General features: G+C 60.5%; 88 protein-coding genes, 1 tRNA gene and 1 pseudogene (1 of these 90 running past the window's edge). 38 read left to right on the top strand and 52 right to left on the bottom strand.

The genetic code is table 11. The features are described 5' to 3' along the window. A protein-coding gene (locus IPM54_24750) for a TonB-dependent receptor (GenBank protein MBK9263000.1) crosses the window boundary here: on the bottom strand, window positions 1-43 show its beginning. The gene continues 2,192 nt to the left of window position 1, outside the view; the window shows 43 of its 2,235 coding nt (coding positions 1-43); its start codon is at window positions 41-43; its stop codon lies beyond the left edge, outside the window. Window positions 44-116: 73 nt separating this feature from the next. On the opposite strand from IPM54_24750, the gene IPM54_24745 reads away from it, so the two are divergent. From IPM54_24745 to IPM54_24730, 4 genes are all read left to right on the top strand, one after another. Continuing rightward, window positions 117-1,484 (top strand): hypothetical protein, encoded by a 1,368-nt coding sequence (locus IPM54_24745; GenBank protein MBK9262999.1) that lies wholly within the window; start codon window positions 117-119, stop codon window positions 1,482-1,484. 92 nt (window positions 1,485-1,576) lie between these two features. Then, a complete protein-coding gene (locus IPM54_24740; GenBank protein ID MBK9262998.1) occupies window positions 1,577-2,953 on the top strand; it encodes a cystathionine beta-synthase in 1,377 nt (458 codons plus the stop codon). Between the two features lie 7 nt (window positions 2,954-2,960). Continuing rightward, entirely contained in the window at window positions 2,961-3,224 is a 264-nt protein-coding gene (locus tag IPM54_24735) for an acyl carrier protein (GenBank protein ID MBK9262997.1), read from the top strand. After that, a complete protein-coding gene (locus tag IPM54_24730; protein ID MBK9262996.1) occupies window positions 3,221-4,705 on the top strand; it encodes an AMP-binding protein in 1,485 nt (494 codons plus the stop codon). Before IPM54_24735 ends, IPM54_24730 begins: the two co-directional genes overlap by 4 nt. A gap of 27 nt (window positions 4,706-4,732) precedes the next feature. Here IPM54_24730 and IPM54_24725 read toward each other — a convergent pair whose 3' ends face one another. Next, window positions 4,733-5,866: a hypothetical protein gene (locus tag IPM54_24725; GenBank protein MBK9262995.1), complete on the bottom strand. Its 1,134-nt coding sequence runs from the start codon at window positions 5,864-5,866 to the stop codon at window positions 4,733-4,735. A 158-nt stretch (window positions 5,867-6,024) separates the two neighbouring features. Here IPM54_24725 and IPM54_24720 point away from each other — a divergent pair, with 158 nt between their 5' ends. Both IPM54_24720 and IPM54_24715 read left to right on the top strand, forming a co-directional pair. After that, window positions 6,025-6,870 carry a hypothetical protein gene (locus IPM54_24720; GenBank protein MBK9262994.1) on the top strand — a complete coding sequence of 282 codons (846 nt, stop codon included), beginning with the start codon at window positions 6,025-6,027 and terminating at the stop codon, window positions 6,868-6,870. 568 nt (window positions 6,871-7,438) lie between these two features. Then, window positions 7,439-8,698, top strand: coding sequence for a matrixin family metalloprotease (locus tag IPM54_24715; GenBank protein ID MBK9262993.1), 1,260 nt, complete (start codon window positions 7,439-7,441; stop codon window positions 8,696-8,698). Between the two features lie 183 nt (window positions 8,699-8,881). Here IPM54_24715 and IPM54_24710 read toward each other — a convergent pair whose 3' ends face one another. The 3 genes from IPM54_24710 to IPM54_24700 are packed head-to-tail and all read right to left on the bottom strand — an operon-like array spanning window position 8,882 to window position 10,910. Then, a complete protein-coding gene (locus IPM54_24710) occupies window positions 8,882-9,583 on the bottom strand; it encodes a glutathione S-transferase N-terminal domain-containing protein (protein MBK9262992.1) in 702 nt (233 codons plus the stop codon). Window positions 9,584-9,602: 19 nt separating this feature from the next. After that, window positions 9,603-10,463: a hypothetical protein gene (locus tag IPM54_24705; GenBank protein MBK9262991.1), complete on the bottom strand. Its 861-nt coding sequence runs from the start codon at window positions 10,461-10,463 to the stop codon at window positions 9,603-9,605. A gap of 57 nt (window positions 10,464-10,520) precedes the next feature. Then, window positions 10,521-10,910 carry a hypothetical protein gene (locus IPM54_24700; protein ID MBK9262990.1) on the bottom strand — a complete coding sequence of 130 codons (390 nt, stop codon included), beginning with the start codon at window positions 10,908-10,910 and terminating at the stop codon, window positions 10,521-10,523. A 225-nt stretch (window positions 10,911-11,135) separates the two neighbouring features. Here IPM54_24700 and IPM54_24695 point away from each other — a divergent pair, with 225 nt between their 5' ends. After that, entirely contained in the window at window positions 11,136-14,336 is a 3,201-nt protein-coding gene (locus IPM54_24695) for a protein kinase (GenBank protein MBK9262989.1), read from the top strand. 8 nt (window positions 14,337-14,344) lie between these two features. Beyond that, window positions 14,345-15,328 carry a zinc-dependent alcohol dehydrogenase family protein gene (locus tag IPM54_24690; GenBank protein ID MBK9262988.1) on the top strand — a complete coding sequence of 328 codons (984 nt, stop codon included), beginning with the start codon at window positions 14,345-14,347 and terminating at the stop codon, window positions 15,326-15,328. Here IPM54_24690 and pgeF read toward each other — a convergent pair. After that, window positions 15,318-16,166 (bottom strand): peptidoglycan editing factor PgeF, encoded by an 849-nt coding sequence (gene pgeF, locus IPM54_24685; GenBank protein ID MBK9262987.1) that lies wholly within the window; start codon window positions 16,164-16,166, stop codon window positions 15,318-15,320. The two genes, IPM54_24690 and pgeF, sit on opposite strands and share 11 nt — an antisense overlap. A 67-nt stretch (window positions 16,167-16,233) precedes the next feature. Here pgeF and IPM54_24680 point away from each other — a divergent pair. After that, a pseudogene (locus IPM54_24680) lies at window positions 16,234-17,187 on the top strand (serine/threonine protein kinase). Between the two features lie 417 nt (window positions 17,188-17,604). Beyond that, window positions 17,605-20,121, top strand: a complete 2,517-nt coding sequence (locus IPM54_24675) for a PBP1A family penicillin-binding protein (GenBank protein MBK9262986.1) — start codon at window positions 17,605-17,607, stop codon at window positions 20,119-20,121. A 115-nt stretch (window positions 20,122-20,236) separates the two neighbouring features. Here the strand turns inward: IPM54_24675 and IPM54_24670 are convergent, their stop codons facing one another. The 11 genes from IPM54_24670 to IPM54_24620 form a co-directional block, all read right to left on the bottom strand. Continuing rightward, complete coding sequence (locus tag IPM54_24670) at window positions 20,237-20,848, bottom strand: threonylcarbamoyl-AMP synthase (GenBank protein MBK9262985.1); 612 nt, start codon at window positions 20,846-20,848, stop codon at window positions 20,237-20,239. 76 nt (window positions 20,849-20,924) lie between these two features. Continuing rightward, a complete protein-coding gene (atpG, locus tag IPM54_24665) occupies window positions 20,925-21,851 on the bottom strand; it encodes an ATP synthase F1 subunit gamma (GenBank protein MBK9262984.1) in 927 nt (308 codons plus the stop codon). 3 nt (window positions 21,852-21,854) lie between these two features. After that, window positions 21,855-23,630 carry a F0F1 ATP synthase subunit alpha gene (locus IPM54_24660; protein MBK9262983.1) on the bottom strand — a complete coding sequence of 592 codons (1,776 nt, stop codon included), beginning with the start codon at window positions 23,628-23,630 and terminating at the stop codon, window positions 21,855-21,857. 45 nt (window positions 23,631-23,675) lie between these two features. After that, on the bottom strand, window positions 23,676-24,218 hold the full coding sequence (gene atpH, locus IPM54_24655) for an ATP synthase F1 subunit delta (protein ID MBK9262982.1): 543 nt from the start codon (window positions 24,216-24,218) through the stop codon (window positions 23,676-23,678). After that, window positions 24,215-25,243, bottom strand: a complete 1,029-nt coding sequence (locus tag IPM54_24650) for a F0F1 ATP synthase subunit B (GenBank protein ID MBK9262981.1) — start codon at window positions 25,241-25,243, stop codon at window positions 24,215-24,217. Before IPM54_24650 ends, atpH begins: the two co-directional genes overlap by 4 nt. Then, the gene (locus IPM54_24645) at window positions 25,240-25,713 is read right to left on the bottom strand and encodes a H(+)-transporting ATPase (GenBank protein MBK9262980.1); all 474 of its coding nucleotides are present in this window, start codon (window positions 25,711-25,713) and stop codon (window positions 25,240-25,242) included. The genes IPM54_24650 and IPM54_24645 overlap by 4 nt, the downstream gene beginning before the upstream one ends. Before the next feature lie 248 nt (window positions 25,714-25,961). Then, window positions 25,962-26,354: a hypothetical protein gene (locus tag IPM54_24640; GenBank protein ID MBK9262979.1), complete on the bottom strand. Its 393-nt coding sequence runs from the start codon at window positions 26,352-26,354 to the stop codon at window positions 25,962-25,964. Window positions 26,355-26,356: 2 nt separating this feature from the next. After that, window positions 26,357-26,638 (bottom strand): hypothetical protein, encoded by a 282-nt coding sequence (locus IPM54_24635; GenBank protein MBK9262978.1) that lies wholly within the window; start codon window positions 26,636-26,638, stop codon window positions 26,357-26,359. A gap of 46 nt (window positions 26,639-26,684) precedes the next feature. Then, complete coding sequence (locus IPM54_24630) at window positions 26,685-28,067, bottom strand: hypothetical protein (GenBank protein ID MBK9262977.1); 1,383 nt, start codon at window positions 28,065-28,067, stop codon at window positions 26,685-26,687. A 6-nt stretch (window positions 28,068-28,073) separates the two neighbouring features. After that, window positions 28,074-28,676 carry a tRNA-(ms[2]io[6]A)-hydroxylase gene (locus IPM54_24625; protein ID MBK9262976.1) on the bottom strand — a complete coding sequence of 201 codons (603 nt, stop codon included), beginning with the start codon at window positions 28,674-28,676 and terminating at the stop codon, window positions 28,074-28,076. 57 nt (window positions 28,677-28,733) lie between these two features. Then, window positions 28,734-29,537, bottom strand: a complete 804-nt coding sequence (locus IPM54_24620; protein ID MBK9262975.1) for a hypothetical protein — start codon at window positions 29,535-29,537, stop codon at window positions 28,734-28,736. A 992-nt stretch (window positions 29,538-30,529) separates the two neighbouring features. Between IPM54_24620 and dnaA the strand changes: the two genes are divergently transcribed. Next, window positions 30,530-31,966: a chromosomal replication initiator protein DnaA gene (gene dnaA, locus IPM54_24615; protein ID MBK9262974.1), complete on the top strand. Its 1,437-nt coding sequence runs from the start codon at window positions 30,530-30,532 to the stop codon at window positions 31,964-31,966. Window positions 31,967-32,193: 227 nt separating this feature from the next. Here dnaA and dnaK read toward each other — a convergent pair whose 3' ends face one another. Both dnaK and IPM54_24605 read right to left on the bottom strand, forming a co-directional pair. Further along, window positions 32,194-34,029, bottom strand: a complete 1,836-nt coding sequence (gene dnaK / locus IPM54_24610) for a molecular chaperone DnaK (protein MBK9262973.1) — start codon at window positions 34,027-34,029, stop codon at window positions 32,194-32,196. A gap of 89 nt (window positions 34,030-34,118) precedes the next feature. After that, a complete protein-coding gene (locus IPM54_24605) occupies window positions 34,119-34,697 on the bottom strand; it encodes a nucleotide exchange factor GrpE (protein ID MBK9262972.1) in 579 nt (192 codons plus the stop codon). A 130-nt stretch (window positions 34,698-34,827) separates the two neighbouring features. Here IPM54_24605 and IPM54_24600 point away from each other — a divergent pair, with 130 nt between their 5' ends. The 4 genes from IPM54_24600 to IPM54_24585 are packed head-to-tail and all read left to right on the top strand — an operon-like array spanning window position 34,828 to window position 39,946. Further along, window positions 34,828-36,081, top strand: a complete 1,254-nt coding sequence (locus IPM54_24600) for an aspartate aminotransferase family protein (protein MBK9262971.1) — start codon at window positions 34,828-34,830, stop codon at window positions 36,079-36,081. Beyond that, window positions 36,081-37,046 (top strand): ornithine carbamoyltransferase, encoded by a 966-nt coding sequence (gene argF / locus IPM54_24595; GenBank protein MBK9262970.1) that lies wholly within the window; start codon window positions 36,081-36,083, stop codon window positions 37,044-37,046. The genes IPM54_24600 and argF overlap by 1 nt, the downstream gene beginning before the upstream one ends. Window positions 37,047-37,056: 10 nt before the next feature. Continuing rightward, window positions 37,057-39,402 (top strand): cation-translocating P-type ATPase, encoded by a 2,346-nt coding sequence (locus IPM54_24590; protein ID MBK9262969.1) that lies wholly within the window; start codon window positions 37,057-37,059, stop codon window positions 39,400-39,402. A gap of 52 nt (window positions 39,403-39,454) precedes the next feature. Next, window positions 39,455-39,946, top strand: coding sequence for a transcriptional repressor (locus tag IPM54_24585; protein ID MBK9262968.1), 492 nt, complete (start codon window positions 39,455-39,457; stop codon window positions 39,944-39,946). A gap of 10 nt (window positions 39,947-39,956) precedes the next feature. Here the strand turns inward: IPM54_24585 and IPM54_24580 are convergent, their stop codons facing one another. Continuing rightward, the gene (locus tag IPM54_24580; protein ID MBK9262967.1) at window positions 39,957-40,970 is read right to left on the bottom strand and encodes a hypothetical protein; all 1,014 of its coding nucleotides are present in this window, start codon (window positions 40,968-40,970) and stop codon (window positions 39,957-39,959) included. A gap of 268 nt (window positions 40,971-41,238) precedes the next feature. Here IPM54_24580 and hrcA point away from each other — a divergent pair, with 268 nt between their 5' ends. Further along, on the top strand, window positions 41,239-42,285 hold the full coding sequence (hrcA, locus tag IPM54_24575) for a heat-inducible transcription repressor HrcA (protein ID MBK9262966.1): 1,047 nt from the start codon (window positions 41,239-41,241) through the stop codon (window positions 42,283-42,285). Here hrcA and IPM54_24570 read toward each other — a convergent pair. After that, on the bottom strand, window positions 42,280-43,305 hold the full coding sequence (locus IPM54_24570) for an RluA family pseudouridine synthase (protein MBK9262965.1): 1,026 nt from the start codon (window positions 43,303-43,305) through the stop codon (window positions 42,280-42,282). The two genes, hrcA and IPM54_24570, sit on opposite strands and share 6 nt — an antisense overlap. Before the next feature lie 271 nt (window positions 43,306-43,576). On the opposite strand from IPM54_24570, the gene IPM54_24565 reads away from it, so the two are divergent. Continuing rightward, window positions 43,577-44,353 (top strand): response regulator, encoded by a 777-nt coding sequence (locus tag IPM54_24565; GenBank protein ID MBK9262964.1) that lies wholly within the window; start codon window positions 43,577-43,579, stop codon window positions 44,351-44,353. Here IPM54_24565 and IPM54_24560 read toward each other — a convergent pair. Then, a complete protein-coding gene (locus IPM54_24560) occupies window positions 44,343-45,779 on the bottom strand; it encodes a rhomboid family intramembrane serine protease (GenBank protein MBK9262963.1) in 1,437 nt (478 codons plus the stop codon). The two genes, IPM54_24565 and IPM54_24560, sit on opposite strands and share 11 nt — an antisense overlap. Before the next feature lie 173 nt (window positions 45,780-45,952). Here IPM54_24560 and IPM54_24555 point away from each other — a divergent pair, with 173 nt between their 5' ends. From IPM54_24555 to IPM54_24535, 5 genes are all read left to right on the top strand, one after another. Next, window positions 45,953-47,356 carry a selenium-binding family protein gene (locus IPM54_24555; protein ID MBK9262962.1) on the top strand — a complete coding sequence of 468 codons (1,404 nt, stop codon included), beginning with the start codon at window positions 45,953-45,955 and terminating at the stop codon, window positions 47,354-47,356. Further along, window positions 47,353-48,003 carry a hypothetical protein gene (locus tag IPM54_24550; protein ID MBK9262961.1) on the top strand — a complete coding sequence of 217 codons (651 nt, stop codon included), beginning with the start codon at window positions 47,353-47,355 and terminating at the stop codon, window positions 48,001-48,003. Before IPM54_24555 ends, IPM54_24550 begins: the two co-directional genes overlap by 4 nt. A gap of 223 nt (window positions 48,004-48,226) precedes the next feature. Continuing rightward, complete coding sequence (locus IPM54_24545) at window positions 48,227-51,028, top strand: valine--tRNA ligase (GenBank protein MBK9262960.1); 2,802 nt, start codon at window positions 48,227-48,229, stop codon at window positions 51,026-51,028. A gap of 216 nt (window positions 51,029-51,244) precedes the next feature. Next, window positions 51,245-52,279, top strand: coding sequence for a hypothetical protein (locus tag IPM54_24540; GenBank protein ID MBK9262959.1), 1,035 nt, complete (start codon window positions 51,245-51,247; stop codon window positions 52,277-52,279). 136 nt (window positions 52,280-52,415) lie between these two features. Then, complete coding sequence (locus tag IPM54_24535; protein MBK9262958.1) at window positions 52,416-53,108, top strand: SDR family oxidoreductase; 693 nt, start codon at window positions 52,416-52,418, stop codon at window positions 53,106-53,108. Between the two features lie 101 nt (window positions 53,109-53,209). On the opposite strand, the gene IPM54_24530 is transcribed toward IPM54_24535, so the two are convergent. The 4 genes from IPM54_24530 to IPM54_24515 all read right to left on the bottom strand — a co-directional run bounded on the left by IPM54_24530 (window position 53,210) and on the right by IPM54_24515 (window position 57,313). Continuing rightward, window positions 53,210-54,151 (bottom strand): hypothetical protein, encoded by a 942-nt coding sequence (locus IPM54_24530; GenBank protein MBK9262957.1) that lies wholly within the window; start codon window positions 54,149-54,151, stop codon window positions 53,210-53,212. Window positions 54,152-54,179: 28 nt separating this feature from the next. Next, entirely contained in the window at window positions 54,180-55,694 is a 1,515-nt protein-coding gene (gene rpoN / locus IPM54_24525; protein MBK9262956.1) for an RNA polymerase factor sigma-54, read from the bottom strand. 447 nt (window positions 55,695-56,141) lie between these two features. After that, window positions 56,142-56,846, bottom strand: coding sequence for a response regulator (locus tag IPM54_24520; GenBank protein ID MBK9262955.1), 705 nt, complete (start codon window positions 56,844-56,846; stop codon window positions 56,142-56,144). Window positions 56,847-57,231: 385 nt separating this feature from the next. Continuing rightward, window positions 57,232-57,313: transfer RNA gene (locus tag IPM54_24515), tRNA-Leu, on the bottom strand. 219 nt (window positions 57,314-57,532) lie between these two features. Between IPM54_24515 and secA the strand changes: the two genes are divergently transcribed. Both secA and IPM54_24505 read left to right on the top strand, forming a co-directional pair. Next, window positions 57,533-60,571, top strand: a complete 3,039-nt coding sequence (secA, locus tag IPM54_24510) for a preprotein translocase subunit SecA (GenBank protein ID MBK9262954.1) — start codon at window positions 57,533-57,535, stop codon at window positions 60,569-60,571. After that, the gene (locus IPM54_24505) at window positions 60,568-62,583 is read left to right on the top strand and encodes a hypothetical protein (protein MBK9262953.1); all 2,016 of its coding nucleotides are present in this window, start codon (window positions 60,568-60,570) and stop codon (window positions 62,581-62,583) included. Before secA ends, IPM54_24505 begins: the two co-directional genes overlap by 4 nt. A gap of 44 nt (window positions 62,584-62,627) precedes the next feature. On the opposite strand, the gene IPM54_24500 is transcribed toward IPM54_24505, so the two are convergent. Then, complete coding sequence (locus IPM54_24500; GenBank protein ID MBK9262952.1) at window positions 62,628-64,745, bottom strand: hypothetical protein; 2,118 nt, start codon at window positions 64,743-64,745, stop codon at window positions 62,628-62,630. Between the two features lie 216 nt (window positions 64,746-64,961). Continuing rightward, window positions 64,962-65,537 (bottom strand): sigma-70 family RNA polymerase sigma factor, encoded by a 576-nt coding sequence (locus IPM54_24495; protein ID MBK9262951.1) that lies wholly within the window; start codon window positions 65,535-65,537, stop codon window positions 64,962-64,964. A gap of 301 nt (window positions 65,538-65,838) precedes the next feature. Here IPM54_24495 and IPM54_24490 point away from each other — a divergent pair, with 301 nt between their 5' ends. Next, window positions 65,839-66,276: an STAS/SEC14 domain-containing protein gene (locus IPM54_24490; GenBank protein MBK9262950.1), complete on the top strand. Its 438-nt coding sequence runs from the start codon at window positions 65,839-65,841 to the stop codon at window positions 66,274-66,276. Between the two features lie 31 nt (window positions 66,277-66,307). Here the strand turns inward: IPM54_24490 and IPM54_24485 are convergent, their stop codons facing one another. Then, window positions 66,308-66,844, bottom strand: coding sequence for a hypothetical protein (locus tag IPM54_24485; protein ID MBK9262949.1), 537 nt, complete (start codon window positions 66,842-66,844; stop codon window positions 66,308-66,310). A gap of 88 nt (window positions 66,845-66,932) precedes the next feature. Between IPM54_24485 and IPM54_24480 the strand changes: the two genes are divergently transcribed. Further along, on the top strand, window positions 66,933-67,808 hold the full coding sequence (locus tag IPM54_24480; protein MBK9262948.1) for an aldo/keto reductase: 876 nt from the start codon (window positions 66,933-66,935) through the stop codon (window positions 67,806-67,808). A 9-nt stretch (window positions 67,809-67,817) separates the two neighbouring features. Here the strand turns inward: IPM54_24480 and IPM54_24475 are convergent, their stop codons facing one another. Next, on the bottom strand, window positions 67,818-69,182 hold the full coding sequence (locus IPM54_24475; GenBank protein MBK9262947.1) for a cytochrome P450: 1,365 nt from the start codon (window positions 69,180-69,182) through the stop codon (window positions 67,818-67,820). 26 nt (window positions 69,183-69,208) lie between these two features. Beyond that, entirely contained in the window at window positions 69,209-69,640 is a 432-nt protein-coding gene (locus tag IPM54_24470; GenBank protein MBK9262946.1) for a hypothetical protein, read from the bottom strand. 132 nt (window positions 69,641-69,772) lie between these two features. Here IPM54_24470 and IPM54_24465 point away from each other — a divergent pair, with 132 nt between their 5' ends. After that, the gene (locus IPM54_24465) at window positions 69,773-70,567 is read left to right on the top strand and encodes a PhzF family phenazine biosynthesis protein (protein MBK9262945.1); all 795 of its coding nucleotides are present in this window, start codon (window positions 69,773-69,775) and stop codon (window positions 70,565-70,567) included. A gap of 1 nt (window position 70,568) precedes the next feature. Here the strand turns inward: IPM54_24465 and IPM54_24460 are convergent, their stop codons facing one another. Then, window positions 70,569-72,488: a TrkH family potassium uptake protein gene (locus IPM54_24460; GenBank protein ID MBK9262944.1), complete on the bottom strand. Its 1,920-nt coding sequence runs from the start codon at window positions 72,486-72,488 to the stop codon at window positions 70,569-70,571. A gap of 110 nt (window positions 72,489-72,598) precedes the next feature. Between IPM54_24460 and IPM54_24455 the strand changes: the two genes are divergently transcribed. Beyond that, window positions 72,599-73,282, top strand: coding sequence for a TrkA family potassium uptake protein (locus IPM54_24455; protein MBK9262943.1), 684 nt, complete (start codon window positions 72,599-72,601; stop codon window positions 73,280-73,282). Here IPM54_24455 and IPM54_24450 read toward each other — a convergent pair. From IPM54_24450 to IPM54_24430, 5 genes are all read right to left on the bottom strand, one after another. Next, complete coding sequence (locus IPM54_24450) at window positions 73,198-74,178, bottom strand: hypothetical protein (GenBank protein MBK9262942.1); 981 nt, start codon at window positions 74,176-74,178, stop codon at window positions 73,198-73,200. The two genes, IPM54_24455 and IPM54_24450, sit on opposite strands and share 85 nt — an antisense overlap. A gap of 46 nt (window positions 74,179-74,224) precedes the next feature. Then, on the bottom strand, window positions 74,225-76,039 hold the full coding sequence (locus IPM54_24445) for a thrombospondin type 3 repeat-containing protein (protein MBK9262941.1): 1,815 nt from the start codon (window positions 76,037-76,039) through the stop codon (window positions 74,225-74,227). Window positions 76,040-76,073: 34 nt separating this feature from the next. Continuing rightward, window positions 76,074-76,658, bottom strand: a complete 585-nt coding sequence (locus tag IPM54_24440; protein ID MBK9262940.1) for a nitroreductase family protein — start codon at window positions 76,656-76,658, stop codon at window positions 76,074-76,076. 72 nt (window positions 76,659-76,730) lie between these two features. Beyond that, entirely contained in the window at window positions 76,731-77,642 is a 912-nt protein-coding gene (locus tag IPM54_24435; protein ID MBK9262939.1) for a hypothetical protein, read from the bottom strand. 2 nt (window positions 77,643-77,644) lie between these two features. Continuing rightward, complete coding sequence (locus IPM54_24430; protein MBK9262938.1) at window positions 77,645-78,775, bottom strand: AAA family ATPase; 1,131 nt, start codon at window positions 78,773-78,775, stop codon at window positions 77,645-77,647. A gap of 306 nt (window positions 78,776-79,081) precedes the next feature. Here IPM54_24430 and IPM54_24425 point away from each other — a divergent pair, with 306 nt between their 5' ends. The 3 genes from IPM54_24425 to IPM54_24415 all read left to right on the top strand — a co-directional run bounded on the left by IPM54_24425 (window position 79,082) and on the right by IPM54_24415 (window position 85,166). Next, window positions 79,082-82,945 (top strand): hypothetical protein, encoded by a 3,864-nt coding sequence (locus IPM54_24425; GenBank protein ID MBK9262937.1) that lies wholly within the window; start codon window positions 79,082-79,084, stop codon window positions 82,943-82,945. Between the two features lie 215 nt (window positions 82,946-83,160). Then, window positions 83,161-83,721 carry a Crp/Fnr family transcriptional regulator gene (locus IPM54_24420; GenBank protein MBK9262936.1) on the top strand — a complete coding sequence of 187 codons (561 nt, stop codon included), beginning with the start codon at window positions 83,161-83,163 and terminating at the stop codon, window positions 83,719-83,721. A gap of 47 nt (window positions 83,722-83,768) precedes the next feature. Then, the gene (locus IPM54_24415; protein ID MBK9262935.1) at window positions 83,769-85,166 is read left to right on the top strand and encodes a hypothetical protein; all 1,398 of its coding nucleotides are present in this window, start codon (window positions 83,769-83,771) and stop codon (window positions 85,164-85,166) included. Here IPM54_24415 and cobA read toward each other — a convergent pair. Together cobA and IPM54_24405 are read right to left on the bottom strand one after the other, a co-directional pair. Then, window positions 85,153-86,727: a uroporphyrinogen-III C-methyltransferase gene (gene cobA, locus IPM54_24410; protein MBK9262934.1), complete on the bottom strand. Its 1,575-nt coding sequence runs from the start codon at window positions 86,725-86,727 to the stop codon at window positions 85,153-85,155. The genes IPM54_24415 and cobA overlap by 14 nt on opposite strands. A 37-nt stretch (window positions 86,728-86,764) precedes the next feature. Then, window positions 86,765-87,709: a hypothetical protein gene (locus IPM54_24405; GenBank protein ID MBK9262933.1), complete on the bottom strand. Its 945-nt coding sequence runs from the start codon at window positions 87,707-87,709 to the stop codon at window positions 86,765-86,767. Window positions 87,710-88,010: 301 nt separating this feature from the next. On the opposite strand from IPM54_24405, the gene IPM54_24400 reads away from it, so the two are divergent. From IPM54_24400 to IPM54_24385, 4 genes are all read left to right on the top strand, one after another. Next, a complete protein-coding gene (locus IPM54_24400) occupies window positions 88,011-88,802 on the top strand; it encodes a DUF4339 domain-containing protein (protein MBK9262932.1) in 792 nt (263 codons plus the stop codon). A 129-nt stretch (window positions 88,803-88,931) separates the two neighbouring features. Next, complete coding sequence (locus IPM54_24395; GenBank protein ID MBK9262931.1) at window positions 88,932-89,378, top strand: hypothetical protein; 447 nt, start codon at window positions 88,932-88,934, stop codon at window positions 89,376-89,378. 257 nt (window positions 89,379-89,635) lie between these two features. Continuing rightward, window positions 89,636-92,806, top strand: coding sequence for an efflux RND transporter permease subunit (locus IPM54_24390; protein ID MBK9262930.1), 3,171 nt, complete (start codon window positions 89,636-89,638; stop codon window positions 92,804-92,806). Further along, window positions 92,803-94,059 carry an efflux RND transporter periplasmic adaptor subunit gene (locus IPM54_24385; protein MBK9262929.1) on the top strand — a complete coding sequence of 419 codons (1,257 nt, stop codon included), beginning with the start codon at window positions 92,803-92,805 and terminating at the stop codon, window positions 94,057-94,059. The genes IPM54_24390 and IPM54_24385 overlap by 4 nt, the downstream gene beginning before the upstream one ends. Window positions 94,060-94,125: 66 nt before the next feature. Here IPM54_24385 and IPM54_24380 read toward each other — a convergent pair whose 3' ends face one another. The 3 genes from IPM54_24380 to IPM54_24370 form a co-directional block, all read right to left on the bottom strand. Then, entirely contained in the window at window positions 94,126-95,529 is a 1,404-nt protein-coding gene (locus tag IPM54_24380; protein MBK9262928.1) for a hypothetical protein, read from the bottom strand. A 163-nt stretch (window positions 95,530-95,692) separates the two neighbouring features. After that, window positions 95,693-96,457, bottom strand: coding sequence for a hypothetical protein (locus tag IPM54_24375; protein ID MBK9262927.1), 765 nt, complete (start codon window positions 96,455-96,457; stop codon window positions 95,693-95,695). Between the two features lie 2,709 nt (window positions 96,458-99,166). Then, the gene (locus IPM54_24370) at window positions 99,167-99,745 is read right to left on the bottom strand and encodes a hypothetical protein (protein ID MBK9262926.1); all 579 of its coding nucleotides are present in this window, start codon (window positions 99,743-99,745) and stop codon (window positions 99,167-99,169) included. A gap of 974 nt (window positions 99,746-100,719) precedes the next feature. On the opposite strand from IPM54_24370, the gene IPM54_24365 reads away from it, so the two are divergent. Continuing rightward, window positions 100,720-101,694 (top strand): hypothetical protein, encoded by a 975-nt coding sequence (locus IPM54_24365; GenBank protein MBK9262925.1) that lies wholly within the window; start codon window positions 100,720-100,722, stop codon window positions 101,692-101,694. Between the two features lie 222 nt (window positions 101,695-101,916). Then, window positions 101,917-103,704, top strand: a complete 1,788-nt coding sequence (locus tag IPM54_24360; protein MBK9262924.1) for a DUF2326 domain-containing protein — start codon at window positions 101,917-101,919, stop codon at window positions 103,702-103,704. A gap of 205 nt (window positions 103,705-103,909) precedes the next feature. Here IPM54_24360 and IPM54_24355 read toward each other — a convergent pair whose 3' ends face one another. The 6 genes from IPM54_24355 to IPM54_24330 all read right to left on the bottom strand — a co-directional run bounded on the left by IPM54_24355 (window position 103,910) and on the right by IPM54_24330 (window position 108,355). Further along, window positions 103,910-104,659 carry a hypothetical protein gene (locus IPM54_24355; GenBank protein ID MBK9262923.1) on the bottom strand — a complete coding sequence of 250 codons (750 nt, stop codon included), beginning with the start codon at window positions 104,657-104,659 and terminating at the stop codon, window positions 103,910-103,912. Window positions 104,660-104,671: 12 nt separating this feature from the next. Beyond that, window positions 104,672-105,715, bottom strand: a complete 1,044-nt coding sequence (locus tag IPM54_24350; protein MBK9262922.1) for a hypothetical protein — start codon at window positions 105,713-105,715, stop codon at window positions 104,672-104,674. Between the two features lie 190 nt (window positions 105,716-105,905). Next, window positions 105,906-107,330 carry a protein kinase gene (locus IPM54_24345; GenBank protein ID MBK9262921.1) on the bottom strand — a complete coding sequence of 475 codons (1,425 nt, stop codon included), beginning with the start codon at window positions 107,328-107,330 and terminating at the stop codon, window positions 105,906-105,908. A 21-nt stretch (window positions 107,331-107,351) separates the two neighbouring features. Beyond that, window positions 107,352-107,555, bottom strand: coding sequence for a hypothetical protein (locus IPM54_24340; GenBank protein ID MBK9262920.1), 204 nt, complete (start codon window positions 107,553-107,555; stop codon window positions 107,352-107,354). Next, window positions 107,552-108,124, bottom strand: a complete 573-nt coding sequence (locus tag IPM54_24335; GenBank protein MBK9262919.1) for a hypothetical protein — start codon at window positions 108,122-108,124, stop codon at window positions 107,552-107,554. Before IPM54_24335 ends, IPM54_24340 begins: the two co-directional genes overlap by 4 nt. Window positions 108,125-108,184: 60 nt before the next feature. Continuing rightward, window positions 108,185-108,355: a hypothetical protein gene (locus IPM54_24330; protein ID MBK9262918.1), complete on the bottom strand. Its 171-nt coding sequence runs from the start codon at window positions 108,353-108,355 to the stop codon at window positions 108,185-108,187. 77 nt (window positions 108,356-108,432) lie between these two features. Here IPM54_24330 and IPM54_24325 point away from each other — a divergent pair, with 77 nt between their 5' ends. Continuing rightward, complete coding sequence (locus tag IPM54_24325) at window positions 108,433-108,951, top strand: DUF2169 domain-containing protein (protein ID MBK9262917.1); 519 nt, start codon at window positions 108,433-108,435, stop codon at window positions 108,949-108,951. Between the two features lie 1,847 nt (window positions 108,952-110,798). Here the strand turns inward: IPM54_24325 and IPM54_24320 are convergent. From IPM54_24320 to IPM54_24305, 4 genes are all read right to left on the bottom strand, one after another. Beyond that, window positions 110,799-111,155 carry a hypothetical protein gene (locus IPM54_24320; GenBank protein MBK9262916.1) on the bottom strand — a complete coding sequence of 119 codons (357 nt, stop codon included), beginning with the start codon at window positions 111,153-111,155 and terminating at the stop codon, window positions 110,799-110,801. A gap of 1,261 nt (window positions 111,156-112,416) precedes the next feature. Next, complete coding sequence (locus tag IPM54_24315; protein ID MBK9262915.1) at window positions 112,417-112,722, bottom strand: hypothetical protein; 306 nt, start codon at window positions 112,720-112,722, stop codon at window positions 112,417-112,419. Window positions 112,723-113,011: 289 nt separating this feature from the next. Next, entirely contained in the window at window positions 113,012-113,305 is a 294-nt protein-coding gene (locus IPM54_24310; protein MBK9262914.1) for a hypothetical protein, read from the bottom strand. A 9-nt stretch (window positions 113,306-113,314) separates the two neighbouring features. Further along, window positions 113,315-113,593 (bottom strand): hypothetical protein, encoded by a 279-nt coding sequence (locus IPM54_24305; GenBank protein ID MBK9262913.1) that lies wholly within the window; start codon window positions 113,591-113,593, stop codon window positions 113,315-113,317. Window positions 113,594-115,343: the final 1,750 nt, after the last annotated feature.

Below are 115,343 nucleotides of genomic sequence, written 5' to 3'. Positions count from 1 at the left end.
TCCCGGGGATGACCCTACGCACGGCCACAAGATGCAATGGCATGGCTCCAAGGGCAAGCAACAACTGACCCAAAGAATCGTATGTACAGCCGCATGAACTTGTGAAAGGATGCGCCATGCTGCCTCTTCCCGCAGACGACGCGGTTCTTCCAACTGTTCAGCAATTTCTCGTTCTTTTTTCGAACGCTCTGACGGCGCTCGGAGCGTCCCCCAAGCCGCACGAATTGGAACGTCCGGTGTTCGTGGTGCACGAAGCGCTCGCTGGACAAGCGCGCGAATTTCATAGCCACGAACACGTGCTTACGGTGACCCACGGTGCAAGTCCCATCGAGACGCTCGCGGGGATTTTTCATGACGTGGTGTATGTGCAGGTGGATCGCGGGTTTCCCGGTGCCATCGGCGAGCTCCTGCGGCCATTTCTCACGCCGGTCGACGGAGCGGGTTACCGCGTGTCGCTGGCGATCCTCGAAGACCCCGTGACCGCGATGGTGGCGCGCATCTTCGACCGCGCGCCGGGCGATGAATTGTCACCTTTTGCGGGATTGAACGAGCTTGCAAGTGCGCTCGTCGCGACGAAATGCTTGGCACCCCTTTTATCGAAATCGCAACTGGCACGCATTGCAGCAGGTATCGAAGCGACGATACCTTTTCGCGACAACAATACCTTGGAAGCCCTCGCGGCGCGGCTGCGCGATCTAAGCCTGCCCGACCTCGACGCCGCTGCCTGCGAAGATGCGGTACGCGTAGCGACGCGTCTTGGCAATCGCGACGTGGAAAACTTTGCCGAAGAGGACCCAGCGCGTTTTCTCGACAATACCTGGCGCCTCTTGCCCGAAACGAATCCGGCATTGGCAGCGCCGGGCGTGTATCGCACGGGTGAATATCGCATGGCCATCCAAAAAATGGAGGCCTTTTTATCGAAGCTCGATGCGGAACGCGTTTTTCACGTGTACCGAGGCGAACCTTCCCCGGAAGAACATGCACGTCGCATATCGCAAGCAAAACGCAACATCGACTTGGCCGTGCGCTATTTGCGCGCCAAGCTTTATACCATTGCGCTCGTGGAGGCGATTGCTCACGTCTCCGGAGGCGATGCGCCCATTGAATTTTTCTTGGGCGCCATTCCCGTGCCAGGCAGTCCGGTCAGGTCCGTGAATGCAGAATTGTATCTACCAAAAGTCGCGAAAAGCTCGGACGACATGGATCCCGTCATGCTGAGGCTGCTCGAAGAAGGACGACCCACGCCGCCCGAATTCGATTTGCCTGCGTCGCCTTACACGGCGTATCTTTATCGAGTTTTGGGGGAAAAAGCATTGATGGAGCGGATGGAGGCGTCACGTCCCTGGATGCGCGGCAGAATCACGGCGCAGGAATACCTTGCGTCGCAAGCCAGCCCGCCCGTGGCAGCTCTTGCACGAGCCATTGCGCCAGTGGCGATCACGCGGCGCGAAGTATTGGAAAAGCTGGCCGGTGAGCTTGCGTAGGGTGGCAACCGGCGAGAGCTCGGCGCGCTGATCGATCCGCTTGTGGGCAATGCCCCTTGTGCCCATTGCGACTCGCGTCTAAAAACGCAGCCATGATGCGAGGCGCTCTCAGCGATATCACCAAGGCCGTTGGCCACACTCCGATCGTCAAGTTGAACAAAGTCACCGAAGGGCTCGAGAGCGAGATCTACGTCAAGTGCGAGTACCTGAATCCGGGCGGTAGCCACAAAGATCGCGTCGCCATCAACATGCTGCGCGATGCCGAAGCCGCAGGCCTCAAGCCCGGCGGCACGATCGTGGAAGCAACGAGCGGCAACACGGGCGCAGCACTCGCGATGAACGCGGCCGTCCGCGGCTACAAGTGCGTGTTCGTCATGCCCGACAAGATGTCGCAGGAAAAAATCGACACGCTGCGCGCCTTCGGAGCCAAAGTCGTCGTTTGTCCAACCGCGGTCGAACCCGACGATCCTCGCAGCTACTACCAAGTCGCAAAACGTATCGCGGAAGAAACCCCAAACACGTTTTACGCCAACCAGTACCACAATCCTTCCAACCCGAACGCTCACTACCTTTCGACCGGCCCCGAGATTTGGGAGCAGTGCGGCGATGAAGTCGATGTGTTCGTCGCAGGCATGGGCACGGGCGGAACCATCAGCGGCACGGGAAGATACCTGCGCGAGAAAAAGCCTTCGATCAGGCTCGTGGGTGTCGATCCCGTCGGCTCACTTTATTACGACTTCGTAAAAACCGGGCGCATCACAAAACCCTTCAGCTACAAGGTCGAAGGCATCGGCGAAGACTTCTTCCCGAGCACGATGGACCTAAAGATCATCGACGAAGTCGTGCGCGTCGACGACAAGGAGTGCTTCCTCATGACGCGCGATCTCGTGCGTCTCGAAGGGCTTTTCGTCGGTGGATCGGGCGGCGCCGCAGTGTCCGGAGCGATCAAGTACGCGAGACACAGCGGACGCAAGGAGCGGATCTTGGTGCTCTTGCCCGATGCCGCGTCGAAGTATCTCGGCAAGATCTTCAACGACAACTGGATGCGCGAAAACGGCTTCCTCGAAGACGAGCATTCGCTTGGAACCGTGCGCGATCTGCTGAGCGGAAAGGCGCTCGGCGAGGTCGTTTCGGCGAGCCCGAAGGATTCCGTGGGCACGCTCATCAGCAAGCTGAAGACGTTCGGCATCAGTCAGATCCCCGTGGTCGATAGCGGGCAACTCTGCGGACTCGTTCACGAAGTCGACCTGCTCAGGTTCCTCGTCGAAGGCAAAGGCAACCTCGATTCGAGCATCCAGGGGCTCATCGAGAGCGAGTACGCGACGGTGACGGTCGACACGAAGGTGGAGCTTTTGAAGGGCGTTTTGAACGATGCGCGTGTGGCGATCGTGACAGACGGAACGCGTGTCGTCGGGATCATCTCGAAGATCGATCTCATCGACTTTTTGGCCAAGCGCGTGACGACCTGAGGCGACGATGATCCCGAGCATCGAAGCGGTGGAGGCGGCTCTTTCGGAGTTTGTCACGAAAGACGTACTGCTACGCAAAGAGCCCCTCGGTCGAGACGTGGATCTGTTCGATGCAGGCTTCGACTCGCTGTCCTTGTCGCGTGTCTTGGTGTTCGTCGAACAGCGGTTTGGAGCGGCGATCCCGGATCAGGACGTGGTGATCGACGAGATCGCGACGATCGCATCGATGGCTCGGTTCGTCCACGGCTACGTCGGCAAGACGCAGCGATGAGCGGACGGGACAAACCGTTTCGCCTCGAAGCGGGCTTGTTCGCAGGACATGGGGATCGGGTCGCGCTGTTTGGCAAGACAGACTCGATGACGTACCGCAAACTCGGCGAGCGTGCTCGATGTGTCGCGGACGCGCTGGAAACGCTGCGGATCGCGGCGGGTGAGCCTGTGGGGCTGGTGTCGGCGGGGCGGGCGCTGGACGAAGCCGTGGGGCTCGTGGGCATTGCGCTGCATGGAGCTGTCGTGGTGCCGCTCGATGCATCGGCGCCGGCGGCTCGATGGGGCGCGATCATGCGGGCAGGCGGCGTGCGTGTGGTTGTTCATGACGAACCTGCGCGAGCGCTCGTGGAGGCCGCGAGTGCACATGCGGGGCGGACGATCGCGCGCGTGTGTGTCGATGCGTCGGGGCGGATCGTGGACACGGCTCGAGGCGAAACGACTTCGACGAATGCTGCGATCGATCCGATGCTTGCTTGCATTTTGCACACGTCGGGCACGACGGGAGGACCGAAGCCGGTGCCGATCACGTGGGACGGCCTCGATGCGTTCACCGGATTCATGAACGATCTCGTTGGTTTGTCCGAGGGTGATCGGGTGCTGCGGGTGGCCGAGCTGGTGTTCGACTTGGCGTGGTTCGATCACGTTGCGACGTTCCGCGCAGGGGCGACGTTGTGCGTGATGTCGCGACGAGACTTGGCGACTGGGCGGTCGTTACGGGCCGCCATGACGACGCTCGAACCGACGGTGGTGTATGGCGTGCCGAGCATGTTCATGAAGCTTTCGGCGGCGTGTGGAGCGGGCGAACATCTGTATCCTGCGCCACGAGCGATTTTGTTTGCGGGTGAAGTATTTCCGCCGCGGGAGCTGGCGACGTTTGCGGCCAAGGTGCCGTCGAGTCGATTGTGGAATTTGTACGGGCCGACCGAGACGAACGTGTGCACGTATTACGAGGTCAACCGCGACAAACTCGACGGGGAGCAAGAGACGCCGATTGGAGTGGCTTGCCCGTATGCGCGATGCAAGCTGGTGGTGGAGGGGGATAGGACGCGCGATGTCGAGGGTGCGGGGATTGGCGAATTGGTTGTGGAGGGACGAACCACGGTGGGTGGTGGGCCGTACGCGACGGGGGATCGGGTCGAGCTCGAGGCGGACGGTTATTATTATTTTCGCGGTCGCATTGACCGGATGGTGAAGATTCGCGGGTATCGCGTGGAGCCTGGGGAAGTGGAAGCGGCGCTGGAAAGGCATTCTGCGGTGCGACAGGCGGCGGTCTTGGCGGTGGACGATCCGCGCATGGGAAAAACGTTGCGAGCGTTCGTCGCGGTACGTGAAGACGTGGACGAACGGGCATTGCGTGGTTTTTTGGCGGAGCTGTTGCCAGCGTACATGGTTCCGGAGCGAGTGGTCTGTCTGGACGAACTACCGCGCACGGTGACGGGCAAAACGGATTATGGGGCGCTGAGGAGCGTGGGGGCGAGGTAGAAGAACGCGACCGGCTCCGGATGTCCGTTATAGCAAGTTTGCCGCCGCGAGCGAATACGTTGGACCATCGGCGCCGATGGCTCCGCTCTTGCTGAGGAGACCCTTGACGAACAACGTGCCGGTATCGACGGCAGCGCAATCACGATACACGACGCTGTTGTCACGCGCATCGAGCAAGAGAGGCGTGACTTTTTCCGTGGCCATGTCGTACGCGAAGATGCCGTAGCTGCCATGGTAGACGACTTTGTTCTTGAATTTGCACCAGCCTCCATTGCCGTCCGGGTGATGAATTTGGGCAAACGTCTTGTTCATCGAGTAACCCGCTTTGATCTTGTCCGTGATGTCCTCGCGCGAGTCCGACGCCATATCGTACCGGAAAAACGTTTTTCCTTGTGAATAGACGGCGCCCCCTGCATAGAAGTTTGCACTCCCAACCTGCTGATCGTTCTTCACCCATTTCGCTTTGGCGTCTCCGAGGTCGGCCATCCAAATGCGAAACCCCTCGTCGAAGATGAGCGTCGTGCCGTCGACCGCAAAATCGTGGAATTCTCCCATCACATTGGGCGCGATGAGATCGTCGAGCGCCAAGATGGTCGTGGGGGTTCCTTGGCCCGGCGTCCATTTTTGCAGGACGTGTTTATTCGAATTGCCGTCGATCACCACCACGAAAAGCTCATTTCCCGTCACCGAATACGCCCACCACCGTTGGCCGAAGGGCGGCGCGGGGAGCGGCAATGTGCCGAGCAGTTTTTCAGGCGATCCTGCTTCATACACATTTGCCCCGTCGAGCTCGTTCATGGACGCGACCACGGCGGCCGACGCTTCATAATTGATCGTGTCGACCGGATTCGGCGTTCCGGGCCCCGTGAGATACACTTTGAACGTGTAATCGGTGCGAATTTTTTTGGAATCGTCGAAGCCGCGCAGAAGTGGATTGCCACCGCCGACTTCGACCCAATAAAGGGTATTTCCAGCCGCAAAAAAATCTTGCGCTGGCGTATCGACGAACACAGCGCGTTTGTCTTCGAGGCTCTTTTGGAGGTTGTCGTATTCGGCGATGTCTTCCTCTTGGGTTTGCTCGTCAGGGGCGCCTCCCGCACCACACGCGAAGAGCGTGCATGCAAACCCCAAAACCACGCCATGACGGACCATGTTCAACATCGGTGGGCTCCTTTCGAATATCATTCGAAGTAGCACGTCTCCCGCGAGACGGATGAACTTCTTCCAAGCCATGGTCATAGAATGTCCGAACGCCCTGCGCGTGCTTTTTTCTTTGCCAGAAGCTGCATTCTCAAACACCATACCGCTCCGCTTCCGCGATGTCACGCAAAGGTCCCGCTGTTCTGCTTGCATTCGTGCTGCTCGCTCTCGCGGCCGCTGGCATCGTGCTGGCTCGGCGATCGCCAGCGCCCATGCAAACGCCTCGAGCGCCGACCGCTGCGCCACCCTCCGAACCAGATGCACCTCGGCGCGCGTGGCCCACGCCGTTTTCCGTCAAAGTAAAAGATTTGCCTCCGCGCGAAGAACTACCTCCAGGTACGATACGAATTCTCGTCGTGGGTGATTCGGTCGCCAAGTTTTTGGGGCTGGCGATGCGCTACAGACAAGACGAAGCCCAAGCGTTCGTCGCGGAACGAGGTGTTGGGAATTGTTCCATGTTCGCGCCTGCGCCATACATCGAGAACGGCAAACGATTGATGAGCTCGAGTTGTTCCGAGGATTGGGCGAGCGACGTTGCCGAGCTTCGGCCGGACGTGACGTTGATCGTGATGGGCGGCGGATTTTTCAGCAAAGAAGCGTGCAGCGTTTCATTTCGCAATGCCTACGAAAAACGGCTTTTCGAGTTGACGCGGGCCATGGGCGCCCACGCGGGGCACATCGTAATCACGCGCGTCCCCTACCCCGTCAAACATTGGCGTCACAGCAACGTGCTCGCTCGGGTCGACTGTTTTAATGAAGTGCTCGTTGATAGCGCGCAAGAAGGCAAATACGACGTCTTGGATTTGATGAATCACGTGTGCCCGACTGTGGCGTGCAACCTAGAGAGCGAAGGAAAACCCATCAGGCCCGATGGTCTTCATTTCGATGGCGGGGGCGCGGAGGAGACGGCCAGGTGGGTGCTCGCCGAGCTGCGCAGAATGAATCAGCAAGCTCCTCGTCATTGACGCTCGCAAGGTTTCCGCCCCGCGCTCGGAGCCCGCGCTCTTGCGATCATCTATTTGGCGGATGAGTGTACGATACGTATCGTTACGTTCTAGTGGGGTTGAACGATAGATACAGGGAACACTTGGAGCGCGGTGTGTTCTGCGGCAAACGCGTGCCGTTTGTCACTCGTTCGACGAAATCGAAGAATGCGACACACCTGGTTATTGACTGTCGATGGTGCCAAACCATGCTGCCGATGAAGGGTTTTAGCGCCCCATCGACATCCACCACACACGTTTTGGTTACGACACGACAATCCATTCTTGTCTTTTCGCGATTCAATCAAAAGTTCGTCCGGGTAAAACATTCCGATGCGCAACAAATTCGTGCTGGAGATCGCCCGCGCGCTTGACACGCGAAATTCGTGCGCAGGGGATTGACGGAACGAAAATGGTTTGTCTTCATGAGGCGGCACGATTCGAGGTGCCCGGCCGGCAGCATGTAGCATCGTTTGGACGCGCCAAACCGGTGCTCGAAACGGGCCCCCTCGAACTTCTCGCTGGGCCAATGCGCCTGGGAGGTAGAAGGATGAGCGCTATTTCCTCGAAGACGAACGGATTCGTAAGCCAACTCGGTAAAACGGTTCCCTTCTTGCTCGTTGCGGTTCTTTCGGGATGCGTAGATTCGGGCAATTGGAGTGAAAACGTTGGCGAGACGGCAATGAGCTTCGAAGAGTTCGAGGCGCGGACATTCCGCGAGCCGGATACGGGAATCTATATTGTCGACGGGGATACCCCCATCGACGACATCAAGAAGCTCGAAGAGTTTTACGAACAGCACGTACGTCAGGGGGCGCTCATCGTGCATCGACCCGGAGGCCAAGATGCGAAATGGAACGACACGCAAAAGATGCAACTCACGTATTGCGTGAGTAATACGTTTGGCACGCGATACCAGGCCGCGGTCACGGCCATGGAACAAGCGACGGCGGCGTGGGAACAGGTGACGAACGTCAATTTCACGCACGTGACTGCGCAAGACTCGAATTGCACCGCGAGCAACCAGAACGTGCTCTTCGACGTGCGACCGACGAGCAGCGGCGGGTATCTCGCGCGGGCGTTCTTCCCCGGCGATTCGCGTTCCTCGCGAAACATCCTCATCAGTACGAGTGCGTTTCAATCGAATGGCAACCCGACGGTGACCGGCGTTTTGCGTCACGAGCTAGGCCATGTGCTCGGTTTCCGGCACGAGCACACGAGGCCTGAAGCTGGCACGTGCTTCGAGGACAACCAGTGGCGAGCGCTCACGCCTTACGATTCAAAATCCGTAATGCATTACCCTCAATGCAATGGCACGGGAGACAAGACGCTGAGCCTTACCCAAAAAGACATCGACGGCGCCGTGCTGTTGTACGGTGAGCCCGGAGGAGGTGGTGGTGGCGGCGGTGCTGGCGGTGCCGGTGGCGGTGGTGCTGGCGGTGCTGGCGGTGCCGGTGGCGGTGGTGCTGGCGGTGCCGGCGGTGGCCCGGGAGAGCCGGTCGAGGGTACGCCGATGACGGCCACGTGGAATGGAACCGTCCTGAAATACGAAATGGTGCAGCTCGAGCCAGTCGACGTGGTGGAAGGAACATCGTTCGAAGCCACGATGACGGGCAGCGGAGATCCCGACCTTTACGTGCGATTTGGCACGCAGCCGACGAAGTATGCGTGGCATTGCCGCCCGTACAAGACGGGGCCGAACGAGAAGTGCACATTGACGGTACCCACCGGCGTAAAGCAAGCGTTCATGATGGTTCGCGGGTACAAGTACGGTCAGTTCAACGTCACGGCGAACTACACGACTCCTTGAAAGCTCTCGGTCGAAGCCCGTTTTTCCGGCACTCGCGTTCCCCGAACTCGCCCGCTTCGCGGGCTCAAACAGCGGGGCCCCTCGCGAGCGCCGAAAAATTCGGGCTTCGACCTCGATACCAGTTCATCGCTTGCCCCATACCCCCCGAGAACAGACTGGAGCCAAGGGGTTAGAATCGTAGGGTCAACGGCCGCGAAGTACCGCGGCCGTTTGGCCGAATAGAACTTTGCGGGCCTCGTCGTCCATGGCGGTTTTGCGCGGTAATTCGCGCCCCACCGCTCGACCTCGCTCGACGGCTGGCCGAGCTGCAATGGCATCGAACCACCGTTTCAAATGCGGAAAATCGTCCATGTTCTGCCCTTGGGTTTTCCACGGTACGACCCACGGCCACGCAGCCATGTCCGCAATCGAATAATCACCTGCGAGGTATTCGCGATCGGTCAAACGTCGATCCATGACGCCGTAGAGACGATTCACTTCGTTCGTGTACCGGTCGATTCCATAAGGAATTTTTTCCGGTGCATACTCGCGAAAATGGTGGGCTTGTCCGGCCATGGGCCCAAGGCCCCCCATTTGCCACATGAGCCATTGGGTGACTTCGTACTTCCCGCGGGTATCCCGAGGCATGAATTGGCCGGTTTTTTCGGCGAGATAGAGGAGGATCGCGCCAGACTCGAATACGCTGATGGGCGCGCCCCCGCCGAGCGGTTCGTGGTCGACGATGGCCGGCATGCGGTTGTTCGGACTGATGGCGAGAAATTCAGGCTTGAACTGGTCACCTCGCCCGATGTCGACAGCAACCACCCGATAAGGCAGCGCCACTTCCTCGAGCATGATGGAAACTTTGCGCCCATTGGGTGTGGGCCAGTAGTAGAGATCGATCATCGTTGTGGTCCCTCGTCCGTTAGAATTCGCCCATGAGGCCAATGGCCGGATAGACGATGTTGCTGCCCAAATCGAAATTGGCAATGTTTTTCCCGAGCACAACGAGGTCGCCGTTCATGATGAGGCGCACGACCGTGAGCTCGAACGCGAGAAATACGTACTTGTACCCCACGGCGACGCCACCCTGCGCTCCCACGTAAAACCCATTGCCCCCAAACGACGCAAGCTCGGCCCGGCCCGCCGAAACGCCGGGAATGGGAAGAATGTCGAGCGTCAGCTCCGTACTGAACCGCGTGTACATGAACCGTGGTCCACCCCAAACGCGATACCAGTTGCCTCGCGTACCGAAGACGAGCGGCACGTCAATCTGAAAACGCGAGAAATCGTCGAGCTTCAGAATTGGATCGAACAGATCTCCAAGCGGTATCGGAAGCGCATAATAACCTAAGCCCAATCCCACCGTGGCGTCGATGTTGTGCTTGTCTTTCTGTAGAAATTGATAGCGTCCGCCAAGACGCAACTGATTCGTCGCGTACCGCAGCGACACCTCGAGGTTGTCGATGACCGTGAAACCAATGCCTACGTGAGGCGTCGCCGAGGGGGGATTGAGCACGGTTGCCGAGGCCGCTCGATAAAGCTGATTGACCTCGTCGTCCGTAAGCTCACGTTCACCGGCAGCATCAATGAGCGTGTCGGCAGCATCGATGGCGTCCGTGATGATGCCTGTGGGAATGGATACATCCATCCCGAATTCGGCTTGTGCGTGATGTTTGGGAGCCACGTGGGCCGGCTGCATGCTCGACAAGGCAGGAGCACAACCCGTTGCATGAAGTGCAAATAAAGTAAGGGGAATGGTAACGCTTCGAGCTTTCACGCTCATGACGCTACCACGGAAGCCAAGCCGGCTCCGAGGATCGATTTGGCTCCCTACGTCGGCTCAGCTCTTGACGACGACCGGCTCACGTTCGGCAAACATGGGGGCGAAAATACGCGACAGCGCGACGCCCGCAGCTTCGACCGGGGGCGGTTCATCACCCACCGCAGCAAGACGCAACGTGCGGCCATGAATGGGCACGTCGAATGCCATCAGCCCCTGGCCCTGCGTAAACTCGTCAATCATCGGCGCGATGCGCTCTTCGTTCTCGAACGCGCCAAGCGCCGCCAACCACTCGTGATCGTACCCCTTGCCAGCCCCCGAAACGAGCAGGCCCTCCTCCGTTGCAAGCGCCATGGCCTTCACCCGGCCTCGCTCGATTACCGCCTCGAGATACAAACTCGCGGCTTCCGAAACCATCTCACTGCGCCTTTTGCGTCGGTCGTTCGTCATGTAGGTGATCCTCCGCTCCCGTACGACACTAGGCTACCTGTGCGATGATGAAGGGCCAACAAATTTGTTCGAGATGGGATTACTGGCACAAGGAAGGCAGGCAACCTACGATGGTTTTTGCGTTTGCTCTCGATTGCCCGCCTCGAAACCCGAGTTCGGGGTTGGTCTTGGATGGGGCACGCGTGATGCGCCAATTCTCTGCGTCGGGACGCCGAGTCACGGAAGATGCTGCCTGAGAAGATCCCTGCGCTCATTGCTTCGCGCTATCGCGTGATCCAGCCGATTGGCGAGGGGAACATGGGCACCGTGTACCTGGTCGAACACGTGTACACGGGCGAAGAATTGGCGATGAAGGTGCTTCAGGCGCACGCGGGTGCGAATCCGAAGCTTGTCAAACGGTTCAAGCGCGAGGCGTGGTTACCCGCGCGAATTCGCAGCGACCACGTCGTTCGAGTGATCGACGCCGACGTATCCGCAGAGCTCGGAAATGCGCCGTTTTTGGTGATGGAGCTGCTGCGCGGTTCGGACCTCGAAGCGTACGTGCAGAGGCAAGGAGCGCTTCCGCCGAGTGAGGTGGTGGGCATTTACTGGCAGATCGCCGATGCATTGAGCAAGGCGCACGCTCTGGGCATCACGCATCGAGATCTGAAGCCCGAGAACATTTTTTTGCACGAGCATTTCGACGGGCGAGTCATCGTCAAACTGCTCGATTTCGGCATCTCCAAGATGGCCGGCGAAGGGCTTGGAAACATCGCCGACGCGGGGCTCACGCGCACGGGCGCAGTGCTCGGGACGCCGCTCTACATGCCGCCCGAACAAGCCACGGGAGACACGCCACGAATTGGTCCGAGCTCGGATCTTTGGGCGCTCGGCCTCATCGCGTACCGACTGCTGACAGGAGCGATTTATTGGAAATCGCTCACGATGGCCGAGCTGCTCGTCGAGATTTTATCGAAGCCGATGCCTCCGCCGTCGGAGCGCAATTCGCTGATCACGCCGGCGTTCGATGCATGGTTTTTCCAGGCGTGCGACCGGGATCCGACGAAGCGATTCGCGTCGGTGTGGGACTTGGTCAAGGCCCTTGCGCGGACGCTCGGAATTGGACCGCCCGTCGACGAAGCCACAGTCCCGCGGATGGTTTTCCCTACGGAACCGGCCCTGCAAATCGAAGAGGTGCCTCCTACGGAAAACGCGAATGCCGCGCCGATGCAGGTGCCGGCCGCGCCCGACAGTGCGCCTCCCGCAACGATGCCCTCGCATGCGGTGCCGCGCTCGGAACGAGAACGCACGCACACGCGCCCGTCGTCTCGGCAACGGCACAACGTCCAGTTGCAGGATCGAGAGTCGAAGGTGCCCTCGGCTGTGCCCCTGCCCCCTCCGCGTTCGTCGGAGCCATCGGAGGCAGCGGGCGCAACGCTTTTGCGCGCGGGCAACGAGACGCTCTTGCCGGAAGCCGAAAGGCGTCAGCTCACGATCGTCGCATGGGATGTGCTCGCAGCGTACGAGCCCTCGACGAACATCGACCGCGACAAACTCGAGCGTTTGACGAGCGAGTACAAGGACATGTTCGTCCAGGTCATCGCGCGGCATCGTGGGCAAACGGCGGCACCGCTAGGCGAAGGACAACTGGCCTACTTTGGTTATCCGATCGCGCGCGAGGACGACGCGAGACGAGCGGTAGCGGCTGCCCTCGAGCTCATCGAGACGGCAGAAAAGCTCAACACGCGGCAAACCAGCCTACGTCTGGATGTGCGCGTTGGAGTGCATACGGGGCTCGTGCTGACGTGGGAGATTTCGGAAGACACGACTGCGCAACCAGCAGCGATCGCTGGAGCAACGCCGACGGTTGCATGGCGGCTATCGAGCTTGGCGCGGCGCAACGGAGTGCTCATCAGCGGCACGACCCAACGTCTCGTGCGGCATTTTTACCAATGTCAGAGTCACGGTTTGCGCACGCTGAAGGGGTATCCGCAGTCGATCGAGACGTTTCAGGTGAGCGACGAAAACGGCGCGCAAAGTCGCTTGCAAGGAATGCCCACGGGGCGTCTCACGCCGATGGTGGGGCGCGATTTGGAGCTCGGCCTGCTCCTCGATCGATGGGCTCGCGTCGAAGAGGGATTGGGGCAGGTCGTCATCATCGTGGGCGAGGCAGGCATGGGCAAGTCGCGCTTGACGCGGGTTTTTCATGACAGACTCGACTCCATGGCGCACAAGTGGATCGAGACGCGATGTTTGCACGACCATCGCGACCGACCGATGCGTCCGATCGCGACGCTGTTCAGCCAGCTTTTCGTGCTCACCGACAAAGACACGCCGCTCGAAAAGATCAGCAAGCTCGAACGCGCGATGACGCACTTTGGCCATTCGCTGGACGAAGTGATGCCGCTCTTCGGTGAGCTCATGGGTTTGCCCGTGTGGGATCGGTATCCGCCGATCGAGCTGACGGCCGAAGAACAGCGCGGGAAGCTTTCGGAAATGTTGGTGTCGGCGATCGACGCACTGGGGCAACGGCAGCCCGTGGTGTTGCTCATGGCCGACCTGCACTGCGCCGATCAAGCGACGCTCGAATTCATTGGCGAGTTTTCCCAAGAGATCGCAACGCTGAACGCGCTCTTGCTCGGCACGGCGCGGCCGTCGTTCACGGCACCATGGACCCCACGCGCGCACATCAGCACGGTGACTCTCGGACGGCTCACGGCCAAACGCGTGAAGATGATGGTCGACGAGCTGACGAAAGGTATCGAGCTTCCGAAGGAAGTTTTCGATCAGCTCATCGACAAGACCGACGGGGTTCCGCTGTTCATCGAAGAGATGACGAAGACGCTGCTCGAGTCGAAGACGCTCGTCGAACGAGGTGGCCGGTATGTACCAAAGGCCGCGATGCCCGAGCTCACTGTGCCTTCGACGCTACGTGACTCGCTCATGGCGCGAATCGATCGCCTCGGTTCGGCCAAACGCGTCGCGCAACTGGCCGCGATTCTCGGACGCGAGTTTGCGTATGACCTGATCGAGGCGGTTGCGCCGATGGATGCAGCTTCGCTGCAGCGTGGCCTGGAGAAACTGGTCGAAGCCGAGATTCTGCATCAGCGTGGCCGCATTCCACGGGCGACATTTTCGTTCAAGTACGTGCTGATGCATGCGACGGCGTACGAATCGATGCTGCACAGCACGCGGCAGGTGTATCACCGCAAAGTCGCGCAAGTGATGCTCGAGAGATCCATCTCTTCGTCACAGGATGCGAACAAGAGTGCGGCAGCGGACGTGGACAAAGGCACTGGGTCGGACAAAGAGGAACGCAACGAGACGGGCCAAAACGAGCCGCTTGTGCCGGAGCAAAACATTCGTGACGTGCTTCGGTCGATGGCCCAAGAAAAACCCGCCAAACAGGATCTTCCTCGCAAGGATTGGAAGAAACGTCCTTCCTGAGACGAACGATGAAAGCGATTCGAGTCGATGGGTTCGGTCCACCGTCCGAGGTGGTCCGGTACCTCGATGTGCCAGAGCCGGAACCACCGCACGCGGGCGAGGTTCTGGTGGAGATGATTGCAGCTCCAATCAATCCGTCCGATCTGTTGATTCTCCACGGCGTTTACGGTGCGCTGCCCAAGCTGCCGACGATTCCGGGCAAAGAAGGTGTCGGTCGAGTGATCGCGCTGGGCCCCGGTGTCGAAGGGCTCGCTCTGGGCAAGCGTGTACTGCTCCCGCTCAACGCGGGCACGTGGCGCGAGCGGATGAAAGTGGCAGCGAACGAAGTCGTTCCGGCACCGGAGGATGCGCCGATCGAACAACTGGCGATGGCGACGCTGAATCCACTGGCCGCATTCTTCGTTCTCGAAACGATCACGAAGCTCGAGCCGGGCGAATGGATCGTGCAAAACGCGGCCAACTCGGCGTTTGGTCGTTGGATCATCGAACACGCCAAAGCCCGCGGGCTGAAGACGGTGAACGTGGTTCGCCGTGCGGCTCAATGTGCGCCGCTCAGAAAGCTCGGAGCCGACGTCGCGCTGGCCGATGGTCCCGAGCTTGGCAAACGCGTCACGGCCGCGACGCGTGGCGCGAAGATACGTTTCGCACTGGATGCCGTTGCAGGTGAAGCCACGACGCGCATGACGAGCTGCATCGATCATGGCGGGACGGTGGTTTGTCTTGGAACAATGAGCGGCGATGCCGGCTGCGTCGCGACCAACGACTTGGTGTTTCGCGACATTCACGTGCGTGGTTTCTGGTTCGCTTCGATGCGAGCGCAGTTGCAAAAGCCCAGGCTCGACGAAGTCCAAGCTCGCGTGCTCGATCTCATCGCCCAAGGGACGGTGACGATTCCGGTCGAAGCCACCTACACGCTCGACCGCATCAAGGAAGCGGTGGTGCACGCGGAACGAGGCGGACGCAGCGGGAAGATCTTGCTGGTCAAGGGGTAGCGCCCGAACGCGCGACGATCGCGGCAAGCATGCGACCACTCTTGTCCGCATCGCGCCGAAACGAAAAGTAGCGCTCGACGTTGCACACGGTGCATCCGGGCACGTCGTCGATGCTGGCGTCGTCGACGCCTGCGCTCACGAGTTGCGCGCGAATGACGCGACGCAGGTTCACGTGCGGTTTGGCGAAGCTGCGATCGATGACGGACGGCCCGGCGGAAGAAGCGCTGGCGAGATCGCGAGCAACGTCCTCGCCAACTTCGAAGCAGCACGTTTCGATATGCGGTCCGATGGCTGCGATGATGCTGGGTGATGGTGCGAGGCTACGCATCACCTCGACACCGGCGCTGACGACGTTGGCCACGGTTCCGCGCCAACCACTGTGAGCCGCGACGACGGCGCCGCTCCTGCGATCGCCGAGGAGCACGGACACGCAATCGGCGGAGCGTACGGCGCACGCAACACCGGAGACGCGGGATGCAGTGATGTCGGCCTTGCGTTCGACGACCTCGTCGCGGTCTTCGGAGCCGTCGATGATGACAGCGTCCGTGCTGTGAATTTGCGACACGAAGTAGAGTTGTTCGAGACGAACCCCGAGCGCAGCGGCGCAGCGGCGAACGTTTTCTCGTACTGCGGCGGGATCGTCTCCGGTTGCGCCGGCGGCAACATTGAGAGAGTCAAGCGGAAATTGACTGACTCCGCCGATTCGGGTGAAGAAAGCATGTTTGAATCCCGCAGCGCTGAGCAGCGGCGAAACGTCGAACAACGCGGCTGTGGAATCAGCATTCGGGGTGGAGCGTTGGGACGCTTGCTCTCCGTCAGGTCGCAGCACGGAAACCATCCTCAATGATTGAGGCTCTCATGGACGAGCGGCGCCTGCGAGGTGATATTTTCGCGCGAGTAGCGAGATGCGTCCGCAAGACCCGAACATCGGTCGAGACATCCTCGGCGGGCAGTTCCAGATCCTGCAGAAGATCGGGTCGGGCGGGATGGGATCCGTTTACAAAGCGGCCCAGCCAGCGATGAACCGGATGGTGGCCGTAAAAATCCTCCATCCGAAGCTCGCGAACCGCAAAGACCTCGTCTCGCGCTTCCGTCGCGAAGCGCGAGCGATGAGTCATCTGACGCATCCGAACACGGTGAAAGTGCTCCTCTACGGCGAGCTCGAAGATGGGTCGCTGTACATCGTGATGGAGTACTTGGAGGGGAAAAACCTGAATCAAAGCGTGCGCAAAGATGGCCCCATGGCGGCCGAGCGCGCAGTGCCGATCATGATTCAGGTTTGCGGTGCGCTGCAGGAGGCGCATTCGCAGGGGATCGTGCATCGCGATCTCAAGCCGGAGAACATCTTCCTGTCGACGAACGGAGGGCTTCGCGATTTCCCGAAGGTGCTCGATTTCGGTTTGGCCAAAGTGACCGAACGCGAGCTGCGGCCGGGATCGGTGATGCTGACGCAAGAAGGGATGGTGTTCGGGACGCCGGAGTTCATGTCGCCCGAACAAGCGCAGGGCAAAACGCTCGATGCGCGCAGCGACATCTATTCGTTGGCCGTGATCTTGTACGAGATGCTGACGGGCAAGCTGCCGTTCGAGGCGCGCACGCCGATGGAGTACATCCAGCATCACATCACGAAGCCGCCGATCCATCTCGATGTGCGCGTTGCTGGAAAAACCTTTCCGCAAGGCCTCGGAGACGTGCTCGCCAAGGCACTCGAGAAGCGTCCTGAAGATCGATACGCGACGGCGCAAAACTTCGCCGATGCCTTGAAGCCTTACGCGCCGGGTGGAGGTAAGGGTTTTTCCGGAATATTCCCCAAGGACTCCGCAGCGCTCGCGCAAGCGTCGCAAACGCATGCCGAGGCCAAGGCGATTCCCACGCCGAAACCGGTTCAGCCAAGGCCGGCCGACACTGAGCGCACGCCGGCGGTTCCATCGTCGCGAAATGGCGCCCCGGAACCACGCTCGGCTCGTGCAGGTGCCGAAGCGCCCGTCAGCTCGGGCAAACTCGCGCCCGCGCCGCCTCCGCGTGCGCCCATGTCATCGGCGAACAGACTTGGAATCGAAGGTGCTCCGTCTCAGCGCTTGCCGCCTTCTTCCAAACCGATCTCCAAGCCGTCGGACTCGAGCAAAGCAGTGTCATCATCGCCGTCTGCCTTGGTGCTCGCAGCCGTAGCCGTCGGCTTTCTGCTCGTGGGCGTGCTACTCGCCGTCGTGGTGTTGAAGCTCATCCGTTAGTCGGACGAATCCAGCCGCAATCGGCGTTTAGTCGAGTGGCCGAACATGGCGACCGAACAAGCTGCAAAACAATCCGCTGCTTCTCGTGCGTCTCGCAGACGCTGGCGAATCATTCGACGCTGGACACGCCGCATCGCGATCGTGCTCGTGCTGCTCGCGACGGGCGCGATGCTCTTCGTCGCCGGCGCCATCAAGAGCTACGAGGCGGACCTCCCTTCGACCACCGAGCTGCAGAACTACCATCCGCCACAAGTCACTCGCGTGATGGCCAGAAATGGCCAGGTCATCGGTGAGTTGTTCGTCGAACGGCGCACGCTCGTCGACATCGCGAACGTTCCGAAACACGTCATCCACGCGGTTCTCGCCGCCGAAGACGCGTCTTTCTATGAGCACAAAGGACTCGATTATCCCGGCATGCTCAGGGCGCTCTACAAGAACCTTCGCGGAGCAACGGCGAAGCAAGGCGCGAGCACCATCACGCAACAGGTCGTGAAGAACGTGTTGCTCACGTCCGAACGCACGCTCGATCGAAAGATGCGTGAAGTGATCCTGGCGCGGCGCATCGAGCAAGAGCTGACGAAGGATCAAATTCTGGGGCTGTACCTGAACCACATCTACTTCGGTCACGGGCGCTACGGGATCGAAGAGGCGTGTCAGTACTACTTCGGAAAACCCATCGCGAAAGCGACGATTGCCGAGGCCGCACTGCTCGCGGGCATCGTGAAGGGGCCGAGCGCTTATTCGCCGCGAGTGAACTTGGAACGAGCGAAGTCACGACGCACGTACGTGCTCGGACAAATGCTCGCGAAAGGTTTGGCGACGGAAGAAGAGATCAACGCTGCACGCGCGGAACCGGTGACGCTCGTTTCGCCAAGCGAAGTGCTCCGTGAGCTCGCGCCGGAAGTGGTCGAAGAGGCGCGACGCACGCTGCGTGATGTGGTGGGCCCAGAAGCCGATCAGGGTGGCTACACGATCTGGACGACGATCGATCCAGACTTGCAATCGTACGCGCGTGAAGCAGTTCGCAAGAGCCTCGATGGTTACCTCGCGCGTCACAAGCTGGTCCCACCGCTCGCTCCGGGGAAGAAGGAACCGCCCGCATTCGAAGGGGCGCCGTCGACACGCGGGCATCGCGTGTATAGCGGCGTCGTCACGGGGCACGACGACGCGAAGAACCAACTGCTCGTGCGCATCGGCAACGTGAACGGGTTTGTCGAAATCAAACCGACGAAGAGTCGTTACAACCCGAATAGTTTGTTCCCCAGCCAATTTGCGAAGGTGGGCAAGGTACTTCGCGTGAGCCTGGTGGATCCTCAAGACGCGGCCGCTGCCGCGGCGGATCCTCGCGTTGGTGAAAGCACGTTGGATCCATCGGACGAGTTGACGCCTGCGGCACCGCATCTCGCTGCGATGCGACTCGAGCTTGCACCGGAGTCGGCGCTCGTCGCGGTCGACGTGGCGACGCGCGAGATCGTGGCGCTCGTGGGTGGGTACGAAGGCGTCCGAGGTGGCTTGGATCGGTCGCTTGCAAAGCGTCAACCGGGCTCGACGTTCAAGGCATTCGTGTACGGATACGGGCTGCACGCGCGGCTGCTCACGCCTGCGACGCAGATGAAGACGTCGCCCGAATCGATCAACGGCTACCAGCCGCACAACTACGACGAGAGCGAAGGGAAGACGCCGAAGCTTTTGCGTGAGGCGCTCGCACAGAGCGTGAACGTCGCTGCGGTGGATGCGATACAGCGCGTGGGTCCAACGAACGTCGCCGCGTTTGCGAAAGATCTCGGCATCAACTCGAAGCTGGGGACGGACCTTTCGCTTGCGCTCGGTGCTTACGAGGTGACGCCGCGCGAGATGGCTGCGGCGTATGCGACGTTCGCGGCGAAGGGGGAATATCGAAAGCCGCGCCTCATCACGAAGATCACGGGTCCTGGAGGTGTCGAGATCAAGCTCGGCCCCGAGCCCGAACCGCGTCAGGTGATGACGGAGCAAGAATCGTTTGTCTTGTCGAACCTGTTGCGAAGCGTCGTGGAAAAGGGAACCGCAACGCGTGCGAAAGCATTGGGACGATGGGTCGCGGGCAAAACCGGGACGAGCAACGCGTCGAAGGATGCTTGGTTTGTCGGGTACACCCAAGAGATTGCTTGCGCCGTGTGGACGGGTTTCGACGATGCGGCACCCATGGGCCGAGGCGAAACGGGTTCCGTGGCGTCGCTACCTGCGTTCGTGGACTTCATGAAGCGAGCGTTGAAGGACAAACCCGCTCGCACGCTCGAAGTTCCGTCGACGGGCATCGAGACGAGGCTCATCGATCCGGAAACGGGACTGCTCGCCTACGAAGGACAAGAGAATGCGTTCGAAGAGTTTTTCTTGGCGGACACAGCGCCCGATGCGGGCATCGACGCTCCGTTCGATGGCGAAGCAGATGCCGACGTAGACGCGGACGTCGATGAAGCGGGCACGGGGGCAAGCGCGCCCGAGATCATGCCTGCGGCATCGGCAGAACCGACGCTTCCGGTGCCAGAGCCAGAAGAACATGACGAGGCAGACGCGGGGCTCTGAAGCCGGGTCTGGGCTTGTGCGCTCGCTTCGCGCGCGTGAGACGCGCGCTTCGCGAGGCTAGTTTACGATGGGGGGGCCGAGGCTCGGCCCCCCCCGGGATCATTTTGAAACCCGTTCAAACCAAATCGTCTATCGGGCCCGCGCCTTCACGCACGATCACGACTTCGCCCGTCGATAGATCGACGACCGTCGAAGGCACGTTCCCACACGGTCCCGCATCGACGACCAATTCGAGGCCGGGAAACAATTCTTTGATCTCCCACGGATCCACCATGGGCTCTTCACCCGGAGGCGCGGCCGTCGTGCTGATGATGGGACGCCCGAGCTCACGCACGATCGCTTGAGCAACAGGATGCGAAGGCACGCGAATGCCTACGGTCTTCTTGTTCATCTGCACGATCTTGGGGACGTCCCGAGTTGCTTGGAGGACAAAGCAATAGGGACCGGGCAAGAGGCGCCGGAGCACGCGATAGGTAGCGTTCTCGACGATGGCGTACTTGGAGATGTCGGCGAGATCAGGGCAGATGAACGCGAGGTTCTTGTCGCGCTGCATGCCCTTGATTTGGTACAGGCTCTCGATCGCTTGCTTGTTCATCAAGTCGCAACCGATGCCGTAGACGGTGTCGGTCGGATAAGCGATGACACCGCCTTTTTCGAGGATCTCCACGACTCGCTTGATCTTGCGAGGCTCGGGATGTTCGGGATTGATGGGGAGCAGGACGGCCACGGTGTACAAGTGGCGCCGTAAGCGCCCGGTGGGAAGGGAGGTTTGTCGGAGGTTACCGGCGGAGCAGGCTCGGACGTCAGTCCTTGAGTGCCTCGCTGCCGCCGATGATCTCCATGAGTTCCTTGGTGATCGCTGCTTGACGCGCGCGGTTGTATTGGAGCGTCAAACTTTCGACCATTTCCTTGGCGTTCTTCGTGGCCGAATCCATCGCGGTCATACGAGCACCGAGCTCGCTGGCCATCGATTCGTACAGCGCACGCAGGATCGAGATGTCGACGTACATCGGCACGAGCACTTCGAGCAAAGCGCTCGGGGTCGGCTCGAACGTGAACTCGGTCGCTTCGAGTCCAGCACTCTTCTCGGGCTGTGCTTCAGGTTGTGCGACAGGAAGCAGGCGCTCGCAAACGACCTGCTGGCTCATCGCACTCTTGAACTCGTTGTAGACGAGATAAATGCTGTCGACCTCGCCCTTGTTGAAGGGCTCGAGGATCGTCGCACCAACACGCTCGGCCGTTTCGAGTTTCAAGTTCTCCCAAATGCCGGGCAAGTGCTCGAGGCCCGGAGCACCTCGTCGAGACATGTAGTCACGGCCTTTGCGACCGATGACGACCATCCGAACGTCCTGCCCCTGCTCGACACGCGTCTTCCACTCACGCTCGGCGCGCTTGTTGATGTTCGTGTTGAACGCACCGCAAAGACCGCGATCGCTCGTCAGCACGACGAGCAGCACTCGACGCTCGGCACGTTCCACGAGCAAGGGATGCAGCGACTGATCGAGCGCTCCTTCGAGTGCGTCGGGAGAAACCCCCTCGGTCGCCGCACGCATCGATCGCGTGATGGCACTGAGCACCTCTTGCGTTTTGATCGCGTAAGGTCGCAGTTCGGTGATGCGTTGCTGAGCGCGGTTGAGACGCGCGCCAGCGACCATCTTCATGGCGCGCGTGATCTTCTGCGTCGAACGAACGCTCGTGATGCGCTTGCGAATCGCTTTGAGCGAAGGCACGGCTTACTTCGCTTTCTTGGCCTTCTTCGAGGCTTTGGTTGCAGGCTTCGCTTCCGCCGACTCTTCCTCCTCGGCAGCAGCCTTCTGCTTGCCTCCAGGAACGAAGGTCTTCTTGAAAGCTTCGATGGCCTTGTTCATCCGCTCTTTGAGATCGTTGTCGAGCGCCTTCTTCTCGGCGATGTCCGTGAGCAACGTCTTGTGCTTGGACTCGACGAACGCATAAAGCTCTTGCTCGAACTGCGCGAGCGAGTCGATCGGCAGATCATCCACGTAGCCGTTGGCGCCGGCGTAAATGATGAGAATCTGCTTTTCGACCGACAGCGGCACGTACTGGCCTTGCTTCAAAAGCTCGACCATGCGCGCGCCACGCTCGAGCTGCTTGCGAGTCTTCGCATCGAGGTCCGAAGCGAACTGCGCGAAAGCCGCCATGGCGCGGTACTGCGCAAGGTCGAGACGAAGCGTACCGGCAACGCTCTTCATCGCTTTGATCTGCGCGTTACCACCGACGCGGCTCACGGAAATACCGACGTTGATGGCCGGACGAACACCCGAGAAGAACAAGTCCGACTCGAGGAAGATCTGTCCGTCCGTGATGCTGATTACGTTTGTCGGAATGTACGCCGACACGTCACCAGCTTGCGTCTCGATGACGGGAAGCGCGGTGAGCGACCCGCCGGACCACGTGTCCTTGATGATCTCGTAGTCGCCGCCCTGCTTCTTCAGGTTCTCGAGGCTGTGCTTGGCTTCCTCTTTGCCGAGCTCGCCCATGTGGATCTTGCCGTCGGCGCCACGGAAGTTGCGATCGCCTGGAGGCGGCGCGGAGGCGCCTTTCTTCACGACCCAGAAAACGTCGGCCATCTTGGCGGCGCGTTCGAGCAGGCGTGAGTGCAAGTAGAAGACGTCGCCCGGATACGCTTCGCGGCCCGGCGGACGGCGAAGGAGCAGCGAGAGCTGGCGGTACGCGACGGCTTGCTTGGAGAGATCGTCGTAGATGCAGAGCGCGTGGCGGCCGGTGTCGCGGAAGAACTCGCCCATCGTGACGCCGGTGTACGGCGAGATGTACTGCAAGGGAGCCGTTTCCGAAGCCGAGGCGACGACGATCGTCGTGTACTCCATGGCGCCGTAGGTCTCGAGTTTGTCGACGACCTGGCGAATGGTGCTGAGCTTCTGGCCGATGGCGACGTAGAAGCAGTAAACGCCCTTGCCCTTCTGGTTGATGATCGTGTCGACCGCGACGGCGGTTTTGCCGGTCTGGCGGTCGCCGATGATGAGCTCGCGCTGACCGCGGCCGATCGGGATCATCGCGTCGATGGCCTTGATGCCGGTCTGGAGCGGCTCCTTGACGCCTTGACGTTCGATGATGCCCGGCGCCTTGATCTCGACGCGGCGACGCTCTTTCGAATCGATGGGGCCCTTGCCATCGATGGGCATACCGAGCGCGTTGACGACGCGACCGACGACGGCTTCGCCGACGGGAACGTCGAGAATGCGGCCCGTGCGTTTGACCGAGTCGCCCTCTTTGACGGCGCTCGCGTCACCGAAGATCGCGCAACCGACGTTGTCGGCCTCGAGGTTGAGCACGAGCCCGGCGAGTGTCTGGCCATTGGACCCGACAAACTCGACGAGCTCACCGGCCATCGCGCGGCTCAGCCCGTACACACGAGCAATACCGTCGCCGGTGGTGAGCACCGTGCCGACCTCGGTAACGAGCGCGGCCTTGTCGATGTTCTGGATCTGCTTCTTGATGATCTGGGAAATCTCTTCGGCTCTGAGCTGCATGGGGAGTCCTCGATCCGGGGGGCGATAGTCGAAACCCGGGGGGGCTTAGGTACGAAGCAGAGAATCGCGGAAGCTTTCGAGGCGAGCCTTGACGCTTCCGTCGATCACCTGGTCGCCGATGCGGGTGACGATGCCCGCAATGAGCGATGGATCCTGCCTGTGAGAAATAACGACCTTCTTGCCGGTCGCGCCCTCGAGTTCGGCGCGAAGTTTGGCGAGAAAACTTTCATTGAGAGGCGTTGCGCTCGTGACTTCCGCGCGGAGGACCCCCGCATCGTCATCGACGAGCTTCTCCAACTGACGAACCATTTCGGGCAACGCAGACAACCGCCGGCGCTGCGCCAAAAGACGCAACGTCGAAAGCGCCGTCGGCGACATGCTCATCTTCTGGCCGATCTCCACGAGCACGGCCTCCCGCTGAGCTTCGCTGACGAGCGGGCTTTCCAAGACCATGCGCAAATCTTCCGACTTCTCGTAACCGCCCGAGAAGTCCGCGAGATCACGCGCGATCGTGGACAAATTCTTTTCCTCTTTGCCAAGCTCGAAGACGGCACGCGCGTAACGCCTGGCAATCGCTTCGGTGCTCATTGCTTGCCTCCGACCTGGCTCGAGATGCGACTACTGGCCATCGCCGTGCGCAACGACGCGAGATAGTCCTCGCTCATCCGATCGATGTCCGCCTGCGCGGTTCGCTTGCGAATGATCTCTTCGGCTGCTGACGTCGCATCCCCCACTGCTTGCTGCATCAGCGCAATCCGAGTTGCTCGCAGTTCCTGCTCCACACGGAATTCCGCATCGCGACGCATGCGCGCCCGACGCTCTTCCGCCTCGGCCACGATGTGCTTCTTCTCGACCTCCGCTTGCGCCGCATATTCAGCCTTCAGCGCCTTCAGCGTGTCCTGAATCTGGTCGAACTTGTCCTCGTACTCGGACAACCGCTTCTGCGCATCACGCTCGAGACGCGCTGCCGTCTCGATCTCGGACATGATGCCCTGCTTGCGCTTGACGAGCGCTTCGCCAATTGGTTTGCGCCCAAAGCGATAGACGATGTAACCGAGAACGGCGAGGTTCAAGATCGACGCCAATAGCGGCGTTTGCTGGTTCTTCTCGTCGCACGGGTTCGTCGGGTTGTGGTAGCGCCACAAAAGCTTGTCGACGAAGCTCGGCGACTGCGACTTGACGTTGTCGACGCCGATCATGCCGTGCCACCAGTTGATCTGGTCGAAGTGCGGCGCGTCCTCGGGACCATGGCCGGGACAATGCCCAGCGCCATGGCCACCAGCGTCGGCGTGATCATCGTGCACGACCGGTGGTGCAATGGGCCGCGCTTGCGGCTGCAAACGGCCCTGCCCCGGCATACCGGGTCGCCCTGCTTGACCGGGCATCGGCCTTGCCGGGAGCTGACCAGGCATTCCACCCGGACGAACCTGGTTCGGATCGAGACGACGCACGGGAGGCGGCGTATCGAGCGGCGGATGGCCCGCGGGCAAACCCTGGTTCGGGTTCGGCGGCGTCTGCGCGAACGCGCTCGCGGCAAAAAGACCCGACGCCATCAAGACCGCGGCGCCGATGGCTCGCGTTCGCCTACCAAAGACGTACACGCGCGACCTCATCGCCCTACCTCCCGCCCAAGCACACGCGAAGCAATGTCGGCGGCGTGCGTCGATTGCGCCTCTGCAAGGTCCTTCTTCATCTGCTCGACTTCCGCGTTGATCCGCACTTTGCCGGTCTCGAGAATCCGAGCCACGTCGGCGCGAGCTTCGTCCATGATCTTGGCCTCGATCTCCTTCGCCTCGCGACGAAGCCGCTCACGCTCTTGATTGGCCTCGACGCGCACTTTGTCGAGCTCGGCCTCGTAACGCTGAGACAGCTCACCCGCTTTGGCGTCCATGCGACGCGCGTTTTCCTTTGCTCCCTCGGTACGCCGTTCACGTTCGGCAAACACCTTGAGCAACGGATCGAAAAGCAGCGGGCGCAGAACGAGAATGAACGCCGTGAAGAGGATGAACTGCGCGATGAACGTCGCGTCGAAATCGACGGTGATCGTCGAGGCGAATAGTCTGGATGCGAGAAGGTGGTTCACGGGATCCGACAGTCTCCAGATTTGCCCTCGCCATAGGTCCGCAAAACCAAAGAGCCAAGGCTTGGATCGCCTTTAGTTGCTCCGAAGCGATGCAGACTGCGCGAGAGGTACTGAGGTGTGTCCTCTCGTCGGGCGCGGGGCCAACTAGCACATGGACATGGACACGGAAAGCGTCTTTGACGAAAGTGCCCAGCGAGCTGGCCCGAGCATGGATCAAGTCGAGACGAACGCGCAACGAATGCGCGATTTCACGTGGTCCAGTCCTCACAGCGTAGGTGCGGGTACGGGCGAAATGACTCGACCCGCCGTGTGACCAGGGTGAAGTCGTGCGTCACGGCAATGGCCGCGATCATGACGTCGTCCGTGCTGGCCTCCGGAGCCACGGTGCAGCGGAACTTGGCGAACGATTGGGACGCGAGCGTGTCGAAAGGAGCCACTTTGATGGCCGCAACGAGACGAATGACGTCCTGCATGAGCCTCGCTTTGCGCGTACGACGAGCCGCAATGAGGATCTGACTGACGGTGATCGACGTGGTCCATCGATCCGCCGTGGGCACCATCGAGAGACGCTTGACGAAGAGCGGCGAAGGTACGGCCCGCAAGACTTCGGCAAGCGATGGCGTGTCGAACAAGTACGCCATGGCTACCCTCGGTTCCAAAGACTGGTTTGCGCTAGGTCGACGAACAACGAATCGACGAAGTCGTCGTGCCGACAGGTGCCACAAAGCGCAAGCAGCGGATCTCCTCCTCCGGCAGCGGGATCGGGTGGATCGATCTTGTCGAGATCCGAGATGGGGACGATCGCCGCTACGGGTTGTCCGTCACGCAGGACGACGGAACGAGCGAGCGCGCGCTCGGCCGCATCGACCGCATCGAGACAGTGAGCGGGCAAGTCCGCCAAAGGAATGCCGTACTTCTGCGCCACGGGGTCCATACCTAGCGGATCGGTCGGCGCTCGTCACGGAGAGCCATCAGCCAAAGAGCGCCGCAAGCATCCGCTCTAGATCCCGCAGCGCAGCATCGACCTCCGTGTCGGTCGTGCGGAATGGAAGCAGCGCTGGCTTGGCATCGAGCGATGCATCCTTCGAAGCCTTCGCCAAAGGCAACTCGGCTTGTTCAGCACGCAACGCGAGCGCTGCGTGAGGATTGCGGAACCAATCCTCGTCGAAACGTTCGACGAGCGATTGCTTGTCGGACATCGCGAGCAGCGTCCCGAGTAGCCTCGTGGGATCGCTCGGCCCTAGTCGCGGAAGGACAAACGCGACGTCACTCGGAAACGAGATCCCAAACGCGCGGTCGGTGAGCTCTTCGAAACGTTCGCGCCGCGCTCGTGCCGACGAAAGCACTTCGCCTCGCATGAGCACGCGCACGGCATCCATGCGCAACGTGCTCACGAGCGCATGCGCGATGTCGCGCGCTTGAGCGACCGCACGCGTGCGACCAAGACCCAGTGCGCGCCTTCCAAACAAAGGATCCGCGGGCAAGCCTCCGAACAGCGCAGCGCGCCTTTCCACACGCAAGTCGAACGGCGATCGTTTGAACACAAACGGTGCCGATCGAGGCACGTCCGTTTCGGCATACGCTCGGCCAAACAGCGCGAGTGCCCGGACAAACGACGACGCACCAAGCGGCCTCGGAGGATCGAACGCGGGAAGCGCCAGACCATCGAAGAGCCCCGTGCCCGCGAAGAGCTCGGTGAACCATCGCAGCGTCAAACGCGCCGGCCAACCTTCACCGGCACCTCGCGCAAGACCGAACGCAATCACGTCGTCCCACCGCTGCAATGCTCGCGGCACGAACTCGGCCGTCACGTCGAGCACGCGTTCGGCAAGACGCGCAAGCGAAGTCGCTGGCTCGAGCGGCACTTCGAGCGCATCGGGGTCGTCGACACCGAGCCGACGAATCGCCTCCGCACGACGTTCCGCCAAGACAAACTCGGCATCGCGCAGGTGTCTTGCGCCCGTCGCCAAGGCATCGGCGTAGAAGCGACGACGATCGGAGATGGGCTCGGTGAGCAACCGATCGATGACCGTTCGCGGAGACAAACGGTCTGGTTCGAGATCGGGGACTTCGATCGATGGAGCATGCAGCGCTTCTGCTGCTCGCACGCGCGCAGGCCACCCGACGCGTTCGAGCACGAGCGCGTACACCCACGCGCGCGCCGCTGCGAGGATCGGATCCTTCGAGCGCTCGCCAAGCTCGATCCACATCGATCGCGTGGTCACGGCGCGATGCGCTTCGAGCACGTTGCGCCGACTGGCTCGAGCGTCCTTGCGGAGCGCTCGTTCGGCCATGCGCCAATCGGTTGCGGCGCTTGCGATTCGCTCATCAATTTCGTGCGGCGCGAGATCCATGGAGCTTCACCCGTGAATGGTTGGTTCGGTACCGAGACGCCGGACGAGCTCGCCTTCGGCACGCGCCATCCCTTCGAGACGCCGGCGCACGATCGCGCTGTCGCCCTTCACCGACTCGGCAAGATCCACGAACGTGCGGTAGTGCCGCGCTTCGGATGCAAACAAGTCTTCATAAAAGGAGACGAGCAAAGGTTCATCCCCACGAACCCGAAGCGCATCGGTGACGAGCTTGAACCGTTCGCACGATCTCGCTTCGATGATGGCTGCAACGAGCAATCGATCGACGAGCGGATCCTCGGGCGCACCATAACGACCCACCTTCGCCAGCTTGCGTAGCTCGGCCGCGTAAACGTCGGTCTCGGGCTTGCCGAGCGTGATGCCTCGTCGAGCCAGCTCGTCGAGGACCGCGCGAAAGTGCCGAAGCTCTTCCTCGGCAAGCAAGGCCAGCTCGCGAGCGACTTCGGCGTATTCGGGAAAGCGCGCGGCGAGCGAAAGCGCGTTGGATGCAGCTTTCATTTCGCAATGCGCGTGATCCCGCAGAAGCAGTGGCAGGTTGGCGAGGGCAACATCCGCCCAGCGCGGATCGGTCGGTTGAGTCAGGCAGAGCACGACGAAGCGAGGTATGGCACGGCTCTGCGCCGAGGGGCAGCGGGGTCGCGGAAGGAATTAGAGCGCGTTGCTGGTGCGCCCGGCGAGCAGAGCGCTCGACTCGAGGTGATACGTCAGGCTGAGGGCGATCATGGTGGAGTTGATCGTGGTGGAGAGCGTGCGACGAACGCCGAGCTCGGCGCTCAGCTCGGTGCTCACGTAACCAACGCCGCCCGAGACCGCGTGAACCTGAGCACCGTGATCGTATCGATAGCCGAGACGCAGGGGGTACTTGTTGGCCACGAGGTATTCACCACCGGCCATGGCGCGCCATGTGACGTCGGACCAGGAGTCGAAGTCCACGACCCCATCGACTTCGATCGAAAAATCCTTTGTGCCGTAACCAATGCCACCACCGACCGTCGTAGGTAGGAGCGAGTGATCAGGGTGCGTGAGGTTCTGCCCAACGACACCGATGTGCAGTGATTGCCCGATACGAAGGGTGGCGCCGACGTCGAAGGTGAAGGTGTCGACGAAGGGCTTGCGCTGTCCTTCGTCGAGGAGACCTCCCGAGACGGGGCTGTAGGTCTTGGCGACCGAATCATCGAGGATGCCGAAGCCGTCCTGGATCATGCGCAGGTACCGCATGCCGACCCCGAGGAAGAAGCGATCGCCGAAGGGATAGGCGGCAGCGGATCGGATATCGGTGAACACGCGATCAAGGCCGTCGGGATCGATGACCCCACCAGTGAACGATGCGCCACCGGCAACACGCGTCGACGAGGTAATCGAATCGATCGCCGTGGCGGTGCCGAGCGCTCGAGTTGCTTCGGGCGTGAACTGTCCACTCGCCTCGAGGTGATAAAGGCGCGTAAGGGGCATGTTGGCGGGGTTTACGAAAATGGCCGTCGTGCCATTGCCGAGCGCGCGCAGCGCCCCACCCATGGCAAGGCTTCGAGGCGTCTCGTTTTCACCGTAGGAGTAAGCGAGCGGCGGGAGGAGCTTCGAGTCCTCGGCCTGCGCCACCTTTGTGAAAGATCCCGCCGCCAGCGCGACGAAGATCGCCAGAGCTCCCGCCGTGCTCGAGATCCGCATGACGGGGGGCATAATCACAAATCGAGGTGAAGGGCAACTTCTTGTCAAAAAGCGCGAAGGACGGAGTACACGCGGAACGTCGACTCGCCGAAAGCATGGAAAGAACGATGAATATTCCCTCTTGACGTCCGCCCGATGTCATTCGGGGCGCTCGTTCAATGGGGTTCAGGCAAGATCCACCTTGGGAAGCACGAGACTTGACTGGGTCATCGTGCCGTCACGCGAACGTGACCGGACGCGAACATGGTTATGCAGTCCGTTGATCCATGAAAAACCATTGCAATATCGAACGGTTATGGCGATCCACGCAGTTCGGGATGGACGCCCGACCCGACCCGGTGCTACGTCGGTTCCGTCTTCGCCGTCGCCCCCTGCAAAGCCTGAAAGGGCTCGGGATCCTCCTGATTGGTTGTGTGCAACATCACCGCATACGGAGCAAGGGGCTGGCGTGGTCATCATTGCCTTCCGTAACGAGGCATTTCGACGAACCGATCGTGGGCTTGGGACGCGATCTCGAGATCGTGTTGGCAAGAGAAGAAGAGCTCAGTCATTCGGCGAGTTTCTGCCCGGTGCCCGGTCATTGATTCAGTACCCTCGGGAAAAGGCGGTTTGTCTGTGGATAACCTGTGGACAAATTTGGGAGACGACCTGCGTGGGAGAAATTCCTTATTGGAATCGATAGGATAGCGAACCGGTGTGCCGAGACGGGTTGTGGAAAAACTGGGCATGCGCCTGTTGATTTTCCACGGTGGATGGTTTGCAGCGGATTTCGGGCAGCAATGACGATGGCGATTGACGAGGCACGAGAGATTTTCGACCGAGCCGTCGAGTACACGCGGGCACTTTCCCCCGCAACATTCGATCAGTGGTTCGGCGGTGTGCAATACGACGACCTCACCGACGGCGTCCTATCGCTACGGGTGCAAAACGAATTTGTCCTCGAGTGGGTAAAAACGAACTTCTTGCCGACGATCATCGACAAGATCCGCGAATCGACCGGGTGGAGCGTCCAGGTTGCGTGGACGATCGATCAACATTTGCAAAGACCCATTTCGAACGTGCCGCCCATGCCACCCGTACGCCCGCGCGCGATCGCGGTGCGCCCTTCGTCGACGACGCCTCCGCCCGCAGACGCCGCCTCCCCTGCCCCGGCTACGACGACCATCATCGCGCAACGAAAAGTTTCGCTCCCCGATGATTTGAACACCAAACACACCTTCGCGACCTTCGTCGTCGGCCCCTCGAATCAGCTCGCCCACGCCGCTGCCGTTGCAGCCGCAGGCGGGGCAGGTCGCCGCTACAACCCGCTCTTCATCTGCGGCGGCACGGGCCTCGGCAAGACGCACCTCGTCCATGCCATCGCCCATCGCGTCCACCAGGATCGCCCGACCGCGCGCATCATTTACGTATCGGCCGAGCGATTCACGAACGACTTCATCACGGCGATCCAGCACCATCGGATGGACGAGTTCCGCGCTCGGTACCGCGCCAACTGCGATGTGTTGCTCGTCGACGACATTCAGTTCTTGGCCGGGCGCGAGCAAACGCAGGAAGAGTTTTTTCACACGTTCAACGCGCTGCATGGTCTCGACCGGCAGATCGTGGTCACGAGCGACAAGTACCCGCAAAACCTCGAACGCATGGAGGAGCGGCTCGTATCGCGTTTCTCCTGGGGCCTCGTAGCGGACATTCAAGCGCCCGAATTCGAGACGCGTGTCGCCATCGTGCGAAACAAAGCGCAGCTCGAAGGCATCGACTTGCCCGACGACGTCGCGCTGTTCCTTGCGCAAGTCATTCGATCGAACGTTCGCGAGCTCGAAGGCACCCTGATTCGCCTGGCCGCGAAATCGTCGCTCACCAACCGGCCTGTGGATCTCGCCTTTGCGCGAGCCGAGATCACCGCAGCGGTACCTCGCGCGCAAACGATGAGCGTGGAGGACATTCAGCGGGCCGTCTGCCACCACTTTCACCTGCGATCGATCGATTTGACATCAAAGGACCGGCACAAGAGCATCGCGTTTGCGCGTCACGTCGCGATGTATTTGTGCAAGCAGCGCCTGAAGGTTTCTTTTCCCGAAATCGGCCGAGCTTTCGGAAATCGCGATCACACGACCGTCATGAGCGCCGTGCGCAAAATCGAAGCGCAACGCGATACCGATCCGCACGTGCGAGCTCACATCGAAGCACTCGAACGAAAACTCGCCGGAGATTCGTAAACGGGTCTAGATCTGCGCGCTCGCTTCGCGCGCGTGGGACGCGCGCTCGCGAGGCCTAGTTTACGATGGGGGGTCCGAGGCTCGGCCCCCCCATACCCCCCGAATTTGCGTCATTCAGACGGAACGCGCTTGGTCCACAACTCATTACGAGGACAAACGATTACGTTTCAATTCGAAACGAATTCGTTTGCGTTCACGTTTCGGTCGAGATCCACACGCCTACGCGATTACGACTTCACGTTGCCGTAAAGCGTTTCGGACATGACGAACGCCACCGTTTCGAGCTTCCCGTAGGCCTCGCGGATCATGCTCGGATCCGCTCCGGCATCGACCAGCCTGCGCAAATGCGTGCATGCCTCGAGCGCACCGGCCCGCATCTTTTCGTCAATCAGCTCGCCATATCCCTCGATCGCCTGCTCGGTCGTGAACAAGAGCGAGTCGACCATGTTGCGAAGCTCGGCCTCATCCCGTCGCTTGGCGTCGTCGTCTTTGAACTTCTCGGCCTCGTTGACGAGTTCATCCACTTGATCCTGAGACAGACCACTCGTCGCCTTGATCTCGACCCTTTGTTTTTGCTTCGTACCGAGATCCGTCGCCTCGACGCTCAAGATCCCATTTTCGTCGATGTTGAAGATGACTTCGATTTGAGGAACACCTCGCGGAGCAGGAGGAATTCCAGTCAATTCGAAACGGGCCAGACTCTGGCAATCCGCTGCCATCTCACGCTCGCCCTGAAGCACGTGGATGGGCACGAACGTTTGCAAGTTGCGGCTCGTCGTAAAGATCTCACTTCTCGATGTGGGGATCGTGGTGTTGCGCGGAATGAGCTTCGTCATCACGCCGCCACCGGTTTCCACACCGAGAGACAAAGGCGTCACGTCGAGCAAGAGGATGTCCTGACCCTGTCCCGACAACGCTGCTGCCTGGATCGCCGCTCCGACGGCAACGACTTCGTCCGGGTTGACCCCCTTGTGCGGATCGCGCCCAAACAACTTCTTGACCGCCTCTTGCACCGCCGGCATCCGCGTCATGCCTCCCACGAGCACCACGGTACTGACGTCCGATGCCTTGATGGCCGCATCACGAAGTACATCCTGACAAACATCGACGGTGCGCGTGATGAGATCCTGCGTGAGCGCTTCGAGCTCGCTCCGTTCGAGTGATCGCTCGAGATGAATGGGTCCGCCGCTCGCCCCGACCGCAACGAAGGGCAGGTTGATTTGCGTCTCCTGTGAGGAACTGAGCTCGTGCTTGGCCTTCTCCGCAGCTTCCTTGAGACGCTGCATGGCCATGCGGTCCTTGCGCAAGTCGACGCCGTGTTCGAGCTGAAACTCACCGACGAGCATGTCGATGATGCGCTGATCGAAGTCCTCGCCGCCGAGGTGCGTGTCGCCGCCCGTTGCCTTGACGTTGAACACGCCGCCGCTGATTTCGAGGATCGAGATGTCGAAGGTGCCTCCGCCGAGATCGTAGACGGCGATGGTTTCGGCCGTTTGTTTGTCGAGACCGTACGCGAGCGCCGCTGCCGTTGGCTCGTTGATGATGCGACGCACTTCGAGTCCCGCGATGCGGCCGGCATCTTTGGTGGCCTGACGTTGCGCATCGTCGAAGTAGGCGGGAACCGTGACGACCGCTTCGGTCACTGGCTCGCCGAGAAATCGTTCGGCGATCTCCTTCATCTGCGCGAGGATCATCGAGGAGACCTCGGGGGGCGAATGCGCCTTGCCCCGAAGCTCGACCCACGCGTCGCCGTTTTCCGCAGCCGAAATGGTGTACGAAACGAACGACGCCATGCGCTCGACGTCGGGCGAACCACGCTTGCGGCCCATCAGTCGTTTGACCGCGTATACGGTAGCTTGTGGGTTTGTCACGGCCTGCCGGCGCGCCACTTGGCCAACCATGCGCTCGCCGCTCGCAGCGAATGCGACGACGGATGGAGTCGTTCGCGCTCCCTCCGCGTTGGGGATCACCTTCACTTCGGCGGCCGAAGTTGCCCCCACGCCATCGACGACGGCCACGCACGAGTTCGTGGTGCCGAGGTCGATACCGACGATCTTACCCATGATGGGTGAGACGATATATCAAACCCGCGCAAGAAAACGGATCTTGCCGAGGTCCGCGGGGACGAACGAATCGCTCGGAGAGTGCGGCGTCAGTTCGCGGCGGAGCTGCCCGCGGGAGCGCCCTTCGAGACGACGACCATCGCGGCGCGAACGAGATGATCGCCCATGCGGTAGCCCGGTTGCACGTCGTAAAGGACGACGCCTGCGGGATGGTCCGCCGATTCCATGTGCTGGATGGCTTCGTGCAGCGATGGATCGAACGGCTGCCCAACCGCGTTGATGCGCTGGACGCCCATTTTTTCCAAGGTATCCAGGAACTGCTTCAGCACGATGCGCAGCCCGTCGGCGACGGCCTTGGCATCACCCGTGCCTTCGGCGTGCGTGATCGCCCGCTCGAAATTGTCGAACACGGGCAACAGATCTTTCACCGTCGTTTCTTTTCCACGCTTGTGCGCGTCGTCGATCTCGCGACGCGTGCGTTTGCGGAAGTTGTCGAAGTCAGCCGCGGTGCGCAGGAGTTGATCGCGCAATTTGGCGACTTCGGCGAGCGCGCTTGCGTAGCGCTCTTCAGGAGTGGGCTCGGCGGGCGCGGCTTCGCCCGGTGCGGACGGTTCGCTTGGGGCCGCTTCGCCATCGGCAGAGTTCTGGGTCGTATCAGGCTCGGACATCGCGGGCGCACTATAACCTTCCAAGATCACCTGGCAACGGGCGGCCCCCCGGAAGATTCGAAGTTTGCGCGGGGCAAAGTAGACGGGCGGATGTTTGCGCCGCGCAGGCCACCGGCGTAGATCCGCTCGCATGCACACTGCACCTGCCTATGGCGCCGACAGCGCCATCGCCGAGATGCTCGAGCGCGAAGATCTCGAAAAAATCGGTGAAACCCGCCTCATTGGCAACTATCGACAAGCCCCCTTCGTCCTCGAACGCGGGCGCGGCTGCGAAGTTTGGGACACCGAGGGGCGCAGGTACCTGGACTTCTGTGCGGGCGTGGCGGTGTGCTCGCTGGGTCACGCGCATCCGCGCTTGGTCACGGCCATCGCGAATCAGGCTGCGCGGCTGATGCACGTGTCGAACTACTTCTACAATGCCGAGAACATCCGGCTCGCCGACGAGCTTTGCCGGCGTTCGGGCATGGACCGCGCCTTTTTCTGCAATTCGGGCGCGGAGGCAAACGAAGCGATGCTGAAACTCGCGCGGCGCTGGTTTTTCACAAAAAACCAACCGCAACGCTACCGCATCATCGCCTTCGACAACGCCTTCCACGGTCGAACGATGGGGGCCGTTGCGCTGACGGGTACGCCCAAGTACCGCGAAGGTTTCGGCCCGCCGCTCGAAGGTGTGACGCACGTGCCTTACGGCAACATCGATGCCGTACGTGCAGCGATGGGCCCCGACGTCGCCGCGATTTTCGTCGAGCCCGTGCAGGGCGAAGGTGGCGTCATTCCTCCTCCGCCAGGCTTCTTGGCTGCCCTGCGCGCGCTGTGTGACGAGCATGGTGCGCTTTTGTGTCTCGACGAAGTGCAAACGGGTATCGGCCGCACGGGGACGTTTCTCGGATGCGAACACGATGGCGTGAAAGGTGATCTCGTTGCGCTCGCCAAAGGTTTGGGTGGTGGGTTTCCCATCGGCGCGCTGCTCGTGCGTGAAGAGTTGCAGAGTGCTCTGTCGCCAGGCACGCACGGTTCGACGTTCGGCGGCAACGCGCTCGCATCGGTCGCAGCGCGTACGGTGCTCGCGGTGCTCGATGAAGAGCGGCTCATCGAAGGCGCAGTGACCAAGGGCAAGCGTCTCGCCGATGGTTTGTCCGCGATCGCGGCGAAGTACCCCAACGCATGCGCCGGCCAGCGAGGTCGCGGATTGCTTCAAGGGTTGCGGCTTGCTCCGGGCATCGACGGTCGCACGGCGCTGGCAAAAGTTCGCGCGCGAGGTTTGCTGCTCACGGTTGCCGGCGCGAACACGCTGCGCTTCACGCCTCCGCTGGTCGCGAAGGAACACGAGATCGATGAAGCGCTCGCGATGACGGATGCAGCGATGGCCGAGGTAGCTTCGTGATGAAACGAGACTTTGCTTGCCTCGAGGATCTCGGCGACGGCGGGATTCTTTCCATCCTCGAACGATCGGCTTTTTTTGCGCGTGTGCGCGGCACGGCCGAGCACCCGAAGCCTTTGGCCGGACATGCCACGGCGTTGCTCTTCGACAAACCCTCGACGCGTACGCGGTTGTCGCTCGAAGTCGCCACGTTCGAGCTCGGCGGGCATCCGATCATCGTCACGCCGGACTCTTCGCAGATGGGTCGCGGTGAACCGACGGAAGACACCGCTCGCGTGCTTGGCCGCATGGTTTCTGCGGTGACGTACAGGACGAGCACCTCGGCACGGTTTGCCGCGATGGCACGTGCTTGCGTCGTGCCCGTGCTGAACGCGCTGACCGACGATGCGCATCCGATGCAAGTGCTCGCCGACCTGATGACGGTGCAGCAAGCGCGCGGAACGCTGTCGGGGCTGCGCATCGCGTGGGTGGGTGACGCGAGCAACGTGGCGCGATCGTGGATCGAAGCTGCAGGGCTGCTCGGGCTGGAGATGGTGCTGGCGACGCCGCCTGCATTTGCTCCGCCGCCGGATGAAGTGGCGAAGGCGAACGGTCGCGGCGCAAAGATCACGGTGACGGATGATGCGCAGCTCGCCGCACGAGGTGCCGATGTACTGGCGACCGACGTGTGGATCAGCATGGGTCAAGAGAATGAACGAGCAACTCGGCTCGAGGCGCTTGGTCGATACAAGGTGAACGCGGAGCTCGTGGCGCTCGCGTCACCCGAAGTCGTGGTGCTGCATTGCTTGCCCGCGCATCGCGGAGAAGAGATCGAAGCGGACGTATTGGAAGGGCCGCGCAGCTTCGTGTGGGAAGCGGTCGAGGCGCGTTTGCACACGAGCAAAGCGCTGCTCGAGTGGGCGTCGTTGGGACCTGGATTCGGGCACGCGCCATCCCTTTTGACGGCTCCGCGCAAGCCGGCGCATTGAGGCAACGCTTTTGCGTCCCGCTGGACCCGTCGCCGATCCCGTTCCCTGCTCCGGATGCAGCAAGCTGCTCGATCCGCTGCGTTGCGGACACGTCTCGATCTTCGACAACAAGTTTCATTTCTTTTGTGATCGAAGGGTTTGTCGTTCCAATTTTCTCGGTGACCGGCCTGGTGAGCCCACGGAGCAGCGTTCGCCCACGCCGCTCGGTGTGTTCGCTCCGCGCAGCGCCGCATCGACCGAACCGAATGCCCTTCGAGTTGGTCTCGACGCACCCATCGTGCCCTTTCACGAACCGGCATCGATCGAAGCGACTCTCCCCGAGCCGCCAGCTTTGGGTGACGATCGCACGCTCGTCGAGCCCATTGGTCGACCGATACTGACGGGCGAGCCGGAGAAGCTCGACCCACCGGATCAGGCCGACATCGGCGCGCTGCTGCTCGTGATCGCGACCATCGCCGGCATCCTCGCCGTCGTCCTGGCGCTTGCGGGTCACACGAGGCTCGTGCTGGCGGCGCGCATCGTGCTTGCCGGTGTTGGTGCGGGAATGCTCGTTGGACGCGCTGCAACGACGCCGCGCGACCCGGCGGATCCGCATCCCGCGCCGCTTCTGGCAACGTCGATCGCGTCGCTCGTGGTCGCTGCGTGGTCGGCGTTTCACCCCGATCGAGCGCTTGGATCCGAAGCTGCGTCGCTTGCGGGCATCATCGTCACGGCGACGTCGATCGGTGCGTGGATTCTCGAAAGTGCGCGACGTGAAAGTGCCGCCGAGCGGGACTTCGTTGCCATGTCGCTCGCGCTGCCTGGCCGACGCGCTCCCGACGACAACGCAGCCACCGAGATCAAGCCGAAGGTCTTCGACATCAGGCCCGGTGAACAGATCCTCGTCGAACGCGGTGAAGTCGTTCCGGTGGATCTCGTCGTCACGTCCGGCGACATCGACGTGTATCCGTGGCTCGGCGCGACGACGCCCGTACGCAAGCGTCCAGGTGATTCGGTCGTTGCAGGTGCAACGGTCGTTCGCGGCCGCCTTCGCGGTACGTGCACGTTTGTCGGGAACGACCGCGCGTTTGCCCGCGTGCTGCTCGATCCTCGTCGCCGTGCCGACGCACTCGCGCCCATCGCACGTGCGTCGCGTGCGATCGCGGAACGTTGGGCCCTGGCGACCGCCGCCATCGGTGCGCTCTCTGCATTCATCGCCGGCGGGCGAACGGCGATCGAGATCGCGATGACCGCCATCGGCGTGCATGGCGCGCTCGCCTCCGTCGTGCTCGCGTGCATCAGCAGCTTGCACGTCGTTCGCGGCATCTTGCTCGCGCAGCGTCGAGGCATCTCCTACAAGAGCGAGGGCGCGTGGGATCGCGCGGCGAAAGCAAACGTCGCCGTGTTCTGCGCGCGCGGCACGCTCTTGCTTGGCGAACCCGAGCTCGCCGAGCTCGAAGCGATTGGCGACAAACACGAACCGCTCGATGTTCTATCGCTCGCGGCTGGTGCAGAACGCGGCGCGGAACATCCCATCGCGCGCGCGATCGTTCGAGCCGCAATGACTCGGTCCGTCCGGCCAGACGGCGTGCGCAACGCGCATCATGTGCCTGGCCTCGGCGTGACGGCCGTGGCGTCATCGGGTGAAGACTTGTGCGTGGGAGGTCGCGCGCTCTTGCTTGCCAACCGCATCTCGATCGCCGCAGCCGAGCAGCGCGTTACCGAGCTCGAAGCGCTCGGACGAACCGTCGTTCTCGTCGCCGTTGGCACGCGTCTCGTCGGCATGCTCGGGTTGCAGGACGGATTTCGACCTGGTGCGCGCGCCGCAGTGCAGCACTTGATCGATGCGCAGATCGAGCCCGTGATCATGTCCGGCGATGCGCGCGAAACGTGCGAAGCGATCGCTCGTTCCCTCGACGTCGATCACATTCGTCCCGAGATCCTGCCCGCCGATCGCGCCGCCGAAGTTCGCCGTCTCGTCGATGCAGGCATGTCCGTTGCCGTCGTGGGACACACGAGCAGCGACGAGTCGGCGCTCGGTGCTGCCGAAGTTGCCGTCGCGCTCGATGCCGCAGGCTCACCTTCGGGCGATCTCTCCATCGCACTCGCATCCGACGACGTACGTGATGCCTCGCTCGCCCTCGCCCTCGCCCATCGCTCGCGCCTCGATGCGCGCGTGGGGCTGGCGATCGCAGCGGTCCCTGCCCTCATTGGAGCGATGGCCGTCGCCTTTGGCCTCTTGCCGCCTGCATATGCTCCGCTTGCTTCCCTGCTCGGAGGTGCCATGGCTGTTTTGCACGTGCGCGCCATTCACCGCACGCGAGAATCCCCTGCAACACGGGGCAATCCGCTTTTCGGCGAGCACGCCGCCCCTTGACGCCGGCAAACTCTGTCGGGATAACTGACGTACGGTAAGGTCAGGTGGCGGCATGGGCACCAGCGGGAGGAACGTCACCGTGACGGAAGACAAGGTAGCCATCGATCGGCTGCGGGCGAGGCTGCAAACCTACATGCTGAAGAAGGGCCTGCGCTCGACGGCCCAGCGTCGCCTCATCGTCGACACGTTCTTCGAAATCGCGTCGCACACGACCATCGAAGACCTGCTCAGCGAAGTCCGCACGCGCGACAAAGGCATCGGCTACGCCACGGTCTACCGAACACTCAAGCTGCTCGCGGAATGCGGCGTCGCATCGGAACGCCGCTTCGGTGATGGCCTGAGCCGCTACGAATTGGCCGACGATGCATCGGCACATCACGACCATCTGATCTGCGTTTCGTGCGGCATGATCATCGAGTTCGAGGAGCCGCGCATCGAGTCGCTGCAAGACGAGATCGCCGCCAGGTACGGCTTTCACGTCACGTCGCACAAGCACGAGATGTACGGCACGTGCGCGAAGTGTTCGGCGTCGGGTTCGTCTTGAGAAACCCGCGTCACTCGCCGACTTGCGCCACGTAACTCACGCGCGCGATCGGATCGTAGAGCGGATTGAGCGGCTGGGTCGGCGGAGCGACGAGCCCCGCGAACGGCGTGTTGTCGAGGACGACGTAATACAGACCTGGGGGCAGGTTGAAACGGCGCGTCTGCGTCGGACCCGGCGCAGCCGGCGCGCCTCCAACCACCGGACCTGGCGGCGGTCCAAGAGGTTGCCCCGTTTGATAAAGTTCGCGCCACGAATCACCGACGCGTTTGTCCACGATCATCACATCGACCGTCGGCCCCTGCACGGTCATCGTCATGTACAGCGATTGTCCTGACGAAACCTCGAACGGCCCCAGGTAATCGCGCTGATTGCCATGCACGTCCACGCTCTCGTTGGCGAACGTGTATCGCTGTTCATCCGTCACGCGGAACGGTTTTACCGGCCTCCCCGGAGGCAAAAGAATGCCGAGCGTGAAGTCGTTGCCGCGATCTTCGTTCGCGACGACCGTGAAGCCTCGCGTCAGCTCGCTCGTGAGAACTTGGTTGCCGAAGAAGTTCGCGAGTGTCCCGAACGGAGGAATGTTCGTCGCAACGTTGAAGGCTGCATTTTCGATGTAGCCGACACGAAAATCCGGGCCTTGGAGAATCCGGTTCAACTTTCCAAAGACATAGATGTCGTCGCCGGAAATCTGAAAGTCCGGACGGAGCTCCACCATCGCCGTACACGAGAAGCCCACGCGCTTGGCTGGCGTGATGTAGCCGTACCCCGTGCCCGAAAACGACACGACCACCGTTTGCGCGGCGTCGTCCACCGTGTGGCTACATGTCGTCGGGAAGAATCGCCCGATGGATGGCGAGCGAGCTTCGAGCTTCAGTGGCACGCCCACTTTCAACATTTCCGGACACATCCGACTCGCGCCGAAGTTCGAAAAAAGCCACCAGCGCAACTGCGGGTTCGCATTCACCACCGACTCGGTGCACGGGCACCCAACCAGCACGAACGAGAACACGATCACGAGGAGCATCAGAAATGCGCCCGCTGATGTTTGGGGCTTGTTGGGGCGCCGAAGACGACGCGCGAACGAAGAGCGGCCAATACGTCGAAGCACGGAGATCACCATAGCGAAGTAGGACGTTCCGTGCGCCTCAAACCTGCGACGGAAGTGAGCCCGGCGGGTCACAAGGTCGCCGCTTATTGGTTCAGACGCGGACGGATTTGACCCGAAAGCCCGATTCGCATAAAACCCCTAAGGTGGGCGGAGGTAGCACACACACACCGGCAGGGACGCACCTATGAGTGACCTGACGAACCGCTCTCGCAAGATACTCCTCGCCGTCGTCACGGAGTTCATCGCGACCGGCACGGCCGTTGGAAGTCGTACGTTGGCCAAGAAGTATGGCCTCGACCTCTCTGCCGCTTCCGTGCGCAACGTCCTCGCGGACCTCGAAGAAGCCGGTTACCTGCGGCAGCCTCATACGTCGGCCGGGCGAATACCCACCGATCGGGCGCTGCGTCTCTTCGTCGATACGCTCGTTCAGGCGCGGGCGTTGACGCCCGAGGAGCAAGCGAAGCTCGGTAAACGCTTCAGCGAAATCTACGCGGTGGCGACCGATCCGATGCGCGAAGCGGGACGTTATCTATCGGAGTTGTCGGGTACGGCTGCCGTCGTAGCGGCTCCACGCAAAGAGCTTCGCGCGCTCTCGCAGCTCCGCTTCATTCCCACGCGGCCCAAGCAACTGCTCGCGGTGCTCGTTTTCGCCGACGGATCGGTCGAAAACAGGTTCGTTTCGGTGGAAGAGAGTCCTGGCGAATCAGAGCTCACGCGCATTCACAATCTGCTCGCCGACGTGATCGAAGGTCGATCGCTCGGCGAGGTACGCGACCTGTTTGCCCGCAGGCTCACGGACGAACGCATCGCTCTCGACACGTTGCGTCGCCGCGCGTTCGAGCTTGGCAGTGCCGCCACCGCAGACGTGCAAGGCGGAAGCGATGTCGTGATCGAAGGGCAAGGCCGGCTGCTCGACCTACCCGAATACACGGACCCCGCGCGCTTGAAGAAACTCGTCCGCACGCTGTCCGATCGCGCCGATCTTCTCGAGCTGCTCGACAAGGTGATTGCTGCAGGTGCCGTGACCGTGTTCGTGGGCAGTGAAGCTGGAGAAATCGGTGGCGGTGATCTGAGCTTGGTCGTCGCTCCGTACACGGAGCACGGGCGCGTCGCAGGCACGGTTGGTGTGCTCGGACCAACCCGCATGGACTACGCGAAGGTCTTGCCGCTCGTCGATGCAACGGCCGCGGCCATGAGCGAAGCGCTCACGGGTGCCAAACGTTCGTCATGACGAACGAAGCTGCGCGAGCACGGTTTCAAAATCTTTCGGCGGGGGCTCTTCGAACACCACCACTTCATTCGTTCGAGGGTGAACGAAGCCGAGCTCCTTGGCATGCAGCATCAAACGCGGTGCGGCGATGAGCGGTCCCGGGTATTTCCGCACGTACACCGTTTCACCGACGATCGGATGCCCTGCTTCGGACAAGTGAATGCGGATCTGATGCGTGCGCCCCGTTTCCAGTCGGCACGCTACGAGTGTTGCTCCGCGAAGTCGCTCGATGGGCTCGACGTGCGTCACGGCGAGTTGTCCTTCCATCGCTCGTTCGTCTTCTCGCAACGACCCTCGAAGACCATCACCACGGTTGACCACGAGGCGTGATCGAAACGTCCTCTTGGCGACGTCGCCGTGTGCGATCGCGAGGTAGACGCGGCGCATCGAGTGATCTCGAAGCTGGTTGCCGAGATGTTTTTTCGCAGCGAACGATCGGGCGAACACCAAGAGCCCGCTCGTGGCTTTGTCGAGTCGCTGCACGACGCCAAGCGGAGCTCGACCGCGGATGTGATCGCGTTTGGCAAGCACGTCGCGCACGATGGCATCGAGCGTGCGTTCGCGTTCAGCGGGTGGCTCGTCGCCAAACGGTACGGTGGAGATGCCGGCGGGTTTGCGCACGACGACGACCGATGCGTCGACGTACGCGATGAGCTCGTCGGAAGCTTCGGCGACGCGAGCGGCTTTTGCAGATGGTGCACGAGGGTGCCGCGTGATGACTGCGCCCGCTGCAACGTGCTTCGTCCCGTCTGTCCACTGCACGCCGCGGACGGCGATCTTGCCAGACGCGATCCACTTTCTCGCGACCGACCAAGGCACATCTGCGAGCGTTCGGACGACAGCGTCGAGCGCGCGTCCGCCGAGATCCTCGGGCACGATCCACGAGGCATCGGAAGCGCCGAGTGGTGCCTTTTCCTTTGCGGGTGATGGGTGGGCCGACGGGGGTTTGGCAGGCGGTGTTTTTGATCGCTTGTGGGACATGGGCGGAGTGAATCCGAACGGGAAAGCACGCAACCGTCCTGGCTGCCTTGCCGCGCATTCGAATCTTACGGCGGTGAATTTCCCTCGCAGCCGCTCCTTGCGCTATGATGCGCTCGCTTTTCGGAGCGCGGATCGCGAACGATCCGGAAACGGACCGGAGAATGTACCGGCCGCAAAATTCGTTCGTGTTTGTTGACACCGTAAGCGCGCCAGAACGAAGATAGCGCGACCGATCGCCCAAGCGGCGAAACCACCCAGAGGAGACCATTCAGTGGCCACCACCATCCTCGCCGTCGACGACAGCGTGACCATGCGCAAGGTCCTCGAGATCACGTTTGCGGGTCCCGAGTTTCGCTGTATCGCGGTCCCTGGGCCCGATGCTGCCCTCGACAAACTCAAGAGCGACAAACCTGCGGTCGTCATTGCCGATGTGACGCTCGAGGGCAAAAACGGCTACGACCTTTGCAAGGCGATCAAACAAGCATCTCCATCGACGCCCGTCCTCATCTTGTCGTCGAAGCAGAACCCCTACGATTCGGCCAAGGGTTCCGCGGCTTCTGCCGACGACTACATGGACAAGCCCTTCGACAGCACGCAGATGCTCGAGAAGGTCAGGAAGCTCTTGGCCTCGCCGTCGAAGTCCGCAGAGACGCCGAAAGCACCCGAGACGCCGAAGGTGGTGCACGCGCCGGCGATGACCCCCAAACCTGCGGCTCAACCGCAGATTGCCGCTGCAAGTCCGGCAGGTGCCGCGCCGCAGCGTGCAAAGACGATGCTGTACAACCCGCAAGGGGTGAACACGCAAGCCCCGGCAGCCGCCGCCAAACCCGAAGCGGCCAAACCCGCAGCAGCAGCCGTCGCGGCCGCCGCAGCAGCTCCCGTGAACGGGCAGATGACCGCGCAACTCGAAGCGATGGGTCTCACGCCGGCGCAAGTCGAAGGCGTCCTCGCGCTCTCGCGCGATGTCATCGAACGCGTCGTGTGGGAGGTCGTTCCGGTCCTCGCCGAAACGCTCATCAAAGAAGAAATCGCTCGCCTCACGAAGTGACGTGACGCGGTAACTTCGCAAGCTCCGCATCCACCACATCATCCAATTCCTTCGTCGAAAACGGCGACTCGCGCGCTGCAGTCAAGAGCTCGCGTGCGTGCTCCGTCGTGCCAATACGTGCTTCGATCTTCGCTTGCGCGATCATCGCTTTGACCGCCAAAAGACTCGCCGCGTTTCCACGATGGAGCGCTTCGTACGCATCTGCCGCGTCTCGATCGAAGCCTGCTTTCTCCAGCGTCTGTCCCATGGTCAAAAGCACAGGGCCGGGCAAGTCTCCGACGCGTTTTTCTGCTCGAAGTTCGCGGAACAACGACATTGCAGCTTCGTCTTGTTTTTCCCGGATATAGAGCTGTAGCAGTCGACCGTGAGCGGTGATTTCTCGATCGGGCTGACCTGCGGCTTTTGCGGCGCGGAGCGTTTCGAGCTGCACATCAATGTTCGATGGAGATTCCGCGTACAACTTATCAAGTAACTCCAGGGCCTCGACGGGGCGACCTTGGGTCACGAGGTCCGATGCTTCGACGATGCGTGGATCTTGCTTTACGGTGATCTTTTCTTCGATGGCCGTGTCGAGTTTTTTCTCGAGCCCGGTTTGTCGCAATACGAGCGCTGTGGCGACGCCGAAAAGAAATCCGCCAATGTGTGCAGCGTGGGCAACGAGCCCCGGTTTGGCGAAGTAATAATAAAAAACTTCCAAAGCAAACCACAGCGGCATCATCACGTACGCGCGAGCGGTGAAAAACACGGGGCGGAGCCGGAAAACCATCATGAAGCGAATACGCGTTTTCGCATAGACGACGAGAAATGCGCCCATGGCGCCGGCGACCGCACCGGACGCACCGATGCGCGGGACATCGGGCAAACCGCCCCAAAACAGTTCTGCAAGGGCGGCAGCAATGCCTGCGGCAAAATAGAATGGCGCATAGACCGCGCGCCCCCAGCGGTCTTCCAGGTTCACGCCGCAAAGCCACAAGAACCACATATTGAAGAGCAGATGCAGCCAATCACCGTGCAGAAACTGATGCGTTACGATTTGAAGCCCGTCCCCTCGCCCCGGAACGTATCCATATTTGTATTTGGGGCGATCGTGGGCGGTCTTCTGGTATGCCGCGCCGAGGCCATCGAAATGGGCTTGTTCTTTTTGGCGATCCTCTTCGGAATCCGGGACTTGCTTGGGTTTGTCGACGCGCGGCCGCGATCCGCGCTCGTATCCGATGATTTTGTCGAGCGGCGCGTTCACCTTCAGATATGGATGCGTGGCGTGATATAAAAATGCTTCCTTCAGCGCTCGGTCGGTCGCGTGCCGATTTGCTTGCTCCAAGGGCGACACGATGCCGTGAACGACGAGGCACGTCACGACGATGGCGATCGTGACGAATGGCCACCGCCTATGTCCCATGTGTTCGTGCGCGATCGGAATGATCATGTCTCGAGTCCCGACGGCTACAAAGAAGCGAACCGGCATGATACATCGAACGGCCGGATGAGTGCGATAGGGACGGTGACGATTTTCATGCTCACGCACGCGGCATCTTGACAAACCACGCTGCTTCATGAATTGCTGCGTGCTCGTCGCTCTCCACTTCACGAGGAGTCGCCATGCTTTCTCGACCCGATCCCACGTTTTATCCCTCCCCTCGCATGGCCATGGATGCGCCGCGCGAGCGAGTTGCGTACGTCGCGGCGCCCGATGCCAATGCGGTCCTCGGCCGACCCAATCCGGTGCGTGATGCGCTTTGCACCGTGGACCTCGATCCAAAGTCGCCCACGTACAGTCAAATCATCGCCACCGCCGAAGTGCCGAACTTTGGCGACGAGCTTCACCATTCGGGTTGGAATGCGTGTAGCGCAGCGTTGTGTCCTTACGCGCCACATCCGCACGTCGAGCGGCGGTATTTGCTGCTACCTGCGCTTCGTTCGTCGCGCATTTACGTGTTCGACACGAAGCCGGATCCGCGCAGCCCGAAGCTCGTGCGGACGATCGAAGCCGAAGAAATCGCGTCGCGTACGGGCTATTCTCGCCCGCACACGCTGCATTGTGGTCCCAATGGGATTTACGTTTCGGCATTGGGAAACCCGGCGGGAGATGGCCCGGGGGGCATTTTCCTGCTCGATTGCGACAGCTTGGATGTACTGGGCCGCTGGGAAATCGACCGCGGGCCGCAATATTTGCATTACGACTTTTGGTGGCATTTGGGCCACGACACGCTCATTTCGAGCGAATGGGGAACGCCGAAGATGATCGAGGACGGCGTCAATCCCGAACTCTTGCTGGGCCGCAAATATGGCCATTGTTTGCATGTGTGGGACTTGCGGCGCCGCAAGCACGTGCAGGCGCTCGACATTGGCGACGAAAATCAAATGGCGCTCGAATTGCGTCCGGCGCACGATCCCACCAAAGCGTATGGATTCATGGGCGTCGTCATCAGCGTCGTGGATCTTTCCGCTTCGGTTTGGTTGTGGTATCGCGAGGGCGACAAGTGGGCTGTAAAAAAGGTCATTACGATCCCCGCCGAACCAGCCGACAAAGACATTCTCCCGCCACTACTGAAAGGGTTTGGCGCGGTACCGCCGCTCGTGACGGACATCAATTTGTCGCTCGACGACCGATTCCTTTACGTTTCGTGTTGGGGGACGGGCGAGCTGCGGCAATACGACGTTTCGAATCCGCACGATCCGAAGCTCGTGGGGTCGGTGCATATTGGTGGGATTGCTCGGCGCGCGTCGCATCCGCGGTCGAATGGGCCGCTGACAGGGGCGCCGCAGATGGTCGAAGTGAGCCGTGATGGGCGCCGGATCTACTTCACGAGCGGTCTTTATACGACGTGGGACGAACAGTTTTACCCCGATGGCCTGAAGGGTTGGATGGTCAAAGTGGACGTCCAGGAAGGTGGCGGAATGTCAATGGATCCGGACTTTTTCGTCGATTTCGGGCCGCGGCGAGCTCATCAGGTGCGCCTCGAGGGTGGTGACGCTTCTTCGGATTCATTCTGTTACCCGTGAACAGTAGCGTTTGGCCGTGGGCGACACTTGCCCTGCTCGGGGCATATCACGGGCTCAGTCCCGGGATGGGGTGGCTTTTTGCCGTCGCGCTCGGTTTGCAAGAAAAAACCGGCAAAGCGGTCGTGCGAGCGCTTTTTCCGATTGCAGTGGGCCATGCCGTCTCGGTTGGGCTCGTCGTGGGGCTTCTCGCGGCGGGCAAAGCGTCGATTCCACTGGCGGTGCTTCCGTGGATCACGGCGGCGCTGCTCGTGGGATTCGGCGTTTACAAACTGGTTCGACCTCGGCATCCAAACTGGGTCGGGATGAAGGTGAATGCGCGGGATCTCGTCATTTGGTCTTTCTTGATGGCGACGGCGCACGGCGCGGGCTTGATGCTTTTGCCCGTGTTTCTTCTTGGTGAAGACAATCCCGCGCTTTGCCATGGCGAAGCGTGTCACAATGCGGCGGGGCTTTCTTTGTCGAGCCCGGCGGGCTACTTGGCGGCCATTTCTCTCCACACCTTCGCAATGCTCGTCGTCTCGGCGCTCGTCGCGCTCGTCGTGTATTACAAGGTTGGCCTGGCAATCTTGCGTCGCGCGTGGTTCGACCTCGACCGAGTCTGGGCGGGCGCTCTGATCCTCGCGGGCGTGCTGGGCCTCTTGCTCTAGAACGCCACTCTCCTTGGCATAAGGCAAATCGGGGGGTATGGGGGGCCGAGCCTCGCCGTGCTTTTGCGCAGCAAAAGCACCGGGAGGCGAGCCTCGGCCCCCCCATCGTAAACAAGCCTCGCGAAGCGCGCGTCCCACGCGCGCGAAGCGAGCGTGCAACTCCAGACCCGGTACCAAATTGTCCTCGTCGAGTGCCGTTCGTTGTGGCAATCTCCGCCGCGTTATGAGCACCGCTGAACTTGCGAAAGCCTACGAGCCCAAGGACGTCGAGCCGCGTTGGTACGAATTTTGGTTGGAAAACGCCGTATTTGCCGCCCATGACGAACCTGACGGCAAGCGCCCGACGTACGTCCTGCCCATGCCTCCGCCGAATGTCACGGGTTCATTGCACATGGGCCACGCGCTCACGGTGGCGCTCGAAGATGTCCTCACGCGTTGGCATCGGATGCGTGGATACAACACGCTTTGGCTTCCGGGCATCGATCATGCGGGCATTGCGACGCAGACGGTGGTCGAGCGGCAGCTCAAACGTGAAGGCAAGAGTCGTCACGACCTTGGGCGTGAAGCATTCATCGAGCGAGTGTGGCAGTGGAAGGCCGAAAGCGGCGGGCGCATTACGCTTCAGCAGCGAGTGCTCGGGGCGAGCCCCGATTGGGCGCGTACCAAGTTCACCTTGGATCCCGACTTGTGCGTCGCGGTGCGCGAAGCATTCGTTCGTCTTTACGAACAGGGTTTGATTTATCGCGACACGCGCCTCGTGCATTGGGATTGCGAAGCGCAAACGGTGTTATCGAACTTGGAAGTGGAAAACGAAGACGCCAATGGCGAGCTTTTTGAATTTGCTTATCCGGTTTCGGGTGGCGAAGGCGAGCTCGTGGTGGCGACGACGCGTCCGGAGACGATGCTGGGTGATACCGCCGTCGCGGTGCATCCGGACGACGAGCGGTACAAGCATTTGCATGGAAAGCGGCTGCAGCATCCGTTTTTGGATCGCACGATTCCCATCATCACGGACGCCATTTTGGTGGATCCCAAGTTCGGCACGGGCGCGGTGAAAGTGACGCCGGCGCACGATTTCAATGATCACGAGACCGGCAAACGGCACAAGCTGCAAATGATCTCGATCATGAACAAGGACGGGACGCTCAACGCCGAGGCCGGTCCGTTTGCTGGAATGGAACGATTCGTGGCGCGCAAAGCCGTCAAAAAGGCGCTCGAAGAAAAAGGCCTCGTGCGCGGATCGAAGAACCATCAGCTCGTGTTGCCGCGCAGCCAGCGGAATGGTTCGATCGTGGAACCGATCATTTCCACGCAATGGTTCGTCGCAATGAAACCATTGGCAGGCCCGGCGCTCGCTGCGGTTCGGCATGGTCATACGAAGATCATCCCCGAGGATTGGACGAAGACGTACGAGCACTGGATGACGAACATCCTCGATTGGTGCATTTCTCGGCAGCTTTGGTGGGGTCATCGCATTCCGGCATTCCATTGCAGCGTTTGCAGTCACATCACGGTCTCGCGCGAGGATCCTTCCGAATGCGAAAAGTGTCATTCGAAAGAAATCAAACAAGACGAAGACGTGCTCGATACGTGGTTTTCGAGTGGCCTGTGGCCATTTTCGACGCTCGGATGGCCCGAGGATACGCCGGCTTTGCGGACGTTTTACCCGGCGAGCGACATGGAGACGGGGTACGACATTCTGTTTTTCTGGGTCGCTCGAATGATGATGATGGGCATTCATTTCATGGGTGAACCGCCCTTCAAGCGCATTTTGCTGCACGGAATGGTCGTCGACGAAACGGGCGACAAGATGAGCAAAGTGAAGGGCAACGTGATCGACCCGCTGGATTTGATTCACGGCGCGAGTTTCGATTCGGTCGTGGAAAAAGCGCTGCCCGGAGCGCCGCGCGACGAAGCGCTGAAGAAGTTCAAGAAAGCATATCCATCGGCGGCGCAAATGGGCGCAGGGTTTTCCGCCTATGGAGCGGATGCATTGCGATACACGCTTTGCACGTATTCGCCGCAAGCGAGGCGCATACCGCTGTCGCCAAAGAAAATCGAAGGGTACCGCAATTTCTGCAACAAGATCTGGAACGCCACGCGATACGCACTTCCGTACCTCGAAGGCGCGAAGGTCACGAATGCGGCCCCCGCAGCGACGACCTTGACGAATCGGTGGATCTTGTCACGGCTGCATACGGCGCTCGATGCGGCACACCGGGGCTTCGATGAATTCCGGCTCGATGACGCAGCACTTGCCCTGTATCACTTTTTCTGGGGCGAGCTTTGCGATTGGTATTTGGAGCTGACAAAACCGGTGCTCAATCCGTCGGCGGGCGCGACGCCTGGTCCGGAGCAAGAGGAAACGAAGCATGTGCTCGCGTACGTGATGGAAACGGCGATGCGCGCGCTGCATCCATTGATTCCGTTCATCACGGAGGAATTGTGGCAAAGGCTGCCGCGGGCCGAAGGAGCGCCGAAGTCGATTGTGATTGCTGCGTATCCGCAATCGTCGGCGGCGCCTTTCGATGCGGATGCCGAGCGGGACATGGCGGTCTTGCAATCGGTGATATCGGCCGCGCGGAGCATTCGGAGCGAGCACGAAGTGCATCCGGGAGCGGAAGTGCCTTTGCTATTGCGTGCCGAAGGCGAGCGGCTTTTGCGGCTGCTTGCGGCGGAGAGCCGAGCCATTCGGACGCTCGTGAAAACGGCTGGAGACGTGGCCATCGAGGCGCGTGGAGGCGCGCGTCCGAAGGGGTCGGTGATGGGCGTTGCGTCGGGCGTGGACGTGCTCGTGGATTTGCGCGGGCTCGTGGAAGGCGCGAAGGAAGCGGCGCGAATCGAGCGTGAAATCAAGAAGTGCGAAAAGGACATTGCTGCGCTCGAGAAGAAGCTTTCTTTGCCGAGTTTCGCGGAGAAGGCGCCGCCGGAGGTGGTTGCTGAATCGCGCACGCAGCTCGAGGAATTGCGCAAAAAGCGCGCGGGGCTCGAGGAAGCAAAGGGTTTGTCGGCGGAATTGGGGTGACCCCCATCCTTCCCACAACCAATCGTAATCATCCCTCCGATTGCAGCACCTCGCACATGGCAGCATCGTCGCGCGCGCGATGCGTATGAAATGTTCGGGATGGTGCTGGCGCTGCCGACAGCAAAGAACGCTTGACCACAATCAAAAATTCGCTCTATTCTTTTGAAGTAAGAGCATTCCGTCGTGCTGCCAACGTCACCGACAAGGAGAGTCATTGTGCCCGTACGCCGCGTCCATCGAGCTTTGCTGGCCACGTTGACCGCGTCTGCCGCCCTTTTCGCTGCGGCGCCCGATGCAAGCGCTCAGGCGTATCGTGAGGGTCCGCCGCCGCAGCATCGTATTGTATATCGCGACCTCACGCTCTTTCGCTGGAACCCGCTCGGCCTCATTTCGGATGCCCGCATTACGTACCGTTATCGATTGTATAAAAGTGAAAAACTCGCGTTTCGCGACAACTTCATCGCGCTCGGCGTGGCGCCCGCGCTGAGCGGCGCGTTTCTTCGAGGTGGGCCGACGATTGAAATCCAGCCTGCGAGCTTCTTGCAGCTCTGGGGCATCTACGAATACATCGGCTATTTCGGCGCATTCAATTTCTTGCAATCGTATCCCACCGCGGATGCGACGCGGGTCAATTATTCCGACACCGAGCTCGAACGGCGCGGCGAACTGCCGAAAGGCGACCCCGCCAAGAATTATTCGACGTTCGGCAGCCAATTCATCTTCGGCGCCAATCTGCAATTCAAATTCGGACCGGTCGTCGTGCGCGATCAGTTTCGCTTCGGCCGGCCGAAAATGTCCCTCCGAAAAGGGGATCGCGTCTTCTACGACATCTTTTACGACTTGCTCACGGGCAATGACGGCTTTTGGATGACGAACGACGCCGATCTGCTTTTTCAGGCGCTCGACAGCCGCCTCACGCTCGGTATTCGTTATACGATGGGACGAGCGTTTTACGAGGACTACCATTTCGCGCCGGGTGACGACCAGGCCAATGCGCCGGGATCGATTCATCGCGCGGGTCCCATCGCTGCGTGGACGTTCAAAAAGCCCGACGGAGCATCCCTCGAACCGACGGTTTTGCTCGTCATGAATTGGTGGCTGAAATCCCCGTATCGCACGGGGCAAGACGTTTCTCAGGCCGTGCCGTACATCGTCGCTGCACTCAACATCACGGGTGATCTTTTGCCCGAAAAGAAAAAGGCCGATGTGCAATCGACGCCCGAAAAGGCCCCGCCCGCGAATACGCCCTAGGAGCCGGCTCCCTCGGCAGAAGCCACAGCGAGGCGCGCTCGGCTGCATAGCCCCCGGCAGCCGCACCGACGCCACCGCAATAACCCCAAAAACCCTCTTTCTCATGGCCTGGTGCTCATGCTATGACGACGTCACCATGCACGTCGTCATCACTGGGGCAAACCGTGGCATTGGGCTCGAATTCGTTCGCCAGTACCTCGAACGCGGCAATCGAGTGGACGCAGGCGTACGCCATCCCGAATCCGCGCGCGAATTGTCGGCGCTCGCGGCGGGCGCGGGCGGCAGACTTCGCATTTTGCCATGCGACATCGCGGATGACTCGAGCGTCAAGGCCTTCGCCGAAGCCATCGGCAATGACACTTCAGTCGACTTGCTCGTCAACAATGCGGGCATTTTTGGAAGTCGCCAGGCATTCGTGGACATGGATTTTGATGACCTGGCTCGGACGATTACGACGAATGCCATTGGAACATTACGCGTCACCATGGCATTTTTGCCTCATCTGCGTCGAGGCTCGGCGCGAAAAATCGTGATATTGTCGAGTAAAGTGGGCTCCATCGAGAACGACACGAGCAGTGATTTTTATGGCTATCGTATGAGCAAGGCTGCTTTGAACATCGCCTGTAAAAATTTGGCTATCGATCTTCGCTCAGAAGGTTTTACCGTGCTCATCGTCCACCCGGGGTGGGTGCAAACGGCCATGGGAGGTCCCTACGCGCCAACCCACGTCGAAGAATCGGTTGCGGGAATGATTGCGCAAATCGATCGCCGCGGCCCAGCCGACTCGGGCACCTTCTTCGACTTTGCAGGCAACGCAATTCCGTGGTGATACGTTCGCGTCCTGGATGACACCTTGGTGTTTCGAGTAGCCTTTTCCGAACAAGTGACGATGTCACTCGGCGTATTCAATGAGCGCACCGAGAACCGGTTTTACGCGCCCCACCACAACATTTCGTGCACGCGCATCTCGCCGCCAATGCTCACGATGACGCGCAGTTTGTCCCCTTCGGTTTCCACGATATGCGCGGGAAACGCATCGGCCGGGTAAAACGCACTTTTGACGAATCCATTTGCATCCAGCCAAAAAAGGTGCACGCCTTCGGGCGTCGGGCCGTGCATCAAAAGCATTCGCCCACCGCCGAGCCACACGAAGTCCAAGCTCTTGAACGACAACTCCGCAAAGCGCTCGGGCGACGGAAAGTCGTCCCCCACGCTGCGCAATTCCGGCAAATGCGCCCGCAAATGCTTGTAAAGCAGGTCGTACCGCACCTTCGTCAATTTCGGCATACGCCTGTCGGGAGGTGCAATCACGGATAGCGCCTTCGCATCGAACGTGGGCACTTCGACGTGCGTCCGGTACCTATCCCCCAATCGATTTTCACCGATCTCCGCGTCCGACAGAGCCTTCAGCCACCACGAAAATATTGCCAAATCGCCCGTTCCCGCTGCCGATTCGAGCCGCACGACCGATTCCCATAGCGGCCTACGCAGCCGCCAAACCCCGCCGTGGTTTTTCACGACGCACGCGCCTACATAGATGGCTCCATGCGTCACGAATTGCAGCAGAAAGGGTGGTTCGTTCGGAGATGGTTTTTCGAGCCAACGGTCGCGTTTTTCCTTGGTGATTTTTGCGCCCAAGAGGTGCACCGACGCGTCCGAACGGTCGAGCACGAGGTCTTTCGCATCGAGCGCTTTGGGCGCGAGATGCGCAAAGACGTCCGCGATTTCATCGAGCTTTTGCAGAATGTGCGGATTGTTTCCCGGATTGGCGTCTTCGTTTCGAGCCTTGTCCAGGTCGAATCTTACGTCGGCCGGGTAATGAGGTTGGAAGACCTGCGTGAACAGCCGTTCGGCGGTGAGTTTGTCGCCCATGGGAGTTTGTCTTGGCGAAAATTCGCAATCAGAACATCTTCTTGCGTTTGGACGACGGCAAAATGCCGAGCATCTCGCGGTATTTCGCCACCGTGCGCCGCGCGATCCGAATGCCGTCCTGGTCTTCGAGGATCTTGACGATGGCTTGATCGCTGAGCGGATTGTTCTTGTCTTCGGCGGCGATGATTTTCTTGATCGCCTGCTTGACACTCTCCGATGCGATGTCTTCGTCCGCCACGCGCTGGATCGACGAGTTGAAGAAGTACTTGAGCTCGAAGAGGCCCTGCGGCGTGTGCACGTACTTGTTCGACGTGACGCGTGAAATCGTCGACTCGTGCATCCCGACGGCTTCGGCGATGTCACGCAGGATCATGGGTTTCAAGTGCGCAACGCCGCGCTCGAGAAAATCTTTCTGCTTTTCGACGATGCATTCGGTCACTTTGATGATGGTGCGCCTTCGCTGTTCGATGGCGCGTATGAGCCACTGCGCGCTCCGCAACTTCTCGCTGATGAATTCTTTCGCCTTCGGATCCTTCAGCATCCGCTGCGCGAGATTTTCGTTGATGAAGAGCCGCTGCAGCCCCTTGTCGTTGTCCGTGACGACCCACTGCTCGTGATCCTTGAACACGTAGACGTCGGGCGTGATGGCAATCGTCTTGTCGTCGACCTCGGCAAAGTTGCGCGCGGGAACGCTTTCGAGCTTCTGGATTTCTTGCACCGCGTCGCACACTTCGTCGGTGCTGATCTTCAGTGCTTTGGCGATGGCACCAAAGTTACGCCGCTCGACGTTGTGCAAGTGGTCTTTGATGATGGCCTGCTCGATTTCGTCGTAACCGAGCACTTCGGCTTGCACCCGCAGACACTCACCGAGATCACGCGCCGCAACGCCGATGGGATCGAAACGCTGGATCATGGCCAAGACAAACGGGGCATCTTCGGGGTCGAGACCCGCTTCTGTTGCAAGGTCTTCGATCGTGAGGTCCGGTCGTTTGGTCCCGTCTGGGTTTTCCCCGCCCGAGAGATCGAGGTAGCCACGGTCGTCCAGATTGCCGATGACGAGCTCGGCGAACATGCGCTCGTTGTCGACGAAGTCACTCATCTGGAGCTGGAACGAGAGATGCTCTCGCAGGCTCGTGCTCCGCGACAGGTTCTGTTCGATGGGAGGCAGTTCTTCGAAGCCCGAGCGCTGCCCAGGGGGAACTTGCTGGAGCTGTCGGTTTTCGAGGAACTGCTCCCAGTCGACCTCTTTGACCCGTTTTTCCGTGTCACGTGCGGCCAGATCCGTATCGGAATGCTCCGCAATCCGCTCGTTCCTTGCCCCATCGACGTTCGACGTATCACGCGTACCGTTGACGGTTTCGCGTGAGCTCGTCGTATCGGCACCCCCGTCGTCCGCTAGGAGCGGGTTGCCGTCGAGCTCTTTGCGGATTTCCTCGACCAGTTCGAGGCGAGACAGCTGCAAGAGCCGAATCGCCTGCACCAGCTGTGGTGTCATCACCAACTGCTGGGACAGCTTGAACTGGAGTTTCATCTCCATGCCCATCGACAGCTCCCTACCGGGTCGAACACGACCTGCGCCGGCGCGTTTGCCGGAGCAAATGGCAGGTTTTTGACAACCTGGGTGCCCGACTCCGCATCCACACTAGCACCGAAAGTGCTTCGGCCCGAGTCTTGCTTTCAAGTCTTGGTACGAAAAGTCGCTCGGCTGGCGTCAAGCTTGAAAGTCACGGATTGTGTTCCGAAGCACGTCCGTCCAGGGAACACAAAATTAAGGTGGGGTTGGGATTTGAAGCCGGGCCTGGGTTTTGGGACTTGGCGCGCGATTCGAACTCGGGGGGTTTGGGGGGGCCGAGCCTCGCCGTGCTTTTGCGCAAGCAAAAGCACCGGGAGGCGAGCCTCGGACCCCCAACGTGAACCAAACCTCGCGAAGCGCGCGTCCCACGCGCGCGAAGCGAGCGTCCAAGTCAGGGCACGGCTTCCACCTTGTTCATCAAGCCCTGCCGCGTCTCATGAGCGGAGCGCTGCGGCGATGCGTCGTGATCCGTCGGCTCGGCGCCTTGACGATGGGACGAGCGCTTCGCGTGCCGGGTGATCGAGATGCGAATGCCGCTTCGACGAGTCGGTCGAATGGATACGGCTTGACGAGCACGTGGCTGATGCTGCTCGGGTCGACAGTCGGCACGGGTTTTTCGGAACAAACGATGACGCGTGCGTCGGAAGTCACCTTCTCGACGATGCGCTCGATGACCTGCGCAGGATTCAGCGAATCCGCGTGCACGTCAATGATGACGACATCGTAGGTTCGTCTTTCCAACTGCGCGAGGGCATCGTCGATCGTCGCGGATTTCGTGACTCGAGCACCTCGGTTTGCGAGTAAAAGCGCGGTAGCTTCGCGCATGAGATCTTCTTCGTCGAGAAGCAGGATGTTCGATACGTTCATCATGGCGGAGGCGCACCTTGCAGAGCGCGTGCCTGCCTCGATCGCGCGTCGATGTTCGGTGACGGTGCTCACGGGAACTACGTTGTTACCCTGGTAAATCGGGCAATTGTCCATGCATGTGGTCGTCGGTTTGGCCCCGCGTCTGTACCCGAACGATGCTCGCAAGGTTTCGTCGGCGGGCAAAACGGACACCGAAACGAGGACGTCGGTGTCCGTGGACGCCGAAGCGACGTCACGTGCGCGCTTTGTTCCCACGACACTGCGTCGCGAACGTGGAAAGAGCGCCGACCAGCATGTCGTGTCAGTGGGGGCATGAGGCGTCGCGAAAATTCAAAAATACCGCGGCTTTCCAGCGTTCATCGAGCGTGGACGGCATGGATCGAAACGTGCACCTGGGCCGGAGCCAACGGCCTGCTCGGACGGACTCGAGGCAAGCCCGGAAGCTTGCGCGTGGGAATGTTACGGGCGCGTAGGAATTCGGACAAACCCACGCGCAACCAGCGTTCGAAGGCCCGTCAGCGATCCGACCCCGGGGGGGTATGGGGGGGCCGAGCCTCGCCATCGTAAACAAAACTCTCGCGAAGCGCGCGTCCCACGTGCGCTACGCGAGCGTCCAAATCCAGACCCACTATTAAAACGGTGCACGAGGAGGGAGTTGAACCCTCATGCCTCTCGGCGCCGGAACCTAAACCCGGTGCGTATGCCAGTTCCGCCACTCGTGCGTGCGGGCCGGATGCTAGCAGCCCCCGCCAGCCTTTGCACCTCATGCTGGAGCCTCCCCCCCGTACCAAAAGTTCCTGGAGACGGGGAATGGGCGGCCAGGGCCCACGGTTTCATTGCACGATCTTGCCTCCCGGACTACGTTCGGCAGGCTCCGCGCCTTTCAAAGGCCGCAAGAGATCGGGCCTCTACGAACCCGAACGGAGCCAAGGCGAAAAACGATGCTCACCTGGGCGATGAAGAAGCTCTTCGGCACCTCGCACGAGCGTGCCGTACGTCGGTTGCGTCCGAAGGTCGAAGCCATTGGGGCGCTCGAGAAAGACATGAAGAAGCTCTCGGACGCAGAGCTTCGGGCAAAAACGGCGGACTTCAAGACGCAGCTCGACAACGGCGCGACGCTGGACGACCTCTTGATTCCAGCCTTTGCGGTGTGTCGTGAAGCGTCGCGCCGAACGCTCCGCATGCGCCACTACGACGTGCAGCTCATCGGAGGCATGGTGCTGCATCAAGGCTCCATCGCCGAGATGCGCACGGGCGAAGGCAAGACGCTCGTCGCGACGCTCGCCTGCTACTTGAACGCGCTCGAAGGCAAAGGCGTCCACGTCATCACGGTCAACGACTACTTGGCCAAACGCGATGCCGAATGGATGGGCAAGCTCTACGGCGCGCTCGGTTTGACCACGGGCGTCGTGGTCAACCAGCAGAACGACTCGGACAAACACGAAGCGTATCGCTGCGACATCACGTACGGGCAGAACAACGAGTTCGGCTTCGACTACTTGCGCGACAACATGAAGTTCTCGGCGCTCGACTATCAGCAGCGCCCGCTCAACTACGCCATCGTCGACGAAGTCGATTCGATCCTCATCGACGAAGCGCGCACGCCGCTCATCATCAGCGGTCAGGGTGAACGTTCGAGCGACAAGTACCGCGTCATCAACGAGATCATCCCGCGCCTGCGCAACGAAGAGCACTACAACGTCGACGAGAAAGGCCACACCGTCACGCTCACCGACGACGGCGTGGAGATGGCCGAAAAGCTCCTCAAGGCGATCGGCGCGATCCAAGGGAAAAACCTCTACGACCCGGTCAACCTCGAGACGCTCCACATCATGAACCAGTGCCTTCGCGCGCACTCGCTCTACAAGCGCGACGTCAACTACCTGGTGCGTGATGGCAAGGTGCTCATCGTCGACGAGTTCACGGGGCGCGTGCTCATCGGGCGAAGGTGGTCCGATGGTCTGCACCAAGCCGTCGAAGCCAAGGAAAACGTGCGGATTCAGGAAGAGAGCCGCACGATGGCGACGATCACGTTCCAGAACCTGTTCCGCATCTACAAGAAGCTCTCGGGCATGACCGGCACCGCCGATACCGAAGCGTCCGAGTTTCACAGCACGTACAAGCTCGACGTCGTGATGATTCCGACGAACAAGCCGTGCATTCGCGTCGATGAACAAGACGTCGTTTACAAGACGGAGCGCGAGAAGTTCACGGCCGTCGTCAACGAGATCATGGAAAAGCACGAGAAGGGACAACCCATTCTCGTGGGTACGACGAGCGTCGAGAAGAGCGCGGCGATCAGCAAGATCCTCACGAAGAAGAAGATCAAGCACAGTGTTTTGAACGCCAAGCAACACGAGAACGAGGCGTACGTCGTGGCGCAGGCGGGTCGCAAAGGCGCGATCACCGTCAGCACGAACATGGCCGGCCGCGGCACCGACATCTTGCTCGGCGGCAACCCCGAGATGCTCGCGAAGCTGCGTTTCAAAGAGCAAAACCGTTTGCCCGAAGCGGAGCCCGAAGCGTTCGAAGCGCTCGTCGAAGAGCTTCGCAAGAGCTGTCAGGAGGAAGGCGAAGAGATCCGAGCCGTCGGCGGTCTTTACATCGTCGGCACCGAACGACACGAATCGCGCCGCATCGACAACCAGCTCCGCGGTCGCGCAGGTCGCCAAGGCGATCCGGGTTTGTCGCGTTTCTACCTGTCGCTCGAAGACGATCTCATGCGCATCTTCGCCGGCGATCGAGTCAAGAACCTGATGGAAAAGATGGGCATGCCGGACGACGAGCCCATCGAGCATCCGTGGGTGACCAAGAGCGTCGAAAACGCGCAGAAGAAGGTCGAAGAACGCAACTTCGACATCCGCAAGAACCTGCTCGAGTACGACGACGTGATGAATGCGCAGCGCAAGAACATCTACGAAGTGCGCCAGCAAATCCTCATGGGTCGTTACTTCCCCGACATGGTCGATGAAGACGGCAAACCCACGGGCGAGAAGCGAACGATCAAGCCGCTCGCGCGCATCGTCGAGGATGTCACGCCCGATGTTGGGTACTTGCTCGGCATGTTCGCCGCCGATCCCGTGATGCCTCGCGACAAGGACGGCAACCCGCGAACGCTCTCGCGCAAGGACTTCGAGAAGATCGAGAAGTTCGTCGAAGTGTCGAACCTGCAAAAGGAAATCTACACGCGCTACGGCGTGAAGGTCGACTTCGAGAACCGCGAAGACAAAGCGGCCGAGATCTTCGACGAGTGCGTCTCGACAATCCCGCTCGCATTGACCGAACAACGCGAACGGTTGCTCGACCTGCTCGACGGAATCATCGCGTCGATGGTGGAAGAGTCATGCCCGCCGCGGAAGCCGCCGGAGGATTGGGATTGGGGCGGGATTTTCCAGGGCTTCAAGGACCACTTCGGGATCGAGCTACCCGACGACATCGCCGAACACGCCGACATTCAAGAGCTCGCGCACGACTTGTTCGACCGCGCAGAGAAAGCGTTCGAAGCGCGCGAGAAGGAGATCGGAACGGAGCTCCTTCTGCGCATCTTCCGCCACATCTACTTGGAGGAGCTCGACAAGTCCTGGGTCGATCACTTGACCGACATGGACCACCTGCGTGACGGCATTGGTCTACGCGGGTACGGCCAGAAGGACCCGAAGCAGGAGTACAAGAAGGAGGGCTACAACCTCTTCGTGACGATGGTGGCGCGCGTGCAGTCGAACGTGGCGACGAAGGTCTTCCACGTGAAAGTGCGTCGCGAGGAAGAAGAGCAAGCCATCGAAGCGAGCGATCTGGCGCGGCATGCAGCCGAGCTCGAGCATGCGGTGGCGCATCACGACGAGGAGCTGCCGGCGGGCGCTTCCGAACAGCCGCCCGTGCAAGAGCCAGTGGTCACGGCGGACATGGAGTGCCCGTGTGGTAGCGGCAAACCATTCCAGAAGTGCCATGGCGCCGGTGACGAGGAAGAGGCGTCCGTATGATCGAGCCCGGCGCCATGCGTCCCACGCATCCCTCCATGGCCCTTGCGGCCTACCTCGAGCGTCTCGTCCGCGGGCGTCGCGTGGCGGTGCTCGGCGATGTGACGCTGGCGTTCGGTGAGAGGCTCGTCGATCGCGGCGCGCGGCTCGTGCACGTCTACGATCCCAATGCAGCACGCGTGGCCGAAGTCTTGGCGCGTACGGCGGGCCAAAGGCCGCGGCATCTGACGCACGCCGTGCTCGAAGGTGACCTCGGGGTTCGCGACGGCGCTTTCGACGTCGTCGTCATCCCCGACTTGACCGTGTTCTCCGAACCAACCGACGCACTACGCAAAATGCGGCGACTCGTGGGCTCGACGGGCGTCGCCGTCGTCGCGTCGTCCAACGCCGAAGCACCACGCAGGCTCCTCGACAAACCCGGTTCGGACAAACTCTCCTCCACCGACTACTACGGCCTCTACGATCTCGTATCGCTCCAGTTCCCAGTCGTTCGAATGCTCGGCCAAGCGCCGTTCGTCGGGTACACCCTGGCGGACTTCGGTGCGTCCGGTGAATTGGAAGTCAGCGTCGACACGTCGCTGCTCGATGTCACAGAAGAACCCGAGGTCTTCATCGCTGTGGCAAGCGAGCGGAAGATCTCGCTCGATCCTTTCGTCGTCGTGGAGCTCGCGCTTGCCGATGTGCGCAAAGCAACGGGGGCCACGGCCGCAGCCGAAAGCACGTCAGGTGCCGCAGAGGTTCATGCCAAAGAACTGGCTGCGATTGCCGTGCGCGAAGTGGAACAACGTGCGGCGCTCGAAGAGCATGCATTGCGCGCACAGAAGTCGGTCGCGCGTATGGCAGAGCTCGAAGAGAAGCTCGAAAAATTGCGCGAGGTCGAGTCGCGTGCAGCCGATACGCACGTACGCGCCGAGCGTTTGACGCATCAGATTCGGGACCTCGAGGAAGAGCTGCGGCGGCAGCGGGATCGTGCAACCAAGCTTGCCAAGCAGCTCGACGACGAGAAAAAGGCGCGGACGAAGGCCGAGGTGGAGCTCGGTTTGTCGCGCGGTCCAAAAGAAGTTCCGGGAACGAAAGAACGTATCGAGCAGCTCACGCAGGAAGCGCAGGCGGTGCGTTCGCGTGCGATGGAGCTCGAAGGGGAGCTGGCGGCGGCCGAGATTGGCCTCAACGATCTCGTGAGTGAGCGTGCGGATTTGCGCGCGCACGTTGCGCAGCTCGAACAGCGATTGGCGCAAGCGGAAGCGAAGGCGCCGGATCCGTCGCTCGTGGAGAAACGCGACAAGCTGGAAGCCGAGCTCGAGCGAGCGCGTGCGGAAAAGCTGGAAGCCGAGCGGCGTGGTCGCGCGGATGCGGAAGCGCTCGACGCGATGCTCAAGGAACGCGATCGTTTTGCCGAGACAAACGCCCAGCTCGAAAAGCGCGTGGCCGAGCTTGCTACGGAGCGCGAAGCGCTTTCGGCGGAGCTGGAGGCGCTCGAGGGCCGTTTGCGCGAGCGTGGACAGCGCATCGTGGCGCTCGAGCGAGACCTTCTGGAAGGGCTTCGCGTGGGCAAGGAGCTGGTCGAGGAGTTGGATGAAGCGCGGTCGCTTGGAGCCGGAGCTGGCAGTGCGACTGGGAATGGCTCGCCGTCTGCGGATGGAGGGAGCAAGGCGCCGGCGGCGACGGTATCGAGTCCGGTAGCGGTCGCATCGGCGGCACCGGAGGTCCCGAATGCAATGACGGCGCAGCTCGACATGCTCGCGACGCGTGCAGCGCGAGCCGAGGCGGATCTCGAAGCGGCGCGGTGGCGCATTTCGCAGCTCGAACACGCCGCGATTGGATCCGAGCGAGACGATATCGAGCCGGCGGCCATTGCGGTCGAATTGGAACAGGCGCTCTTGGCATCGCAACAGGAATTGGCGACATTGCGCCGAGCGGTGGGTCCCGAGGGGAACCATGTGGTCGCGGGTGTGGTGGAGCAATCGGTGCTCCTGCATCAGGTGGCGAGTCAATTAGGCGGGGCAGTCGGCTGAAGGTTTGGCTGGGATAGCCATTGCGACACGGTCGGGCAAGCGCCTTACGGCAAGTACAGCCGATTCGTCGGAATGATCTGCTGCGGCCGACTCGCGCTTTGCCACCGTAGCTGAATGACCGACGTATTGACCGTGTCGTAATAATCCACGCGAACGTTGTACCTACGGCCGGCGACCAACGTAATGGGAGCGCTGCTCATCGAAACCGTCGAATTGTGCAGCGTCCAGTGATCGATGATGAGCTGGTTGTTCAGCCAGACGCGCACGGCCCCGTCGGACGTCGTCGTGAACGTGTACGCTTGCGAGTATTGCGGCTGCACCTGACCGGTCCACCGAACGGAGAAGTTGTCGCCTTGAGAACCCCACGTGAAGTTGATGTACGGGTCGGTGAACGTCGCGTACAGGTTCGTGAAGTTCGTCGTTGCAAAGTATTGACCACGCAAGCCGGTTGGCGTGGTGGCGGTGCTGTTGACGACGAGCGTGGCGGAATCGCTGGTGACCGAGCCGGATGAAGAACTGACCACGCAGCGGTATTGCGCGCCATTGTCGTCGTAAGGGGCCGCCGGCGTCGTGTAGCTCGATGACGTGGCTCCGGAAATATTGGCTCCGTTTTTCTGCCATTGATAACTGAGCCCCGACCCGCTGGCAGTCACGGTAAACGTCGCCGTTTGACCCACCGTCACGGTCGTATCGACCGGCTGCTGCGTAATCGTCGTGCCCGAAGGCGGAACGGCGTTGAAAATATCATTCCAAAGCACCGTCTTGTACGTGCCGTTCGTGGCCGATACGCCGGACGACGGCGACGTGGCGACCATGAGTTTTCGCTCTCCGGGCCAAACCACTGCGGTGTAAAGCGTATTGGACTTGGAGACCGCATGCATGAGGTTCCGGGCCTCGGTGAATCCAATCTTGGTCCCCGCGTTTTTGTGGTTCGTGATGCCATTGTAGAGCGAATTGTACCGGGTCACGCTATCTGAAGGTTGTGGCGCCCCGGAAGAAAGCAAGAAATGATTGGTCAAGACGATCGCGTTCGACAGCGGCGATACGGCGGTGCGCGTCTTGGTCCCGAATCCACCGCTCACCCTCGCATCGTATTCGATGACCGTCGGGAGCAGCGATTGCGGATGAGGCACGGAAAAAGCGACATGAAAGATGAGCGACAAGGGTACTTTATTGGCAACGCCCGATGCAAAAGACGACGGCGCCGTGGACAGCGATATGGTTTCCGCAAGCTCGCGCGCGGCGAGAGCCGAAGGCGTCGGATTGGCAAAAGGCAATCCATTTTCGTCGATGCTGGCGTCATTGGCAGAAATGTAGAGGCCATCTTCTCGAATGGTGGCAATACCGCTGCCGATCATGCCGAACCACATGGCATCCATCGTCGATCCGAGGCCCGATTCCGTAGGATCGGACGCGATGATCATGGCGTCGGCCATGTTGAAAATGGGTGCATAATCCCAATTTCGGCCGATGACGTTGTCACCATCGGGCGTCAGCGTTCCCCACGCGGAGAATTGGCTGCATTGAGCAAGCTCGAACATGTCTCCGATTTGGAGGACTTTGAGGTCGTTCAGGGCGATTTCACGACCGAGCGCCGGAACGATGCGGCTACTGGGATTGGGCAACGCTTCCTGAATGCCTTGGAGCATTCCCGTCAATTCTGAATTGAAACGCGCCGGGAGGTTGAAATACACCAGACCACTTATCGCTTCATTCCACGTGACAGGGCCCGAGCTATTGAGAAAGGCCGCCATGCCATTGACACTGCTGATGATTTGCGAAGCCGCGAGCACGCCGTGCGCTTTGCCCCGCTCGGTATGCGTGCCGCGCAGCATGAGGAATGGGAATCCATCCACCGTGCCTCGAACGCTCTGCCCATAACTCGACGTTACCGTCACGAGACGCTGGGCTGCCTCGCCAATCACTTCTTCTTCGTCATTTTGATAATTGATTTCGTCGTATGCAACGCAGTTTGCGAGAACCAGCAAACTGCACATCAGTACTGCGCCGCGTATCGCCTGGGCTCGAGGGACGTCTCGCTTTGTTTGGCTTTTATGTGGGTTCATTGGGCACTCCTCACTCAAGTGACAAAAACCACCACACGCGAAGTGGATTGCGCACCCGCATCCATGTAGGCGTAAAGCGACAGCCAATCCTGACATGGTCGAAAAAAATTCGTCACGGTCGGGTGTCTCGATTACCTACACGCATCAGTTGCGCACCTTGACCCCATGTGAACGAAATTTTGAATACAGCATGATTGCGACACTGAACGAGCGTGTGCCCTTGGCGGTCACCACACGTTAGTGTTCACACACAATCGTGGCTGCGAGCGACCTTGTGTGAGCATGTGTGACAAATTGCTTCATTACACGACATCAACTGTCGTCGTTCGTCATGTACTGACGAAGCCAACATTCGGCCGCACGAATATCGCGGGACACCGTGCGTTCGGAGACGCCAAAAACCGCTCCGATTTCCTCGTACGACATGCCGCCGAAATAATGAAGCTCGATGACCCGGGCTTTACGCCCATCGAGCTGCGAAAGCGCAACCAATGCTTCGTCGAGCGCAACGAGCTCGCCAGGAATCTCGTTGGGAATGAGCGTCTCGTCGAATCCGATGGGCTCGTTCTTGCGCTGGCCGCGCTTATGAGCGGCTACATGGCGCGCGTGATCAACGAGGATACGTCGCATGATGCTTGCCACGAGCGCCAAAAAACGGATCCGATCCATCGGCGCCGTGGGTTCGCCCGCGGCGATGCGGACAAACGCTTCCGAAACGAGCGCCGTCGGCGTAAACGTATGCCCCGCTCGCTCGCGCTGCATATACGCCGTAGCAATGCGATGAACTTCTTCATAAACGAGAGGCGCTACGCGATTGAGCGCCTCCCTATCACCCTCACTCCAAGCACGTAAAAGCTGCGTGATGAGTGTCGTATTCTTGGTCGGCATGACGCGTACTGGCCATCTCCCTCCCAAGTACCTCGATGAGCCCAGTAAATCGATCATGCCGCCGCGTCAATCAAGTTCCTTCTGTTCAGGACGTACTTTGCTTCGACCATGAACACGTCTTAAGGAATTGTCGTCGAGCGTTCGATGTTCGTGCCGATGTCGTCAACGAACTGACGAATCCCATGCCGTGCGTGCATCGCGCCGCTCGCAGCACGCGACAATGCGATTTGATTGGCGTTGTCACGAGCACGATTGACGCCGCGCGAGGCGCGTGCATCATGTTGAGCTGGAGCACCGGCGCATGTCGTCAACCGATTCGCATCCAGATCAGCAGCACATCACCTACGTCGGAAAGCATGAAGTCACGTACGACACCGATGACCTCATGGTGATCCGCGTGCATGGCAATATCTCGGTGGACGACGCGCGCGGGCTGGCGCTTGCGGAGCGAAAAATATGGGCGAATAACGTCGCCGTCTACTTGCTCGTCATCGTCGACAAAACCGTTTCGATTGACAGCGGCCTGCTTGGAGAGATCAAGTCGCTCTATGCGGGAAGGCCTCCGCACTTGTCGGCGCTCGTGGGTGCGAGTTTCACTCTCCAAACCGTGGGATCCGTCATCAATCGAGCTCTTCGCATGCTCGGCCGCCCCTCGTCTCTTCGTTTTTTCAAGGACGAAGCCGACGCTCGTGCATGGTTTGACGAAGAACGCGCGAGACGAGCGGCGCCCGATGCGTAAGTTTGTCGAAACAATCACGTAGCGCGTAGCATTATTTGGCAATCACGGGAAGCACGATGGCCGATGGCGCTTCGCGTGAACGGGACACCTGCTGCACGGCCGTGATGAAGTCCGCTTCGGTCGCCTCGAAAATGTTTTTTACGTATTTTTGCGGATTGCGAAATGCACCATTATGATAAAAATCATCCCCCAGGTACAAATCCGCTGGCGCATGCGCAAATGCCTCGTCCTTCGGAATACCATAAGGTTCACGATCGAGGAGCATGGGCAGCGGTGCATCCGCATTCAAAGGCGAGAAAACCCTGGTCTCGAGATGCACGCCGTCACGCATGGGAATCATCACGGTTTTCACGTCGTAACGCTTCGGCGGCGCGGAAGGATCAGCGGCCGATGCCGACGCGGGAGGATTGACGCAGGGTTTGTCCGCGATCTTCGCCGCCGATGGGATTGCAGGCGGCGCATGAACTTTTGGCGCATCACCACCGCATGAGATGATGCACGCTATGATCGGCAAGAAAAACCCGTGATGTCGCATGTCGTCGACGATAGCACGGGCGTCTTTCGCCATCCGAGAATTTCGATCGAAGCCGATGGCGCTCCGATGCCAATTGGTTTAAAGTGCCACGGCTGGCACGACGAAGATCGGGAGAATCATCATGGCATGTTCGTGGGAGCGGGTGGCTTTCGGTTCGACGGAAATGCGCGTAACGCCGCTCGGGCTCGGATCGGCATACGGGCTCGAGGCGCGGGATGTCGAGCGGGCGGTCGAGCGCGGACTGAATTATATTTATTGGGGGTCGGCCCGGCGTCCTTCGTATGCCGAGGCCATTCGTAACCTGGGTCCATCACGCCGCAAAGATTTGGTCCTGGTCGTACAATCGTACACGCGCATTGCGTCCTTGATGCGCGGCTCCGTCGAGCGAGCCTTGCGCGACTTCAAGACCGACTACACGGATCTGCTGCTCCTCGGTTGGTGGAATGATCCTCCGCCGCGAAACATCGTCGATGCAGCGCTCGAAATCAAGGCCGCGGGGCTCGCGCGGGGCATTCTCATTTCATGTCATCATCGTCCCTCGTTTGCCTCGTACATCGACGACCCCGCGTACGACGGGATCATGGTGCGTTACAATGCCGCTCATCCGGGCGCTGAATCCGAAGTATTTCCGCACCTATCGCGGCGGCGGCCAGGCGTGGTCGCTTATACGGCGACAAGATGGCGAGCGCTCTTGAATCCGAAATACTTGCCTTCGGACGAACCTGCGCCGAGAGCGTCGGATTGTTATCGGTTCGTTCTGACGAACCCGAACGTCGATGTTTGCTTGACGGGTCCGTCGAATGCTGCAGAGCTCGACGAGGCCTTGGCGGCGCTCGACCGAGGGCCCCTGTCGGACGATGAAATGGCGTGGATGCGGCGCGTGGGGCAGCACGTGCACCGGACCGCGAATGCGCAGCAATTCATGAAAGCCGTGAGCGTGGCCGAGCGCGTGCTCGATGCGGCAAATTGGGTCTCGCACAAGCTCGACCGCCGATGAAGCGAAACGTCAAGCGCTCGCAGGCTTGCCCACGAATACCATGGGCACGTTCCCTTTCGGCCCCAGCGTGATGCCTCGACGAATTTGTTCGACCGGTTTCGCGGCCATGGGCCAAAATCGATATTCGCGCAGCATCGTCCCCACGATTACTTTCATTTCGAAGAGCGCAAATGCAGCGCCAAGACACCGTCGCGCTCCCCCGCCAAAAACGATGAATTCGAACGGTGACGGCTTTTTCGACAAAAACCGCTCGGGCTGAAATCGTTCGGGTTCTGGATACAGATCTTCACGGTTGTGCAGCAAGAGAGGCGACGGGACAATCGCTTCTTTGCGCCCAAATCGATATTTTCCGAGCGTCATGGGCTCGCGAATCACGCGGCCCACGTCCACGACCGGCGGAAACATTCGCAATGCCTCGTGACACGCGGCGCCCAAAAATGGAAGCGACGCAAGCTCCGCCGCATCGCCGTTGGGCCCCAGCGAATGCACTTCCGACAATACGCGCTCGAGGTGCGTGGGATGCCTGTGGAGCATGTCCACGAGCATTGCGATCGACATCGCGGTCGTCTCGTGTCCAGCAAAAAGAATTGCCCGTAATTGTTCAGCAATTTCGACATCCGTCAACGCATCGCCATCTTCATCACGCACGCGCACGAGCAGCGACATGATATCGTCACCTGGGTGCCCCGATGCGCGTTTTTTGCGAATTTGTTCGACCACGAGCGATTCGAGCGTTTTGCCCGCGCGCACGAGGCGCGCCCAAGGCCCCAAACCACCGAAATCACGGCGCAACCATGGGAAAATGAGCACGAATGGACTCAACGAATGAATGAGCTCGAGCACCGTGGCCCTGGTTTTCTGCTGCTCCGCTTCGTCTTCGACGCCGTACACGACGCGCAAGATGACATCGAGCGCCATCGATTGCGCCGCTTCGAGGAGCGAAAAGGTTTGTCCTGGAATCAGGGCGGAGAAGGTGGACCTCGTGATGTCGGCCATCGTGGATCCATAATTTTTCATCGCGCCCGATTGAAACGGCGGTGATAATAGTTTTCGATCACGCTTGTGACGCGCCCCGGTCGATACAGGGAGCGACGTGAAGCCGAAAATCGGCGCGGTCACATCGACGCCCCGAGGATCGAACGCGTCCGAATCGGCCGTGTAAATGTCACGAATGACCGACGGATCCCCCGTGAACGTGGCCGTCTCTTCCGGAATGCTGATCCGAAATGTATCGCCATACTTCATGGCAAGCGCTTTGACGAGCGGCCGCGGCGGCATGAAGGTCATGCGCATGCGATCGACGAACGTCCACGAGGGAGGGCCGGGAGGAACCATCGCTACGGGCTGAAAGGTGGTCATAGTGGATGTAGACACTGACTACATCCAAAAGTTTCCACTGTCTACATCGAAAGAGTTTTGCCGTTGAAGGTGTAATACGTGCCGTCGACGTCCATGTGCGCTCCGTTCGGGTCGTGCAGCGTCATGTTGGTGCACCGTTCGAATCCACAACCGGGCGAGGATTTCGTCTCGATGGAGAAAATCAACTTACCTGCAGCATCGCTGACGGCAATGGCGGTGTCCTCGCCTTTGCAGAAGAGCTCGATGCCAGAAAGAGGCATCATGGTGGATGCGTCTTCGACGGTCGCGTCGAAGGTCATGGTCGTATCTTCCCAGCAACCGCAGAGGCTCATACCGCAATCGTCGCCGCCCGATGTGCTGCTGGAGCTGCTCGAGCTGCTTCCGGTGGTATCGCTGCCGCCACACGAAAAGCCGCTCGTTGCGAAGAAACACACGACCGCGGCAAACACGAGAAAGGATTGTGTTCGTTTCATGTGCCGAGTATAGGAGAAATCGGCGTATGAAGTCACGCGCTTCGGCCAGGCAGAACACGCCCTGCGGGCGAATCTTGCCGAGCCGCGCGCACGATGCGAATCCGTGCTAGAGCGTTGGCCTGGAGAAACCCGATGACCGAGATCCCGATCTACCAAGTGGACGCGTTTGCGAATCGACCGTTCGCAGGCAATCCGGCGGCCGTTTGTCCCCTCGAAACGTGGCTCCCCGACGAGACGCTTTTGGCGATTGCTGCCGAAAACAATCTATCCGAAACGGCGTTTTTCGTGCGTCGTGGAAATGAATTCGACCTGCGTTGGTTCACACCGACCGTCGAAGTCGAGTTATGCGGCCATGCAACGCTCGCGTCGGGCTTCGTGGTCCTCGAGCGAATCGAGCCAACCTGGAGCCAAGTTTCATTTCGCACGCGTAGTGGTGAATTGGTGGTCAAGCGTGCGGGTGGCAAGTGGTCGCTCGAATTGCCTGCGCGGCCGCCATTGCCGACGATCGTCACGGGAGACCTCGTCGAGGCCCTTGGCGAGAGGCCCACGTTTGCATTGCAAGCGCGGGACCTCGTGGCGGTGTACGACAATGCCGACGTCGTTCGTCGCTTGAAACCCGACATGGCGCGTATTGCGGCATTGCCCACGTTTGCTGTGGCCATTACCGCGCCAGGGAGCGACGCTGATGCAGATGTCGATTTCGTTTCGAGGTTTTTTGCGCCGGCCAAAGGTGTGCCGGAGGATCCCGTCACGGGATCACTTCATTGCACGCTCGTACCTTATTGGTCGGGTAGGCTCGGGCGCACGCGAATGCGCGCGCGTCAGGTGAGCGCTCGCGGGGGCGAGCTCGAATGCGCGCTCGCCGACGACCGCGTCGAGCTCACGGGAGGCGCCGTGCTGGTGCTCGAAGGGCGCATGCGGTTTTGAATCAGCCAATGCCGATTCGTTCTTCGGGCAAGCGGTACGCGCGCGATGCGGCCTGATTCGCCAATGCCAAGGCCAGCGTGAGCGGCCCGATGCGGCCGATGAACATCGCCACCGTCAGCGCCAGGCGTCCCGCCGTGCTGAGTGACGTCGTAATGCCCGTCGATAACCCAACGGTGCCGAATGCGCTTATCGTTTCGAATACGATGGCAAATGGATGCGCCGGTTCGATGAGCAGCAAAATGAAGATCAGTCCCGCCACGAGGGTTGCGGTGAGCAGAGCGACGCCCATCGCGCGCCTCACGATCGTCGCGGGAATGGTCCTTCCCAAAAGGCGCGGAGCTTCGTATCCGCGCAATTCCGCGCGAAGCGTGGCATATAAAACCGCCACCGTCGTGACCTTTACGCCACCGCCGGTCGATGCGGGTGCCCCTCCGACGAACATGAGCACGCACGTGAAGAACCACGTAGCATGCGACATGGCGCCAAAATTGACCGTTTGAAAACCTCCCGACCGCGTCGTGACCGATTGAAAAAGCGCCGCGAGAAATCGGTTCGGTACGGACAAGTGACCGAGCGCCCTGCCCCATTCCAATACAAGAAATCCAACGGCTCCAACGACGATCAAAACCGCCGTCGTCATCACGACGACCCGCGTGTGCAAACTCAATCGCGTCGGGCGAATGCCGCGCAAACGCACGTAGAGCCAGCGCATGATCTCGTCATGAACGGGAAATCCCAAGCTTCCAATGAAAATGAGAGAAATGATGACGGCATTGGTCCCCAAGGAACCGACGAGCGGCGCCATTCCTTCGCGAAAGAGGGAAAAACCGCCGTGACAAAACGCATTGACACCGTGAAAGACGGCGGCCCACCAAAGACTGCCACTGCCGGACAAAGGCGCACCCTCGGTAGGCGGCATGCTCGTCTCCGGATATTGCTCGAAAACGGCCAATAGTAAAAAGATCCCAATGCCCTCGGCGAGCAACGTATACGCCACGATGGAGCGCAAACTTCGGCGCAGATTCGAAAACGATTCGGCGTCGATCATTTCCGCCATCACGCGCGCATCACGGAGTCGTAAGGAGCGACCTGCAAGAATGGCAAAAAACGTCGACAATGCCATGATGCCAAGCCCGCCCACTTGCACGAGACTCAACAAGACGGCTTGGCCAAATGGCGTATAAACGACGGCAACGTCGTGCACCGAAAGACCCGTCACACACACGGCGCTCGTCGCCATGAACAATCCATCGACGAACGATGCATCCTCGATGCGACGCACGGCTTGCGGCAGCGTGAGCATGAAAGCCCCGAGAAGCGCAGTCACTCCGAACGAAAGGAGCATGAGGCGCGCGGGGTGCTGCGTGGCCGTTGCCAGCAATCGTTCGAGCGGACGGCGCCCGAGCACACTGATGTTCGTCAAGACAAACACGAATACCGTGTAACTCCGATATTGCGCGACCACGTCCGTTTGTGCGCCGGACGTAGCGACCGCGAGCAGCACCCACTTTTCGATGATGCTGGCGACGACGAGCACCAAGACGATACCAAATGCGGCCCAATGTCGCTTGCCTCGATCGGCCGGCGCCTGTCCCACCGCCATGGATGCCACCGTTCGCTCGAGCACGATGAGCGCGACGATCCATGCGGGCACGAGCAGTGTCTCGATGGCGGTGAGGATCATCGAGATGCGCGGCGTGATGGCCAACGCGAGGTCGACGGCGAGAAGCGCCGCGCTGCCGAGCAAGAGCGTTGCTGGCCGCGTCCAAGCGAAGGGCGGTCTGGGAGCTGCGAGACCCGCCTTGAGCGCCACGACGGCCTGTGCGGACGCGGGCTCTTGCAGAAGCGACGCGCGAGCCCGGCGCCACGCCGTCGTTTCTTGCTCAGGCTTGGGAAGTCCGGGCGGCGCCGGCGGTTGCATGCGCGCATTCACCCAGCCAATTCGTCGACTGTCAAGCCGATCATGCTATTTTCACACGAGAACTGGCTCTCGCCGCCCCCTTTGTGGCAAGCTCGGCGCAACCAATTGCCATGAAAGCCAAGAGTGTACTCGTGATCGGTCTCGGCCGGTTCGGGACTGCGATTGTCGAGACCCTTTGGAAACAGGGCGCCGAGGTCATTGCAGTCGACGACGACGCGGATGCCGTCGATGCTGTCAAGGACAAAACATCGGCGTCATTCGTTGGTGATGCAACGAACCCCAAGGTCCTCGAGGGGATTGGCGCGCAATACGTCGACATTGCGGTCCTCACATTTGCCGAACATTTCGAGCCGCTGGTGCTCTGCGCCGCATCGTTGAAGCGTCTCGGCGTCAAGGAAATCATCGCGCGCGCGGCGACGGACAGGCAGGCCGACATTTTGCGTACCATCGGCGTCGATCGCGTCATTCAGCTCGAAAAAGAAATGGGGACGCGGGTAGGCGCGGACATTACGACGCCACTCGCGCAAGACTTACTGGAGCTTGCGAGCCATTACCGCGTGGTGCCTTGGGTCGCGCACGGCGTGCTCGTCGGACAAACGCTCGCGAATGCCGCCATTCGTCGGCGCTACAGCATCAACGTCCTTGGCGTCCGCTCGCATGCTGCGGGCGTGACCGAGGGTCCACCGAAACTCGAAATTCCCAGTCCGGACTACGTCATCAAAGACGGCGATACGCTGCTCTTGGTCGGGGAAAACGACATGATGCAGAGGTTCGTGCACGAGGTCGGGGATTGACAGCCCGTCGATTTATCTGCTGATAATTCAACGGGCTGCCACCAACCTTGCCGCTCAGCCAGCTTCCCCGGTACGGACATATCGCTAATGCCCAATCGTTCTTCGAGCAGCTCTTCGATGTACCTTGCTTGGTCGACGGGCATGGAAGCAAGACGAATGTTTTGTCCGTCGGCGAGAATGGCGGACAAGTGAAACGAACGGCTCGTGCCGTTTTTGCCTTGGCTGATCTGTTCCTCGCAATAAAGTTGTTTGATGTCCTCCCGTGCAAGCGTGTGGTTTCCTATCCACGGAAGGGGTGCGTGGCGCACCGTGAATGAATGCGTATCGAGGTGAAACGTGGTGCGATTGACGTACCCTGCAAGGGTGTAATACGTGAGCCCCACCCCGACGGCGACGTGAGCAATCGGAAAGATGACTGCAATGATCGCAAACGGGCCGGGACCTTTCGTGGCGGTCGAATACCAGAATACGAGGAACGCGTCCCAGGCAATGCAAAAGAACGTGAGGAAGATGAAGTGCGGGGCGAACCAGCGACGAATGATGGTAATCGAGCCGTCTTTCTTCGGAGCATTGCGATAACCAGGCGCGGTGAGCTTCGCTTCGGTCTCGCGCACCACGATACCTTGGGGGCGTGGAGCTCGTACTCGTTCGCGCTGAGCGATGGGTGCGGAGCGCCGCACGCGCACGCGATCGGCAAACGAAAACACCGCATTGCAATTGCGGCACTTGGCCATGGATGTGGGCAGGTCGACGTCTTCGGCGAGGATCCGAGTTCCACATTCGGCGCAATCGATTTTCATGAGGATGTCGTTTGGTGAAAGCCAAAGCTTGCCATACCGCATGTGGAAGCGGATGTCGAGCGCTTCGCAGGATAGGAGCAGTCGGCACGTGGACAAGGCCAGTGCCTGCGGGAGGCGCCGGCCTGTCCGTGGATGACGATGCTCAGCCGGTTTTACGCCGCAGTCGGCGCAATGCAGCGACGAATGCGCCGAGCACGACGATCACGCCGGACGCTGGTCCGCGAGGCGAAGCATTTGCGTCGATTCTGCAATCGCACCCGCCGGCTTCGCCAACGGTATTGCCGCCAGTGCCCTCGCCACCTCTGCCGCCGTCTCCGCCAGCACCGCCAGCACCACCACCATTGCCACCAGCGCCGCCAGCACCACCGGCGCCACCTTGCCCACAGTCCGGATCGGGATCGGTCGGGCAATCGTCGTCATTGTCGAGGATGCCGTCGTTGTCGTCGTCATCGTCGCAAGCGTCGCCGACTCCGTCGCCATCGGTGTCTTCTTGCCCCGGATTCGCGACCATTGGACAATTGTCCATCCCGGTGTCCACACCGTCACCGTCGGTGTCCGGATCGCACGCGTCGCCGATGCCATCGCCATCGGTATCTTCTTGGTTCGGGTTTGGCGCGTACGGACAATTGTCCATAACATCGACGATGCCGTCGCTGTCGTCGTCGTCATCGCACACGTCGCCCTGCCCATTGCCGTTCGTATCTACCTGGTCGGGATTGGCGAGGAGCGGGCAATTATCCATGCCGTCGACGATGCCGTCGTCGTCGTCGTCGTCATCGCACACGTCACCCGATCCATCGGCATCGGTATCTTGTTGATCCATGTTCGCGATGAGCGGGCAATTGTCCATGCCGTCGATGATCATGTCGTTGTCGTCGTCGGCGTCGCATTCGTTCCCCATGCCGTCGGAGTCCGTATCCAATTGATCAGAATTGGCAACCAGCGGGCAATTGTCCATGGCATCGAGCACGCTGTCATCGTCGTCGTCCGGATCGCACGCGTCGCCGAAACCATCTGCTTCGGTGTCCGTTTGGTCGGCATTCGCCACGAGCGGGCAATTGTCCGCCACATCCATGACGCCATCGTTGTCGTCGTCCGGATCGCAAACGTCGCCTTGACCGTCTCCATCGTTGTCTTCCTGCATCGGATTGACAACCGTGGGACAGTTATCCATGTCGTCGACGATTCCGTCATTGTCGGTGTCGACAGACGTGGCATACACATTCCACAGATTTTTGAAGAATTGAATGTTACCCGTCTGCGAATACGGACTCGTCGTGCAGGTATCGGTAAACATCGTCGAATCGGCACTGGCAACGAATCGGTCCTGTACGCGCAAGATGTCTTGGTTCGATTGACCGCGCGCAAGCAGCGTTCCACCCGTGACCGACGCCGACCAGGCATGCTGGAACGACATGACGCCATTCATGAGCGGGTGTCCGGAAACTGGAGTGCCCGTCTTGGGACATCCGCTGTCGAATTCCGTCGCATTGAACATGCTACCGAAGCCGAGTGCATTCGAAAGCACGTTCATGTGGCCATTGATACCACTGCTATATCCAGCAGCTTCACTGATACCAATAATCGCACCGCCGGCATTGTAGAAATTGGTGATCGCCGTGAGGTTTGCCGATTGCAGCCCGGTCGTCGGCACGAAAACGAAGATCATCCGGTAGTCGGGGAGATTCGACAGCGTCGTGCTCTGATCGACGCCTGCCGCCCCGGCGCTCAACAACGCCAGCGAAAGCTGGCCCGTGCCTTCGCCGCAAATGCTCGATCCACCATCGCCGCAAAACAGGAGCGCTCGATTGCCCTGCTGCGCCCACGAGAGCTTCGGTGAAAGGCACAACACTCCTGCGGCACAGAACCCTGCTACGGCGAGAGACGAGAACACCGCGCGTCGACGATTACGCATGAAGTCCTCCGGACGATAAGGCTTTGCAGCACGCCACTGCATATCATGAATGCAGCGAGTGTCGCTCCAAATTCTATCAGCCTGTTGATTTATCTGCGCGAAATGAACCTTCGATGATGAATGATTCGACCGATTGACGCGGCGTCGGCACCTCACGCGCTCGATAGCGTTCCGGTAAGTCCTCGACTTTACCCGGCTTTCCCACGGCAATCATCATGATGACCAAGTGGTCCTCGGGCACGTGCGCTGCGTCACGCGCACGCGCGGCATCGAAACCGGCCATGCCGTGGACGACGAGCCCCGAGGAGCTGCCTTGCAGCGCAAAACTCATCCACGCCGCCCCCGCATCGAATGCAGGCGTCGGCGAAGGCTTTCCATCGGGCATGATGGTATTCGCACAAACGAGCACCAATGCTCCGGCCCGGTTCACCCACGCCTGATTTCCGGACGCCAGCGTCGCAAAGAGCGCGTCGAAAGCGGGCGTGCCCGCGAGCGCAAAAACAAAGCGCCACGGCTGGCTGTTGGCACACGACGGGGCCCATCGCGCAGCCTCGAAAAGCGGCAATAGCTCGCCGAGCGTAAGCGGCTCGCCGTTCATTGCTCGAGGTGACGTGCGACGAATGAATTGGGGATCGGCGGGATGTTCGAGCGTTCGCGTCATGGTGGGGCCGAGCATGACGCAAGCGGGAAGGTTTGGCTACTCTGAAGTTCAACGCGATTGACGAAGGTCGAATCACAGGTTACGCAGTGTCAATGCCTCGCGCCGAACTCGCTTTGTCGGGTATGTGAGGTAGTGTGGGGTTCCTTGCCCAAGCGGATTCAAGACGCTGAAGAATTCAGCGAGGTCTTCAAATAGTGCGCGAGCAAACGCCATATTTTGAGGTGGTGTCGTCGACGCTCTTGCAGCCAGCACTTCGTGTGCGGCGGTCGGCCAATCCAATGCGCCGAAGGCTTTCCCACCGTCACTCAATTCATCATATGGCAACGCATTCTCTATCCGTTGTATGAGGAAATCAAGATAGTTTTTTGGGTGCCGTTCCTCGAACCACCAATCGATGTTCTTTGATCGCTTCTTTTCATTCGCGGCGATTGCGATGCGTAGGAATTCAGGATCATCGGTCTCGAATGCTTCCACATCGTCGCCGACACGGTAAACAGGCGTCGAGAGTGCCACGCGCGCAGCCGTCAATGCTGCGCGGTGCCCATAGAAATACGATTCCACCATGGGGACAAGGAGGTGAAACGAGCAACGGTCGCGCAGAATCGCACGCACTCGTGAATTTGCGTCCTGGGATGGATAGAGCTCGTCAATTCTCGCGTTCACACCTCTTTTTATCCATGCTATGACGACGTTTGGTCGTGCCACGTTTGCAAGTTCCAGATCATCGATGCCGATAACGAGATCCGGCGGGTTCCCACGACGACCGCGCAAGGCCTCTTCCACGAGCGCCTTGGCCATATTGCGCACCGCTGTCGGAATCGCGGAAGCTGAGGGGTCAGGCAACGGAGTCGTCGTTATGGCAGGGACCTTCAAGGGCGGATCGAATTCAACATCACATCCGGAAGCTCTCAATAGTCGCTCGAGTGAATCCGCCAGCGCTTTCTTTTCCAGGTCGCCTGTAACGATTAGCAGGATCCTCTTCATGTTTATTCGTTGGCAGCAAATTCGCCGGCAACATAAAGCTCGCCTAGCGTGTAAGTTGCAAGCCACTCACGATCATGCAATTTGTCCAGTTGCACGGGCAGCGTATTCTCGTCGCGATTTTCCAAGCGTTCGAGAACTGAAATACACTCGGGTTCGGCACGAAACTCGTCGAGCAACACAGGCGAATGGGTCGTCAGCACAATTGATACGTCACGCTGCTTGGCCCAAGCACGCGCCGCACGTAGAAAGCATCGAATTGCAAACGGATGCTGCGCAGTCTCCGGCTCGTCAATAGCGACGAAACCGTGACGATCCGCCGACGCAACTTCAGCCAGATGCACCATCATCATGAGGACACCATTGGCCTCCTGCCATATTGGGATTGGCATTTCGTCACCAGGACGATAAATACGCGCGGAAATCGTCTGGCCCGACTCGAAATCCATGCCATCATAAACGCTCGGAAACGCTGTTCGAAGTCCGCGATCGACGAAATCGAATCGCACTCTGTCTTCACGCCGATCACGCCAATCACGCAACATCGTCAGAACGTTCCGGCCATGGGTGTGTAGGTGACGGTTTTCGGTCGCTTTGGAACCGGATTCTCGCAACCCACGAATGTCTGGATCGTAAAAGACCTGAATGCGCCGAACCACCTCTGCAACGCATTCGATTTCTTGATCGTCCGGATAGTTGTCGGAACTCCATCGCAGCGCAAGCTGCCTTGCGGCGGATACCCCAAGCTCTTTTCGCTCACCCCGATAAAAGAAATTTCCAAGCGCATCGCGCAACACGATGGTCTCATCACGCCGAGCAAGACGTTCCTCGGATACGTAATCCACAGTCGCACCACGTGGCACGAGCCGAACGCGCCAAGACAAGTCTGCCACATCAATCCCGATCTCTATCGGTTCATCGCTGGCAGCCTCGTGGTTTCGCAGGTTGTGACTGCCACCAATGGCCGAGATGGCTTCTGGTAAACCTCGATCGAATGCTGCTCGAAGCACCTTGAGCAGCAGAAGAGTCGTTGTCTTGCCGCTCCCGTTGGCACCGCTCAGGACAGAAACACCTGGACGAAGAGGCCAGCAGAAATGACGCAAGACCCGGAAATTTGTGGCGTGTAGCGTGAACATGGTCTCTTCGTGATGCAAGATTCGGGTCTTGTAAGAAGCGGCAGAACGTTACCATAGACTACCCCGGACCCCAGAAAAAGCGACCCCTATTTCTCGACCAAAGACCGGGATACCTTCACGGTGCTTGCAACTCTTACACGGGTAAACAGTTCGCTAATACTCCGCCAAACCAATTCATTTTCCAACGGACACCATTCCCCTGCACGGCCAACCACCAACTCCCCTGTTTTCCCTCCCCACCCGCCACGCACGCTTCGTTCGCCACCTCTCGCATCCTCCCTTCACCCGCGCTAAACCCCCTGCGTCATGCGCATTCGCCCCCTCGCTCACGCAGCGCGTTTCGTCCTCGCCGCGGCATTCGCCCTCGCCGTCGGCGCTTGCGGCTCGTCCGCGCCAAAACCGCCCGCGACACCCATCGAAATGCTCCGCGCTGGTGCAACGCAACAGCAAGACGGCGAAGCCCTCGGACGATGGCTGCTCGGCGAGCTGCTCGTGCCAGGCGGGGAAGCAAAACGCGCAGAAGAGGCCCGCACCGCGCTCGAAAAAGCAGCGAACAACAAGGGCCTCTACGCATCGCTCGCGAAAGGCTTCGACAACGATTCGCGCGGGCGCTTTCGAGCCGCAGCGCTCGCGTACCTCGATGCCATCGACGCCGCGCGCACGACCGATCACCCGGATGCGCCCATGGTCGCGTGGTTTGCCGCGAACAACCTGCTGCGCCTTCGTTCCAGTGTGACAAACCTCTGGGACACCGCTCGTCCCACCGTGGAAAAGTCGCTCGATCAGCCAGGATTCATCGGTTGGCGCGCGCGCGGCGCCCTGGCCGAATGGTGGAGCGCCGATGGGCTGCGCAAAGAACCGCCCACACCTGGAAAAGACTCGCAAGACCGCATCGCCGAACGGTTCGGATGCGTCACGAAGGCGCGCCTCGCAGGGCCCTTCGGCAACATGAGCGCCAGCGATCACCGCGAGCATTACGACGCGGAAAAACCAGGACCTTGGCCCCGCGTCTTCGCAAAAAGCCCGCGCCGATCGACGCCTCCACGCGTGCTGTCGACCGAACGAACCGGCTGCCACTTCAGCCCCGCCGATCCCACCGAAGGCGGCATCTTCTACACCGAAACGTTCCTCGATCTGCCCGCCGAACGCGAAGTCGTCATCGCCGTACAAGCCGTGCTCGCCCTCTTCGTCGACGACGTCGAGGTCCTCATGCGCGATCCCAAAGAGTGGGGCGTCTGGCCTCGCTTCGGCGTGCACATGCGCCTGTCCAAAGGCCGCCATCGCATCCTCGCACGCGTCGGCAGCACGAGCACCGCCATCCGGCTCCTGCGCCCCGACGGCCACCCGCTCGGCATCGAAACGTCGGACGATCCTGCTCCCCCGTACGTCCTGACCCCACCCACCATTCTTACGGATCCAAACGTTCTCGAACCGTTCCTGCACGCGCTCGGCGTTGCCCCAGCCCCGCGCGCGGTTCGTCCCGCCGCACCTCGCGATACGAACGATCCCATCTCGCGATTCCTCGCAGCGTGGCTCGCCCACGTCGACGGCCAAGACGACGTGGCCTCCGTGCTGCTCGAACCGCTCGTGAAAGACCCCGCTCGAGCAACCGGATCGGCCCTCGCCGCTCAAGCCGTGTTTGTCGAGAAAGACCCGGTCTTCGTGCCGAACGACGCGCGCGACCTCGTCAAAGACATCCGCGCACGCGCTTCCGCCAAAGATCCCGAGCTTTGGTGGCCTCGCTTGTGGCTTGCCTTCGATGAAGTGGACAAACTCGGTCCCACGGAAGCTGCGACGAAAATCGCGCAGCTCGCGGATCACTTCCGCGAAGTTCCGGACATCCTGAAAGCGTTGGGACAACTGTACGCGCGCATCGGATGGAACGTGGAGCATGCGCGCACGGTGCGAGAAACCGCGGCGCGATTTCCGGACGATGTCGAAGCGCTCCGAGCGCTGCTCAACCTGCACGATGACCGCGGCGACGTGGCCGAAGCGGACAAGGTCGCAGCGCGCATCACCGAGCTCGATCCGGACGCGGAAATCGCGCTCGACCGCGCGCTCGAAAGGCGTGACTTCGGCGCGGCGATTCGCGAGCTCGAGACGATTGGCAAGACGCGCAAAGATCGCAAAGACATCGCTGCACGCATCTCGTACTTGCTCACGCGAGCGGGCGCGCAGCGTGAATCGCTCGAAGGCCTGGAACGCGCCGTGCGCAAGGATCCGACGAGTGCATCGGCACGCATGGCGCTCGCCGATGCGCGCATGGCGCGGGGCGATCGAGGCGCTCTGCGCACGGCGCTCATCGAAGCGATTCAAACGGGCGCAGACACGGACGCGCTGCGTGATGCGATCGAGCTGGTCGAAGGCACGACGGAGCTCACGCCGTATCGCATCGACGGCAAGAAGGTGATCACGGAGTTCGAAGCGTCGGGAACGACGATGCCGGGAACGGCTGCGCGCGTGCTCGATTATTCGGCGCTTTGGGTGCATGGCGATGGTTCGGCGCGCATGCTGGAGCACGAGATCATCCGCATTCAGTCGCGCGAAGGCATCGAAGAACACGCCGAGCAACGTTTGCCCCGGGGGCTGATTCTACGCCTGCGAACGATCAAGAAAGACGGCCGAGTGCTCGAGCCGGAGTTTGTCGAAGGCAAACCCACGGTCACGATGCCGCACCTCGAAGAAGGCGACTTCATCGAGACGGAGACTTTGTACACGCTGCGTGGTGATGGCCAAGGCGGGCGAACATTCGAAGGGCCGAGGTGGTTTTTCCGGGAAGAAAAGATTCCGTACTACCGCAGCGAATTCGTCGTCATTTCGCCGAAAAACCGGCCGATGGACGTCGAATCGTCCGGCAACGTGCCAACGCCGGTCATCACGGAAAACGGAGCGTTCACGACGCGCCGGTTCCGTGTCGACAAGAGCCCCGCGCTTCCGCAAGAGCCTGCGAGCGCTCCGCTGCAAGAGTTCTTGCCCAACGTTCGCGTGGGCTGGGGCATCAACCTCGAAGACACCATCGCGCGGATGGTCGACGCTGCATCCGACGAAACACCGCGCGATCCGCGTCTCGTGCGCATCGCGGAGAGCATCGTCACGGGCGCCGCACCGGATGGAGAAACGACCGCGAAGAAGCCTGCATCGGTCGATGAGCAAGCACGGCGCGTCTACCGCTGGGTGCTCGCGAACGTCGAACAAGGGCGCGAAGACGACGGACGTCGCATCGTCTTGGGAAAGAGCGGAAACCGCACCGAAGCGTTCCTGTACCTCTGCCGTTTGCTGGGCATCGATGCAACCATCGGCATGGTTCGCGATCGCCTCACGGCGCCGTCTCGCGGGCCGTTCAGCGAGGCGGAATCGTTCAACGCGCTGGCCGTTCGTATCGGCACCGAACGCGGCCCGCGCTGGATGGTCGTTCGCGACAAGTTTGCCCCGTACGGATACCTCCCAAGCTCGCTGCGTGGCCAGCCCGCTGTCGTGCTCGCCAAAGGTGCGCCGCGCGAGACCACGCCGACCACGGGATCGCCCGACGGAGTGACCTACGAAGGCACTGTGGATCTGCGCAGCGACGGCTCGGCCGTGCTCGACCTCGAACAACGCTACGAAGGCAAGTTCGCGATCATGCTGCGCACGGCGCTCGAGAACCTCCCCGACGCGCAACGCGAAGAAGCAATCGAAACGCGGCTCGTGGGCCAAGCACTCCCTGGAGCCATCCTACGCAAGCTCGACGTCAAGAACCTCTCGGACCTCGATGCACCGCTCATCCTGGCGATGAACCTCGAGATGAACGACTTTGCGCGCGTCAACGGAAGCGAAATCGTCATTTCTCCGCCGTTCACGGTTCGTCTCGGCGCACTCGCTTCGCTCCCGTCACGCGAGACGCCGCTGTACATCTCCGAGCAGTCGGCCATGTTCTCCACGGTGCGTTTGCGCATCAAACTGCCCGAAGGAGCTCGGGTCACGAGCAACCTTTTGACGACGAAGAGCAACGACGGCACTCGGTTGACGCAAGTGAGTGATCGCATCGAGCAAGAGATGTTGGTCTTCGACCGCGTCGTCGGAATTCCCGCGGGTCGCATTCAGCCCGACGCGTATTCGATGTTCCAAGCTTTTGTCCGGGAAGCTGAAACGGCTCTTCGCAAGGACATCGTGATTTCGCTGCGACAACGTTAGCGTTCTCGCCTTCACATCCAACAGTGTGGTATTGCTGGATGTCCATGATGACCAGCAACCAAGAACAGTACGCTCTGACTGATGGAAGTGCGCGCAAAGGACGCATACAGAGTGCGTTGATTTCGTGCGCTTTGTTCAAGTCTGCATCTCCTACGACAGTGGAAGCAGCAACAAACGCAGCTTCGTTCGATGCCACGACGCGCGGCAAGCCCGTCGTGCAGCAAGGTTCGAGTGCCCATGCCATCGTGGTTCTCGCGCGTGGTCGGGCTCGGGTCGAGCGCTCGCTTTTGTCGAGCGACGTGTTGCCACTCGGTTATCGCGGCGCCGGTGACATGGCGGGCGAGTCGGCCTTGGTGGGCATGGAGAGCTACACGGAGAACGTCATCGCGATGGAGGATTGCGACGTCGTGCGAGTCCCAACGAGCACGGCGACGGCATTGCTTCGCGACGATCCGGCGCTGATGCAAGCGCTCGTGAGCACCGTGCTTCAGCGTCAGGCCGAGGCTGAAGAGCGGCTGACGTCGCTGCTCTTCCGTCCCGTCGAAGGGCGCGTCGTCGAGTTCCTGCTTCAAGCAATGAGCCGTTGGGGTGTGCCGGATGCGCGGGGCACCGTGATCTCCGCACCGATCACGCATCTCGAGATCGCAAAAGCGATTGGTTCGACGCGTGAAACGGTCACCGTGACGCTTGGCGTGTTGCGTCGCGAGGGACTCTTGGCGACGGCGGGCCGCAAGCTCATCGTCGTCGACCGAGACGCTCTCGCGATGCGCAAGTAACGCGGCGGCATCCCTCCAGGCGCACACGTCACGATATCATCGGACGCATGTTGCGCTCTTCAGCCTTGCCCCTTCTCTTCGCCTCCATCCTGCTCACTGGTTGCACCGGCGACGACGTGCTTCCAGCGCCCAGCGCTCCGCGCAAGTGGGAAAAACTCGCACCGCCGTCATCATCGTCACTCGGTAACGTGCGCGAGTTTGTCGTGGCACGCGGCATCATCCACAGTCATTCTCCGTATTCGCACGACGGGTGCGACGGCGAGGGTCTCGACGCCATGGGCAACCCCGATGCGACGTGCGTCGAGCACCTTCGTCGAGGCATGTGCGAAGCGGGCGAGGACTTCGTTTTCCTCACCGACCACGCGGCGAACATGGCGTATGCCGAAATGAACGAGCTTCTCTTCATTCAGCCCGGAGACGAGCCCGTAAAGGGTGCCGATGGCGCGCCGATGGCCAATTTCATTCCGTGCGCCGACGGGCGCAAAGTCATGCTCATGACGGGCAATGAAAATGACCTCATGACGGTCGGCATCGAAAAGCATTTGCCGGGCGACGCCGAGACGCGCAAAGCGATGTACGAAAGCGATGGAGCGTCGACGGTGGACGCGATGCACGATGTCGGTGCGCTCGTCTTTTTGGCGCACACCGAATCACGCTCGCCGGATTATTTGAAAACGATTCCGGTGGATGGAGTGGAAATCTTCAACATTCACGCGGCGATCGATCCGGACATTCGGAAAGACTACTTTGGATTGGATCCATATGCGGGAGCGGCTTCGATATTGCCGTTCGCGCGACAAGACGAAGACGGACCCGAGCCCGATTTGGCCCTTTTGGGATTTTTGCAAGATTTGCCGCAATATGGGCAATTATGGGATCCGATGCTCGCCGAACGGCACGTGACGGGTATTACTGGCACAGACGTACATGAAAACAGTTTTCCGGGCATCATGCGTGACGGTGAACGAGGAGACAGTTATCGCCGGCTCATGCGGTGGATATCGAACGTGATGCTCGTTTCCGGGGGCATTTCGCCGGCCACGGTCAAGGATGCGATTGCAGCGGGACGCTCGTACGTTGCATTCGAGGTGATCGGCGTCCCATCGGGATTCGATTTTCATGCGGAGGATGAGGGGAATGTGGTTGAAATGGGCGGTCAAGCCAAAAAAGGCGCGACGCTCTTCGTCCAAGCGCCTCGCGTGTGGAACCTGGATCCGGCCGTCGAAACACCGCTCATCACGACGAAGTTGCTACGCATTGCGAACGGCTCGACGACCGTCGTTGCCGAGGGTGACCAGCTTCGCATCGATTCGGCCGAAGCAGGCGTGTACCGGGTCGAAGTCCGCATTCTGCCAAATCATTTGCGGCCCTACTTGGGAGAAACGCCGGACACGTACATCCGAGAATACCCGTGGGTTTTCTCGAATGCCATCAGAATCCTTTGAGCGACTCTTCGACGGCCAGGACGAGCCCTTCCATGGTGCTCGTTTTTGCCGTGACGGCCACATCGATTCCGCGTTTACGGGCGCTCGCTGTGGTGATGTCGCCGATGCTTGCCACGAAAACTCCAGAAAGCAATTCCATTAATCGATCACCCAGCGCATCCGCGAGCGCATCCGCGGTGCTCGACGCAGACAGCAAAATCACGTCCACGCGCCGCTGTTCGAGCATTTGCACGAGCGCTGCATGTTTTTCCGGGCCTGCCTTTTTCGTTTCGTAGGCGACGACGAGCGTCACTTCGCACCCGGCTGATCGGAGTTTTTCCGGGAGCACTTCACGCGCCACACGCGCCCTGGGAAACGCGACGCGAACGGGCAATTGGGACGACAAACGTCGCTTGACGGAGTCATTTTCCAAAATGGCTTCTGCCAAGCTTTCGCCGTGGAATTCCGGAGGCACGATGTCCGCTCGGATGCCGCGTTTCGCCAAAGCTTCCATCGTGCTCGTTCCCACGGCCGCAACTTTGGCGCGGCCGAAAGCGCGCGCATCGAGTCCTTCGGATGCAATCGTATCGAAAAGGCGATCCACGCTGTTTTCGCTCGTCAAAACCACGACGTCGTAATCCCCGAGCGATTGCACCAACGCTTGCATGGGTGTAGCATCTGCGGGAGGTACGATTTCGATGGCCGGCCAATGCAACGCTTCGCCTCCGCGACGACGTATCACGTTCACGACGTCATCGGCTTGATCGCGTGGACGCAAGACGAGCACTCGTTTGCCGAAGAGCGGCATCTTATCGAACCAGCGCAAGTCGTCGCGTCGAGCTGCTGCCGCTCCGACGACGATAATGCCGGGACTGCCGACGTTTGCCGCTCGAGCATGTTCGGCAATTTCGTCGAGCCTCCCCGTGACGACGCGTTGATTCGGCCATGTGCCCCATTGAATGACGGCGGCAGGCGTTTCCGGGGCGCGTTTTCCTGGGCCAAGGAGCCCTCGCGTGACGGCATCGATGTTGTGCATGCCCATGAGCACGCAGATGGTGCCTTGGATGCTTGCCAATTCTGCAAAATCGTAGAGTTTACCCGCGCGCGTCGTTCCACTGACGAAGACGACGCTCGACGCATGCTCTCGGTGCGTCAAGGAAAACCCCGCGTAGGCCGTTGCACCGAGCGGCGAACACACGCCGGGGACGACTTCGAAGGGAATGCCGGCCTTTGCGAGCGCTTCGGCTTCCTCCGACCCGCGGCCAAAAAGAAAAGGATCGCCACCTTTCAGGCGCACGACGCGTTTGCCTGCGCGCGCCAATGCCACGAGCTCTTCTTCAATGGCGATTTGTTTGGCTTGTTTCGACGACCGGTCGGCACCTCGTTTGCCGACGAATCGCACGTCGGCATCGGGTTTGGCATGGTCGAGCAGCGCGGGGTGAACGAGCTCGTCGTGAAGAATCACGTCTGCCGTAGCGATGAGCTCCGCGCCGCGCAGAGTAAGGAGGCCCGGATCGCCGGGACCGCCGCCCACGAGGTAGACGATGCCGAGATGTGTTGGAGTATTGGAAGAAGCAGTCACGAGCGGATGATGGTGATGGAATCGATGAGGTCGCGCGTCAACGTTGGTCTTTCGTCGCCACGAGCCACGCCGCAAGCTCTGCGGGGGACCACTGCATCACGATGGTGGCCAACTGATCTGCCGCTACTTCGCGCACGCGCTTGCCGAGCACCGCCAACTCGCTCCTCGTCAGTTCGCGACCGAGGCGCATCTCTAGTTGCGGACGCAAGATCTCGCGGCGCGTCTCGCGTTGCGTTTCACGACGCGTCTCGCGGCGCGTCTCGCGGCGCGCGACTTCCACGGCAGCTTCCACCAACTTCCGGTCGCGTTGTTGCAGCCATTCACCCATGACAAACTCCTGTTCTTCTTCGGAAAGGGTTGCCGGATCCGCCTTCTTCAGATCCGAGTATAATCTGATCAGCCATTCATCCGCCACCTGATGTTCGACCGCGTCTGCTTCGAGCTCTTTCAGCTCGGCCATCGCGGCGAGGCGATCTGCCGACCGACCAAGCAAGCGAAGCAGCAGGGTTTCGCGTATCCGCGGAAGCTCGGAGATGACCACGACGAACACCGGGAACCCTTGATCCAACAATCGATACGATCCTCCGTGTCCATCAGGCACGGGCTCCAGCAAAAACTCAGCAAACACGGCCTCAGGCAACCCCGCACACAGATGCCACAACGCCGGTAGCTCCCACACGCGTTTGTCTCGCAATTCGAGCGTATGGTGCCAATCGTACAGTTTGCGCATACCCCCGTGAAACCCGCGCACGCTCAAAGCATCGCTCCAAAGCTCGATCACGGCCGGCGCCTCGGCAATCGCTGCCACTGTGCCCTTCATGCTCCGCAAAGCGCCGAGACGCGCCGCGTCTGGGACAAACCATACATCAATGCGTTGCGCGTCCGCCGGCGGCACTTCTTCTTCCGTCCGCGCGTCTCCCCCGAGCGATAGCAGCTCGCGCAAAACATTCTTGCCAAACTGATCAGACCTATTGCGAAGCATGCGTCACAAATCGGTACGCCCGAATAACCTGTTTGTCAAAACAAATGTTTGTCTCGTATCACCCATGGTTCGTCTCAGAAATACGTATCGGTTCGTCATGCCGAACCTGGATAACGCATGGACCATGGCGATGGCGCCATACCATCCTGCCGTTCGCCCACCCACTCGATTACCAATCGTCCACTTGTGCGCAATTTTTCAGCGTGCACAAAGCGGTGTCACATCGCTGATACGAACTTGACACACTGCATTCATCGCATAGATTCCCGTCGCTTCAGTTCTTCTAGAGGGGCCCGCGTCGATGCGATCGATCAAGTTGCTTGCCGAAGCTAAGTTTGCTGCCGTCGGGAATTCCGATCGCTGGTACGTGTCGGATGGGGCGACGGCGGTTGGCCCGGTGGCGCTCGAACTGCTCGCGCGTGGCATCGAAGAAGGCCGAGTGCCGCTCGAAAGCTACGTCAGGCACGAAGCATGGCGCGTTTGGCGACCCCTGTCGGAAGTCGCGCTCGTCAACTTTCCACCCGCCGCAGATTCGGCAGCTCCCACACCACCCTATCACGGCCCCATGCCGGAAATGTACGACGCTACCGACGACGTCACGCTTCCCGGAAGGCCGCTTTTGCCGGAAGAACTGCACCCATCCGATGCGCTCGAAGGTGCGGCGGACATGCATGACGCATTGCACCTTCTGCTCAACGCCGCAGTGCTCCATCTGGTTGTCGACGTTGCCCTTTTGCATGTGGTAGGCGATCAAGGCGCCGTCGTTCAATACGCTCACGGACCTTTTTCTCGCAGCATGATTGGCACGCAAACGAGTTTTACCGATCCCGTCATGGCCCTCGCGCGCGCAGGAACCGTCATCGTCGCCGAACCTGCTCCAGGACCCGCCGGCCAAGCCCTCGTCCAGCGTCTCTCGCAGCTCGGCGTCCAGTGCGAAGCAGCCACGATGCACCCGATCATCGTCGGCGGCCGCCTCCTCGCCGTGCTCGAAGTCGGACGCAAAGGGCCACAACTCAAAGCAAGCGAGCTCGTCCTCATCGAGCGGCTCGTCGACACATTCGTGTCACGAACCGACGCGGGCGCCTGGCATTGAAGCTCCGCACCAGGAAAAACCAGTCGAGCTTGCAGTCCAATACCACAGGTGTGCGCGTGGCGGACGGCGAGCATTGAAACGACGGTTGTCACGCCAGGCGACCTGGAATAACGTTCCACCCTAGGCCGCATGTTGGAGCCATCGACGCAGAATGAGCAGCCCGCGCACGTGCGGCATTACGGCCCACATGTCGTCTGGATCGAGCCGCCGGATATCTTTGGGATTCGTTTCATGGGGCCCTTAACGGCCGAACAGCTCCGCGGCATCTTGGCATGGCAGGACGAATTCGGTCATGGGAAGTCTCCGCTTTTCGTCATCTGTGATCTTTCACGTATTGGAAGCACGAACGACGAAACTCGCAAATGCCTGCACGAGCGCAGCGGGAAAGACAACGCCACCGTCAGCGTCTGTTATGGCATGAGCTTCGCCATCCGCATTCTGGTGGAAATGATCGACCGAGCCCGACGCTATTTGGGCCGGGACCCTCACAGCGAATTGATCATGGTCGCCAATGAAGCGGAAGCGCGCGCGTACATCGAAAAGCGGCGCGGGAGAAATTTGCCCGCGCAACGTTGAATCGGCGCTCTCCAAACGGAACGCTCGCCCCGCAGCAGCTCCACGACAAATTCATGAGCTTGTTTCATGACTTGCAACATCGTCGCACGTCGCAGTCCCGAGGCGCTTGAAAACACTCTTTGACCCGGCCCGACGCCGAAATACATCCGCCAATGTTTTGGATGCATTGAGCGAAAATGGTGCTACGAGGAAAACCGTCTTGCCTTCATTCCTCCACTTTCTAAAACGAACCCCTCGGAGGCATCAGGAAGCGGCTCATGTGGCTCGTCATCACTGCGCTCAAGCGCCCCTACACCTTCATCGTGATGTCGATGCTCATCGTCCTCATGGGGGTGTTCACGATCCGAAGGATGCCGACGGACATCTTTCCCGAAATCGACATCCCGGTCATCTCCGTCATCTTCAATTACGGCGGCTTGCCACCGGAAGAGATGGAAAAGCGCGTCGTCAACAATTACGAGCGCTTTCTCACGACGGTCGTCAACGATATCGAGCACGTCGAAAGCCAAGCATTGACGGGCATCGCAATCGTCAAGGTGTTTCTTCAGCCGGGCGCGAGCATCGAGGCCGCGACAGCGCAAATCACCGCTGCTTCCCAAAGCGCAATCCGCCAAATGCCCCCCGGCATGACCCCGCCGCTCATCATCCGATACAGCGCCTCCAACGTGCCCATCATGCAAGTCGCGCTGGAGAGCGAATCTTTGAGCGAACAGCAGCTCTTCGATTACGGCGTCAACTTCATTCGCGCCGACATCGCCACCATCAAAGGCACGCAGATTCCCTGGCCCTATGGCGGCAAACAGCGCCAAATCATGGTCGACATCGACCCGGCACGCCTCTACGCCTGGGGGCTTTCGCCGCGTGACGTGAGCGCCGCCATCGGCCTGCAAAACGTCATCCTTCCATCGGGAACCGCGAAAATTGGGGAAAACGAATACCCCGTGCTGCTGAACTCGAGCCCCGCTGCGCTCGAAGAGCTTGGCGCACTGCCGCTCAAAACCGTCGACGGCAAAACGATCTTCGTCCGCGACGTCGCGAACATCCGCGACGGCAACTTGCCCCAACAAAGCATGGTCCACGTGGGCGGCCAGCGCAGCGTGCTGATGACCATTCTGAAAAACGGCAACGCAAGCACGCTCGATGTCGCCTCGCGCATTCGCAACATGCTGCCCGCCACCATGGAAAAGCTGCCCAAGGAGATTCGGGCCACGCTTCTTTTCGATCAATCGCTCTTCGTCCGCGCTGCCGTCGATGGCGTCGTCCACGAAGCCATCATCGCGGCCGCGCTGACGGCGCTCATGATCCTGCTCTTTCTCGGGAGCTGGCGCAGCACGCTCATCGTCGTGCTCAGCATTCCGCTCTCCATCCTCGTCTCCATCATCATCCTCGACGCCCTCGGCCACACGCTCAACACCATGACCCTCGGCGGCATGGCCCTCGCCGTCGGCATCCTCGTCGACGACGCGACCGTCGCCATCGAAAACATCCACCGAAACCTCGGCCAAAAGAAGACCTTCATCCGCGCCATCGTCGACGGCGCGCAAGAGATCGCCATCCCCGCGTTCGTCTCGACGCTGTGCATCTGCATCGTGTTCGTCCCGGTCGCGTTCATCACGGGCGCCGCGAAGTCCCTCTTCATCCCGCTCGCGCTCGCGGTCGTCTTCGCGATGCTCATGTCGTACGTGCTTTCGCGAACGCTCGTTCCAACGCTCGTGCGCCTCATGCTCGAACGCGAAGCGCATGAGCACGCGTCGAGCTCGCATCATGCGCCGAAGGGTTTTTTCGGCCGCATCTTCGACGCGTTCAACCGACGCTTCGATCGGCTGCGCACGTCCTACGGGCGCCTTCTCGCCTACGCGCTCGCGCATCGAGCTCCGTTCGTCGCCGCGTTCCTCGTCTTCGTCGCCGCATCCGTCGCGCTCTTCCCGCTCATCGGCCGCGACTTCTTCCCGCGCGTCGACGCGGGCCTCATCAAGCTTCACGTCCGCGGCGCGCCCGGAACGCGCCTCGAGGAAACCGAGCACCGCATCGCTCGCATCGAAGACACCATTCGCGAAGTCATCCCGCCGCGCGAAATCGAGACGATGATCGACAACTTGGGCATCCCGTCGAGCGGCATCAACTTGTCGCTCAGCGAAGGCGCGCTCATTTCTTCGGCCGATGGGCAGATCCTGATCTCGCTGAAGAAAGGCCATCAGCCCACGGAAGAGTACGTCCAGAAGCTCCGCGCCAAACTCAACACGTCGTATCCCGAGTCGACGTTCTTCTTTCTCGCGCCGGACATCACGACGCAGGTGTTGAACTTTGGTTTACCCGCGCCGATCAACGTTCGCGTGGTCGGACCGATTGGCAAAGATGAAGAAACGTATGCAATCGCTGAGCAGATTGCGGCAAAGATGAAGAAAATCCCGGGCGCGGTCGATGTGCACCTCGCGCAAGTCGTCAAGCGTCCGCAGCTTCGGATTGAAGTCGATCGCACCATGGCGGATCAAATGGGGCTTTCTCAGCGCGACGTCGCAAGTGATCTTTTGGTCTCGCTATCGTCGAGCGGCGTTGTTTCACCGAGTTACTGGCTCGACAAACGAGGTGTGCAATACCTCGTGGCGGTGCAGACGCCTCAATATGCGATGAGCTCGGTCGATGCGCTCAATGCGACGCCGCTTTCGACGCGTGATGGCGGGCTGCAACTGCTCTCGAACGTCGCGCAAGTCTCGCGCGGTGTCGGACCGGTCAACATCACGCACTACAACGTCGCGCGAACGTACGACGTGCAGGCGAACGTCGAGCGGACCGATCTGGGTTCGGTGTCGAGCGCCGTTACGCGTATGGTCGATGGAATGAAGCCGGACTTGCCGCGCGGCACGAAGGTCAGCGTCACGGGGCAAGTCGACAGCATGGAATCGTCGTTTCGAGGTCTTGGGTATGGGCTGCTTTTCGCGGTGGTTCTCGTGTATTTGCTGATGGTCGTGAATTTCCAATCGTGGCTCGATCCATTCGTCATCCTGATGGCACTTCCGGGCGCCATTGCAGGAATTGCGTGGATGCTCTTTTTGACGCACACGACATTGAGTGTTCCGGCGTTGATGGGAGCGATCATGTGTGTTGGAGTTGCCACGGCGAACAGCATTCTCGTGGTAACGTTTGCCAATGATCAGCGAAAGCTTGGTCGAGACGCTCCGACGGCGGCGCTTGCGGCTGGTATGACGCGTCTTCGTCCGGTATTGATGACGGCGCTCGCGATGATCATTGGCATGTTGCCCATGTCGCTGGGAATTGGTGAAGGCGGCGAGCAAAACGCGCCGCTGGGTCGTGCGGTCATTGGTGGCTTGATTCTGGCCACGGTGACGACGCTCTTTTTCGTGCCGGTGATGTACAGCATTCTTCGCAACAAGGCGCCCAAGACTGATCCGCTGACGGAGTCGTTATGAGCTCTCTCGATTCTCCTTCGAACCGCGAGTCCCCTGCCCCTCCGAAGGCCGATGATCTCGGTTTTGACTTGCCGCAGCCCGCGTCGCTTTCGCGGGCGCAGGTCATTGCAGCGTGCACGGTCATTGCCGTGGTGCTCGGGGGTGTTTTCGCATTGACGTATTTGCCTCGGCGCAATGCTCGCGCGGCGCTCGAAGCGGAAGTCAAGTCGACCGAAAGGGCGGCGCCTCGGGTGGAGGTCATCACGCCGAAGGTGACATCGAGTGATCGATCGTTGGTTTTACCGGGCAGCATTCGGCCGCTCGAGGAGACGGTGATTTATCCGCGGGTGAGTGGATATGTGCGCAAGTGGAATGTCGATATTGGCGACAAGGTCGAGGAGGGGCAGGTTCTTGCGGAAATCGACACGCCCGAGCTCGATCAGGAGCTGACGCGAGCGAGTGCGGAGCTTGCGCAGGCCAAGGCGAATTTGTTGCGGGCCGAGGCGAGCCGTGATTTGTCGAAGGCGAATTTGGACCGCGCCGAGAAGTTATTGCCAGCGGGAGTGGCATCGCAGCAGGAATTCGATCAGCGGAGCGGGCAAGCGCGGATCGACGCGGCGGGCGTGACGGTGGCGAAGGCGACGGTGACATCGGCTGCGGCGAACATACAGCGGCTTCGGGAATTGAAGAGTTTTACCAAAATCGTGGCGCCCTTTGCGGGGACGGTGGTATCTCGCACGATCGAGCGAGGGGCATTGGTTGCGGCGGGCAATGGGACGCCTTTGTTTCGCATTGCGGCGACGGATCCGGTGCGGGTTTACGTGGGTATTCCGCAGGATGTTGCGCCGAGCATCAAGGCGGGTGAAAAAGCGACGATTACGGTGCGTGAATTTGCGGGACAATCGTTCGAGGGGACGATAGCGCGCACGGCAGGGGCGCTCGACATGGCGACGCGGACGATGAACACGGAGGTGCGCGTGCCGAATCCGGACAACAAGTTATTGGCGGGCATGTACGCCGAGGTATCGCTGACGTTGCCATTGCCGCACCGGGTGCTCGAGGTGCCTGCGACGACGTTATACAACGATTCGAAGGGATTGCGCGTGGCCGTTGTGGATGCGGACAGCAAGATTCGTTTTGCGCCGATTACGATCGAGCGAGACGCGGGCACGACGATATTGGTATCGACGGGGCTGGAAGGGACCGAGCGGGTGGTGAAGCTTGCGAGTGTGCAGCTTGGCGAGGGCGCGCAGGTGAATGTGGTGGGGCAGTGAGGGCACGTCACACCGAGTTTTCGATGCAATGCAGGCGACGTCGTGACGCATGCGCCGGTGCGGGCGCTATCGCGCCGGGCGCAATTCGATTCGGGTCAGGCAGGTCGTCTTCGCGTTTGGTTCGCAGCGGCCGAGAACTGCCGCACTGTCGCCGGCAATGACCGCAGCATACGCGGATAGCGGGTTTCCCAGCACCGTCTCGGCAGGTGCGTGCTCCCAATCATCATTGCGAAAGCGTTGCTGAAAGACTGGCACGAGCTCGACCCCTGCGGCCCCGAGCAATCCAACGTAAACCCCGCGATGCAAATGGGGGTCGACGCCGGTGTGGATGACGTCGAGCACGGCAGCCGGGCGAGTGCGAACCAAGCCCACGCCAACCACGCGCGCGGTGAGAACCGGCCCCTCAATGAATTGCACGGCCTGATTCCCGCCAGCGCGCAACGCAAAAGGTTGAATGGCATAACTCGGACGTGCAATGCGATGGCCATCGACCATCACGTCATCACCTGTCTCGCCAAACCCGACCAGTTCGCCTTTCGAATCGGAAACCGCCCCTGCGATGGTACCCAAGTCGCCTGTGCCAAGGGGTTTTTCGATTTCGTATTTATGGATGACGCCGCCCGTCGCCGGATCGAGTGTCCAGAGGCCGAGCCGAGCGTTGGCACGAACGGACAATACGAGGCGCTCTTGCCAGGCGAACACCTTGTGGACTTCGATGGCCGGAATATGCTGTGTCCAATGCACTTCGCCATGGGGGCTCACACGGCGCACTTCGGCGTGACCAAATAGCTCGTCCTTCCCCGTGAACGATGCGGCCATGATGAGATCGCCGCTCTCGAGCGCGCCCATGACCACCTCGCGAGGCTCATTGGGCAGAGCTTCCACCGCGAGCGGCTGCCCAGCCCCGGACAAACGCACGAGCGCAGTGATGTGTGGATAGTCCAACGCGTCGCCTGATCGCGGAGCGCGCGGTGCCACCGTGCGGCCCGCGACGGTAAGTGGCTCATCGGTTCGAACGGCGAGGTGAATGCCGTTTTTCGAGGCTATGAGATCCTTGACCTCTTCATCCCCCGCGCCTCCTATTCGCGTGACCCACTGGACAGCGCCCGCCTCGGAAACGCCCACTACGAGAATATCGTCCTCACCGGCGCTCGAATGCTTCAAAGATGAATCCGGCGCTTCGATCGCCACGGTTGCGGAGAACGAAAGGGCCACGGCATAGCCTCCTCCGGGCAGCGCGGCGATTTGGCGTGGTGAAGTGCGGCCGAGCTCTTGGCGCCAGCTTTCTGCCGCTTCAAGCTTTACTTCGTCCGAATTCGGCTCGAGCGATCCTTGCGCTGCGGAGCCCGAGGGAGCTTCAGGGGCCGCCCCGGCAGCTCGCATAGGAGGGGCGCCGGATTGCCTCGACTTGCCGCAAGCGATGGGAGCTGCGAGCAGAAAGGCTGCGACGAGGGCCACGCGTCGAGTCATTGGCGAGAAGCCGGAAGTCATCGAGCTCTTTTTGGACGAGATCGATGCTCTTTTGCAAGGTAAAAGTGACCCTCGGTAACAACGTCTATGGAACCATGGATGGCGCATAGAACGTGAACGATTGCGCGTTACACTCGAGGTTCGAGGCATCTTCTTGTGCGCCTCACCCGACCGGTTGTTCCTCCCCTGCATTCGACTTGGTGTATTGCCGCGCGTAGAGCGATGGCAAAAACGAATCCACTTTTCGCCGTCCCCATATCTCGACGCCTGCTTTGTATAGATCGTCGTAGCGTCGATTCAATTCGGTCCACAATTGATCCCGCACCAGAGCTTCGGCGGAGCGAACCGTCTTGTCGGGCTTGGCGCCTTTGGGGAGCAATTGCGCCAGGAGCCAATTGCCATCGTCGGCGAGTTTTGCCAGATAGGCTTCGCTGAAGGGGTGCTTGTTTTGCCATGCCGCCGCATTTTCGCGAAACAGCGCCACGATGGCGACGGCATCTTGGGCTTCGTCGACCTGGCCCTTGTCCGCGCGAATGTTGCGCACTCGGTCCGGCGAAACCATTCCCAATTCGGCGAAAATCTCGAGCTGCCGGAGGGCAAGCTGCCGGGCCGGACGAAGGTCCGCTTGGCGTGCGCGAATTTCTTGGGGACTTGCCGGCACGAATACGCGTCCTGCCGCAAACGACAAAGCGAGGGCGAGGGGCGGTATTTCAATGAGCTTTGGAATCGACACCATCGGCAATGCTTGCTCGATTTTCGCCCAATGCGGCGACACGGCATCCACTGCTCGTCGGGCATTGACTCGAACAATCTCGGGATCGGCATTCCATGCGTCGAGCTCGGTTTCTGGAATGGCCGCGACGAGCGGCGCGAAATGCTGAAATGCCAGCTCGGCATCGGTCGTTTCGAAAGGCGGTTGGTTGGGCATTGAATCAACCTCGTGCTTGGTGGTTGTGAGCTGCCGCGAGAACGGAACCCACAGTACCAGCCAACTGGCCTGGACCTCAAGTGGTAAATGTGGGGTCAGCAGCAGTTGGAGGTTCCACGGGAGGTTGGTTCACCCACGCTCACCCCCTCGCATAGGCTCCCCATCGCTTGATCAAGCGACGCCCGAGGCCTCGGATGCATGGGGCGTCACTGGATCAAGCGATGCCCGAGGGGCCACGGAGGGGTGACCGTCGCTCGAGCAAGCGGCCCCCGAGGCTCCGAATGCATGCGGCGTCACTGGATCAAGCGACGCCCGAGGTGTCGGAGCCCACCTTGGGCAATGCGCGGGGGGCGGGGGGCGTCACTGATCCAGCGACGCCCAGGAGAGGGATGACGGCGGGGGCAAGGGGTGGGGTTGCCGGTGCGTTGCAGATGGCAAGCCGCGGGCGGCAGCAAGCACAGGTTGGCGAGGGTGTCAAGTGGGAGATCGGGGTATGGCGCATCTGTTGCGTCGGCTCCACCGCATGCGAGCGCTATAGCTTGTACGATTGCGCGCTCAGGTCGTCACTGCGCACCAGCATTCCCGTGCACGTCGTCCAGCATATGGCAGGACATACCAGCTTGGCCACCATGTGCTTTTCAAGCCAAACCAGCGCCCCCCCCCCCGCGCGGGGCGCCTGCGGCGAGAAGGACAGCGGCCACGGCAGGGAGAAGCTCGCGCAAAGTTCTCCACGAAAAGACACGCTTGCGCTCTTTTTGCGTTTGGGGCACGAGCTGCCAGGCCCGGAAGGGGGTCCGCTGGCGGGCGCCCCGGCCCCCGCCCGGCCCCGCGCAAGCCCCCGGGGGAGGGGGAGGCTGTTCGTCCCTTCGGGGCTTACGCCCTCCCCGACTTTGGAGCCCCGGCCTGCCAGAAGATTCTTTTTCGCGTATTGCAACAAAGAGGGGCGAGAGGCCCGCTGGCGTCGCGATGGCCTCTGCAGAGGACCTGCTGCGGAAACCACATCGAGATCAACTCCGCACGATCGCTCTTCTGTGTAATGCTGGGATGGCAGTTTGCATTGAAACACACCGGCAATTCAGCAAAACGAACGCACGCCCCCGGCCCCGCCCCCGCCCCCCGGCGCCCCCCCGGCCCCCCCCCGGGGGGCCCCCCGCCCCGGGCCCCCCCCCGCGGGGGCCCGGCGGCCCCCCCCCCCGGCCGCGCCGCCCTCGCTTCAGTGCCTTGCGGCGCGGCCCGGCCGGGGGGCGCGGCGGGCGGGGGGGCCCCGCGCGCGCGGGCGCGCCGCGGCGCCGGGGCGGGCCCGCGCGCCCCGCCGGGCGGGGCGGAACCCCGGCCGCCCGCGGCCGAAAGCCGGGCCGGCGGGGCCGCGCGCGCGCCGGCCGAAGCCGGCGCGCGGCGCGCACCCCCGGCGGCGGCGGGGCGGCGGCGCCCCCGGGCGGCGAGGGCCGGGGGGCGCGGCCGCGCCCCCCGACGGCGGGGGGGCCGCGGCCCCGGGCGGCGCCGCGGCCGGCCCGCGGGCCCGCCGGCGGGCCGCCGCCGCCCCGCCCCGGGCCGGCCCCGCCGCGCGCCGCCGCCGGCGGGCGCGCCCGGCGGCCCCGCCGCCCCCGCCGCCGGCCTGCCCGCCCGAGCGGTGGGCCGTCCCGGGGGCACCGGCCGGCGTGCGCCGCCCCGCCCCCCCCCCGCCCCGCCGGCGGCCCCCCGGTGACAGCCGAAACCCATCAGTGCCGATGGTGCCCTGCGGGGGCGCGGGGCCCCGGGGGGGGGGGGGGGGGGCGGGGGGGGGCCGGGGGGGGGGGGGGGGGGGGGGGGGGGGGCGCGCGGGGGGGGGGGGGCGCCCTTTGGCCGGAAGTGGGGCGCCGCACCCTGCCGCCCCCGGCCCCTCGCCCGGGGCCGGGGCCGGGGGGGGGGGGGGGCCCGGGGGGCGGCCGGGGCGGGGCGGGGGGCGCCGGGGCGCCCCCGGGCCCGGGCCGGGCGGGGGGCCGGGGCGGCCGCCGCGGGGGCCGGCGGCGGGGGCGGGGGCGGGGCCCGCGGGGGGGGGGCGGGGGGGGCCGGGGGGGGGGGCGCCGGGGGCGGCGCCCGATAACTCCGCGAACTTCGCCCATCAGCCCTTCTTCTGCCTGCCCTGCCCCCGCATCCACCACCCTCGCCGTTTTGCCGCGGCTTCGATTTCCTCCTGCAACTTTTTCTGGTGGGCAATCGCGCCGGCCCCCCCCCCCCCCCCCCTACCCACCCAACCCCCCCCCCCCCCCCCCCCCGCCGCGCCCGGTCCCGTCTTGAACACCTGCATCGCGAATTCGACACGCGTGCGATTCAATGAGTCGGCCGCATAACGTTGCGCCAATGCTTCAAGCGTACGCAATGCTTGCGTGGGCTCGGGAAGCACATCCGCAATCGGTCGAGTTACGACATCGTTCTCGTCGCCTACATCCTCTGCATACCCTTGCCCAAGGTGCGCAAAAAGCGGCCCGTGCGCCGTATACCTCGAAGAGATGCCCCGATGACCATTCTTTCAATATGGTTGCCGCGTCGATGTCCTCGATTTGCAGGTGCTCGCTTCCTGCGGGTGGGCGGGGTGCCGTAAGGAATAGCAGCGCATGCGCGGCTAGCTCAATGGCGCCAAGCTCAGGCGATGATGGTGCCTGCTCTCTCGCTAGGGTTTCCAGCGCTTTGCATGCATTGTCGAGGTTGATGGAATTGGAAACGAGCAACTCAATCAACCCGCCGCACACGAATCACGTCCACCTGCTTTGCGGTCGTTGCTACGGAAACCGCATATGTTCCGGGACGAACCTCGCCAACCGCAACTCCGTCGTGCGCCTCGATGTCATCTGGCGTCGCCGCCCCAGGGAAAGCTGAATCAAATAAGAAAATCGCTCCACCGGACAACGTCCAGACAAGCGACAGCTCGCGCCAACCCGCTTGCTCGGCTTCGGCAATGTATTGTCGCGCAACGGCCTCGTCCAATTCCGACTCGGGATAATTACGCAGGATATAGCCACCATTTGGGTCAGACAGCCACGCCGTCATCAGCTCGGCGTCGAGAATGAGCGCAGCACCATTGCCCACCGCCAACCAACCAACTCCGCCGTATTCGGTTTGCGCGAAGTCTCGCAACGTATCTGTGTCGCAGGCGCGATCGTAATCGCACACGATATCCCCGCGGCCCCAGGTCCACCCATCAGGAACGTCGACTCCTATCGGAGGACTTGTCCCGCGCCAACTTGCCGCCAGCTCCGACGGAATCACGATCACGGGCCCTCCGCCGCTACACGTTGCCGCAATAGTCATGGTCGGATAGATACCACGAAACACGTGGAATGCATTTCGCGCCATCGAAGCGGGGCTCATCATGTCGTCAACCACAGGAGGCTCGAATCATGGCTCCGTTGGCTCGTGCCCTCCGCCACGACGACGCGTGCTGGCGGTCTGCGTGCGACTCGGAGTACCGGGAGCCGCTGTGTGTGCTGCCCCAGGTGCGGCGGACGGGCGATCGGTCCGTTTCCTACAGGATCACGGCTCGAGCCCCAGAAACGAAACTAGCCGCTCTTGGCGGCTAGTCGATTTCGGCATGATTTTGGACACTTAGCGGAGGTGAGGACGGGATTCGAACCCGCGTATAACGGTTTTGCAAACCGCCAGGAGCGGCGTCGCAAGATGATCGCCAACCGCTGACAAACACAACGAAAACAGCATCATTTCGGCCACTTTTGCGATAGCGGTGTTCTCTCGGGAAGGCGACACGACACGACGCAAAACGACGCTCCGGACCACTCGTTGGGGCCACAGTGGGGCCACGGGAAAGTGTGGAGGTAGGTGGGTTGTCCGAGGGGCGCGCGAGGCGAGTGGGGCGGATGCACTGGAAAGTGAGCATATGTGTCGGACGGTACGTGCGATGAATCACAAACAAGGCGGCGGGGGCGAAGGATTGGGCATTGACACTCGGGTGGATGTATGGATGGCGTGCACGACATCAGTTCACGCTGGACACTCGGGACAAGGACGGTACTCCACCGCGGGCCGGAGGAACGCTGTTTCGGTCGAGGATCGGGGCCGTGGTGGAGGGAGTGTAGCTGCCACAAGCCTGGCGCCACGAGCAACGGATGCAGTAGTACCGTCGGGACATTGTCCAGGTGACACACACTCTCGCGCACGATTACGCGAGCGTAAAGATCCCCCAAATGTCACTTTCCACTGACCCGAGTGCTAGTGTACCGTTCGTGCAGTAGCTGATAGCTCACTCACTGACCAGACCACTCACCACGATGACCAAGAAATCACCAAGCCGTGACGAAGTCCGCCAAAACCGTAGGGAGCGATTCTTTGCGCGTCAGATTTTTGAACTGCGCGTGCGGAGGGCTAAAGGTGAGGCATTCCAAGAACTGTTCAATGCAGTACTGCAGCTACGCTACCCCGACTTCATTCCCATGAGGCCGTATGGCGATGTGGGGGATCGAAAAAATGACGGGTACCTGCGAAATAGCGGCACGTTTTTTCAGGTCTACGCCCCAAGAGATCCCACGAAAAGCATTGCCCAAGCTGCCAAAAAGGCACAGGACGACTTTGCTGGACTGTATTCTCATTGGAATACGACGCATACCGTCCGAGCATATCGATTCGCATTTAATGATGAATATGGGGGATCTGTTGTGCCTATAGAAGACGCGTTGGCTGCGATATCTCAAGCCAACTCGATCCCGACGCAGGTGTTTCTGGCCAAGGATCTCGAAACAGAGGCATTCGAATTGCCGATGGACAAATTGGAGCGTATACTCGATACCCTGCTTCCCGATCCAGGGGAGATCGCCGACGCGGATTACGACGCCGTTCGAGCTGTTATCTCGCACGTAATGCACAGCGACGCTCCGAATCCAAGGGCCGGAAAACTGCTTGCTCCCGATTTTACAACCAAGCTCCAATTCAACGCCCTTTCGGAATACAATGCAGACTTGCTACGAGTTGCGGCGCGACAAAGCGACGTCGTGGGTAATTTCTTTTCCAACCGCTCTGGCACACACCGGCAAGATTTGCGCGATCACTTGGCCGAAATTTACGCCCATGCGCGACAGCGCGCCCAAAAAAGCAGGGCAACGGCCGATATCGTCTTCGTCGACATATTGGAAGCAATGCAACCGCCATCCCGAAAAAACGACCGGCAAATTCAGAATGCGGCATTGATTGTTATGGCGTACTATTTCGAAGCATGTGACATCTTCGAGGCTCCAGATGCTTCTACCTGACAAGCACATTACCCTTGCGGAGTCGCTCTTCGGCCTTGGGGCCTTTATACTTCAGCATCTCGATCGTCCGCGAACGATGGACCACTTGTATCAAAAGATGCTGCGTGCACGTGACGATGGGTCTTTCCCAGCATTTCACGATTTCGACTCCCTGGTGTTAGCAATTTCCTTTCTCTACGCTGTAGGCGCCGTTGAGGCTGATCAAATTGGAGTTCTACGCAAATGCGCCTCGTAAAACTCGAAGCCAATGACTCAAGATTCAAGACCGTGCGCTTCAACCGGACGGGGCTGTCTTTGATCCTCGGACAGAAGAAAACGCCTGCAGTTGAAACGAAGCACAAGACCAGGACCTACAATGGCGTGGGAAAATCATTGTTGCTCGAGTTGCTGCACTTTTGTCTCGGCTCTAACGCCAATGACGCATTCAAGAAGCACTTGCCCGATTGGTCATTTTCGCTGACGATCGAGCTTGATGGTCGCGAGCGAATAATTACACGAAGCGCAGGAAAGCCAAGCGATATCTCACTCGACGGTGACAAGATCGCATTGACGAAACTCAACGAAGCCTTGCTTTTCGATTGCTTCCAGCCGACTGCTGGCATCAAGGGGTTGACGTTCCAGTCCCTTCTCTCACCATTTATTCGGTCCGGGCGGGGTGCATACGAACGCTTCGATCGTGCCAACGATGGCGACAGTAAAGCTGAGTATTGGCCAATGGTGCGGAATGCATTCCTGCTTGGTCTCGATCTTCAGCTCGCGCAAAGTAAATACCAATTGCGATCGCGTCAGACGCAGCTCAAAAAAACGATGAAGCAGCTCGAATCGGATCCATTGTTCGCAGACTTATTGGCGGATGATAAGGCCGGAATCGAATTGAGACAACTCAAGGAAGACGAAGCACGACTCGAAGAAGACCTGCGAAATTTTGCCGTTGCCGAAGATCACGCCGAGATTGAGCGGGAAGCAAACGGTATCAAGCGCGACTTGGAAGCCGCCCGTCGCGAACTTGTAAAAACCCGCGAAGCAATCGCTCAGGTGGATCGGAGTTTGGAGACGAAGGGGGACCTCGACCCCACGATCGTGGAGCGAGTATATGCGGAAGCTAAAATTGCACTTCCGCAAGCTATTCGCAAGGATATCTCTGAGGTAATGGCATTTCAGCGGGATCTCACCCAGAAACGCGTGTATCGCCTCACCCAAGATCGACAAGCTCTCGAACATGACCGAACACTTCTCGAACAGCGTGTACGTGAACTTGGTAGTCGGTTGGATGAGAAACTTCGCTATTTGGGAACGCATGTAGCGCTCGATGAATACTTGGCAGTAAATGAACAGCTCAATGGGCTACGGCAACGCATCGCCAAACTGCAAGCATCTAAGGAACAACGGGAAAAGGTGGCGCGTGAGTTGAAGACAATCGACTTGAAGCTAGCAGAGCAGGCTATCAAGACGGACGACTACTTGGCCCGATCGAGCCCGCTCATCGAGGAAGCAAATACGATTTTTCGCGGCTTTACACGACCTCTTTACGATAACCTTGCAACTGGGTTGGCGGTCACGAACGATAACGGTGAGAACACGCTGCGATATAAAATCGAAGCTCACATTCCGCGCGATGCCGCTGAGGGAATCAACGAAGCCAAGATCTTTTGCTATGACCTTATGATGCTGGTTTTGCGGCGCGGTCACGCAATGCAGTTTCTCGCGCATGACAGTAGTCTCTTTAGCCCAGTAGACCACCGGCAAAGGCTGACTATGTTTCAAATTGCGGATCAGCTTGCACGCGAAAAGGGATTTCAATACATTGCTACCCTCAACGAACATGATGTTACTTCAATGACTCCAAACGATCCAGAATTGCGGGCCGAATTTGAGCGCCTGTTTGCCGAACCCCATGTGATATTGCGACTTACTGATCAATCTCCCAGGGATCGACTCCTAGGCATTGACGTGGACATGAATTACTGGGTGAAAAGTGAAACTCGTCCCGTGCACGAGGGCAATGATTGACCGATTTGGCCGCTGGTGCGTAGCGCCCGACGATCTGCATCTGCATCCGCCCACCCGCCCGCGCAGGCGTGCGTTCATAGGGCGCGAGGAGTAACGGGCCAAGGACCTGCGCGCGGCGCTGGGCAATTCGAGACGGTGGAGGGGGATTTGAGGGAAAGGGCACGTAGGTAAGAGGTTGCATCCGTGGCCATCAACCGCGCTTCAACTACTGCTGGCAGACGCCGTCGACGCAAAGATCCTCGACGCATTCGAGTGGATGAATGCACGGTTCACCGGCGAGATAACGACAACGGTTTTTATAGCAAACACCGCTCGCGCATTCGATACCGTTGATGCAAATTTCCCCGCTGCGAAGCAGGCACAAACCACCCTCATTGCAGACATAGTCACCCGAGCAAAGTGGGTCATCGTCGCGCGAATACTTGGGGAGCGGCATACAAATACCTTCGACGTTGTTGCAATTGGTGCAAGTTTGGTTGCAAACAGTGTCGCAACAAGTACCGTCGGCGCAAATGCCGCTCTTGCATGTATCGCCGCTCAAGCAACCAGCGCCCGAACAGCTCTTGCAGGGCCCTCCACCTCCACAATCCACGCCCGATTCGAAGCCGTTCTGAATGCCATCGTCACAACTTGAACAAACGTGGTTCTTGCAATGGCCCCCAGGGCAATCTTCGTATTCGACGCATTGCACGCACTCGGATACGAGATCCTCACTGCACACACCGGTCGAACATGTCGTTCGAGCCGGCGCGTTGACCGGAACGCACATATTTTTGCTGCATTCCCAAGAATGGCATTCCGTGGGCGCCCCGCAATCCGCCGGCTTCCAGCAGAGCGTGCAATCGGGAAATTCCGGCGGACAAACCAAGGTCGCCTCTTCGATGCCCAAGAGCTGCCGGCAGCTCAGAACCGCCGTGGCAATCGATAGGGCTAGGAGCAATCGTACAGCGCGCATGGGTCGATCGTCCTAATTGGCACAGGTCCCATTGATGCATTTTCCACTGATGCAATCGCTGGGCTGAACGCAGGGGTAGCCCGTCTTCCATTTGCAGGTTCCGGCAAAACAACCCATGCCCGGGGTGATGCACGTATCGTCCTGTTGGCCGGTGGGTACGAAAATGCATTGGCCGGCGTTGGCCCCCGTTGCAGCACATTGCTGGCAGGTTCCATCACAAGGCGCACCGCAACAAACCTTCGCGGGCTGCGCGTTTGTCGCGACGCAGTAGCCGCTCGCGCAATCCTTGTCACCCACGCACGCACTGCCCTTGCACGCGCCACACGCGCCGCCACACACCTCGTCGCCGTCTGGTTCAGCATCGCCACACTTCCAGCAGATCGCATCTTTGCAACGAAAGCCGGGTCCGCAGTCCACGTCTTGCACGCACTGGACGCACGCTCCTTCGGAACTGCATACGCCGATGAGGCCACCATCCATCAAGCACTTGTCGCCGATCCGCGGAATTCGCACCGGTGTCAACCCCACACACAGCCAATCGAAGCAGGGTTCATAGTTGAAGGGTATGTCGGTAGGATCGGGCTTCGCAACCTTGCCCCCGTAACCATCGCACACCCACACCCGGCAATCGCCGAGCACGTCGCCGCTCGGCACCGAATACCCGTAGGGCTTGGGCTCTTGGACGCATTTTTCCTTGACACACTCCCACCGGGTGCACTCGGTATTCGCTCCGCAATCGGCAGCAACATCGCACCGTCCGCAGACACCAACTTCACACTCACCGCCGGGGCATGTCGAGCCATCGGGCATCTTCCACGACACGACCTTCCCGCCCGAACAGTGCTCCTCCGTGCACGCGTTTCCATCGTCCGGTGCTGCGGCGTAGTCGTCGTGCTCGATCACGCACACACCGCCTCGACACTCGCCTTTCGTACATGGCAAACCATCGTTGCACTGGCTCGAACTGGCGCACGGGATCGCGCAACCACTCGCTGCGCAGGCGCCTTGCAGTTTGCCGATGAAACACGGATGGCCATCGCCAAGGTAGCTGTTCATCGCCAGACCAGACTTGCACTCGTCGAGAGTGCACGGGTCACCATCGTCCTCGGGACAGTCGGAAGATTCGTTCGAGCACGCAGAGAACACGCTCACGACGCAGCAAGCAATCACCGCGGCGAAGACATGCATCCATGCTGAACGTCCACGCGTTGCTCGCGACGATCGATCGAGTGCATGCAGGTGAGTGTCATCGGCGACGCCCATACAGACTCTCCTTTGGCGGTGGTGAAACGGTCGACGAGGTCGCGGCGGGCAGCGCATGGAGCGGGCGCAGCGCTGGCGCCGCGCTGCCACGCGTCGTGACAACGCTTGGAGCAACCTCGGCGCGTGTAGGGGTGTCCACGGCAACTGAGCTCGTGCTCGCGCTGGGTAACGGCGGCACCACGGGCGCAGTCGTAACTTGCTCACGAGATGTTTCGATCGGTGTCGGATCCTTGGTTCGCGAAAGATTGGCGGCATCGTTTGTCTGCGCAGATCCACCACCGAGACGCATACCAACGAGAACGCCTCCAAGAGCAAATGCAGTCGTCACGACGAGCGCTCCAACAAACGTGCGATGGTTTGTCCTGCGCGCTGTGGTGACGTTCTCGGTCGCTGCGCGTTCCGATGCGCGTACGTCCTGCGGAAGCGGCATTGTGACGCCTGCTAGCAGCGGCAACGGCGCGGTACGCGCTTCCAAGGCCGGTGCGGCGTCACGCACGCTCGGCTCCGCTTCGCCAAGCACTTTGGCGACCCGCTTCGCATACAGAGCCGCTTGCTCCGACCCGAAAGGTGCAAGGGCCGCCGCAAGCGCTGCAACGCTTTGAAAACGCGCAGCTCGGTCCTTCTCCAAGCACTGCAACAGCACCGCCTCGAGCTGCTCGGAACCATTGGGCCGGAGCGCTCGAAGCCGCATCGGAGGCCGATGCAACACGGCGTGCATCATGGCCTGAATCGAATCCACATCATCGTGATGAAACGGCGCTTTGCCCGTGAGCAGGTGGAACAACGTCGCACCAAGCGCCCAACCATCCGCGCGCGAGTCCACGAGATTCGTCGCTGCAAATTGCTCCGGCGCCATGTACGGTGCCGATCCCATCGGTTGTGAAGGCTCCATCTTCGCCGTGCTCGCGTTCGTCCATTTCGCAATGCCAAAGTCGAGCACTTTGATGCATGGCGAGCCATCTGCTCCACGTGTCAGAAACAAGTTCGCGGGTTTAATGTCGCGATGCACGATCCCTATCGAATGCGCTTCGGCAATCGCTTCGCACGCTTGCAACACCGCATCGACTGCTTCCACCACGGGCAATGGCCCTCGCTCGCGCACGACATGCGACAAGTCGCTTCCATCGAGATGCTCGAGCACCATGTACGGCGTTCCATCCTCGAGCGCGGCAACATCCAGCACGCGAGCAACATGTTGGCTTTTGAGCCTCACGGCCGCACGCGCCTCACGCACGAAACGTGTCAGATCCGCCGGCTTTCCGCCTCCCAACATGAATTTGATCGCAACCAGCTCGTCGAGCGCGAGATGCCGCGCCGCGATGACAACGCCCATCCCGCCCGCACCAAGCACGCGCTCGACACGGTATTTGTCGAGTAGCGTTTGGCCGGGTTGAAATGCGTGCAGCATCGCGCCATCCTCCCGCTGGCATCAAAACACGCCTGCAAACATGAGCCCCGCGGTCTGGGGCGACGCGTGGGGCACGACGATCCATGCACGAGCGGACTTATTGGCCGGCTTCGGTGCACCTGCGAGAAGAAACAACGTCACGCCTGTTGCGACGGCCAAACCCCCTGCAATCGTTACGACCGTCGCGGCATCGGCATACGTGATTGCCTCGTTTCGAAGCGTCACGCCTTTCGCGTCGAAGCACTTGTTCGGATCATCCGGTAGGCAATACTGTTTGGACTCGTTGTCCGTTCGTCGCGCGGCAACCGCCAGACCAACCGCTGTGCCAAGCGCACCAAGCCCAACGCTGCCCACGACGATTCCCGCCACCCGTTGCGCGGTTTTCCCGGTGGAGGCGGCACCCGGCTTTCATCGAGCACAGGCACCTGAACAGATTGCACGACACCAGGTACGTCGAGCTTCACCGTGGTCTTCCAGGATGAACGCCCTGGTGCCTTCGCCTCGACGATATGCTCGCCCGGGTCCACTGCGATGGCTGTGCCCCACAACGTCGGCGCGAGCGGCAGACCATCACGCAGCACCGCGAGCCCCTGTACGCGGCTTGGCTCGGGCACGGTCACGGCAAGCTTTACGAGCTTCGGCGCCAAGGCGTCTGCGCGCCGCGCTGCCTCGTCGGCGCGGTCGGAATCGCCCACGCGCCGCGCGAACGCTGCAGCGTCTCCAAAGGCCACGTAGGCGCTTGCTGTGCGCCCGTCGCGCTCGTAACAATCCGCAAGGTTCAGCGCAGTGCCCACAGCCGGATCGAGCCGTTGGCTCTTCCGAACTTACGCGCACGCCTGGCAACGTTGCCCGCATCAAGGCAAGGTCCGAGCCTCGGTGAACAACGCATCCGCCGCGGCTTTGTCCGCAGCCATAGCATCCGCTTGCGCCTCATTCGCAAGCGCGAGCACCGCAGGCACCACGAGCAAACTCCGAACGTGCACCTGCTTCGCATTCCCTCTATCCTGATCGCGCCGATGGTACATGAGCCCGCGTTGCCGAACAACATTCAACAGAGTCCGTGATTTCCGCTTCGCGCATGGATATTGTTACACTTTGCCCGTTGAGAGTGGCGTTGCTTCCGTGGCAGCCGCGGCCCGGTGCTTTTGCGCTGACAGTGCTTTGCAAGGCGACATTCGAGTTGCGCCCAGAGGAATCGCCGTTGGCTGCCACGCAGGAACCTCCATGGGATACTGGGGTTGCGAGCGACGTTGCACCATTCAAACGGCGAGCGGACGTGTTTGTCCTGGGACGAGCTTACGCGCCGGCGCACGCGACCAGCATCATGGCTCGACTGGTCGTGGGAAACCTCGAAAAGGCCACTCGTGTGCGAGCGGATCGCGGATGGATTGTGGACGGATTGGCACCGCTGCCGCCCAATGATCCGGCACGATTGGCGTCGCTTGGCGTGCATGCGGCGACCTGGGACCCTCACGCGTGGCAAAAGCGCCCATTGCCCGGTGACATCGACGGGGCCTGCTTCAATGTGGCTCCGGCAGATCAGCAGCTCGGGGAGCTTGCGGGCGACGAGCGCATCGTGCTCGACCAATTGCATTCGGTGTTTCCTCGGTTGGAAACCTGACTCAAAACTCGTTCCGCACGCGACGTTGCAGCGGCCTGGGGAGAATCGCAGGACGTGAGGCTGCGTTGCGATACGTTGTGCATCGATACAAATCGTGGATTGGCCATGCTGGTTTGGCGCGGCACGCCCGTCCTCACAATGCGGCAGAAAGAGGGCGTGTGACGGTTACGGCTGGAGCCCATTGCCCCGAAGAGTATCGCGCGCCCTGCGAACGACGAGCAAAGGCTCGATGCAACCATGGAATTCCGCGTTTCGCGCGACGATAAGCCCGCAACACCATTCGTGCCGGGCGTAGCTCGGTTACATCCACCCCGCCGAAAAACCGCGTCGCGGATGACGATATATATTCGACCGAAGCCGCTATGGTACGCGGGTGTCGCGACGGTTTTGAAGCCCGTCACGCCATTCGATGCGCCCAAGGCCAAAGGGGCCACTCGATGAACGTTCCGCGCGACTCGTGACACTGCGCCACTACCTACGATAGAGGAACCGCCACCAGTCGAAGACGTCACTCCCGCGCCTCCCGTCGTGGAAAAACCGCCCATGATTGGGCCGATCGCGGTGGCGGACGCGACATCCGTCGAAGCCTCCCATTTGCCAAACGAAGGATTGTCCCACCGCCGGAAGGAAGCGGCGCCGGCATTGCCGCCCATCAATTGACCATCGAGCACGTTGCAACGATCGCCGCTGAAATGGACAAAAGAAAAGCGAGCGGTCTACCATTCTAGCGTCGCACGGATTGCGAGAAGAGGATTGGAAAATCGGGACAATCATCGGTGGAAATGTGCCATTGAAGAAGAAGCAGCGCGGGAGAGCAGATGCTCCGCGAACGATATGATGTGGCGTACGTCACCCGAGTAGAAACCTTCCGTGGGCCGATTGTAATGGACGAATACGCGTGTATCCGTGGGACTCGAGCGTGGTCGCGCAAAACAAACGCTGATACGCTTGAGACACAGCATGAAGCGCTCCATGCCGATCGTGCGAGTGCGTGGACGAAAAAAAGCGGCGACGTGCAAGGCTGCGGAGCGGCTCGAGGTGGCGCTGCGAAAAGCCACGCCGGCCGTAAAAACGCTGGCGCAATATCAGCTGTATCGCTGTCGATGCGCCCAACCGGACAGTAATCGCCACATGATGCCCTCGAATTCCGTCGCAGGTATAACCGGATACCTTGAGGCCCCTATATGGTGCGATGGAAAACCAGCCATCCCGATGCCCAATGCTCCTTGTGTGCGTGCTCGAATGAGGCTTAATCGCATGCGCATCGAATTCCAAATCGGAAAGGAATATCGTCGATAGATTCCACATACGAGGGGCGCTCGCCCAAATAACTCAGGAAGGCTCGGCCCACGTCCCAGTGGAGACACTAGCGGCCCAGGAAGCGAGCACCGCTTCGCTCAATGAGGAAAGCTCGTCCAGCACCCCTTTCATTTCGTGTGGTTCGCCTCTTCACAAATGGTCGATCCGGACGGTGTTCGGTAACCGGGATCGCTATCTCGACCGGATGGTCGGGTTTCATGGCAGGCACCGAACTATACGCGCACCTCCGGGCCGTGCGGTTGTTGGGCCTGAGCCCACCTTGTCGAGCTCCACTTTGATTATCCACTTGCCGGCTGGGCAATTGACGCCCGCAATGAACGCGCTGGTTCAACTGCCAGATCGAGCATCGATCTCGACGGAAAGCGCTTTTCAACGCCACATCGCAAGCCGTTACGTCGCAAACCGTCCAGCCCCGAGCAACGTAATGGTTCGCCACCGTACAGCGGTGACTCCTGCACGTCAGGTGGAATCCAAATGCTCATACGCAGCCATCATCGCGCATTGGTCACCTCAGGGGCTGTCCTTGCTCATGACTTGAAAGATTCTTTGGAGTTGGCTTCTGTTTGGCACACGAAAACCGTCGCCAGTTTATCAATATTATCGCCTTCGCCGAAGAATTGTAACAGCAATGTAAGTTCCATTGATTCGCGCCAGATGGGCGAGTGTGCTGTCATTGCCTGTTCGCCAAAAGAATGTTTGCTTGCTTTTCCTCGCACGATCCACGAGGGCGGCGAAGCGATCGAAGTCGTTATTGGCACGACCAACCTCGCGTCCGAATACCTGTGCCGCATGACGGTTTCATGCGTGGTTGAGCCTTCGTCCGACGTGAGGGGGGCGTCCTTCTTGTAACCTTGCTCACAGGCCACCAGGCCGAACGGATCCACCCAGAGTAATGGATCGACTACAGCGGGGAATATAGATTGAAACCACTGAGCAGCCGAATTGATCCGGCTGATGTACCTCCCTGCTCGCTATCATAATAACGAAATCGGTTGTACGAAGACCGATCTCCTCATCGTGATGCGCGCCCGGCCACTCGCCACGGACAAACGGTGTCAGCATGCTCGATGGTTGCCCGCCCGAAGATATCTAGTTCGCCTTCGCCATGCAGTGCTTCCGCCCAGCAGCGTCGAACAGCGCCTTTGGCGTGCCCAGATGATCGCTGACAATCCCGCAGAATGCGCCGTCCTCGAGCTTGGCCAGCGGCCTGAATGCATTCTTGCCCCGGCGCCCATGCGGTATAGCTTCCGTCGCTTCCGACCTCGCCGACTCCGTCAGTTCTTCCTCAATTCAGATGCCGCGTTGTGGTCCGTAAATCATGGCGCTTGGATTATTACGACGGCCCAGCGGATCGTACGAAAATCCTCGACCTCCGGCCATCCGGACGAAGCACTGACCGAGCGGTCCCACGTCGTCCCACATGTATTGCCACTTGTCGCCGCTGGGGAGTACCTTCTCGACGAAAGTCGCTCATCACCGTCGTGAAATAACGTGTGTCGTTGTCGAACGATCACGCCGCCGACGGTAAAATGTCGATCACTCCGATCCCTAGTGCGGTATAAGCTTCCTGCCAAATCTGGAACTCGAAGTTCGCCCGCACCGTCCGCGTGAATGGCCTTGGTCAAGAATTCACGCGGCGTTTAGCCTGTAGCGCTTTCGTCCTCGTGCGCGGATCCGTCATCGAGGCAATTTGCCGTTGTTCTACCATTCGTACTCAACGGAATCGACCGTCTTGGTCATTTGCAGTGACGTCCATTTTTCGATGACGACCAGCGCCTTCGTTCCCAACGAATGCGAATCGCGCCGGGTACCTTTGTTCGATGTTATCCTGGTGCAGCATCACGCGTGAAGGGTACGGTGTAGCGCGCTTCTCACCCGTGGTCAATCGTTCCTGATTCCCGTTTCCACTATAATCGAACTTTGAATTGAATGTTTGAGTCTAGCCGCATGCACAAGCGGTTACCTACGGCATCGTAAACGTTATCCACCGCATAGTTGGCCAATCCACTCACGCAAAGTGCGACCAATCGGGATCACGCTCGATCCCCTTTACCCGGCATTCGTTATTCCATGCGCGAACGAGCCGACCTGCAAGGTCATATTCATAGCCAGAACGCCTCACCACCTTGATGAATATGCGCCCGATCACGCGTCCAGCAAGCGGCTCGAACGAATCTCGTCCGTTGCCGTGCCCCGTCTACCTTCTCGCAGCATCTTCCGGCAACGTCGTGGTGAAACACGACCTTTCGCCCCATCGGAACCGCCATTCACGAAGAGTTCGACCGGCAGGATCAAGATCGTGAACCGATACTCTTCGCCGCGCTCATTGACAATGCCAACAAGGTGCTCTTCGGTGTCGTGGGCATACGTGACAACACTTCCGAAGGCATCAATGATGCAGCATTTCGCCTGTTTAACCTTACTGGCTATGAAACTTGCGTCGTAACCCATCTGTCCGTGACTTCAACGACATTTTCTTCGGCATCATACCGCATTTCCAACCTGCCGTGGGCGTGCTCAAACGTAGCGGAGCAGAGCGGCAGTGTCCCATTCCAGCGCCGTGTGCGTGTGCCAAGGATCGGGACCAAAGAGATAAGCCCTGCCCAATGCGTCGTAGCGGTAATCGGTTGTATTGCCCTCCCCAATCGTGGACTCTGGTCTCGGAAAAGCTGTCGGGGGCGAGCGAGAACGCGAAACCCCCTGGATTTGACAGGACAGAAGCCGGCCGATTCGATCGAACTCAAAACATACGCGTTACCCATCTGATCCGGTGGCAATACGCAGTTTGCCACGGTGATCGTATTCGTAACGCCAGACATTTCAACGCATCGACGAACTCTGTCGGATCGCTTGAGTCATTATAGGTCCAGCGCGTCGTTGCCCCCACGGCATCGCGCCGCAAAATCACATTGCCGCGCACGTCGTAATCCCATTCGATTCGCCCTCCAGCGCCATCCACCTCCGCTGTTTTCCGATAGCACTCGTCCCACTCGTACTTCGTCTCCTGTCCTGTCTGATTTGATGATTTATCCACAAGCCCGCCTTATTTTCCAAAGTAATGCGTTCGGCCTCCACGCAACTTATCCACGAGCGTCAGGCGTAGTTTTGTCGTACGGGATCTTCCGGTCGTAAATTCCGCCGTCCTCCATGTGCGAATGCACCATCCTCTGGGATGAGTCCAGTCGTATTCAAAGTAAAAACTCAGTCCGTTTCGGTTCGTCTCCCGAACGAGCACACCGCCTCGGTACTGATACCGCAGCGCATTGCCCAGCGGATCGAGCGCTGCGGAAAGCCGCCCTTCGTCGTCATAAGTGAATCGCACGAGGTCGATTTTTCATGGCATCGAAATGCACCCCGGCGAGTTTGCTGTCGGGTGTACTTTCCGGAACAACGAAGCTCACGCCCAACACTCAAACGATTATCAGCGCATAGCGCCCATTCTGATATCGCAATGCAATTTGATTGTCGCAACCATCCGTGATGTTTACGAGCGAAAGCATGCTGTTCGGACTTCAGGCACGCGCGCGAAAATGGCAGCCCCGGCCGTCCCATGTTCTCAGGCGGTACCTGTTTTCTTTTCTGTTCGGAGCAGTATCGATCGATGCTGTCCTTGTAGATTGACAATTCTACGGCCCGCGAAGAGGTACCTCGCTCACGCCCATCAGGGAAGAATGACCACCACATCCTCGCCCCGCTCATCGACGGACGCATCGAGTGGATGGCTCCATCTCGGCCCCAGGGCACCGTCGCGCTGACTTCTACCCAATAGTTTCGCTCGACTTATCGGGATGGGCCCCGGTCGCTCGAAATCGATAGCGTCGCTCAGACCTCGCCCGTCATCACGTCGACTGCGCGACCCGTAAAGAAACAAATCGCCTTGGGGAGATGCTGGGTCCAGGTTTCAGCCCCCCGGCAGAGCGTCGGAAAACCACTTGGTTCTGAATTGCCCTGGTAGCCGCCGCCGCAAGAATGTCGAATGAATCGGGCCCGCTGACGAGCACAGGCGGCCCTGCCGGATCTGCTGTGACACAGCGAGGTTGGTAAACTGATTGGGAAATTGCAGGTCATCACCATCGAGAGAGCAGGCGCCCTCGGATGCGCCCCCAAACGTGACCGTCTTGCTGCTTGTCACGATCACGCCTTCGTTGCCGGGGAAATCGTTGGGCGCAAAGGCGACACGCCAGGCGGCGTGGAGGAATGACCGAAACCTGCAACACGTCCGTCCCAGTATTGCCCACGGGCAAAACCATTGACGAGCACGGGGCCGCCCCCGGAGTGCCATTCCCATGGTAGCACCGATCGCTGCGCCCAGCGGATCGCACGCGACGCTGAATATCGGCGCGGCAATGGAGTCGGAATCGGCGTCGGCGACGGAGGCGCGGGTACCAACACCATAAAGTCTATCGTCGATGCTACGGACGGGGTCGAACCACTTGGCGGCTTAAAAATATGGCGTCATTCCTTCCGCCTTGACTTACTTTCACGATTGCGCCCGTCACATCGACCGACCCACCGGCGGGCTTTGATCGTCGCCCCATTGATTACGACGCCCGGCTCCGCTGGATTTGATGGATGAGCCACCCGCCGATAAAACGATCTTCTCCCTGCGCATTGGCGGTGATGCTCGCGGGCCCGAATCAATCCTTCTGCCGCGGCGATCAGTCCTACCTCTCCGCCAGGACTTTGCCGTCCGCACCCGCTTCTCCATGACGAACGTGCTTCGTGCCGCCACTTGCAGCGTATTGACTGCAATGATTGCGTATTCCCGCATTGAAAGATTGTGCGGTGCCGGCATCGTTTGCGACGCCGCGGATGTGATGGTTTGCGCCCTGTTCACCTGTATGTCCCGGGCGCCCGCCACGGAGAGTCGGTCGCTTGCAGTTACCGAAATCGTAAGTGGCTTCCCGTCACGCTTTCTCGTTGGTCGCCCCTGATGTCGATGCTTTGTCCGTTTGCGCCCACTGACATGCGATGGTTCGATCCGACCAATGGCTGCTTTGATCCGCGCCGACGGTGACCGATTCATTGGCGCCTATCACTTCGGAATTGTTCGAGGCAACGAACGTGCTTCG

The organism is Polyangiaceae bacterium (assembly GCA_016715885.1).
Lineage (GTDB): Bacteria > Myxococcota_A > Polyangia > Polyangiales > Polyangiaceae > Polyangium.
Note: the sequence above shows the minus strand (reverse complement) of the source record. Positions and strands in the feature narration are given on the sequence as shown.

Excerpts from the sequence above, each read along its gene's own strand:
- IPM54_24620 (MBK9262975.1), bottom strand. The coding sequence starts at position 29,537 with ATGCCCCTTACGCGCCTTTATCACCTCGAGGCGAGTGGACAGTTCACG.
- IPM54_24500 (MBK9262952.1), bottom strand. The coding sequence starts at position 64,745 with ATGTCAGGATTGGCTGTCGCTTTACGCCTACATGGATGCGGGTGCGCA.
- IPM54_24380 (MBK9262928.1), bottom strand. The coding sequence starts at position 95,529 with ATGACTCGACGCGTGGCCCTCGTCGCAGCCTTTCTGCTCGCAGCTCCC.
- IPM54_24465 (MBK9262945.1), top strand. The coding sequence starts at position 69,773 with ATGACCGAGATCCCGATCTACCAAGTGGACGCGTTTGCGAATCGACCG.
- IPM54_24740 (MBK9262998.1), top strand. The coding sequence starts at position 1,577 with ATGATGCGAGGCGCTCTCAGCGATATCACCAAGGCCGTTGGCCACACT.
- hrcA (MBK9262966.1), top strand. The coding sequence starts at position 41,239 with ATGAGTGACCTGACGAACCGCTCTCGCAAGATACTCCTCGCCGTCGTC.
- rpoN (MBK9262956.1), bottom strand. The coding sequence starts at position 55,694 with ATGGGCATGGAGATGAAACTCCAGTTCAAGCTGTCCCAGCAGTTGGTG.
- argF (MBK9262970.1), top strand. The coding sequence starts at position 36,081 with ATGAAACGAGACTTTGCTTGCCTCGAGGATCTCGGCGACGGCGGGATT.
- IPM54_24415 (MBK9262935.1), top strand. The coding sequence starts at position 83,769 with ATGTTGCGCTCTTCAGCCTTGCCCCTTCTCTTCGCCTCCATCCTGCTC.
- IPM54_24355 (MBK9262923.1), bottom strand. The coding sequence starts at position 104,659 with ATGCGCGCTGTACGATTGCTCCTAGCCCTATCGATTGCCACGGCGGTT.
- IPM54_24535 (MBK9262958.1), top strand. The coding sequence starts at position 52,416 with ATGCACGTCGTCATCACTGGGGCAAACCGTGGCATTGGGCTCGAATTC.
- IPM54_24365 (MBK9262925.1), top strand. The coding sequence starts at position 100,720 with ATGACCAAGAAATCACCAAGCCGTGACGAAGTCCGCCAAAACCGTAGG.
- secA (MBK9262954.1), top strand. The coding sequence starts at position 57,533 with ATGCTCACCTGGGCGATGAAGAAGCTCTTCGGCACCTCGCACGAGCGT.
- IPM54_24560 (MBK9262963.1), bottom strand. The coding sequence starts at position 45,779 with ATGATCATTCCGATCGCGCACGAACACATGGGACATAGGCGGTGGCCA.
- IPM54_24430 (MBK9262938.1), bottom strand. The coding sequence starts at position 78,775 with ATGTTCACGCTACACGCCACAAATTTCCGGGTCTTGCGTCATTTCTGC.
- IPM54_24425 (MBK9262937.1), top strand. The coding sequence starts at position 79,082 with ATGCGCATTCGCCCCCTCGCTCACGCAGCGCGTTTCGTCCTCGCCGCG.
- IPM54_24605 (MBK9262972.1), bottom strand. The coding sequence starts at position 34,697 with ATGTCCGAGCCTGATACGACCCAGAACTCTGCCGATGGCGAAGCGGCC.
- IPM54_24640 (MBK9262979.1), bottom strand. The coding sequence starts at position 26,354 with ATGGCGTACTTGTTCGACACGCCATCGCTTGCCGAAGTCTTGCGGGCC.
- IPM54_24705 (MBK9262991.1), bottom strand. The coding sequence starts at position 10,463 with ATGAGCGTGAAAGCTCGAAGCGTTACCATTCCCCTTACTTTATTTGCA.
- IPM54_24580 (MBK9262967.1), bottom strand. The coding sequence starts at position 40,970 with ATGCTCCTCGTGATCGTGTTCTCGTTCGTGCTGGTTGGGTGCCCGTGC.
- IPM54_24600 (MBK9262971.1), top strand. The coding sequence starts at position 34,828 with ATGCACACTGCACCTGCCTATGGCGCCGACAGCGCCATCGCCGAGATG.
- IPM54_24720 (MBK9262994.1), top strand. The coding sequence starts at position 6,025 with ATGTCACGCAAAGGTCCCGCTGTTCTGCTTGCATTCGTGCTGCTCGCT.
- IPM54_24660 (MBK9262983.1), bottom strand. The coding sequence starts at position 23,630 with ATGCAGCTCAGAGCCGAAGAGATTTCCCAGATCATCAAGAAGCAGATC.
- IPM54_24455 (MBK9262943.1), top strand. The coding sequence starts at position 72,599 with ATGAAAGCCAAGAGTGTACTCGTGATCGGTCTCGGCCGGTTCGGGACT.
- IPM54_24370 (MBK9262926.1), bottom strand. The coding sequence starts at position 99,745 with ATGACTATTGCGGCAACGTGTAGCGGCGGAGGGCCCGTGATCGTGATT.
- IPM54_24735 (MBK9262997.1), top strand. The coding sequence starts at position 2,961 with ATGATCCCGAGCATCGAAGCGGTGGAGGCGGCTCTTTCGGAGTTTGTC.
- IPM54_24495 (MBK9262951.1), bottom strand. The coding sequence starts at position 65,537 with ATGCCGACCAAGAATACGACACTCATCACGCAGCTTTTACGTGCTTGG.
- IPM54_24675 (MBK9262986.1), top strand. The coding sequence starts at position 17,605 with ATGGCGACCGAACAAGCTGCAAAACAATCCGCTGCTTCTCGTGCGTCT.
- IPM54_24745 (MBK9262999.1), top strand. The coding sequence starts at position 117 with ATGCTGCCTCTTCCCGCAGACGACGCGGTTCTTCCAACTGTTCAGCAA.
- dnaK (MBK9262973.1), bottom strand. The coding sequence starts at position 34,029 with ATGGGTAAGATCGTCGGTATCGACCTCGGCACCACGAACTCGTGCGTG.
- IPM54_24390 (MBK9262930.1), top strand. The coding sequence starts at position 89,636 with ATGTGGCTCGTCATCACTGCGCTCAAGCGCCCCTACACCTTCATCGTG.
- atpH (MBK9262982.1), bottom strand. The coding sequence starts at position 24,218 with ATGAGCACCGAAGCGATTGCCAGGCGTTACGCGCGTGCCGTCTTCGAG.
- IPM54_24530 (MBK9262957.1), bottom strand. The coding sequence starts at position 54,151 with ATGGGCGACAAACTCACCGCCGAACGGCTGTTCACGCAGGTCTTCCAA.
- IPM54_24650 (MBK9262981.1), bottom strand. The coding sequence starts at position 25,243 with ATGAGGTCGCGCGTGTACGTCTTTGGTAGGCGAACGCGAGCCATCGGC.
- IPM54_24405 (MBK9262933.1), bottom strand. The coding sequence starts at position 87,709 with ATGCTTCGCAATAGGTCTGATCAGTTTGGCAAGAATGTTTTGCGCGAG.
- IPM54_24460 (MBK9262944.1), bottom strand. The coding sequence starts at position 72,488 with ATGCAACCGCCGGCGCCGCCCGGACTTCCCAAGCCTGAGCAAGAAACG.
- IPM54_24725 (MBK9262995.1), bottom strand. The coding sequence starts at position 5,866 with ATGTTGAACATGGTCCGTCATGGCGTGGTTTTGGGGTTTGCATGCACG.
- IPM54_24440 (MBK9262940.1), bottom strand. The coding sequence starts at position 76,658 with ATGACGCGAACGCTCGAACATCCCGCCGATCCCCAATTCATTCGTCGC.
- IPM54_24485 (MBK9262949.1), bottom strand. The coding sequence starts at position 66,844 with ATGGCGAAAGACGCCCGTGCTATCGTCGACGACATGCGACATCACGGG.
- IPM54_24570 (MBK9262965.1), bottom strand. The coding sequence starts at position 43,305 with ATGTCCCACAAGCGATCAAAAACACCGCCTGCCAAACCCCCGTCGGCC.
- IPM54_24555 (MBK9262962.1), top strand. The coding sequence starts at position 45,953 with ATGCTTTCTCGACCCGATCCCACGTTTTATCCCTCCCCTCGCATGGCC.
- IPM54_24395 (MBK9262931.1), top strand. The coding sequence starts at position 88,932 with ATGTTGGAGCCATCGACGCAGAATGAGCAGCCCGCGCACGTGCGGCAT.
- IPM54_24545 (MBK9262960.1), top strand. The coding sequence starts at position 48,227 with ATGAGCACCGCTGAACTTGCGAAAGCCTACGAGCCCAAGGACGTCGAG.
- IPM54_24350 (MBK9262922.1), bottom strand. The coding sequence starts at position 105,715 with ATGAACAGCTACCTTGGCGATGGCCATCCGTGTTTCATCGGCAAACTG.
- dnaA (MBK9262974.1), top strand. The coding sequence starts at position 30,530 with ATGACGATGGCGATTGACGAGGCACGAGAGATTTTCGACCGAGCCGTC.
- IPM54_24330 (MBK9262918.1), bottom strand. The coding sequence starts at position 108,355 with ATGTACCATCGGCGCGATCAGGATAGAGGGAATGCGAAGCAGGTGCAC.
- IPM54_24695 (MBK9262989.1), top strand. The coding sequence starts at position 11,136 with ATGCTGCCTGAGAAGATCCCTGCGCTCATTGCTTCGCGCTATCGCGTG.
- IPM54_24710 (MBK9262992.1), bottom strand. The coding sequence starts at position 9,583 with ATGATCGATCTCTACTACTGGCCCACACCCAATGGGCGCAAAGTTTCC.
- pgeF (MBK9262987.1), bottom strand. The coding sequence starts at position 16,166 with ATGGTTTCCGTGCTGCGACCTGACGGAGAGCAAGCGTCCCAACGCTCC.
- IPM54_24630 (MBK9262977.1), bottom strand. The coding sequence starts at position 28,067 with ATGGATCTCGCGCCGCACGAAATTGATGAGCGAATCGCAAGCGCCGCA.
- IPM54_24715 (MBK9262993.1), top strand. The coding sequence starts at position 7,439 with ATGAGCGCTATTTCCTCGAAGACGAACGGATTCGTAAGCCAACTCGGT.
- IPM54_24490 (MBK9262950.1), top strand. The coding sequence starts at position 65,839 with ATGTCGTCAACCGATTCGCATCCAGATCAGCAGCACATCACCTACGTC.
- IPM54_24315 (MBK9262915.1), bottom strand. The coding sequence starts at position 112,722 with ATGGGTTACGACGCAAGTTTCATAGCCAGTAAGGTTAAACAGGCGAAA.
- IPM54_24480 (MBK9262948.1), top strand. The coding sequence starts at position 66,933 with ATGGCATGTTCGTGGGAGCGGGTGGCTTTCGGTTCGACGGAAATGCGC.
- IPM54_24445 (MBK9262941.1), bottom strand. The coding sequence starts at position 76,039 with ATGCAGTGGCGTGCTGCAAAGCCTTATCGTCCGGAGGACTTCATGCGT.
- IPM54_24385 (MBK9262929.1), top strand. The coding sequence starts at position 92,803 with ATGAGCTCTCTCGATTCTCCTTCGAACCGCGAGTCCCCTGCCCCTCCG.
- IPM54_24505 (MBK9262953.1), top strand. The coding sequence starts at position 60,568 with ATGATCGAGCCCGGCGCCATGCGTCCCACGCATCCCTCCATGGCCCTT.
- IPM54_24700 (MBK9262990.1), bottom strand. The coding sequence starts at position 10,910 with ATGACGAACGACCGACGCAAAAGGCGCAGTGAGATGGTTTCGGAAGCC.
- IPM54_24400 (MBK9262932.1), top strand. The coding sequence starts at position 88,011 with ATGCGATCGATCAAGTTGCTTGCCGAAGCTAAGTTTGCTGCCGTCGGG.
- IPM54_24470 (MBK9262946.1), bottom strand. The coding sequence starts at position 69,640 with ATGAAACGAACACAATCCTTTCTCGTGTTTGCCGCGGTCGTGTGTTTC.
- IPM54_24690 (MBK9262988.1), top strand. The coding sequence starts at position 14,345 with ATGAAAGCGATTCGAGTCGATGGGTTCGGTCCACCGTCCGAGGTGGTC.
- IPM54_24730 (MBK9262996.1), top strand. The coding sequence starts at position 3,221 with ATGAGCGGACGGGACAAACCGTTTCGCCTCGAAGCGGGCTTGTTCGCA.
- IPM54_24345 (MBK9262921.1), bottom strand. The coding sequence starts at position 107,330 with ATGCTGCACGCATTTCAACCCGGCCAAACGCTACTCGACAAATACCGT.
- IPM54_24375 (MBK9262927.1), bottom strand. The coding sequence starts at position 96,457 with ATGCCCAACCAACCGCCTTTCGAAACGACCGATGCCGAGCTGGCATTT.
- IPM54_24435 (MBK9262939.1), bottom strand. The coding sequence starts at position 77,642 with ATGAAGAGGATCCTGCTAATCGTTACAGGCGACCTGGAAAAGAAAGCG.
- IPM54_24585 (MBK9262968.1), top strand. The coding sequence starts at position 39,455 with ATGGGCACCAGCGGGAGGAACGTCACCGTGACGGAAGACAAGGTAGCC.
- IPM54_24360 (MBK9262924.1), top strand. The coding sequence starts at position 101,917 with ATGCGCCTCGTAAAACTCGAAGCCAATGACTCAAGATTCAAGACCGTG.